Annotated in this window: 104 protein-coding genes, 1 rRNA gene and 2 pseudogenes (1 of these 107 only partly in view); 41 read left to right on the top strand and 66 right to left on the bottom strand. The window is 70.6% G+C overall.

The genetic code is table 11. The features are described 5' to 3' along the window. Positions 1-536, bottom strand: the 5' portion of a protein-coding gene (locus tag AB0I69_RS16035; protein ID WP_363096251.1) for a TetR/AcrR family transcriptional regulator. 187 nt of this gene lie to the left of the window's left edge; 536 of the gene's 723 nt are visible here — the first part of the coding sequence; it begins with the start codon at positions 534-536; its stop codon lies off the left edge, out of view. Positions 537-581: 45 nt separating this feature from the next. Here AB0I69_RS16035 and AB0I69_RS16030 point away from each other — a divergent pair, with 45 nt between their 5' ends. The 3 genes from AB0I69_RS16030 to AB0I69_RS16020 are packed head-to-tail and all read left to right on the top strand — an operon-like array spanning position 582 to position 3,566. Next, entirely contained in the window at positions 582-1,544 is a 963-nt protein-coding gene (locus tag AB0I69_RS16030) for an ATP-binding cassette domain-containing protein (protein ID WP_363096250.1), read from the top strand. Continuing rightward, positions 1,541-2,323 (top strand): ABC transporter permease, encoded by a 783-nt coding sequence (locus AB0I69_RS16025; protein WP_363096249.1) that lies wholly within the window; start codon positions 1,541-1,543, stop codon positions 2,321-2,323. Before AB0I69_RS16030 ends, AB0I69_RS16025 begins: the two co-directional genes overlap by 4 nt. A gap of 34 nt (positions 2,324-2,357) precedes the next feature. Then, positions 2,358-3,566 carry a CaiB/BaiF CoA-transferase family protein gene (locus tag AB0I69_RS16020; RefSeq protein ID WP_363096248.1) on the top strand — a complete coding sequence of 403 codons (1,209 nt, stop codon included), beginning with the start codon at positions 2,358-2,360 and terminating at the stop codon, positions 3,564-3,566. A gap of 42 nt (positions 3,567-3,608) precedes the next feature. Here the strand turns inward: AB0I69_RS16020 and AB0I69_RS16015 are convergent, their stop codons facing one another. The 3 genes from AB0I69_RS16015 to AB0I69_RS16005 all read right to left on the bottom strand — a co-directional run bounded on the left by AB0I69_RS16015 (position 3,609) and on the right by AB0I69_RS16005 (position 5,377). Continuing rightward, positions 3,609-3,875 carry a hypothetical protein gene (locus AB0I69_RS16015; protein WP_033286328.1) on the bottom strand — a complete coding sequence of 89 codons (267 nt, stop codon included), beginning with the start codon at positions 3,873-3,875 and terminating at the stop codon, positions 3,609-3,611. A gap of 126 nt (positions 3,876-4,001) precedes the next feature. Beyond that, complete coding sequence (locus AB0I69_RS16010; RefSeq protein ID WP_363096247.1) at positions 4,002-4,838, bottom strand: anti-sigma factor; 837 nt, start codon at positions 4,836-4,838, stop codon at positions 4,002-4,004. Next, positions 4,835-5,377, bottom strand: a complete 543-nt coding sequence (locus tag AB0I69_RS16005; protein ID WP_363096652.1) for a sigma-70 family RNA polymerase sigma factor — start codon at positions 5,375-5,377, stop codon at positions 4,835-4,837. The genes AB0I69_RS16010 and AB0I69_RS16005 overlap by 4 nt, the downstream gene beginning before the upstream one ends. Positions 5,378-5,627: 250 nt before the next feature. Between AB0I69_RS16005 and AB0I69_RS16000 the strand changes: the two genes are divergently transcribed. From AB0I69_RS16000 to AB0I69_RS15985, 4 genes are all read left to right on the top strand, one after another. Next, on the top strand, positions 5,628-7,169 hold the full coding sequence (locus AB0I69_RS16000; protein ID WP_363096246.1) for a DUF4331 domain-containing protein: 1,542 nt from the start codon (positions 5,628-5,630) through the stop codon (positions 7,167-7,169). A gap of 173 nt (positions 7,170-7,342) precedes the next feature. Continuing rightward, on the top strand, positions 7,343-9,436 hold the full coding sequence (locus AB0I69_RS15995) for a tetratricopeptide repeat protein (RefSeq protein ID WP_363096245.1): 2,094 nt from the start codon (positions 7,343-7,345) through the stop codon (positions 9,434-9,436). Then, complete coding sequence (locus AB0I69_RS15990) at positions 9,433-11,121, top strand: sulfite exporter TauE/SafE family protein (RefSeq protein WP_363096244.1); 1,689 nt, start codon at positions 9,433-9,435, stop codon at positions 11,119-11,121. Before AB0I69_RS15995 ends, AB0I69_RS15990 begins: the two co-directional genes overlap by 4 nt. 45 nt (positions 11,122-11,166) lie before the next feature. Continuing rightward, the gene (locus tag AB0I69_RS15985) at positions 11,167-12,789 is read left to right on the top strand and encodes a serine/threonine-protein kinase (protein ID WP_363096243.1); all 1,623 of its coding nucleotides are present in this window, start codon (positions 11,167-11,169) and stop codon (positions 12,787-12,789) included. A gap of 4 nt (positions 12,790-12,793) precedes the next feature. On the opposite strand, the gene AB0I69_RS15980 is transcribed toward AB0I69_RS15985, so the two are convergent. Beyond that, the gene (locus AB0I69_RS15980) at positions 12,794-13,600 is read right to left on the bottom strand and encodes an SGNH/GDSL hydrolase family protein (protein ID WP_363096242.1); all 807 of its coding nucleotides are present in this window, start codon (positions 13,598-13,600) and stop codon (positions 12,794-12,796) included. 284 nt (positions 13,601-13,884) lie between these two features. On the opposite strand from AB0I69_RS15980, the gene AB0I69_RS15975 reads away from it, so the two are divergent. From AB0I69_RS15975 to AB0I69_RS15950, 6 genes are all read left to right on the top strand, one after another. Continuing rightward, positions 13,885-15,093: a S8 family peptidase gene (locus AB0I69_RS15975; protein WP_363096651.1), complete on the top strand. Its 1,209-nt coding sequence runs from the start codon at positions 13,885-13,887 to the stop codon at positions 15,091-15,093. A gap of 280 nt (positions 15,094-15,373) precedes the next feature. After that, on the top strand, positions 15,374-15,694 hold the full coding sequence (locus AB0I69_RS15970; protein ID WP_363096241.1) for a hypothetical protein: 321 nt from the start codon (positions 15,374-15,376) through the stop codon (positions 15,692-15,694). A gap of 370 nt (positions 15,695-16,064) precedes the next feature. After that, positions 16,065-16,904 carry a glycosyltransferase family 2 protein gene (locus tag AB0I69_RS15965; protein WP_363096240.1) on the top strand — a complete coding sequence of 280 codons (840 nt, stop codon included), beginning with the start codon at positions 16,065-16,067 and terminating at the stop codon, positions 16,902-16,904. Continuing rightward, positions 16,901-17,902 (top strand): glycosyltransferase family 2 protein, encoded by a 1,002-nt coding sequence (locus AB0I69_RS15960; RefSeq protein WP_363096239.1) that lies wholly within the window; start codon positions 16,901-16,903, stop codon positions 17,900-17,902. The genes AB0I69_RS15965 and AB0I69_RS15960 overlap by 4 nt, the downstream gene beginning before the upstream one ends. After that, positions 17,895-18,695: a polysaccharide deacetylase family protein gene (locus AB0I69_RS15955; RefSeq protein WP_363096238.1), complete on the top strand. Its 801-nt coding sequence runs from the start codon at positions 17,895-17,897 to the stop codon at positions 18,693-18,695. The genes AB0I69_RS15960 and AB0I69_RS15955 overlap by 8 nt, the downstream gene beginning before the upstream one ends. Next, positions 18,688-22,521, top strand: a complete 3,834-nt coding sequence (locus AB0I69_RS15950; RefSeq protein WP_363096237.1) for a lipopolysaccharide biosynthesis protein — start codon at positions 18,688-18,690, stop codon at positions 22,519-22,521. Before AB0I69_RS15955 ends, AB0I69_RS15950 begins: the two co-directional genes overlap by 8 nt. A gap of 24 nt (positions 22,522-22,545) precedes the next feature. Here the strand turns inward: AB0I69_RS15950 and AB0I69_RS15945 are convergent, their stop codons facing one another. Continuing rightward, the gene (locus tag AB0I69_RS15945; RefSeq protein ID WP_363096236.1) at positions 22,546-23,961 is read right to left on the bottom strand and encodes a xylan 1,4-beta-xylosidase; all 1,416 of its coding nucleotides are present in this window, start codon (positions 23,959-23,961) and stop codon (positions 22,546-22,548) included. A gap of 188 nt (positions 23,962-24,149) precedes the next feature. On the opposite strand from AB0I69_RS15945, the gene AB0I69_RS15940 reads away from it, so the two are divergent. Continuing rightward, complete coding sequence (locus tag AB0I69_RS15940; RefSeq protein WP_363096235.1) at positions 24,150-25,244, top strand: DUF5925 domain-containing protein; 1,095 nt, start codon at positions 24,150-24,152, stop codon at positions 25,242-25,244. Between the two features lie 9 nt (positions 25,245-25,253). Here AB0I69_RS15940 and AB0I69_RS15935 read toward each other — a convergent pair whose 3' ends face one another. Next, a complete protein-coding gene (locus AB0I69_RS15935) occupies positions 25,254-25,622 on the bottom strand; it encodes a GntR family transcriptional regulator (RefSeq protein WP_363096234.1) in 369 nt (122 codons plus the stop codon). A gap of 71 nt (positions 25,623-25,693) precedes the next feature. On the opposite strand from AB0I69_RS15935, the gene AB0I69_RS15930 reads away from it, so the two are divergent. Then, positions 25,694-26,623, top strand: a complete 930-nt coding sequence (locus tag AB0I69_RS15930) for a GNAT family N-acetyltransferase (protein ID WP_363096233.1) — start codon at positions 25,694-25,696, stop codon at positions 26,621-26,623. Beyond that, entirely contained in the window at positions 26,604-27,104 is a 501-nt protein-coding gene (locus AB0I69_RS15925; protein WP_363096232.1) for a DUF402 domain-containing protein, read from the top strand. The genes AB0I69_RS15930 and AB0I69_RS15925 overlap by 20 nt, the downstream gene beginning before the upstream one ends. 12 nt (positions 27,105-27,116) lie before the next feature. On the opposite strand, the gene AB0I69_RS15920 is transcribed toward AB0I69_RS15925, so the two are convergent. After that, a complete protein-coding gene (locus tag AB0I69_RS15920) occupies positions 27,117-27,725 on the bottom strand; it encodes a class I SAM-dependent methyltransferase (protein ID WP_363096231.1) in 609 nt (202 codons plus the stop codon). A gap of 136 nt (positions 27,726-27,861) precedes the next feature. Here AB0I69_RS15920 and AB0I69_RS15915 point away from each other — a divergent pair, with 136 nt between their 5' ends. Then, the gene (locus AB0I69_RS15915) at positions 27,862-27,996 is read left to right on the top strand and encodes a hypothetical protein (protein WP_363096230.1); all 135 of its coding nucleotides are present in this window, start codon (positions 27,862-27,864) and stop codon (positions 27,994-27,996) included. A gap of 6 nt (positions 27,997-28,002) precedes the next feature. Here the strand turns inward: AB0I69_RS15915 and AB0I69_RS15910 are convergent, their stop codons facing one another. Further along, the gene (locus AB0I69_RS15910) at positions 28,003-28,455 is read right to left on the bottom strand and encodes a GNAT family N-acetyltransferase (protein WP_363096229.1); all 453 of its coding nucleotides are present in this window, start codon (positions 28,453-28,455) and stop codon (positions 28,003-28,005) included. Positions 28,456-28,646: 191 nt separating this feature from the next. Between AB0I69_RS15910 and AB0I69_RS15905 the strand changes: the two genes are divergently transcribed. Next, positions 28,647-29,675: a lytic polysaccharide monooxygenase gene (locus AB0I69_RS15905; RefSeq protein WP_363096228.1), complete on the top strand. Its 1,029-nt coding sequence runs from the start codon at positions 28,647-28,649 to the stop codon at positions 29,673-29,675. Positions 29,676-29,742: 67 nt separating this feature from the next. On the opposite strand, the gene AB0I69_RS15900 is transcribed toward AB0I69_RS15905, so the two are convergent. Further along, complete coding sequence (locus tag AB0I69_RS15900) at positions 29,743-30,603, bottom strand: alpha/beta fold hydrolase (RefSeq protein ID WP_363096227.1); 861 nt, start codon at positions 30,601-30,603, stop codon at positions 29,743-29,745. A 146-nt stretch (positions 30,604-30,749) separates the two neighbouring features. Then, on the bottom strand, positions 30,750-31,193 hold the full coding sequence (locus AB0I69_RS15895) for a MarR family winged helix-turn-helix transcriptional regulator (protein ID WP_363096226.1): 444 nt from the start codon (positions 31,191-31,193) through the stop codon (positions 30,750-30,752). 95 nt (positions 31,194-31,288) lie between these two features. Between AB0I69_RS15895 and AB0I69_RS15890 the strand changes: the two genes are divergently transcribed. Further along, entirely contained in the window at positions 31,289-31,663 is a 375-nt protein-coding gene (locus tag AB0I69_RS15890) for a cupin domain-containing protein (protein ID WP_363096650.1), read from the top strand. Between the two features lie 17 nt (positions 31,664-31,680). Here the strand turns inward: AB0I69_RS15890 and AB0I69_RS15885 are convergent, their stop codons facing one another. After that, entirely contained in the window at positions 31,681-32,649 is a 969-nt protein-coding gene (locus AB0I69_RS15885; protein WP_363096225.1) for a hypothetical protein, read from the bottom strand. Next, positions 32,646-36,062, bottom strand: coding sequence for a DNA polymerase III subunit alpha (gene dnaE / locus AB0I69_RS15880; protein ID WP_363096224.1), 3,417 nt, complete (start codon positions 36,060-36,062; stop codon positions 32,646-32,648). The genes AB0I69_RS15885 and dnaE overlap by 4 nt, the downstream gene beginning before the upstream one ends. Before the next feature lie 154 nt (positions 36,063-36,216). Between dnaE and AB0I69_RS15875 the strand changes: the two genes are divergently transcribed. Continuing rightward, the gene (locus AB0I69_RS15875) at positions 36,217-37,299 is read left to right on the top strand and encodes a DUF3533 domain-containing protein (RefSeq protein ID WP_363096223.1); all 1,083 of its coding nucleotides are present in this window, start codon (positions 36,217-36,219) and stop codon (positions 37,297-37,299) included. Then, positions 37,296-38,495 (top strand): AAA family ATPase, encoded by a 1,200-nt coding sequence (locus AB0I69_RS15870; protein ID WP_363096222.1) that lies wholly within the window; start codon positions 37,296-37,298, stop codon positions 38,493-38,495. Before AB0I69_RS15875 ends, AB0I69_RS15870 begins: the two co-directional genes overlap by 4 nt. Positions 38,496-38,570: 75 nt before the next feature. On the opposite strand, the gene AB0I69_RS15865 is transcribed toward AB0I69_RS15870, so the two are convergent. From AB0I69_RS15865 to AB0I69_RS15825, 9 genes and pseudogenes are all read right to left on the bottom strand, one after another. After that, positions 38,571-39,653 carry a S1 family peptidase gene (locus tag AB0I69_RS15865; protein WP_363096221.1) on the bottom strand — a complete coding sequence of 361 codons (1,083 nt, stop codon included), beginning with the start codon at positions 39,651-39,653 and terminating at the stop codon, positions 38,571-38,573. A 231-nt stretch (positions 39,654-39,884) separates the two neighbouring features. Then, positions 39,885-40,802 (bottom strand): slipin family protein, encoded by a 918-nt coding sequence (locus AB0I69_RS15860; protein ID WP_363096649.1) that lies wholly within the window; start codon positions 40,800-40,802, stop codon positions 39,885-39,887. 159 nt (positions 40,803-40,961) lie between these two features. Beyond that, the gene (locus AB0I69_RS15855; protein WP_363096220.1) at positions 40,962-41,861 is read right to left on the bottom strand and encodes a S1 family peptidase; all 900 of its coding nucleotides are present in this window, start codon (positions 41,859-41,861) and stop codon (positions 40,962-40,964) included. A gap of 241 nt (positions 41,862-42,102) precedes the next feature. Then, positions 42,103-42,435: pseudogene (locus AB0I69_RS15850) on the bottom strand (DUF1684 domain-containing protein); the annotation flags it as partial. A gap of 78 nt (positions 42,436-42,513) precedes the next feature. Next, positions 42,514-43,824 (bottom strand): NtaA/DmoA family FMN-dependent monooxygenase, encoded by a 1,311-nt coding sequence (locus AB0I69_RS15845; protein WP_363096219.1) that lies wholly within the window; start codon positions 43,822-43,824, stop codon positions 42,514-42,516. Next, a complete protein-coding gene (locus AB0I69_RS15840) occupies positions 43,821-44,897 on the bottom strand; it encodes an LLM class flavin-dependent oxidoreductase (RefSeq protein WP_363096218.1) in 1,077 nt (358 codons plus the stop codon). The genes AB0I69_RS15845 and AB0I69_RS15840 overlap by 4 nt, the downstream gene beginning before the upstream one ends. Before the next feature lie 24 nt (positions 44,898-44,921). Further along, a complete protein-coding gene (locus AB0I69_RS15835) occupies positions 44,922-45,683 on the bottom strand; it encodes an amino acid ABC transporter ATP-binding protein (RefSeq protein WP_363096217.1) in 762 nt (253 codons plus the stop codon). A gap of 43 nt (positions 45,684-45,726) precedes the next feature. Continuing rightward, the gene (locus AB0I69_RS15830; protein WP_363096216.1) at positions 45,727-47,505 is read right to left on the bottom strand and encodes an FAD/NAD(P)-binding protein; all 1,779 of its coding nucleotides are present in this window, start codon (positions 47,503-47,505) and stop codon (positions 45,727-45,729) included. Then, positions 47,502-48,359 carry an amino acid ABC transporter permease gene (locus AB0I69_RS15825; protein ID WP_363096215.1) on the bottom strand — a complete coding sequence of 286 codons (858 nt, stop codon included), beginning with the start codon at positions 48,357-48,359 and terminating at the stop codon, positions 47,502-47,504. The genes AB0I69_RS15830 and AB0I69_RS15825 overlap by 4 nt, the downstream gene beginning before the upstream one ends. A gap of 470 nt (positions 48,360-48,829) precedes the next feature. On the opposite strand from AB0I69_RS15825, the gene AB0I69_RS15820 reads away from it, so the two are divergent. Continuing rightward, positions 48,830-49,786 carry an ABC transporter substrate-binding protein gene (locus AB0I69_RS15820; protein WP_363096214.1) on the top strand — a complete coding sequence of 319 codons (957 nt, stop codon included), beginning with the start codon at positions 48,830-48,832 and terminating at the stop codon, positions 49,784-49,786. 45 nt (positions 49,787-49,831) lie between these two features. Here AB0I69_RS15820 and AB0I69_RS15815 read toward each other — a convergent pair whose 3' ends face one another. From AB0I69_RS15815 to AB0I69_RS15795, 5 genes are all read right to left on the bottom strand, one after another. Next, a complete protein-coding gene (locus tag AB0I69_RS15815) occupies positions 49,832-50,431 on the bottom strand; it encodes an ATP/GTP-binding protein (protein ID WP_363096213.1) in 600 nt (199 codons plus the stop codon). Next, the gene (locus AB0I69_RS15810) at positions 50,415-50,771 is read right to left on the bottom strand and encodes a DUF742 domain-containing protein (RefSeq protein WP_363096212.1); all 357 of its coding nucleotides are present in this window, start codon (positions 50,769-50,771) and stop codon (positions 50,415-50,417) included. The genes AB0I69_RS15815 and AB0I69_RS15810 overlap by 17 nt, the downstream gene beginning before the upstream one ends. Next, entirely contained in the window at positions 50,768-51,196 is a 429-nt protein-coding gene (locus AB0I69_RS15805; protein WP_019074895.1) for a roadblock/LC7 domain-containing protein, read from the bottom strand. Before AB0I69_RS15805 ends, AB0I69_RS15810 begins: the two co-directional genes overlap by 4 nt. Next, complete coding sequence (locus tag AB0I69_RS15800) at positions 51,193-53,424, bottom strand: nitrate- and nitrite sensing domain-containing protein (protein WP_363096211.1); 2,232 nt, start codon at positions 53,422-53,424, stop codon at positions 51,193-51,195. The genes AB0I69_RS15805 and AB0I69_RS15800 overlap by 4 nt, the downstream gene beginning before the upstream one ends. 230 nt (positions 53,425-53,654) lie before the next feature. Next, positions 53,655-54,836 (bottom strand): DUF5685 family protein, encoded by a 1,182-nt coding sequence (locus tag AB0I69_RS15795; RefSeq protein WP_363096210.1) that lies wholly within the window; start codon positions 54,834-54,836, stop codon positions 53,655-53,657. Positions 54,837-55,169: 333 nt separating this feature from the next. On the opposite strand from AB0I69_RS15795, the gene AB0I69_RS15790 reads away from it, so the two are divergent. Further along, positions 55,170-55,610, top strand: coding sequence for a cell division protein SepF (locus AB0I69_RS15790; protein WP_019059292.1), 441 nt, complete (start codon positions 55,170-55,172; stop codon positions 55,608-55,610). A gap of 54 nt (positions 55,611-55,664) precedes the next feature. On the opposite strand, the gene AB0I69_RS15785 is transcribed toward AB0I69_RS15790, so the two are convergent. Then, a complete protein-coding gene (locus AB0I69_RS15785; protein WP_363096209.1) occupies positions 55,665-56,855 on the bottom strand; it encodes an acyl-CoA dehydrogenase family protein in 1,191 nt (396 codons plus the stop codon). A 317-nt stretch (positions 56,856-57,172) separates the two neighbouring features. Then, positions 57,173-58,780 (bottom strand): MFS transporter, encoded by a 1,608-nt coding sequence (locus AB0I69_RS15780; RefSeq protein ID WP_363096208.1) that lies wholly within the window; start codon positions 58,778-58,780, stop codon positions 57,173-57,175. Positions 58,781-59,039: 259 nt separating this feature from the next. Here AB0I69_RS15780 and AB0I69_RS15775 point away from each other — a divergent pair, with 259 nt between their 5' ends. Next, positions 59,040-60,215, top strand: coding sequence for a hypothetical protein (locus AB0I69_RS15775; protein WP_363096207.1), 1,176 nt, complete (start codon positions 59,040-59,042; stop codon positions 60,213-60,215). 239 nt (positions 60,216-60,454) lie between these two features. Beyond that, on the top strand, positions 60,455-61,489 hold the full coding sequence (locus AB0I69_RS15770) for a phosphatase PAP2 family protein (protein ID WP_363096206.1): 1,035 nt from the start codon (positions 60,455-60,457) through the stop codon (positions 61,487-61,489). 95 nt (positions 61,490-61,584) lie between these two features. On the opposite strand, the gene AB0I69_RS15765 is transcribed toward AB0I69_RS15770, so the two are convergent. The 4 genes and pseudogenes from AB0I69_RS15765 to AB0I69_RS15750 all read right to left on the bottom strand — a co-directional run bounded on the left by AB0I69_RS15765 (position 61,585) and on the right by AB0I69_RS15750 (position 64,935). Continuing rightward, entirely contained in the window at positions 61,585-61,800 is a 216-nt protein-coding gene (locus AB0I69_RS15765; RefSeq protein ID WP_317888130.1) for an I78 family peptidase inhibitor, read from the bottom strand. Positions 61,801-62,104: 304 nt separating this feature from the next. After that, positions 62,105-63,064: pseudogene (locus AB0I69_RS15760) on the bottom strand (YafY family protein); the annotation flags it as partial. Positions 63,065-63,110: 46 nt separating this feature from the next. Next, on the bottom strand, positions 63,111-64,412 hold the full coding sequence (locus tag AB0I69_RS15755; protein WP_363096205.1) for an ABC transporter substrate-binding protein: 1,302 nt from the start codon (positions 64,410-64,412) through the stop codon (positions 63,111-63,113). After that, positions 64,381-64,935, bottom strand: coding sequence for a hypothetical protein (locus AB0I69_RS15750; RefSeq protein ID WP_363096204.1), 555 nt, complete (start codon positions 64,933-64,935; stop codon positions 64,381-64,383). Before AB0I69_RS15750 ends, AB0I69_RS15755 begins: the two co-directional genes overlap by 32 nt. A gap of 122 nt (positions 64,936-65,057) precedes the next feature. Here AB0I69_RS15750 and AB0I69_RS15745 point away from each other — a divergent pair, with 122 nt between their 5' ends. The 3 genes from AB0I69_RS15745 to AB0I69_RS15735 are packed head-to-tail and all read left to right on the top strand — an operon-like array spanning position 65,058 to position 68,958. Continuing rightward, on the top strand, positions 65,058-65,534 hold the full coding sequence (locus AB0I69_RS15745) for a hypothetical protein (RefSeq protein WP_363096203.1): 477 nt from the start codon (positions 65,058-65,060) through the stop codon (positions 65,532-65,534). Beyond that, positions 65,534-68,326, top strand: coding sequence for an ATP-binding cassette domain-containing protein (locus AB0I69_RS15740; protein ID WP_363096202.1), 2,793 nt, complete (start codon positions 65,534-65,536; stop codon positions 68,324-68,326). The genes AB0I69_RS15745 and AB0I69_RS15740 overlap by 1 nt, the downstream gene beginning before the upstream one ends. After that, complete coding sequence (locus AB0I69_RS15735; protein ID WP_363096201.1) at positions 68,323-68,958, top strand: ATP-binding cassette domain-containing protein; 636 nt, start codon at positions 68,323-68,325, stop codon at positions 68,956-68,958. The genes AB0I69_RS15740 and AB0I69_RS15735 overlap by 4 nt, the downstream gene beginning before the upstream one ends. A 58-nt stretch (positions 68,959-69,016) precedes the next feature. Here the strand turns inward: AB0I69_RS15735 and AB0I69_RS15730 are convergent, their stop codons facing one another. Continuing rightward, a complete protein-coding gene (locus AB0I69_RS15730; protein WP_363096200.1) occupies positions 69,017-69,721 on the bottom strand; it encodes a transglycosylase family protein in 705 nt (234 codons plus the stop codon). Positions 69,722-70,224: 503 nt separating this feature from the next. On the opposite strand from AB0I69_RS15730, the gene AB0I69_RS15725 reads away from it, so the two are divergent. After that, complete coding sequence (locus AB0I69_RS15725) at positions 70,225-71,013, top strand: hypothetical protein (RefSeq protein ID WP_363096199.1); 789 nt, start codon at positions 70,225-70,227, stop codon at positions 71,011-71,013. 37 nt (positions 71,014-71,050) lie between these two features. Further along, positions 71,051-71,455, top strand: coding sequence for a hypothetical protein (locus AB0I69_RS15720; RefSeq protein ID WP_363096198.1), 405 nt, complete (start codon positions 71,051-71,053; stop codon positions 71,453-71,455). A gap of 92 nt (positions 71,456-71,547) precedes the next feature. Here the strand turns inward: AB0I69_RS15720 and der are convergent, their stop codons facing one another. The 6 genes from der to AB0I69_RS15690 form a co-directional block, all read right to left on the bottom strand. Beyond that, on the bottom strand, positions 71,548-73,023 hold the full coding sequence (gene der / locus AB0I69_RS15715) for a ribosome biogenesis GTPase Der (RefSeq protein ID WP_363096197.1): 1,476 nt from the start codon (positions 73,021-73,023) through the stop codon (positions 71,548-71,550). Between the two features lie 74 nt (positions 73,024-73,097). Continuing rightward, entirely contained in the window at positions 73,098-73,685 is a 588-nt protein-coding gene (locus AB0I69_RS15710) for a lysophospholipid acyltransferase family protein (protein ID WP_363096648.1), read from the bottom strand. 53 nt (positions 73,686-73,738) lie between these two features. Next, positions 73,739-74,434, bottom strand: coding sequence for a (d)CMP kinase (gene cmk / locus AB0I69_RS15705; protein WP_363096196.1), 696 nt, complete (start codon positions 74,432-74,434; stop codon positions 73,739-73,741). A gap of 275 nt (positions 74,435-74,709) precedes the next feature. Beyond that, positions 74,710-75,804 carry a prephenate dehydrogenase gene (locus AB0I69_RS15700; RefSeq protein WP_363096195.1) on the bottom strand — a complete coding sequence of 365 codons (1,095 nt, stop codon included), beginning with the start codon at positions 75,802-75,804 and terminating at the stop codon, positions 74,710-74,712. Beyond that, positions 75,801-76,169, bottom strand: coding sequence for a chorismate mutase (aroH, locus tag AB0I69_RS15695; RefSeq protein WP_363096194.1), 369 nt, complete (start codon positions 76,167-76,169; stop codon positions 75,801-75,803). The genes AB0I69_RS15700 and aroH overlap by 4 nt, the downstream gene beginning before the upstream one ends. A 91-nt stretch (positions 76,170-76,260) precedes the next feature. Then, on the bottom strand, positions 76,261-76,692 hold the full coding sequence (locus AB0I69_RS15690; RefSeq protein ID WP_363096193.1) for a YidB family protein: 432 nt from the start codon (positions 76,690-76,692) through the stop codon (positions 76,261-76,263). Positions 76,693-76,869: 177 nt separating this feature from the next. On the opposite strand from AB0I69_RS15690, the gene AB0I69_RS15685 reads away from it, so the two are divergent. The 4 genes from AB0I69_RS15685 to AB0I69_RS15670 are packed head-to-tail and all read left to right on the top strand — an operon-like array spanning position 76,870 to position 79,280. Beyond that, entirely contained in the window at positions 76,870-77,544 is a 675-nt protein-coding gene (locus AB0I69_RS15685) for a hypothetical protein (RefSeq protein WP_363096192.1), read from the top strand. A gap of 27 nt (positions 77,545-77,571) precedes the next feature. Beyond that, the gene (locus AB0I69_RS15680) at positions 77,572-78,156 is read left to right on the top strand and encodes a DUF6529 family protein (RefSeq protein WP_363096191.1); all 585 of its coding nucleotides are present in this window, start codon (positions 77,572-77,574) and stop codon (positions 78,154-78,156) included. Then, positions 78,153-78,566: a Rieske (2Fe-2S) protein gene (locus AB0I69_RS15675; protein WP_363096190.1), complete on the top strand. Its 414-nt coding sequence runs from the start codon at positions 78,153-78,155 to the stop codon at positions 78,564-78,566. The genes AB0I69_RS15680 and AB0I69_RS15675 overlap by 4 nt, the downstream gene beginning before the upstream one ends. A gap of 21 nt (positions 78,567-78,587) precedes the next feature. Further along, positions 78,588-79,280 carry a nucleotidyltransferase domain-containing protein gene (locus tag AB0I69_RS15670; RefSeq protein ID WP_363096189.1) on the top strand — a complete coding sequence of 231 codons (693 nt, stop codon included), beginning with the start codon at positions 78,588-78,590 and terminating at the stop codon, positions 79,278-79,280. Here the strand turns inward: AB0I69_RS15670 and AB0I69_RS15665 are convergent. From AB0I69_RS15665 to AB0I69_RS15605, 13 genes are all read right to left on the bottom strand, one after another. Next, positions 79,269-79,679 (bottom strand): type II toxin-antitoxin system VapC family toxin, encoded by a 411-nt coding sequence (locus AB0I69_RS15665; protein WP_363096188.1) that lies wholly within the window; start codon positions 79,677-79,679, stop codon positions 79,269-79,271. The genes AB0I69_RS15670 and AB0I69_RS15665 overlap by 12 nt on opposite strands. Continuing rightward, positions 79,676-79,999 carry a type II toxin-antitoxin system prevent-host-death family antitoxin gene (locus tag AB0I69_RS15660; RefSeq protein WP_363096187.1) on the bottom strand — a complete coding sequence of 108 codons (324 nt, stop codon included), beginning with the start codon at positions 79,997-79,999 and terminating at the stop codon, positions 79,676-79,678. The genes AB0I69_RS15665 and AB0I69_RS15660 overlap by 4 nt, the downstream gene beginning before the upstream one ends. A gap of 62 nt (positions 80,000-80,061) precedes the next feature. Next, positions 80,062-81,090, bottom strand: coding sequence for an ADP-ribosylglycohydrolase family protein (locus AB0I69_RS15655; protein WP_363096186.1), 1,029 nt, complete (start codon positions 81,088-81,090; stop codon positions 80,062-80,064). After that, positions 81,087-81,815, bottom strand: coding sequence for an NUDIX domain-containing protein (locus tag AB0I69_RS15650; RefSeq protein ID WP_363096185.1), 729 nt, complete (start codon positions 81,813-81,815; stop codon positions 81,087-81,089). Before AB0I69_RS15650 ends, AB0I69_RS15655 begins: the two co-directional genes overlap by 4 nt. Positions 81,816-81,958: 143 nt before the next feature. After that, positions 81,959-83,146, bottom strand: coding sequence for a pseudouridine synthase (locus AB0I69_RS15645; protein ID WP_363096184.1), 1,188 nt, complete (start codon positions 83,144-83,146; stop codon positions 81,959-81,961). Further along, entirely contained in the window at positions 83,146-83,802 is a 657-nt protein-coding gene (gene scpB / locus AB0I69_RS15640; RefSeq protein ID WP_363096183.1) for an SMC-Scp complex subunit ScpB, read from the bottom strand. Before scpB ends, AB0I69_RS15645 begins: the two co-directional genes overlap by 1 nt. Further along, positions 83,799-84,758, bottom strand: a complete 960-nt coding sequence (locus tag AB0I69_RS15635; RefSeq protein ID WP_363096182.1) for a segregation/condensation protein A — start codon at positions 84,756-84,758, stop codon at positions 83,799-83,801. The genes scpB and AB0I69_RS15635 overlap by 4 nt, the downstream gene beginning before the upstream one ends. 18 nt (positions 84,759-84,776) lie before the next feature. Next, positions 84,777-85,325 (bottom strand): hypothetical protein, encoded by a 549-nt coding sequence (locus AB0I69_RS15630; protein ID WP_363096181.1) that lies wholly within the window; start codon positions 85,323-85,325, stop codon positions 84,777-84,779. Beyond that, complete coding sequence (locus AB0I69_RS15625; protein WP_363096180.1) at positions 85,310-86,446, bottom strand: ParA family protein; 1,137 nt, start codon at positions 86,444-86,446, stop codon at positions 85,310-85,312. The genes AB0I69_RS15630 and AB0I69_RS15625 overlap by 16 nt, the downstream gene beginning before the upstream one ends. A 402-nt stretch (positions 86,447-86,848) precedes the next feature. Then, positions 86,849-87,964, bottom strand: a complete 1,116-nt coding sequence (ald, locus tag AB0I69_RS15620; RefSeq protein WP_363096647.1) for an alanine dehydrogenase — start codon at positions 87,962-87,964, stop codon at positions 86,849-86,851. 142 nt (positions 87,965-88,106) lie between these two features. Then, the gene (locus tag AB0I69_RS15615) at positions 88,107-90,194 is read right to left on the bottom strand and encodes a tetratricopeptide repeat protein (protein WP_363096179.1); all 2,088 of its coding nucleotides are present in this window, start codon (positions 90,192-90,194) and stop codon (positions 88,107-88,109) included. A gap of 171 nt (positions 90,195-90,365) precedes the next feature. Beyond that, a complete protein-coding gene (locus AB0I69_RS15610) occupies positions 90,366-90,992 on the bottom strand; it encodes an NUDIX hydrolase (protein WP_363096178.1) in 627 nt (208 codons plus the stop codon). A 98-nt stretch (positions 90,993-91,090) separates the two neighbouring features. Next, the gene (locus AB0I69_RS15605) at positions 91,091-92,758 is read right to left on the bottom strand and encodes a CTP synthase (RefSeq protein WP_363096177.1); all 1,668 of its coding nucleotides are present in this window, start codon (positions 92,756-92,758) and stop codon (positions 91,091-91,093) included. Positions 92,759-93,270: 512 nt separating this feature from the next. Here AB0I69_RS15605 and AB0I69_RS15600 point away from each other — a divergent pair. From AB0I69_RS15600 to AB0I69_RS15580, 5 genes are all read left to right on the top strand, one after another. Then, positions 93,271-95,073, top strand: coding sequence for a glycoside hydrolase family 15 protein (locus tag AB0I69_RS15600; protein ID WP_363096646.1), 1,803 nt, complete (start codon positions 93,271-93,273; stop codon positions 95,071-95,073). Between the two features lie 73 nt (positions 95,074-95,146). Beyond that, positions 95,147-95,764, top strand: coding sequence for a 3'-5' exonuclease (locus AB0I69_RS15595; RefSeq protein WP_363096176.1), 618 nt, complete (start codon positions 95,147-95,149; stop codon positions 95,762-95,764). A 62-nt stretch (positions 95,765-95,826) separates the two neighbouring features. Further along, positions 95,827-96,042, top strand: coding sequence for a DUF6243 family protein (locus AB0I69_RS15590; RefSeq protein ID WP_363096175.1), 216 nt, complete (start codon positions 95,827-95,829; stop codon positions 96,040-96,042). Between the two features lie 176 nt (positions 96,043-96,218). Further along, on the top strand, positions 96,219-97,601 hold the full coding sequence (locus AB0I69_RS15585; protein WP_363096174.1) for an FAD-binding oxidoreductase: 1,383 nt from the start codon (positions 96,219-96,221) through the stop codon (positions 97,599-97,601). Positions 97,602-97,644: 43 nt separating this feature from the next. Next, the gene (locus AB0I69_RS15580) at positions 97,645-99,291 is read left to right on the top strand and encodes a PucR family transcriptional regulator ligand-binding domain-containing protein (RefSeq protein WP_363096173.1); all 1,647 of its coding nucleotides are present in this window, start codon (positions 97,645-97,647) and stop codon (positions 99,289-99,291) included. A gap of 11 nt (positions 99,292-99,302) precedes the next feature. Here the strand turns inward: AB0I69_RS15580 and AB0I69_RS15575 are convergent, their stop codons facing one another. From AB0I69_RS15575 to AB0I69_RS15550, 6 genes are all read right to left on the bottom strand, one after another. Then, the gene (locus tag AB0I69_RS15575; protein ID WP_363096172.1) at positions 99,303-100,442 is read right to left on the bottom strand and encodes a glycosyltransferase family 4 protein; all 1,140 of its coding nucleotides are present in this window, start codon (positions 100,440-100,442) and stop codon (positions 99,303-99,305) included. 308 nt (positions 100,443-100,750) lie between these two features. Next, positions 100,751-101,500, bottom strand: coding sequence for a hypothetical protein (locus AB0I69_RS15570; protein WP_363096171.1), 750 nt, complete (start codon positions 101,498-101,500; stop codon positions 100,751-100,753). Between the two features lie 44 nt (positions 101,501-101,544). Beyond that, the gene (gene recN / locus AB0I69_RS15565; RefSeq protein WP_363096645.1) at positions 101,545-103,263 is read right to left on the bottom strand and encodes a DNA repair protein RecN; all 1,719 of its coding nucleotides are present in this window, start codon (positions 103,261-103,263) and stop codon (positions 101,545-101,547) included. A 131-nt stretch (positions 103,264-103,394) separates the two neighbouring features. After that, on the bottom strand, positions 103,395-104,300 hold the full coding sequence (locus tag AB0I69_RS15560) for an NAD kinase (protein WP_026179466.1): 906 nt from the start codon (positions 104,298-104,300) through the stop codon (positions 103,395-103,397). Then, positions 104,297-105,112 carry a TlyA family RNA methyltransferase gene (locus AB0I69_RS15555; protein WP_363096170.1) on the bottom strand — a complete coding sequence of 272 codons (816 nt, stop codon included), beginning with the start codon at positions 105,110-105,112 and terminating at the stop codon, positions 104,297-104,299. Before AB0I69_RS15555 ends, AB0I69_RS15560 begins: the two co-directional genes overlap by 4 nt. Positions 105,113-105,119: 7 nt before the next feature. Next, positions 105,120-105,437, bottom strand: coding sequence for a hypothetical protein (locus AB0I69_RS15550; RefSeq protein ID WP_363096169.1), 318 nt, complete (start codon positions 105,435-105,437; stop codon positions 105,120-105,122). A gap of 42 nt (positions 105,438-105,479) precedes the next feature. Here AB0I69_RS15550 and AB0I69_RS15545 point away from each other — a divergent pair, with 42 nt between their 5' ends. Further along, positions 105,480-105,827 carry an SCP2 sterol-binding domain-containing protein gene (locus AB0I69_RS15545; protein WP_363096168.1) on the top strand — a complete coding sequence of 116 codons (348 nt, stop codon included), beginning with the start codon at positions 105,480-105,482 and terminating at the stop codon, positions 105,825-105,827. On the opposite strand, the gene AB0I69_RS15540 is transcribed toward AB0I69_RS15545, so the two are convergent. From AB0I69_RS15540 to AB0I69_RS15525, 4 genes are read right to left on the bottom strand one after another with little or no spacing between them, the layout of a single operon-like run. Continuing rightward, the gene (locus tag AB0I69_RS15540; protein ID WP_363096167.1) at positions 105,811-106,719 is read right to left on the bottom strand and encodes an ABC transporter ATP-binding protein; all 909 of its coding nucleotides are present in this window, start codon (positions 106,717-106,719) and stop codon (positions 105,811-105,813) included. The two genes, AB0I69_RS15545 and AB0I69_RS15540, sit on opposite strands and share 17 nt — an antisense overlap. Continuing rightward, the gene (locus AB0I69_RS15535) at positions 106,716-107,771 is read right to left on the bottom strand and encodes an iron chelate uptake ABC transporter family permease subunit (protein WP_363096166.1); all 1,056 of its coding nucleotides are present in this window, start codon (positions 107,769-107,771) and stop codon (positions 106,716-106,718) included. The genes AB0I69_RS15540 and AB0I69_RS15535 overlap by 4 nt, the downstream gene beginning before the upstream one ends. Then, positions 107,768-108,811, bottom strand: a complete 1,044-nt coding sequence (locus AB0I69_RS15530; protein WP_363096165.1) for an iron chelate uptake ABC transporter family permease subunit — start codon at positions 108,809-108,811, stop codon at positions 107,768-107,770. The genes AB0I69_RS15535 and AB0I69_RS15530 overlap by 4 nt, the downstream gene beginning before the upstream one ends. A 59-nt stretch (positions 108,812-108,870) precedes the next feature. Beyond that, complete coding sequence (locus tag AB0I69_RS15525; protein ID WP_363096164.1) at positions 108,871-109,899, bottom strand: HAD hydrolase-like protein; 1,029 nt, start codon at positions 109,897-109,899, stop codon at positions 108,871-108,873. A gap of 72 nt (positions 109,900-109,971) precedes the next feature. Between AB0I69_RS15525 and AB0I69_RS15520 the strand changes: the two genes are divergently transcribed. Then, the gene (locus tag AB0I69_RS15520) at positions 109,972-111,264 is read left to right on the top strand and encodes a DUF1015 domain-containing protein (RefSeq protein WP_363096163.1); all 1,293 of its coding nucleotides are present in this window, start codon (positions 109,972-109,974) and stop codon (positions 111,262-111,264) included. Positions 111,265-111,331: 67 nt separating this feature from the next. On the opposite strand, the gene AB0I69_RS15515 is transcribed toward AB0I69_RS15520, so the two are convergent. From AB0I69_RS15515 to rrf, 3 genes are all read right to left on the bottom strand, one after another. After that, complete coding sequence (locus AB0I69_RS15515) at positions 111,332-112,162, bottom strand: hypothetical protein (protein ID WP_363096162.1); 831 nt, start codon at positions 112,160-112,162, stop codon at positions 111,332-111,334. After that, positions 112,162-113,652, bottom strand: coding sequence for a hypothetical protein (locus AB0I69_RS15510; RefSeq protein WP_363096161.1), 1,491 nt, complete (start codon positions 113,650-113,652; stop codon positions 112,162-112,164). The genes AB0I69_RS15515 and AB0I69_RS15510 overlap by 1 nt, the downstream gene beginning before the upstream one ends. A 219-nt stretch (positions 113,653-113,871) precedes the next feature. Beyond that, a 5S ribosomal RNA gene (rrf, locus tag AB0I69_RS15505) occupies positions 113,872-113,988 on the bottom strand. Positions 113,989-114,114: the final 126 nt, after the last annotated feature.

Genomic DNA, 114,114 nt, shown 5'->3' with positions numbered 1-114,114 from the left:
GGCAACGCCCGAGACCGCTCAGCAGTCGCCAACTCATTGCTCACATACATCGTCACAACCCCGTTGAGCATCCCGACGAGCTGCATCTTCGTGCCGTAGGACGCCTCGACCGGATCAAGACAGGCCAGACAATGCTCCAGATACCGCAGCGCGTTGGGGCTGAACCCATACACCGGTGACATCAACCGCGGCAGCCAGGGATGCCGGTGCATCAGCGTCCGCGTCTGATGGGCGACCCGGACCATGTCCGCCCGCCAGTCCCCCGACGGCTCCCACTCCTCGTGCTCGCCGCTGACCGCGTCAACCATCAGCTCGTACAGGTCCTCCTTGCGGGGGACGTAGTTGTACAGCGACATCGTGCCGCACCCCAGCTCGGCCGCGACATGCCGCATCGACACCGCGTCCAGCCCCCCACCGTCGGCGATCCGCACGGCCGCCGCCGCGATGTCCGCGCGGCGGTACGCCGGCTTCGGCCCCCGCCCCGCACGCTCGGGGCGCGCCCAGATCACTTCGGGTACGGCCGCTCGGTCCGCCATTGATCATCACCTCGACCACCATCCTAGTTACGTACGCCGTACGTAGTGCGCTATGGTCGAACCACGACTACTACGTACGCTGTACTTAGTGAAGGTCTGGAGAAGCGCTTCGGCGCTGTGCACGCCGTGCGCGGGCTGGACCTGGCGGTGGCCGAGGCCACGGTCTGCGGAGTCCTCGGGCCGAACGGCGCGGGCAAGACCACGGCCGTACGGCTACTCACCACCCTGCTGCGGCCGGACGCGGGCTCCGCGCGGATCGCCGGGCACGATCTGGTCCGGGAGGCTTCGGCCGTACGGCGTCGGATCGGGGTCACCGGGCAGTACGCGTCGGTCGACGGCGACCTCACCGGCCGGCAGAACCTGCGGCTGTTCGCGCGGCTGCACCGGGTGCGCGGTCCGGCGGAGCGGGCCGGTGAGCTGCTGGACCGCTTCGGCCTGGCCGAGTCCGCCGACCGGCCCGCGTCCACCTACTCCGGCGGGATGCGCCGCCGCCTGGACCTGGCGGCGAGTCTCATACGACGCCCCGACGTGCTCTTCCTGGACGAACCGACGACCGGCCTCGACCCGGCCAGCCGGAACCAGATCTGGGACGCCGTACGGGACCTGAAGAGGGAGGGTACGACCGTGCTGCTGACCACGCAGTACCTGGAGGAGGCCGACCAACTCGCCGACGACATCGCCCTGGTGGACAAGGGGCGGGTAGCGCACAGCGGTTCACCGGCCCAACTGAAGGCGCTCATCGGCACGTACGCCGAGGTCGTCGTCGCACACGCGGACGCCCTGGCGAAGGCGGCCGGCGTACTCGACCAACTCACCGGCGCCGAGCCGTCGTTCGACCACGAGCGCAACGCCGTCGGCGCGGTCACCGGCGACCCGACGCTCACCCTTCCCCGGCTCGTCCGCGAACTCGACGCGGCCGGCGTGCCGTTGCTCGACGCGAGCATGCGACCGCCGACCCTCGACGACGTGTTCCTCCGCCTCACGGACAGCAAGGAGCGTGCCGCATGAGCACGTTGGCGTACGACGGCAGCGCGATGCTCGGTCGGCAGTTGCGACGGGTGCGGAACAACCCGGCGCTGGTGATCCTCACGCAGAGCATGCCGATCACGATGCTGCTGTTCTTCGGGTACGTCTTCGGCAGCGCCCTCGCGATGCCGGGTGACGCCTACCGCTCCTACCTCGTCCCCGGGTTGCTGGTCGCAACCGCCGCCAACGGGATCATGACGGGCATGTTCCAGGCCGCCCAGGACTCGCACCGGGGCGTGACGGACCGCCTCCGCACCCTGCCGATGAGCAGGGCGGCGGTACCTCTCGGGCAGGCCGCCGCGGACCTGGTCGTCACGGCGGCCGGCACCGTCCCCTTCCTGCTGGTCGGCCTCGCCGTGGGCTGGCGGATCGAGGGGTCGGTGGCCCAAGCCGCCGCAGCCGTGGGCCTGTTGCTGCTGTTCCGGTTCGCCTGCGCCTGGGTCGGCATCCTGCTCGGGCTGGCCTCCCGCAGCGAGGAGGCGGCCGGTCAGCTCGGCAGTGCGACCTTCATGCTGCCGCTGCTGTCCAACGCGTACATCCCGACCGACCGGCTGCCGGGCTGGCTGCGCACACTGGCCGAGTGGAACCCGATCAGCGCGGTAACGACTGCCCTGCGGTACCTGTTCGGCAACTCCCCCGTACCAGCGGGCGCCGCCTGGCCGGTGGCCCATCCGATCGCCGGGTCGCTGGTGTGGTGCGGCGTGCTGATCGCCGTGTTCGCGCCGCTCGCCGTACGGCGGTATGCGCACGGCGAGGGGTGAGCTCCCCGCATGACAAAGGTGCCGGGCGCGGGACATGATCCCCGGCATGGAGCCTCTGCCGCTGCCCCTTGAGGGCGTCACCGTCGTCGCCGTGGAACAGGCCGTCGCGGCCCCCTTCGCCACCCGCCAGCTCGCCGATCTCGGCGCCCGGGTGATCAAGGTCGAGCGGATCGACGGCGGTGACTTCGCACGCGGCTACGACACCGCGGCCGGCGGTCTGGCCTCGCACTTCGTGTGGTGCAACCGGGGCAAGGAGTCGATCGCGCTGGATCTGAAGGACCCGCGGGGTCTGGACGTCGTACGCCAACTCGTCGCCGACGCGGACGTGTTCGTGCAGAACCTCGCGCACGGGGCCGCGGCCCGGCTCGGGCTCGACGCGGCCACGCTGTGTGCGGTGCACCCGCGCCTGGTCGCCGTGGACATCTCCGGGTACGGGGCGTCCGGGCCGTACGCCGACAAGCGGGCCTACGACATGCTCGTGCAATGCGAGGCGGGGCTGGTGTCGGTGACCGGGACGCCGGAGCGGCCGGTGAAGGCGGGGATCCCGGCGGCCGACATCGCGGCGGCCATGTACGCCTTCTCGGGCGTGCTCGCGGCGCTCGTGCGCCGGGGTGCCACCGGGCGGGGCGGACCGGTGGAGGTGTCGATGCTGGACTCGCTGGCGGAGTGGATGGGGCATCCGCTGCACCACGCGATGCACGACGGAACTCCCCCGGCGCGCACGGGACTTGCGCACGCCGTCATCGCGCCGTACGACGCCTATCCCACGGCGGACGGCGGGCGGGTGCTGCTGTCGGTGCAGAACGACCGGGAATGGCGGCGGCTGGCCGAACAGGTCATCCAGAGGCCGGAGTTGGGCACCGACCCCCACTTCGCGACGAACGCGGCGCGGGTGGTGAACCGGGAGCGCACGGACGCCCTCGTCGGCGGGGCGCTGGGTGGGCTGGGTGCCGACGAGGCCGTGGTGCGGCTGGAGCGCGCGGGTGTGGCCTGCGCGCGGCTCAGGGACGTACAAGAGGTGGCGGAGCATCCGCAGTTGGCGGCGAGGGAGCGGTGGCGGGAGGTGGGGACGCCGGTCGGCCCGCTGCGGGCGCTGCTGCCACCCATCACCTTGCCGGGCGGGGGCGAGGCTCGGATGGGTGACGTGCCCGCGCTCGGGGAGCACACCGTGGCGCTGCTGCGTGCCGTGGGGATGGCGGACGTGGAGATCGCAGCACTGCGCCGGGACGGTGTGGTCGCCTGAGCGCGGGCCCCCGGGAACTCCCCGGGGACGCCGAGGACTTGCTCAGCGCCCGCCGAACAGCGAACGGCGCAGTCTGCGCAGTGGCGCGAAGAGCTTGACTCGGCTCACGCGGGTACCTGTGGCGCTGCGTTCCTGCGTGGTGTCGCGTGAGGTCAGCTCGCGCATCAGCGAGGTCGCCTCTGCCGTCTCGCGCTGCGGGACGACTGGGCCGCCCAGCACCGAGAGATGGCGGTCGAGGCGCGAACTCGTCGCGCTGCTCCCGCACGTGATCGCAGGGACCCTTGCCCTGCTGCGCACTATCTGTTCCATGTCACTCCCCACCCGTACGAGTCCACCCGGCCCGGGCAGGGTAACCCTATCGCCCCAACCGAGCACTCGTGTATCGCGGTCACAGGATTCACCTTCCCCGTAAGGGTGTTGACGACGCCTCCTCGATTACTCTCCGAATCCAACCGATTTCAGGGCGAGTTGGACAACTGGCTGCGTTGTGGGCTGCGGTGAGCCTCCGTCGGGCTCGACGGTCACTGCGAGTGATGTTGCTGATTTGTCGAGTCCGGTGGTGACCAAGGGCGTGTCGTCCTTGAAGAGCCCGAGGGAGCGTGGTTGCACATTGGGGCGCATCAGCCACAGTTGACGCACGCGCCCGCTCGGCGGTGCGCCGTATCCGCTCAGGGTGACGACCGCGCGCCCCTCCGCCGCGGAGGCGATCACCCCGATACTCCGGCCCTGGGTGTCCGCTCCGGTGGTCGCGCGGGCGTCGGGAGCTGCGAGAACGTGTGCGATCTCACGTGCCTGTGCCTGCTCGGCCTTCAGTTTGTCCTGGGTCTGGTTCGCCTGCACGGCGAACAGCGAGGCAACGACGAGCGCGGCGGTGGCCGTCGCGGTGGCGAACGGCACGAAGAACGGGCGACGTTGGGGTGCGCGGGCGCGTGACGCGGCCGGCTCCGTGCCCCACACGTGGGCCGGCAGCCGGGGCGTGTACTCCCGCGTCTGTTCCCGCGCGTGCTCCCGCAGCGGCCCGGGTTCCTGCGGGGTGTTGCGGATCGCGGACAGCACCCGGTCGCGCATCGCGAACGGCGGCGGGGCGGCCTCGGACCACGCGAGGCGGACCGCGTCCTCGGCCAGGGCGCGCACCTCGAAGGCACAGCGTTCGCACTTCTTGAGGTGCTTCTCGAAGCGGCGGCGCTCGTCGGGTTCGAGGGCGTCGAGGGCGTAGGGGGCGGCGAGCGAGTGAAGATCTCCCCGGCGGAACAGTCGGGCGAGGATGCTCATGCGACACCTCCCATGCAGTCGCGCAGCCGGGTGAGTCCGTCACGCATGCGGGTCTTGACCGTGCCCAGGGGCAGCGCGAGCCGCTCGGCCACTTCACGGTACGTATAGCCGTCGTAATAGGCGAGGGTGACGGACTGCCGTTGCAGGGCGGTGAGGCGGTCCAGGCAGCGGCGCACCAACTGGCGTTCCAGGCCTGCCTCGACCTCCTCGGTCACCTGGTCGAAGGCCGGGTTGTGGGAGCGGCGGGCCTCGCGCTGCTCGCGGTCGACGGCCGCGCGGGCGCTGCGCACCCGGTCGACGGCCCGGCGGTGGGCGAGGGTGAGGACCCAGGACAGGGCGCTGCCGCGGCCGGGGTCGAAGCGGGCGGCGGACCGCCACAGTTCGAGCAGTACCTCCTGGGACACCTCCTCGGACTGCGCCGGGTCGCGCACCACACGGCGCACCAGTCCGAACACCGGCCCGGACACCAGTCCGTAGAGCTCCTCGAAGGCCTGGTGGTCCCCTCCGGCCACCTGCACCAGGAGTTCGTCCGCCCCCACCCGTCCCCCTCTTGTCGACCGCACGCGGCCCCTCCACTTCGACCGCACGCGGTCTGTCACTTCGCATCCCGTCACACGAGGCGTTCGTAGCGAACGCCCCTCCGGATGGGTTACGGATCAGCGCGCCCAAAACGCGGGTCAAGGGACGGATTGCGGCGCACCAAAAAAGTTTTTCAGGTTCGACCAATCCGCCCCGGCACCTGCTCCGAATCCCCGAGCGTCAGGCAAGTTGGCACTGAGGACGGACGGCATGACACCTATCTCCAGGAGCGGTGCGGGACGCAGGAAGCTCGCGGCCCTCGTATGCGGCGCGCTGGCCACCGGGGGGCTCGCAGCCGCCGGTACGGCCGCGCTGGAACCGGGAGTGGCCTCGGCCTCCTCCCACCGCGAAGCCCCCCTCATCTCGGGGACCCCGCAGTACGACAACACGGACCTGTACGCGTTCGTCAGTCCGGACAAGCCGGACACCACGACGATCGTGGCGAACTGGATCCCGTTCGAGGAGCCCGCCGGCGGCCCGAACTTCTACCAGTTCGCGGACGACGCCCAGTACGACGTGCACATCGACAACAACGGTGACGCGCTGGACGACTTCATCTTCCGCTACACCTTCAACACGCAGATCAAGAACAAGAAGACGTTCCTCTACAACACGGGTCCGGTCACCAGCCTCACCGACCCCGACCTCAACATCACGCAGTCGTACGACATCGAGCTCATCAAGCTGAAGAACGGCAAGGCCGTCCGCGAGACGAAGATCGCCGACGACATCCCGGCGGCGCCCTCCGACGTCGGCGACGCGTCGATGCCTGACTACGCGAAGCTGCGTTCGCAGGCGATCTACAAGACGTCGAACGGCGGCGCGACCTTCGCGGGCCAGGCCGACGACCCGTTCTTCGCGGACCTGCGCGTCTTCGACCTGCTGTACGGCGGCAACCTGAGCGAGGTCGGCAACGACACCCTCAAGGGCTACAACGTCAACACGATCGCCCTCCAGGTGCCGAACGACCTGATCCGGCAGTCCAAGTCCCGTCCGACCGTGGGCATTTACTCCACGACCCAGCGCAAGAACGCGAAGGGCTACTACACGCAGGTCTCGCGCCTGGGCAACCCGCTGGTCAACGAGGTCGTCAACCCGCAGAAGGACAAGGACAAGTTCAACGCGTCCCAGCCCAAGGACGACGCGCAGTTCCTGAAGAACGTGACCGAGCCCGAGATCCCGAAGCTCATCGAGTCGATCTACAAGATCAAGGCGCCGAGCGAGCCCCGCAACGACCTCGTCAGCGTGTTCCTCACGGGCGTCAAGGGCCTCAACACCGAGCAGCCGTACGCGAAGCCGTCGGAGATGCTGCGCCTCAACACGTCGATCCCGCCGACCGCGCACCCCAAGCGCCTCGGTGTCCTGGACGGCGACAACGCCGGCTTCCCGAACGGGCGTCGGCTCACCGACGACGTGATCGACGAGGCGCTCCAGGTCATGGAGGGTGAACTGGTCGGTTCCAAGAACGACTTGGGCGACGCGGTCGACAAGAACGACAAGGGCTTCGAGAAGTACTTCCCGTACGTCGCCGAGCCGACCTCGGGTTCACGCGGTCCGCTCGCCAAGGGCACGACCAGCGGCAGCGACGTCAAGAACCAGCTGGGCAACGCACTCCAGCCGGCCGGTTCGTCCTCCGGCACCGACAACATGATGCTGATCGTCGCGTCGGCGGCCTCGGGCGTGGCCGGAGTCCTGCTGATCGGCGCGGGCATCGCGTGGTGGCGCCGCCGGATGAGCTACCGCCCGTACTAGACCCCCACCGACTGGCGCGGCCCGCACAGTACCTTCCCCCACGGTGCGGGCCGCGCCACCCCCACGTCTCACCCTCCTTGAGCAGTACGGCACTTGCCCCACGTATCCACATGCGTCCACCGATCCGCAGACCCACGGAACCACTGATCCACCCAGGCGATGGAGGAACCGGCATGGCCCCGCGCGAGAACGACAACGAGCCGACGGAGGGCAATCACGGCGAGACGCCGACGCCCGGGTCGGAGCGGGAGTGGGAGCGGCTGTGGGAGCAGGGCGAGGATTCGGGGGGCGGGGACGAGGACGCCGGAGTTGCGGGCACCGGGCCGGGAGACGGGCGGAGCGCGGACACCGTCACCGAACCGGACAGCGCGCGCGACCCGAAGACGACCGCCCGGCCGGAGGGTGGCCGGGACTCGGACCCGACCACCGGACTCGACAGCGCAGACGCCCCGAAGACAGCCGCCGTGGTGGCGTCCAGGACGGAATCAGCGCCGGCCGCCGGCTCGATTCGCGGCGCGGAACCGCAGGCCCCGGGCTCCGAGAGCTCCGAGACCACGGCCGACGCCCTCGGCGACACCCCCACCGATACCCGTGAAGCTCCGAGTCGCACCGCCGCCGAATCCCCCGAGCCGACCCCCACCGCCGACGACGCGACCCCAGCCCCAACTCTCGTGCACGGCAGTGCCGATGAACCGGCCCCGTCGCACAAGCACGCCCCCGCTGACGGGCCGGCCCCCACCCACAGCCACGCCACCGCCGATGGACTGGGCACCCCCCACAGCCATGACAACACCGACGGACCGGGCGTCCCCCACACCCACGATGGATCAGCCGCCCCCCACAGCCACACACACCCCGACGAGGACCCGGCCACCACTCCCGCCCTCCCCCACGCCGACGACGATCGCATCGCCGCCGTACGCCGGGTGGCCGCCGCGGGCCGTCGCTGGCGGGGCCTCCAACTCGCCGGTTGCGCGGCCCTGTTGGCCGTGGCGATGACCGCCGGGGCCATCGCCATCGGGGCGTCGAAGGACAGTGGCGCCACAGGTGTCGCGGCTGCCTCCAGTGCCGTGTCGCCGGAGTTGTTGGCCAGTGGGAGTCTGGACGCGAGTATCGCCGCGCTGCAGGCTCATCTCCGCACGCAGCCGAAGGACTTCGACGGGTGGGCGACGCTCGGGCTGGCGTATGTCGAGCAGGCCAGGACCAAGGGCGACCCGTCCCGGTACCCGCAGGCGCAGGCCTCCTTCCAGCGGTCGCTGAAGATCTCGCCCGACAACGAGAACGCCCTTGAGGGCCGCGCCGCGCTCGCCGCCGCCCGGCACGAGTTCAAGGAAGCCCTGACCTACGCGGACCAGGTGCTGAAGGAGAACCCGTACAGCGAGCGCGCCCTGTGCTCCCGTATCGACGCGCTCGTCGAACTCGGCCACTACGACCAGGCGTCGAAGGCCGCCGACCTCGCCGACGCCCGCAAGCCCGGCGTCCCGGTCTTCACCCGGTACGCGTACGTCCACGAGCTGCGCGGCGACGTCACCACGGCCCGCAGGGTCCTGGAACAGGCCCTCGCAGCCGCCACCTCCCCCGGAGACATCTCGTACGTGGCCGGCACGCTCGGCCAACTCGCCTGGAACCAGGGCGACTACAAGACCGCCCTGAACGACTACGGTCGCGCCCTCGCCGCCGACGAGAACTACCTCCCCGCCCTGGAGGGCCGCGCCCGCGCCCAGGCCGCCCTGGGCGACCGCGCCGACGCCATCAAGGGCATGGAGCTGGTCGTCTCCCGCTATCCACTGCCCCAACCCCTCGTGGAACTCGGCGAGTTGTACGAGAGCCGGGGCGCCGCGGGCGACAAGGCCAAGGCCGACGACCAGTACGCCCTCGTCGACGCCTGGATCGCCCTGGCCCGCGCCAACGGCGTCAACGCCGACCTCGACACCGCACTCGCCGCCGCCGACCACGGAGACATCAAGTCGGCTCTCAAGGCCGCCCGCGCCGAGTGGGCCCGCCGCCACACCGTGCACACCGCCGACGCCCTCGCCTGGGCCCTGCACGTCAACGGCCTCGACAAGGAGGCCCTCCCCTACGCCCGGCAGGCCACGGCCACCGGCTACCACAACGCCTCGTTCCTCTACCACCGCGGCACGATCGAGCTCGCCACGGGCCACAAGGCGGAGGGCCGCGCCCACCTGACGGCGGCCCTGAAGCTGAACCCGGGGTTCTCGCCGCTCGGCGCGAGCAAGGCCCGTAAGGCGCTGGAGGCGACCAAGTGAGGCCCGCCCGCCGCCTGTTCGCCTCCGCCGCGGCCGTCCTCACGGCCGCCGGCGCGCTCCTGCTGGTCCCCACGGCCGCCGCGAGCGCGCACCCGCTCGGCAACTTCACCGTCAACCGTTACGACGGTCTCGTCGTCGCCCCCGGGAAGCTCCGCGTCACCCACGTCGAGGACCTCGCCGAGATCCCGGCGACCCAAGTCAAGCCGGACATCAAGACGTTGGGCATGACGGAGTGGGCCCGGCAGCGGTGCGACAAGGCCGCCGAGGGCAGCAAGGTCACCGTCGACGGCCACACGGTCGCCCTCACGCCCGGCAGCAGTACCGCGCGCCTGCGGCCGGGGCAGGCCGGGCTCAACACCCTGCGCGTGGAGTGCAGTTCGACCGCAGCGCTCCCCAAGGGCAGCACGGTCACCGTCGGCTTCCACAGCGCGGGCCTGACCACCGGCCCCGGCTGGCGGGAGATCACCGCGCGCGCCGACCGGATGACGCTCACCGCGTCGGACGTACCGAAGAAGTCGGTGTCGCACGAACTCACCAGCTACCCCAAGGACTTGCTCTCCTCCCCCGCCGACATCACGACCGCGTCCCTGCACGCCCGCCCCGGCGGCCCGGCCCTCACGAACGACGACCAGTCCGCGTCGGGCTCGTCCGCCGCCTCCGTGCTTCCGCGCGGCGCGGACCGCTGGACGCAGGCCCTGAACAACCTGGTGGCCCGCCACCACCTCACGGTCGGGTTCGCCGCCCTCTCCCTGCTCATCGCCATCGCCCTGGGCGCGATGCACGCGCTCGCCCCGGGTCACGGCAAGACCCTGATGGCGGCCACGGCAGCCGCACGCGGCGGTCGCGCCCGCCTCAAGGACGTCCTCCCCCTCGCCGCCTCGGTCACCGTCACCCACACCCTCGGCGTGATCGCCCTGGGCCTCCTGGTCACGGCCGGCTCCGCCGCGACCCCCTCGGTGATCGCCTGGCTGGGCATCGCGAGCGGCGTCCTGGTCCTCTTCGCGGGCGGCAACCTCCTCCGCAGGGCCTGGCGCAACCGCCCACGCCCGCAAGCCCCTTCACACGGACACGGACCGCACGGACACACACACCCGCACCCCCATCCCCACCCCCACGATCACCAGCACGAGACCGTCGAGGCCCCGGAGCGCTCCCTGGTCCTGGTCTCCGCACACGCCGAAGCCGCGTCCCCCCACACCGAGGCCCACGCACACCCGCACCCGCACAGCCACGACGACGAACACCCCCATGACCACGAGCACGATCACGACCATGGCCACGCCCACGACGGCACCGTGGAACACACCCACGGCGGGTTCACCCACACCCACGACACCGCCCCCACCGTCCGCGGCACGATTCTGCTCGGTTTCGCCGGTGGACTGGTCCCCAGCCCCTCCGCCGTGGTCGTCCTCGTGGGCGCCGCCGCACTGGGCCAGGCCTGGTTCGGGCTGCTGCTCGTCGTCGCGTACGGCGTCGGGCTCGCCCTCACCCTCACCGCCGCCGGATTCGCCGTCGTCAAGCTGGGTACAGGGATGAACCGAGTGCTGGACCGGCGCCCCCGCTGGACCACCAGCCCCATGGCAGTCCTGGTCCGCCGGACCTTGCCGCTGGGATCGGCACTGGTCGTCGTGGCCCTTGGGGTCGGATTGGTGCTCAAGGGGGCGGCATCCGCACTCGGCTGAGCTAGGTTTGTGGAGAATTGGCCCGGATGCGAATGGGAGTCACCCATGCCCGAAGAACCGGGCACTGAACGTGTGATCGCGGGCCGCTACCGGCTCCTGTCCCCTCTCGGTGAGGGCGGCATGGGAACCGTGTGGCGGGCCCGCGACGAAGTGCTGCAACGCGAGGTCGCCGTCAAGGAGGTGCGCGCGCCGGCCGGACTGGCCTCCGGTGACGTGGAGCGGATGTACGCCCGGCTGGAGCGCGAGGCGTGGGCGGCGGCGCGGGTCGCCAACCGCAACGTCGTGACGGTGTACGACGTGGCCACGGAGGACGGCCGCCCCTGGATCGTCATGGAGCTGGTCCGGGGCGTCTCCCTGGCCGATCTCCTGGACGCCGAGGGCCCGTTGACGCCGCAGCGGACCGCGCACATCGGTGCCGAGGTGCTCGCCGCACTGCGGGCCGCGCACGACGCCGGAGTGCTGCACCGGGACGTCAAACCGGCCAACGTACTGATGTCGAACGACGGTCGGGTCGTACTGACCGACTTCGGTATCGCGATGGTGGAGGGCAGTTCGGCGCTCACCATGACCGGCGAGGTCATCGGTTCGCCCGAATTCCTCGCTCCGGAGCGGGCGTTGGGCCGTACACCGGGGCCCGAGTCCGACCTGTGGGCGCTGGGCGTACTGCTGTACGCGGCGGTCGAGGGCCACTCGCCGTTCCGCCAGAACACCCCGCTGAGCACCCTGCGCGCCATCGTCGACGAGGAGTTGCCGCCGCCGCGGCTTGCGGGGCCGCTCACCCCGGTCATCGAGGGACTGCTGCGCAAGGATCCGGCCGAGCGGTTGTCGGCCGAGCAGGCGGAGCAGGATCTACGGCTGGTCGCCGCGGGCGGCACTCCTCGCGCGAGCACCGGACCCACGACGCCGTACACGCCGACGATGGCGGGGCACCCGCAGGACAACTTCTCCCAGCAGGACTCGCGGACGCCGCCGCAGCCGGTACAGGGCTTCGGGCCGCCGCCCACCTCCTACTCGACGCCGACGGCCGCGGCCGAACCGCACCGCAATCGGCGGGCGGCCGCCGTGATCATCGCGGGTGTCCTGGCGCTGGCCCTGGCGATCGGCGGACTGACGTACGCGCTGCTGAACCGGAACAACGGGAACGCCAACGCGGGCAAGGGCACCAGCACCCCCAAGAGCCAGCCTTCGGACGGGACTTCGCCCAGCGCGAGCAGCCAGACCACGGCCGCGAGTCAGACGCCGAGCCCGAGCAGCAGCAAGTCGTCCTCGGCGCCGCAGTCGGTGAAGGCGACGGTGGCCGGCGCCAACACCGACTACTCCGGCACTTGCCCGCCGCCGAACGCGAAGGCGCCCACCTTCACGGCGAGCATCACGGTGGGGAAGTTGCCCGCGGAGGTGTCCTACCGGTGGGTGACGAAGACCGGTTCGGTCTCCAACCCGGGCTGGAAGACGCTGTCGTTCCCGTCGGGCGGCGGAAAGACCAAGCAGGACAGGGTGTTCCTGACGACGTACTCGAACAGCGGGACGTTCACGAACGAGATCAGTGTCGAGATCCGCAGCCCGGTCGAGACGACGTCCAACTCGGTGCCGTTCTCGGTGACTTGCCTGACGGAGACCCCGTCGGACGGGGCCTCCGTATCGAGCTCGGCATCACCTTCGGGCGGGTGAGAAGTCAGGCCACGCTGGTGAACACCGGTAGATAGCCGCCGGACTGGCCGGCCGCGGTCGGGTGGTACGACTCGGTGATGTTCAGCAGGTTGAGGCTGTGCAGCCAGGAGCTGCCGGAGCAGAGTTCGTGGCCGGTGAAGGTGGTGCGTACGTCGCCGAAGGTGAAGCCGTGGTCGGCGGCGCGCTTGGCGAGGGCTGCGTCCAGGTAGTCGGCCGCGCCGTTGATGGCGGTGCGCTTGGTCGCGGAGAGGCCGACGCAGGTGGTGCCGAGCTTGTAGAAGCGCGGGTAGCCGAGCACGACCACGTGCGCGGCGGGGGCTTTGGCGCTGATCGCCGAGTAGACCTTGTCGAGCAGGCCGGGCAGCGTCGAGTCGACGTAGGCCTTCGCGGTGGCGATCCGGGAGAGGCAGGAGCTGTCGGACTGGAGGACGCAGGTCGTCATGACGTCGGTGAAGCCGGCGTCGTTGCCGCCGATGGAGAGGGAGACGAGGGCCGTGGACGAGCTGAGCGGGCCGAGTTGACTCGCCAGAACATCACCCGTTCGGGCGCCGGAGCAAGCGGTGAAGTCGAACGTGGAGGGTGAGTGGGCGGCTGCCCAGAGGTAGGGGTAGGCCTTGGTGCTGCGGTCGCAGGACCCGCTGGAGCTGATGTAGGTGCCCGCGCCGACTCCGGAGGAGTAGGAGTCGCCGAGGGCCACATAGCCGCCGGTGGCGGCGAGTTGGGACGCCTGCGCCGTCATCGCCCCGGTGAGGGCGAGCGCGGCGGCGAGGAGGAGCGAGGTCACGTATGCCGTAAATCGGGAACGTCTCATGGAACCTCCCTTAGCAGGATCTCTGCCACAACTGTCGTACCAACTACGCGCATCGACGGGAAGTGTCCATGCCAATAGAGAGTCCGCGACGTGTTTGATTACGTGCTCATGACAGCTCTGTGACAGGCCGTCAACTCCCTTGAACCACACCGGTACATGACCCACGCTTTACTCAGCCTTGGTGCGGAACGCAACGCTCCAGGGCTGTGCGCACGACGACGCGCGCACCCCCACAGTCGCGCGCCGACCCGGGCGCGCGCCGCCTGGAGGAGGACTCCCTCGTAATGGCACTCCTGCGTAGCAACAAGCTCCGGCTCGCCGCGATCACCGGCGCCGCCACCGCCGCTCTCGTCGGCGGGCTCACCGCACTCCCCGCCCAGGCCGCCCCGGCCACGGGCACGGTACTGGCCGCCGGCTCCCCCACAGCCGTCGACGGCAGCTACATCGTCACCCTCAAGAAGAGCGCCGGCCTCAAGGCGTCCTCGGCCGCGGGCAAGGGCCTGGTCAAGGAGTACGGCGGCACGGTCACCAAGACGTTCGGCACGGTGCTGAACGGCTACACGGCAAGCCTCTCCGCGACCGAGGCCGAGAGACTCGCCGCCGACCCGGCCGTCGCCGCGGTGGAGCAGAACCAGCGCGTCCACCTGACCGACACCACCCAGTCCAGCGCGCCCTGGGGCCTGGACCGCATCGACCAGGCCGCGCTGCCGCTCTCGGGCACGTACACCTACCCGGACACCGCGGGCAGCGGGGTGACCGTGTACGTCATCGACACCGGCGTCCGGATCACCCACACCCAGATCAGCGGCCGTGCCTCGTACGGCTACGACGCGGTCGACGGCGACACCACCGCCTCCGACGGCAACGGCCACGGCACCCATGTGGCCACGACGATCGCGGGCTCGACGTACGGCGTCGCCAAGAAGGCGAACATCGTGGCGGTCCGGGTGCTGGACAACAGCGGCTCGGGTACGACGGCCGGGGTGATCGCGGGCATCGACTGGGTGACCTCGAACCACACCACGCCGGCGGTCGCCAACATGTCGCTCGGCGGCTCCGCCTCCACCTCGCTCGACACGGCGGTCGCCAACTCCATATCCAGCGGCGTGACGTACGCCGTCGCGGCGGGCAACAGCAGCGCCAACGCCTCCTCGTACTCCCCCGCCCGGGTCTCCACCGCGATCACGGTCGGCGCCACCACCAGCGCGGACGCCAAGGCCAGTTACTCCAACTACGGCTCGACACTGGACATCTTCGCGCCCGGCTCCTCGATCCTGGCCGGCTACAACACCAGCGACACCGCCACCGCCACCCTGTCGGGCACCTCGATGGCGACCCCGCACGTGGCCGGTGCCGCCGCCGTCTATCTCGCGGGCCACACCTCGTCCACTCCGGCCCAGGTCGCCACGGCCCTGGTGAACGGCGCCACTTCGGGTGTCGTGACCAGCGCGGGCACCGGTTCGCCGAACAAGCTCCTGAAGCTCGTCCCGTAACGCTCACCCGCCCCACCCGAACAACCGGTTCCCCGGAGGCAGCAGGCGCCTCCGGGGAACATTCATTCGGGGATGCGCGAGAACCGGTACAAGCGGCTTCCGCGCCTTGACGATCCCGGTCGGACGGGGTCACATTGAAGTCCGGCATCCGGCGCGCTGGGGGGCAAAGTCGCCAATGCAGACCTTACGTACCAAGAGAGTTCCCACGGACGGCGTCGAGCGTGCGCGGTCAGGACCGGGGAGGGACCTGGCACCACTGCTCGCGGGCGCGGCGGTTGCCGTGGGAGGGGTCGGCGCACTTCTCGCGCTCATCGATTCCGGATCACCACTGCGCGGCCCGTTCGCGCTGTTCTTCCTGTTCGCGGCACCGGCTGCCGCAATTGCCGCGGTATTGCGCGGACTTGATCCCTTCAGCCGTGTCCTCACCTCGGTGGCGGGCGCGGTGGTCGTCGACATGCTGGTGGCCCAGGGAATGCTGGCCGTGCACCGGTGGTCGGTCGACGGTGGAATCATCTCGGTGGCAGTGATCAGTGGCCTGATATCTCTATCGGTATTCACGCGGCATATGCGTGGCCGTACAACGGCAGACAAAGTAGTGTAACGGTCAAACCAACAAAAACGTGAGGCCTCGTTCCAGGCCTTGCCATACAGGTTCATTCATCAATACCGTCGTACATCTCACCCGCACTGGTCCATCATCGAGCGGCTCTAGGGGAGGGCTCAAGGACCGCGATGGATCCGGGGCGGGGCGCGGTAGGGGGGTGCCGTGCTCGGTGACCGTACTTGTGACCGAGTCGTGCCGCGCGGCCGGCTTTCATGTTTTCCCGGGGGTCGACCAGCTTTGCCAGCTCACCACGCGTGCACGGAGATCCATTTCTCCGTGTCGCCCGTGAGAACCCCCCTTTCGAACCGGAGCACAGAGCCGGGCCGCCCAGGGGCGGGCGGTCCGCCGGACGAGAGGGACCAGACTCGTGAGTTCTGTTCTGCGCCCAGCTGCATCGGGCCAAGATCCGTTAATGTCGGCCACATACCGGCCGATCTCCTCTCACCTGGCGATTACACCGCCGGTGAGCGTGGTGATTCCCGCCATGAATGAGGCGGAGAATCTCCCCTACGTCTTCAAGACCCTTCCCGCGTGGATACACGAAGTGGTTCTTGTGGACGGCAATTCCACCGACAACACCGTCGAGGTGGCCCGCGAGCTGTGGCCCGGGGTCAAGGTCGTCGAACAGCAGGGCAAGGGCAAGGGGGATGCCCTGATCACCGGTTTCGAGGCCTGCAGCGGCGACATCATCGTGATGGTCGACGCGGACGGCTCGGCCGACGGGCACGAGATCGTCAGCTATGTCTCCGCCCTCGTCTCGGGCGCGGACTTCGCCAAGGGCTCGCGCTTCGCCAACGGCGGCGGCACGGACGACATGACGTTCATCCGCAAGCTCGGCAACTGGGCGCTGTGCACGATCGTCAACCGCAAGTTCGGCGCCCGGTACACCGATCTCTGCTACGGCTACAACGCGTTCTGGCGGCACTGCCTCGACAAGATCGACCTCGACTGCACCGGCTTCGAGATCGAGACCCTGATCAACATCCGGGTCGTCAAGGCCGGCCTCAAGGTGCAGGAGATCCCCAGCCACGAGTACCTCCGTATCCACGGCACGAGCAATCTGCGTGCCGTGCGGGACGGTCTCCGGGTGCTCAAGGTGATCCTCAAGGAGCGCTCCAACCGGCGTGCGCTGCGCCGTCGTTCGCACTCCACGATGATCGACACCCTCGACCCGCAGCCCACCTCGGTCCGGGGAGAGGTGTCTTGAGCAGTCCCGACATCGCTGTCGTGATCTGCGTCTACACCGAGGACCGCTGGGAGGACATCCTCGCGGCGGTCTCCTCGGTGCGGGCGCAGTCACGGCCCGCTCTGGAAACGTTGCTGGTCGTCGACCACAACCCGGCTCTCCTGGACCGACTCACCAGGGAGTACAAGGACTTCGAGGAGACGGGCGAGGTCCGCGTGCTGGCGAACGCGGGCCCGCGCGGTCTGTCCGCGGGCCGCAACACCGGCATCGCCGCCTCGCGCGGCGAGGTCATCGCCTTCCTCGACGACGACGCCGTGGCCGAGCGGGACTGGCTGCGGCACTTCGCCGAGGCGTACACCGATCCGAAGGTGATGGCCGTCGGCGGCCGTACGATGCCGATCTGGGCGTCGGGCCGCCGACCGGCCTGGTTCCCCGAGGAGTTCGACTGGGTGGTGGGCTGCACGTACAAGGGCCTGCCGCCGGGCCGGGTCCGGGTGCGCAACGTCCTTGGCGGCAACGCCTCGTTCAGGCGTACGGCGTTCGACGCGGCCGGCGGCTTCGCGACCGGCATCGGACGCGACGGCGACAAGCGTCCGCTGGGCTGCGAGGAGACAGAGCTCTGCATCCGTCTCGCCCGCGCCAGACCGGACGCGGTCCTGCTGATCGACGACCGGGCGGTGATCCACCACCGGGTGCCCGAGGCGCGCGAGCACTTCGGGTACTTCCGTACGCGCACCTACGCCGAGGGCCTGTCCAAGGCGCTGGTGGCCCGAAGTGTCGGCGCGGACAAGGGACTTGAGTCCGAGCGCCGTTACACGACCCGGGTCCTGCCGGCCGGGGTGGTCCGCGGGCTGCGCGACGCCGTCCTGGCCCGGCCGGGCGGTGCGGGCCGGGCGGGCGCGATCGTCGCCGGGGTGTTCACGGCGGCGGGCGGGTATGTCGTCGGGAGCGTCAAGGCACGGCGGGGCGGGGCCACTTTCGAGGTGGTCGGGATCGAGCGGGGGGACGCGCATGAGTGACACACCGGTGCCGATCCTCATGTACCACTCGGTCGCCAGTGCCCCGAACGACGCCACCCGCGCCCTGTCCGTCGCGCCGGAGGCGTTCGCCGAGCAGCTGGCACTCCTCGGCGACCGGGGCTTCACTCCCGTCAACACAGCCGATCTGGCGGCGAGTTGGCGCTCCGGCAAACCGCTGCCCGAGCGCCCGGTCCTGATCACCTTCGACGACGGCTACGAGGGCGTGCACCGGCACGCCCTGCCCGCCCTCGCCCAACACGGCTTCGCGTCCACCCTGTTCGTGTCCACCGGCTGGATCCGGGGCGCCCACGACACCGGGGGCGGCCTGGACACCATGCTCGACTGGGACCAGGTGCGCGAACTCGCGCGCACGGGCGTCGAGATCGGCGGCCACAGCCACACCCACCCGCAGCTCGACCAGCTCGACGACGACTCCCTGCGCGCGGAGCTGGTCCGCTGCAAGGAGATCGTCGCCGACGAACTCGGCGCCGTACCGGTCTCGTTCGCGTATCCGTACGGCTACTCCAGCCGCCGGGTGCGCGGCGCGGTGCGGGAGGCGGGGTTCGCGCAGGCGCTCGCCGTCGGCAACGACCTCGCCCGGCGCCGGCAGGGGCCGTACGCGCTGCGCCGGGTGACTGTGCGCCGCAGTACGGGTGTCGAGGAGTTCGAGCGGCTCGTCGAGGGCCGTGCGATCGCCCGCAACTTCGCCAGGGACCGTGCCCTCACCCAGGGCTACGCCATCGTCCGCAGAGCTCGACAGGTCCGCCGGAAGGCCAGCCGTTCCCGTGTCTGACACGACGACCACCACCCAGGCCGCAGCGCCCGAGCCCGCGGCGCCCCAGCAGTCGGGGCGCCGACTGCGCCTGCCGGGGAGGGGCAAGTCCCCCGGCGGCAGCCCGCTGTTCCGCAACGCCTACGCCCTGATGCTGAACACCGGGATCTCCGCGGTGCTCGGCCTCGGCTACTGGCTGATCGCGGCCCACTACTACTCGCCCACCGCGGTCGGGCAGGGTTCGGCGGCGATCGCCGCGATGAAGCTGCTCGCCGGGCTCACCGCGGTGACGCTGACGGGCGCCCTGGCCCGCTTCATCCCGGTCGCCGGACGCGCCACCGGACGCCTCATCTTCCGTACGTACGCGGGCAGTTCGCTCGTCGTCGCGCTCGGGGCCGGGATCTTCCTGCTGACCCTGAACGACTGGGGACCCTCGTACCGCTTCCTGCACGGGCCGATCCCCGCGCTCGGCTTCGTCGTCGCCGTCGTGGCCTGGAACGTGCTCACGCTCCAGGACGGGGTGCTGACCGGGCTGCGCAGCGCGCCCTGGGTGCCGGTGGGCAACACCGTGTTCTCGGCGGTGAAGTTGGCGCTGCTCGTCGGGCTCGCGACGGCGCTCGCCACGAGCGGTGTCTTCGTGTCCTGGGTCGCCGCGATCGCGTTCTCCGTGGTGCCGCTCGGCTGGCTGGTGTTCCGGCGGCTGGTGCCCCGGCACATCAAGGCGACCGCGGAGCACGCGAAGCCGCCGACGCTGCGGGAGATCGGGCGTTTCCTCGCCGGGGACTACACCGGCTCGCTGTTCTCGCTCGCCGTGGTCTACCTCGTGCCGGTGATCATCGCCTCGCAGGTCAGCTCCGAGGACAACGCGTACTTCTACATCACCACGACGATAGGCGGCACGGTCAACCTGCTCGCCATCAACATGGGCGCCTCCCTGACCGTCGAGGGCTCGCACGATCCGGCGCGCATCGCCGCCAACACCCGGGCCGCGCTCAAGCGGATGGCCCGGATCATGCTGCCGATCTGCGGGCTGCTGTTCATCGGCGCCCCGTGGATCCTGGGCGTGTTCGGCACGGGCTACGCGGACGCGGCGACCCCGCTGCTGCGCTGGTTCGCGGTGGGCGCCCTGCTGCGGGTCGTCATGGAGACGTACTTCGCGGTACTGCGCGCACAGAGCCGGACCAGTGGACTCGCCTGGCTGCAGGGCCTGTTGTGCGTCCTCGTGCTCGGTCTGACACTGCTGCTGCTCCCCCGCATGGGCCTGACCGGCGCGGGCGTCGCCGAGATCTCCAGCCTCACGGTGATCGTGACGATCGCCGCGCCCAAGCTGTTCAGGACGCTCAGGGCCGCGCCACCGGCGGAACTCCCCGAGGACGCGGCACCCGACGGGGACCTCGCCGACCTGGGGGCGCGCGAGGTCCCCGCCACGCCGCGCAAGCGCGGCCCGGCCTGGGCGCTCGACTCCGACACCCTCGCGCTCGGCATCCATGTGGACTTCGACCACCTGGAACGACGGCCCGACGTACGCCCGGGCCCCGGCACCCCGCCCACCGGCACGCCCATCGTGTCCGGCGACCAGCGTCCGACCTGGGCGCTCGGCATCAAGCGGTCCGAGGTCGTGGGGCTGCCGGTGGAGGAGAGGGAACCCGGCTCGGAGTCCTCGGTGAGCCCGGTCGCGGAGCCGGAGGTGGACGCGCCGTTCGAACCCGCCAACGGCTCCGACCGCGTGGTCGTACCGGAGGCGGCGCTCGTAGCGGCAGAAGCACGGGAGACGGAGGCCCGGGAAGCCGAAGTCCCGCCGCCCGCCCGCCCGTTGTCCCTGCGTGAGCGCCTCGTACCCACGCGGCCCGGCGTCGTGCTCGGCTGTCTGCTGGTCGCCGCGCTGCTCCTGTACTGGGTGCCCGCGCTGCGGCTCGGCGAGTCCGATCTGGACCGCATGGGCGGGCTCGGCCTGATCTCGGTGCTGCCGCTACCCACGCTGGTCGGCGCCGCGCTGCTGATCACGGTGTTCGCCGCGCTGCTGTGGCTGGGCCGCGAACACAAGGCACTGCTCCTGATCACCCTGCTCGCGACCGTGATCTCACTGCACGCACTGCCCGCGGTGATCGAGACCGAGCCGCGTTTCCCGACGGCCTGGCAGCACCTCGGGTTCATCGACTACATCGACCGCACCGGGTCGGCCGTACCCGACCTGGACGCCCGCTGGAGCTGGCCCGGCTTCTTCGCGGTGGCGGCGTTCGTCGGCAAGGCGTGCGGGATCACCGACTGGTCCGACGTGATCCGCTGGTGGCCCACCGCCATCCAACTCGCCTATCTCGCACCGATGTTCCTGCTCGTGCGCTCCCTGCGGGCGAGCTGGCGGGCGAAGTGGACCGGCATCTGGATCTTCGTGCTCAGCGGCTGGGTGGGCCAGGACTACTTCTCCCCGCAGGGCTTCACCTTCCTCCTCTACCTGACCTTCGTGGCGATCCTCCTGGTCTGGTTCCGGGCGCCACACGTCCTGTGGACGAAGATGCGGCCCGGCGAGGCCGAGGTCGAACCGACCGACCGGCGCCAACAGGCCGTCCTGCTCCTGGTGTTGATCGGTCTGTTCGCGGCGAGCGTCCCGGCGCACCAGCTCACCCCGTTCGTGATGCTGGGCGTCCTCACGGTCCTCGTCCTGATCGGCCGCTCCGAACTCCGCGGCCTGCCCATCCTGTTCGCGGTGCTGGTCGCGGTGTGGATCGGCTTCATGGCCGAGCCGTACTGGTCCGGACACTTCAACGACCTCTTCGGCGGGGTGGGCGGTGTCGGCAGCAATGTCTCGACGTCCGTCTCCGGCCGTATCCAGGGCGGCAGTTCGACCCACAAGCTGGTCCTCTACACCCGCGTCCTGCTGGCCGGCGGCGTCATGGCCTTCGCCTGCTGGGGCTGGTGGCGCCGCCGCGACCACAAGTACCGCGAACGCTCCCTCCTCGTCCTCACCTTCGTCCCGTTCCTGGGCTTCGGCATGCAGTCCTACGGCGGCGAAATGGCGCTGCGCGTCTTCATGTTCGCGGTGCCGGGCGCGGCCCTGCTCGCGGGTCTCGCCCTCTTCCCGCGCACCGGCGCCACCGCCAAGGAGCGCGAGAAGGACCGGATGAGCCTCGCCCCCCTGGCCGCACTGCTCGCGGGCCTGCTGCTCATGGGCGGCTTCCTGGTGGCCCGTTGGGGCAACGAGGGCTTCGAGCGGGTCCGGCCCGGCGAGGTCGCCGCCATGAACTACGTGTACGCCCACGACAAGCCGACCGTACGGCTGCTGTGGCTGAGCGACGACACGGTCAACGACGTGACACCGGCGATGCCGTGGGGCGCGAAGGACATGGAACGCGTCAACTACGTGCCGACGCTGGCCCCTTCGGACCCGGTGCTGGTGTCCGGTCTGGTCAAGGCGCTCAAGGACGCGGGCCCGAACTCGTATCTGATGCTCAACAAGAGTCAGGTCGTCTCGCTCCAGCTGGACGCGGGCTACTCGGCGACCTGGGAGTCCCGGCTCATCCAGAACCTGGACAACCGGCAGGAGTTGAAGAAGGTCCTCGTCAACGACGACGTGACCATGTACGCGCTGCGCAAGCAGCCGGCCGGTGCGGTTCCGAAGCCCGATCCCGGGCCGATCGGACCGCAGATCACCTGGACGCCGTGGTCGGTGGTCGGCGCGCTGGCCGCCCTCGCGCTGATCCTGATGCTGACGGCCCGCGAGATCGTCCGGGTCGCGGTGCGGCCGAGTGTGCGTCAACTGCGGTGGCTGCAGAGCAGTTTCTGGTTCTCGCTGCCCCTGCTGGCGGTGCTGCTGGCCTCGCTGGTGCAGCGGTTCCTGACCATGAAGTAGCGGGGTCCTATGGGGTGAAGTGGCTTATCGCGTAAGCCACTTCACCTCGTACGCCGCCATGTCGAACTGCTTCCCGTCGACCTGCGCGCTGATCTGTCGGTCAAGGGTGTTCACGACCAGGACGGTCTTGTCGGTGGCGAGGACCCGTACGTTGGGCACGTCGTCGGCGGCGACCGACACGGTCGTGTACGTCGTGCCGGGTCCGAACGCGGCGTCGAACCGGGAGACCAGGTCGTACATCGGCAGTTGCTGCCCGCCGTCGGAGCTGTCGGTCGGCGTCCACAGGCAGCCCGCGCACTCCTTGCCCTTCTCCTCCTCCGGGTTCCAGTAGAAGCCGGAGGTGGCGCCGCCCTTGACCATGGCGATCATGCCGGTGGCCTGGACGGCGACGCGGTGGGTCTCGGACCAGCCCTTGCGGTCGTCGTTGCCGTCGGCGGGTTCGACGTAGTACTCGGCCCACCACAGCGGCAGGTCATGGGTCTGCTGCCGTACCCACTCGCTCACGGCGGTCAGTTTGTCGGTGGCCCCGAACTCGTTCGGCAGCAGGTCGTCGTCGTTGGTGTAGCTGGAGCCGTCCACGACCACGAAGTCCGCGCCGACCTTGTTCTTGTTCCAGTAGTCGAAGGCGTCGATGATCCGCTGGTCCATCGCGCCCCAGGTGCCCTTGAAGGTGCTGGAGGCGTTCGCGTCGCGCGGGTCCACGCTGTCCATCACCAGATACGGACCGCCGACCATGATCTTCGGGTTGACCTTCTTCAGCGCCTTGTAGACCAGGTTGTAGAGCTGGGTGTAACCCTCGTAGTCCCAGCGCTGTTTGGCGTCGTTCCAGAAGCCCTTGAACTCGTTCCACACGATGAAGTGGGTGACGTCCGGGTACCGCTTGGCGACGGTCGCGGCGAGCGCGGCGAAGTCCGCGTAGTGGTCCGGTTTCGGCGCCGTCTCCAACGAGGCCTGGCTCCAGTTGGTGTTGTCGACACCGGACTTGCCGCCCTTCATCCAGTCCGGGGAGCAGCACAGCGTGACGACGGGGGTGCCCCCCGACTTGCGGACGAAGTCGATACGGCGGTCGAGGGCGCCGAAGTCGTAACGCCCCTTCACCGGCTCGGGGTTGTCGGCGCCCCAGCCCATGATGGCCTGGTCCTGCGGCAGTTGGGACTTCGCCAGCAGTCCCTCGACGCGCTCGGTCGCGGTGTCACTGCCCTCGTCGGCGCTGTACTGGGTGTGGGTGAAGCCCCAGCCGACCTCCGGCTTGTCCTCGTCACGTGGGGTCGCCGGGGTGCCGTGCACCTTGTCGCCGTCGCGTGAGGTGCCCGCGGTGCTTCCGCCGCCGGGAAGCGTGTTGATCAGGGTCACGATCAGAGCCAGTGCGGCCACACCCACGCCGAGCAGCGCGGTGAGCCGCCACCGTCGTGCCCCCGAATTCCACCCATGACGTCCCATCAAGGGCAACAGTAACGTCGGTGCACGGCGGTGGGGCAGGCCTCCACATGCACAGGCTTGTAACAGGACCGAGGGGATACGCGACGGACACGGAGCGGACACATCGGATGCGGCGGGCGGACCCGACACTCGGGGGCGCACTGCGGAAAGCGGGTGCACGGGGCCTCCTCGTGCCGGATCATGGCCCCATGTCTGCTAACCCGCACGACGCTCTGCCGATCAGGCTCAACGTCGACGACTCCGACTCCCCGTCCGATGTCGTCGACGCGCTGTTCCTCGGCCGCTTCGCGACGGGCGAGCAGCCGTACTCGCACGCGGCGAACATCGACCGCGTACGGTCCGGGGCGACCCTGCTGCCGCCGGGCGCCCGTGTGCTGCGCGCCGCCCGCGACGACGACCGCAGCGCGACCCTCGCCGAGGGCGACGGCTGGACCCTGCTGATCTCCCGCTGGAACCGCGGCGCCGACGTCACGGTCACGGCGACCAGCGAGGAACTCGCCGAGAAGGTCCTCGACCAGGCGACCGACGGCGCGGCGGACGAGCCCGAACCGCAGCCGGAGAACGTGACGATGGGGTTCTGGTACGTCTCCCCCAGGCGCGGCCCGCACCGGACGACCCGGCAGATCTCGGCGGGTACGTGGGACGAGGTGCGCCCGAACTACACGGGTCCGGTGGCCGACGCGATGGACACCCTGATGAAGACGACCCCGGAGGACATCGCGGGCCGGCTGCTGTTGCTGCACGGCCCGCCCGGCACCGGCAAGACCTCGGCGCTGCGCACGCTGGCCCGGTCCTGGCGGGACTGGTGCCAGGTGGACTGTGTGCTGGACCCGGAGCGGCTGTTCAGCGACGTCGGCTATCTGATGGACATCGCGATCGGCGAGGACGACACGACGGGCAAGGGCCGCTGGCGACTCCTCCTCCTGGAGGACTGCGACGAGCTGATCCGCGGCGAGGCCAAGCACACGGCCGGCCAGGCCCTGTCCCGGCTCCTCAACCTGACGGACGGCCTGCTCGGCCAGGGCCGCAACGTCCTGGTCGGCGTCACCACCAACGAGGACCTGGAGCGCCTCCACCCCGCCGTGGTCCGCCCCGGCCGCTGTCTGGCCCGCATCGAGGTCGGCCCCCTCACCCGCAAGGAGTCGGTGAACTGGCTCGGCACGGAGGAGGGCGTAGGCCGCGAGGGCGCGACCCTGGCGGAGCTGTACGCGCTGCGCCGGGGCACCCAGCCGACCTCGGTACCGGACCAACGGGAGGGCGCGGACGCGGGGTTGTACCTGTAACCCCCTCCCCTACGCCTCGTAGGACGCCCGCAGCGCATCCCGTACGGCGGCCAGCGCGTCGGCTTCCGACAGCCCGAGCCGCCGGACCCGCTCGGCGTAGACCTGGGCGGCGGCTGCGGCCTCGCGCTCCGCCGCCGAGCCCGCAGCCGCGACGAACGTCCCGTTGCGTCCGCGCGTCTCGATCACCCCGTCCGCCTCCAGGGCCCGGTACGCCTTGGCGACCGTGTTCGCGGCGAGCCCGAGCGACTCGGCCAGCCCTCGTACGGTGGGCAGCTTGTAGCCGACCGGCAGCGCTCCGGACCGGGCCTGCTTCGAGATCTGGGCGCGGATCTGCTCGTACGGCGCCGCACTGTCGTCGATGTGGATCTTCAAAGTCACGGCCCGATTGTCCCGCACTCCCCGGAAAATGAGAGGCACTCCGGCGCGGCTCCGCCGTAGCGTGCGACTCCATGACCGTGATCGTGCGCGACCTCCTCCCCGATGTCCGAGCCGACCTGGACGGCTTCGTCCAGGTCCGCCGCGTCGCCCTCCCGTACATGCTGTTCACCTCGGAGTCCGTCGCCCACGACATCGCCCACGCCCACCCGGAGGCCGGGCTGCGCAGGCTGGTCGCGGAGGAGGACGGCGAGATCATCGGCACCGCCCAGGTGGGCATCGCCTACGAGAGCCCGGAGCCCGGCCAGGGCTTCGTCAACGTGTACGTGCACCCGGAGCGGACACACCGGGGCGCGGGCTCCCTCCTGGTCCGCACCGCCGAAGAGCATCTGGTGACCCAGGGCGCGACCAGGCTCTACGCCTGGGTCCTGGACGAGCCGGGCAACCGCGCCTTCGCCGAGGGCTTCGGCTACACGGCGAGCCGGTCCGCGCACTTCCTCCGCCTGGACCTGGCGCACGGCGACCTGCCTCCGCTCCAGGACCCGCCACCGGGCGTCGAGATCCGCCCGGGCTCGGACTTCGCCGCCGACCCACGCCCCCTGTTCGCCCTGGACGCGGAGGCGACGCTGGACGAACCCAGCGACGTCGACACCGAGTTCACGGACTACGAGGCCTGGCTGGACGAGACCTGGCAACACCCGTTGTTCAGCCCAGAGTTGACGTCCGTGGCCCTCGTCGACGGACGCCCGGCGGCCTTCAGCGCCGCCCGCACGGACGACGCCACTCGCTACGGCACCGTCATGACCGGCACCGCCCGCGCCCACCGCGGCCGGGGCCTCGCCAAGCTCGCCAAGAACGACTCCCTGCACCGCGCCCGCGCCACCGGATACACGGAGGCGTTCACGGGCAACGACACCGGAAACGAGCCGATGCTCGCGATCAACAAGTGGTTCGGCTACGAGATCTGCGCCACGGAGGTGCGCTATGTCCGCGAACTCGTCTGACCCCGCAGACACGTTGGACGTCGTCCTCGTCAAGGCGGGCCGCACGAAGATCCGTTACGCGGCGGAGCTGCTCTTCGACGACGGCACCCGACTCGCCGTCCGCGCCCCGTGGGCCGGTGACGGCGTCCGCGACTTCGGCTTCGTGCGCTTCGAGCGCGGCGACGTGTTCACCGAGTACTACTGGCGGGACCGCTGGTACGCGGTGAAGGAAGTCCGGGACAGCAGCGGGGAGTTGAAGGGCTGGTACTGCGACATCACCCGCCCCGCCACGCTCTCCGGCGCCGAACTCGTCGTGGAGGACCTCGATCTGGACCTGTGGATCTCCGCCGACGGCGCGGACGTACGACGGCTGGACGAGGACGAGTTCGAGGAGAGCGGGCTGGCCGCGTCGGACCCCGCAGCCGCGGCGGCGGCCGTGGCTGCGCTCGACGAGCTGGAGAGGCTGGCCCGTGAGGGCGGGTTCGACGCGCTGCTGGCGTGACGGCGGGCGGGGCTACGGCACCGCCACCACCGCGTACCGCTCGTCGTCCACGGTCTTCCCCCACAGCACCGAGTCGTCCGACAGCCGCTCCACGCGCACGTGCCCGGCGACGGACACCAGGGGCGCCAGGAGCCCGGTGAGCCGGTCGGCGGGTATGCCGACCGGGCTGACCGTCCCCCAGCGCCCCTCGATCAGCACGAGCCGCCCGCCGGGGCGCAGCAGCCCGCGCCAGTGCCGCAGGACCCGGGCGGGGTCGGGCAGCGCCCACAGCACATGCCGCACGAGGACGACGTCGAAGCGCTGCTCGCCCACCGGCGGTGCCGTCGCGTCGCCGATGAGGAACGCCGCGTCACGGCCGGCCAGCTTCGCGCGGGCGAGGTCCACCATCGCCGGGGACAGGTCGACGCCGGTGACGTGGTGTCCCTGCTCGGCCGCGAGGAGCGACAGGCTGCCGGTGCCGCAGCCGAGGTCGAGGATGTCGGCGGCACCGGCGGGCAGCCAGGCGCGCAGCCGGTCCGCCCAGGCCCGGCGCACCTCGGGGTCGCGCAGGCCGTGATCAGGTTCTTCGTCGAAGGCGCGGGCCTCCGCGTCCCAGTCGATGTTCGCCACAGGTTCACTCATGCGCCCAGCGTGACACCCACCACTGACAGTCCGATCGTGACAGCCGCCACAGACAGACCGGCGCCGATGAGTCACCCTCCCGGGAACGGTCCACCTCGTGAGAACACGAACCCCGGGTGGACACAAGGAGGCAGCCATGCGCCGCGTAACCGTGCAGAAGCCCCTGAAGAAGACGGACACCCGCCGTGTGCGCGAGGAGCCCGACGAGCGCCCCACGGAGCGCCCGGAGATCCGCAAGGACATCGCCCGCACCTGGTGGCCGGACGGCTGACCCCGGTCACTCCAGCCGCTTCCGGTAGTGGATGCGGTCGTACGGCCCGTCCGTGCGCCGCTCCACGACCTCGTACCCGAACTTCGGGTAGATCTCCTGGTTCTCCCACATCAGCGCGTTCGTGTAGAGCCTGACCTCGGTCAACCCCAGCTCACGCGCGCGTGCGTCCACGAAGTGCAGGAGCAGCCGCCCGACGCCCCTGCCGTGCGCCTCGGGGTGGACGGCGATGCTGTCCAGGAACAGGTGATCGTCGTGCTCCTCGATCACCACAAGACCGATCACGGGGTCCCCCGTCACGAACACCCGCCCGGCCGCCACATTCGCCATGTGGTCCGCCTCCATGGGCTGCGGCACCACACCGATGCGCTCGATGTAGTGGTGATACGCCATGTCGGTCACGGCCTTAACCGTCGGCACATCCGCGACGACTGCGACGCGAACCCCTTCCGATCCACTCATCCGCAACACCTCTCCGGACTCAGGGGACTGTCCCTCCCTGAGCCCTCAGTTAGCCCTGCCTTAACACGACCATAAGGATCTCCCTCTCCCGTCTCCAGCAGGCGATTTCGCGGTTTCCAGGGGCTAGCTTCTGATCACCCCACGGGATCCGTCCCCCGCGCCGAGCACCGTCCGAGGAGTTGGAGTTCCCCATGCCCGCACGCCGCAATGCCGCCGCTGTCGCCGTCCTCGGGATGACCCCCCTCGTACTGACCGCGCTCGCCGCGGCGCCCGCGGCGGCGCACGGTTCGATGGGCGACCCGGTCAGCCGGGTCTCGCAGTGCTACGCGGAGAACCCGGAGAGCCCCAAGTCGGCGGCGTGCAAGGCGGTGGTCGCGGCCGGTGGCACGCAGGCGCTCTACGACTGGAACGGCATCCGGATCGGCGACGCGAACGGGCAGCACCAGACGCTGATCCCGGACGGCAAGCTGTGCAGCGCGAACAACGAGGAGTTCAAGGGCCTCGACCTGGCCCGCACCGACTGGCCGGCGACGAGCGTGAGCAGCGGCTCGTACACCTTCAAGTACCGCGTGACCGCGCCGCACAAGGGCACCTTCAAGGTGTACATCACCAAGTCCGGCTACGATCCCTCGCAGCCGCTCGCCTGGGCGGACCTGGACCTGGAGCACCCGGTGGCGACGTCCACCGACCCGGTCGCCTCGGGCGGCTTCTACACGTTCTCCGGCACTCTTCCGCAGCGCTCCGGAAAGCAGCTGCTGTACGCGATCTGGCAGCGCTCGGACAGCCCGGAGGCGTTCTACTCCTGCTCGGACGTCAGCTTCGGCGGAAGCGGTACGGGCGCCAACGGCGGTGGCACGGCGGGCAGTTCGAAGTCGACACCCGCTCCGGCCGCCCCGACCACTCCCGCGCCTTCCGCCTCCGCTCCCTCCGACGAGCAGATCGCCGCCGGCGCCGACAAGTCGACCGTCGAGCACCACGGCCACGGGGACGCGGACGCGAGTACCTCGGCGGAGCCGGTCGCGGCCACGAACCAGGCCGCCTCCGAAGCCAACGAGCCGCAGGCGGCGGGGAGTTCACAGCGCCTCGCCGAGACCGGCGCCAACAACAGCTCGCCGTATCTCGTCGTGGGTGGCGCGGCCTCCCTGGCGCTCGGCGCCGCAGCCCTGTTCGCCTCGGTCCGTCGCCGCGCGACCAACGGCGGCGGACGGCACGGCCGTTAGCCGGCTGTGCAGGGGGCGGGGCCTGTCCGGCGGCTCAGGTCGGACAGGCCCCGCGGTGTGCGCACGGTCAGCTGAGTGCCGACAGGCAGTTGGTAGTGGTGGCGTGTGCCGGGTCGAGGGCGTTGGCGACCTCGTGGAAGGCGATCCGGTCGGTGAGCCCGAGCAGGGCGTGCTCGGAGAGATCGGCTGAACACAGGTTCTGGATCAACACGTTGTGCACGTCGGACCCGCTCAGGAACTGGCTGCTGTACGGCGTGACCACCTCGTCGTACTGGGTGGCGATGACCGTGTAGTGGACGCCGGGGACGGTGTCGCCGCCCGCGTTCAGCTTGGTGAGGAAGGCCGAGCCGGCGATCTGGTCGGCGAGGGCGGGGGCTGCCGACGAGATCACGTCCTCGGCGCCCGGGAAGTACGGCAGGAGTTTGGTGAGGCCGTCCAGGGTGGTGCCGTGGTTGTCGGGCGCGATGCCGACGAAGGTGTTCACCTTGGCGGCTCCGCCGAGGAACTTCAGGTAATAGCGGGGCATCATGCCGCCCTGCGAGTGGCCGACCAGGTCGACCTTGGCAGCGCCGGTCGCGGCGAGCACCTTGTCGACGTAGACCTGGAGTTGGGCCGCCGACTCGTCGATGGGGCCGAGGCCGTACACGAGGGGGACGCCGGGGAGTTGGCCGTAGTCGAGGGAGAAGACGCAGTAGCCGCGGGCCTCCAGGTACGGCGCGAGGGTCAGCCAGTTGTCGGTGCCGTTGGCGAAGGTGCCGTGCACGAGGACGACGGGGTCGGGGTGGGCGGTGGAGGGCTGACAGCTGTAGTCGTTCCAACCGGTGCTGGACGCGGTCGACGCCTGGGCGGTGGCGGCGGGTAGGGCGACGACCGCGGCGGTCAGGAGCAGTGCGGTCAGGGGTCTGAGCACTCGTTTCCAGGGCAGCATCGTGTGATCTCCTTGCGGCTCAAGGGAGTTGCGACGGCCTTACGCCCTGTGATCCGGATCACAAGAATGCTGTTCACTCGTCAAGTTACGAGCGAGTAGGTGAAGTGTGAAGTTACGCGTCAGTAAAAACTTCCAGTGATAACCAGTCACCAGGTGGGCCTGATGGGACCGTAGGGCGCAATACGCCGCAAACGATCACACAACACGCGCACTTCACTCTCGCCCAGCAGTTCGACCCAGGGCTGCACGGCTTCCAGAGCCGCCTCCTCCGCCGCCCGCGTGCAGGCCCAGCCCAACTCGGTGAGCACGACCAGCCGGGCGCGCGCGTCGCCGGGGTGCGGGTGCCGTTCGACGTAGCCCTTGCGCACGAGTTCGTCGACGAGCTGACTCGCGGCCTGCTTGGTGACGCCGAGATGGGCGGCGAGGTCGGTGGCCGTCGCCCCGTCCGGGGCGAGCCGCGCGAAGGCGAAGCCGAACGCCGGGCGCGCCTCGAATCCGCGGGCCACGACCCCGTCGTTGATGCGCTTCGTCAGGTCACCCGCAGCGGTGAGCAGGGCGGCGGTCAGGGCGATGGCCTCGGAGTTCTCCACGACGGCATTGAAACACCCTTGACGGATTGGTCAAGCTGCTTGACCATGTGGGAGATATGGTCAAGCAGCTTGACTATCCACTTCTGGAGGCAGTCGTGCCCGTCGTCCACCCGTCCGACGCCGTCGTCCACGAGATCCACGGCGCCCGCTTCGTCTCGTACGCCCATCCCGGCACCGGCAGCAAGGAACTGTGCGCATGGCGGGGCGAGATACCCGCCGGCACCAAAGCTCCCCTGCACACCGTCAACCACGAGGAGATCCTGCACATCCTCGAAGGCGAGCTGGTCATCACGCTCGACGACCGCACCGAGCGGGTCACCGCGGGCGACACGTTGATCATCAACCCCGGGTCGACCTTCGGCGCCGAGAACCCCACCGACCGGACCGTCGCCACCTGGGTCACCACGTCCATCGGCCTGACGGCCGAGCTGGCCGACGGCACGCGCATCGTCGCACCATGGGCCAACTGACGTACGCATAAGGCGCGTTACGCCGCCAACGCCCCCGGCATCACCGCACGCGGCCCGAACTTCGCCCGCGCACGGTCCGCGACCTCCTCGACACGGCGGACCTTCTCGTCCACCGGGTCGAAGGTGAGCTGGTAGGAGGCCTGTTCGGCGGGGCCGAGGGCTTCGGCGCGCAGGGTGAGCGAGCGCACCCGGGCGCGTTGCAGACCGAGCGCCTCGTACATGTCGTACGCCACCCTGGTCAGCGCCGCGGAGTGCGCGGTCGGTTCCTTGAGGGTGCGGCTGCGGGTGGTGGCGGAGCTGTCGGCGTAGCGCACGGTGAGGGTCAGGCCGCCGCAGACCTTGTCCAGGGCACGCAGCCGGGTACCCAGGTCCTCGGCGGCCGAGAGGAGGGCACGGCGGTGCCGGTCGGGGTCCAACTCGTCGCGGGTGAAGGGGCGTTCGGTCGCGAGGGAGCGTGAGACGGCGTTGGGGACGACCCGGCCGCGGTCGACGCCGTTCGCCTTCTCGTGCAGTTCGCGGCCGGCCTTGGCGCCGATCAGCCGCTGCAGTGTGGACAGGGGCGCGGCGGCGACCCGGCCGAGGGTGTCGAGGCCGTACTCGCACAGGGTGCGGGCGGTCGCGGTGCCGACGCCGGGGAGCGCGGAGACGGGCTTGCCCTCGATGAACTCCCGTACGGCGTCCGCGGATACCGCACAGGTCACCCCGGGCCGGGCATCGCGCAGCGCCATGCGGGCCAGCATCGGGCCGGGCCCGGCGCCGATCATGCAGTCGACGCCGTACAGGGCGAGCGCCCGCACCCGGATCACCGCCGCCAACTCGACGGTGCTGCGCCCGAAGTACCGCTCGGCGCCCCGCAGATCGACCAGCGCGCCGTCCGGCGGCAACGCCTCGATGACGGGGGTGAACTCCTCCAGCAGGCCCAGGAGTTGAGGCAGGGCAGCCTCGCCCATGGGCGGCAGCTGGAAACGTACGCAGAGGATGGTCATCCCGCACTCCCCGGACTCTGGTGCCACAACTTCCGTACTTTCGCGGGCTCTTCGCCCGCCGGACGCAGGTCGGCCCACGGATGCATCTCGTATCCGGTGGGCAGTTGGATCCGTCTCCCCCCGGACCCGTCACCGGCGCCTTCCGGTACGGGTTCCGCGAGTCGGGCCGCCACCACGTCGAGCCCGCCCTCGCCCCGCAGTTCGACCAGTTCGGCAAGATCCCAGGCCGCCGCGCCCACCACGCTCAGACTGCGCGGCCCGCGCCGCTGCACCACCCCGCGCACCAGCAGCAGCCAGGAGTGGAAGACGGTGTGCGCGCAGGCGTCGTGGGAGTCGTCGAAGAAGGCGAGGTCGACCAGGCCGGTGCCGTCGTCGAGCGTGGTGAAGATGACCCGCTTGCCGGACCGGATCGGCGGGGTCTGGGTGGCCGCCTTGGCACCCGCGACCAGCACCGTCTCCCCGTGCCGGGTGTCCCGCAGCCGACGCGCCGACACCACGCCCAACTCGTCGAGGAACGCGCGGTGGTCGTCCATCAGATTGCGCGAGGTGTCCATGGACAGCACGCCCAGCTCGGCACTGAGCCGCTCCGCCGAGGACAGGTCGGGCAGCCCGGCCGGAGCCGTCTCCCGCCCGCCGGACAAGGGGAGTTGACCGCCACCCGCGCCCCGGGCGCCCCGGTGGAGCTCGGTCAAGTGCAGTTGCAGGTCACGCCGGTTGGCGCCGAAGGCGTCCAACGCCCCCACCTGGGCCAGCCGTTGGGCCAGCGGACGGCTCGGCCGCCCCCGCTCCCAGAGGTCCAGCAACGAGGCGTACGGCTGCCCGTCCGCGATCCGCGCCGCCTCGGCCTCGCTGATGCCGTGCACGTCGGAGAGGGCGAGCCGCAAGCCCCAGCGTTGGAAAGAACCAGGCGATTCAGACACCAGTTCGATACGGTGAGCGACCGCAGACCGGTTCACGTCCAACGGCAGGATCGGCACCCCCCGCCGCCGCGCGTCCGCCAGCAGCAACCGCTTCGGATACATCCCCGGGTCGTGCGTGAGCAGCCCCGCATAGAAGGCCGCCGGGTGATGCGCTTTCAACCATGCCGACTGGTACGTCGGCACCGCGAACGCGACCGCGTGCGCCTTGCAGAAGCCGTACGAACCGAAGGCCTCGACGATCTCCCAGGTCCGCTGAATCGTTTCTGCGGTGTATCCCCTCGCCGCCGCGTGCTGCGCGAACCAGAACCTGATCCGCCCCTGCGACTCCGGGTCGGACAGCCCGCGCCGCACCCGGTCCGCCTCGTCGCGCCCGCAGCCGGTCATGATGTCGACGATGTCGATGATCTGCTCGTGGAAGACGACGACTCCGTACGTGCTCCGCAGCGGCTCCTCCAGGTCCGGGTGCGGGTATCTGACGGGCGCCCGCCCGTGCCGCGCCTCGATGAACGGCCGCACCATGTCGGCGGCGACCGGACCGGGCCGGAAGAGGGAGATGTCGACGACGAGGTCGTCGAAGGTGGCCGGCTGCAGCCGCCCGACCAGGTCCCGCTGACCCGGCGACTCGATCTGGAAGCAGCCCAACGTCTCGGTGGAACGGATGAGTTGGTACGTCGCCGGGTCGCCCGGCGGTACCGCGTCCAGGTCGATCCGCTCCCCCGTCGCCCGCTCCACCTCGGCGACCGCGTGCGCCATCGCGGACTGCATCCGCACGCCCAGCACATCGAGTTTGAGCAGTCCGAGGTCCTCGACGTCCTCCTTGTCGAACTGCGACATGGGGAAGCCCTCGCCGCTCGTCGGCACGACCGGCGTACGGGCGAGGAGGGTGGCGTCGGAGAGCAGGACACCGCAGGGGTGCATGGCGACTCCGCGAGGGAGGGCGTCCAGGGCCTCGACCAGTTCCCAGAGCCTGCCGTACTTCTCCATCTCCCCTGCGAGCAGCTTGAGTTCGGGCAGTTCGGCGAGGGCCGCGCGGGCGTCTCTCGCGCGGATGTGCGGGAAGGACTTGGCGATACGGTCGATGTCGGCGGGGTCCATGGACAGGGCCGCGCCGACGTCACGGATCGCGTGCCGCACCCGGTACGTCTCCGGCATCGAGACCGTCGCGACCCGCTCGGTGCCGAAGCGGGCGATGATCGCGCGGTAGACCTCCAGGCGGCGCGCGGACTCCACGTCGATGTCGATGTCGGGCAGGACGGAACGGCGCTTGGACAGGAACCGCTCCATCAGCAGCCCGTGTTCGACGGGGTCGGCGTGCGCGATGCCGAGGAGGTGGTTGACGAGCGAGCCCGCGCCGGAGCCTCGTGCGGCGACCCTGACGCCCATCTTCCGTACGTCGTCGACGACTTGAGCGACCGTCAGGAAGTAGGAGGCGACGTTGTGGTGGGCGATGATGTCCAGCTCGCGGTGCATCCGCTCCCAGTACACGCGTTTCCCGGAGTGGCCGCGCAGCACCATCCCCGCCGCCGCCCGTGAGGCGAGCGCGCGTTGGGCGGTACGGCGGCCCGCGCCGACGAGGTGTGGTTCGGGGAAGTGGACGGTGCCGATGCCGAGGTCGTCCTCGGGGTCGACGAGGCACTCGGCCGCTGTCGCCTGCGTCTGTTCCAGCAGGCGGTGGGCGGTGCCGCGGCGGTAGCCGGCGGCCTCGACGATCCGTTCGGCGGCGTCGAGCATGGTGCCCGCGTCCTTGAGCCAGGCCTCGCCCGAGTCCAGCCCCTTGGTGGGGTCGACGGGGACGAGCCGGCGCGCGGCGTCCAGGACGTCGGCGACCGGGCCCATGCCGGGGTCGGCGTACCGTACGGCGTTGCTGAGCACGGGCCGGACGCGTTGCTCTGCGGCGAAGCCGACGGTGCGGGCGGCCAGCCGCAGGGAGCCGGGGCCGGTGCCCTTGCGGTGGTGCCAGACGGCTTCGAGGCGCAGGGCGTCGCCGTAGATCTCGCGCCAGGGGGCGAGGAGTTTGGCGGCGCGGTCGGGGCGGCCCGCGGCGAGGGCGCGGCCGACGTCGGAGGCGGGGCCGAGCAGGACGGTCAGGCCGTCGCCGTGGTTGGCGGGCCAGGGCAGGAGAGGGGTGCCTTCGGCGGTGTGGGCGGCGGTGACGAGTCGGCAGAGGTCGGCCCAGCCCGCCGCGCCGTCCCGGGCCAGGAAGGTCACCCGGGGTGTCGACTCGTCGATGAAGGCACCGCCGCGCACCGGGACCCGGCGCCGCTCCCCCCGTACCGGCTCGCCGACCGCCAGTTCCGTGCCGAACAGGGGACGGATGCCCGCCTTGGCGCAGGCCTTGGCGAAGCGGACGGTGCCCGCGAGGGTGTCCCGGTCGGTGAGGGCGAGGGCGTCCATACCCCGCTCCGAGGCGCGCTCGGCGAGCCGCTCGGGGTGCGAGGCGCCGTAGCGCAGGGAGTACCCGGAGACGGTGTGCAGATGCGTGAAACCCGGCACACGCACCTCCCGCACTCGTGAGCCCCGAGGGGCTATCGAACATCTGTTCCCAATGACCTCACCCCCACCATACCCTCATTCTCGAACGTGTGTGCGACATCCGTTCGGACCCTTCCCACCTGCGCAAACACCCGGTCGCCGAGACCGTGGGGACATGACAGAGACCCCCGATGCCGGTACGTCCCGTACGTCCTTCTTCGGTGAGGTGAAGGACGCCGTCACCCCGCGGGCCACCCTGCTCGTCATCGGTGTGGTCGCCCTCCAGCTGCTCTTCATCGCCTCCTATGTGGGTGCACTCCACAACCCGAAGCCCAGGGATGTGCCTTTCGGGATCGTCGCCCCTCAGGTCGCGGCCGAGCAGACGGTGACCCGGCTGAAGCAGCTGCCCGGCTCACCGCTGGACCCGCGCGCGGTGTCCGACCTGGCGACCGCGCGGAAGCAGATCCTCAACCGGGACATCGACGGCGCTCTCGTCATCGACCCGCGCGGCACCACGGACACGCTCCTGGTCGCCACCGGCGGCGGCACCGTCCTCGCCACCACCCTGGAGACCATCACCGCCACCCTGGAGAAGACCGAGCAGCGCGCGGTCCGGACGGTGGACGTGGCGCCGGCCTCCGCCCAGGACTTCGACGGGCTGTCGTCCTTCTACCTGGTCGTCGGCTGGTGTGTCGGCGGCTATCTGTGTGCCTCGATCCTGGCGATCAGCACCGGCGCCCGGCCCGCCAACCCGCGCCGCGCGGTGATCCGGCTGGTCACCATGGCGCTGGTCGCGATCGTCGGCGGCCTCGGCGGCGCGGTGATCGTCGGGCCGATCCTGGGTGCGCTGCCGGGCAGTGTGATGGCGTTCTGGGGGCTCGGCGCGCTGATCACGTTCGCCGTGGGGGCGGCGACCCTCGGGCTGCAGGGGGTCTTCGGGGTCGTGGGCATCGGTCTTGCGATCCTGCTGGTGGTGATCGCGGGCAACCCGAGCGCGGGCGGCGCCTTCCCGCTGCCGCTGCTGCCGCCGTTCTGGAACGCGATCGGGCCCGCGCTGCCACCGGGCGCCGGGACCTGGGTGGCGCGCTCGATCGCCTACTTCAAGGGCAACGCCGTGACCGGCCCGTTGCTGGTCCTGTCGGCGTGGGCGCTCGCCGGGATCGTGGTCACCCTGCTGGCGGCGACACTGCGCCGGAAGCACGAGGACCTCCTGGACCGACCGGGATTGTCAGACCCGTCTGCAACCCTGGACACATGATCAGCACCCTCGCCGTCGAGAACTACCGCTCCCTGCGCCGCCTGATCGTCCCGCTGACGCGACTGAACGTGATCACGGGGGCGAACGGCACGGGCAAGTCGAGCCTCTACCGCTCGCTGCGCCTGCTCGCCGAGTCCGCGCGCGGCGGCGCCGTCGCCGCGCTCGCGCAGGAGGGCGGGCTGCCGTCGGTGCTGTGGGCGGGCCCGGAGAAGATCAGCCGCGCGGTGCGCGAGGGCCTCCATCCCGTGCAGGGCACGGTCCGCTCGGGCCCGGTCAGCCTGCAACTGGGCTTCGCCGGCGACGAGTTCGGGTACGCGATCGACTTCGGGCACCCCAGCCCGTCCCTGGGGTCGGACAGCGGGCCGTCGATGTTCAACCTCGACCCGGAGATCAAGCGCGAGTGCATCTGGAGCGGCCCCGTCCTGCGCCCGGCCTCGATGCTCTCCGACCGCGCGGGAGCCGCCGTCAAACTGCGCGGCGCGGGCGGCGGTTGGTCCCGGGCACACGGCACCCTGCGCCCGTACGACAGCATGCTCGGCGAACTGGCCGACCCGCAGCACGCACCCGACGTGCTGGCGGTGCGGGAGTTCATCAGGTCCTGGCGGTTCTACGACCATGTCCGCACCGACGCGCACGCGCCGGCCCGGGCTGCCCAGATCGGCACCCGGACGCCTGTGCTCAGCGGCGACGGTTCCGATCTGGCCGCCGCCCTGCAGACGATCCGTGAGGTGGGTGACGCCGAGGCGCTGGACACGGCCGTGGACGCGGCCTTCCCCGGCAGCCAGGTCCACATCGCCGACCTGGGCGGACGTTTCCAGCTCGCCCTGCGCCAGCACGGGTTGCTGCGCGCACTCACCGCCGCCGAGCTGTCGGACGGCACCCTGCGCTATCTCCTGTGGGCGGCGGCGCTGTTGACGCCCCGGCCGCCGTCGCTGCTGGTGCTGAACGAGCCGGAGACGAGCCTCCACCCGGACCTGATCCCGCCGCTCGCCGATCTGATCCTCACCGCCACCAAGGACACCCAGATCGTCGTGGTCACCCACGCCAGGCCGCTCGCGGACGCTCTTCGGAAGGGCGCGATACGGCATCGCCTCGACGTCAACTCCATAGAGCTGGTGAAGGAGTTCGGGCAGACGACGGTGGCGGGTCGCGAGGGCCCGCTCGACGAACCGCTGTGGTACTGGCCCACGCGCTGAGCCCGGCGCTTCATCCGTACGCGAAGGGCCCGCCCCCTCGCGCGCGGGGGCGGGCCCTCACAGTTGTGCCGCTCCTCAGCCGATCTGCGCGCCGAACGTCGACAGCGCCTCGGTGACCGGCTGGAAGAAGGTCTCGCCGCCCGAGGTGCAGTCGCCGCTGCCGCCGGAGGTGAGGCCGATCGCCGCGTTGCCGTCGAACAGCGAGCCGCCGCTGTCACCGGGCTCGGCGCAGACGTCGGTCTGGATGAGGCCGTTGACAATGTCGCCGTTGCCGTAGTTCACGGTGGCGTCCAGGCCGGTGACCGTGCCGGTGTGCACCTGGGTCGTCGAGCCGCTGCGGGTCACCTTCTCGCCGACGGTGGCGTCGGCGGCGTGGGTGATGGCCTGCGAGGAGCCGTTGTAGAGGTCGACCGCGCTCGGGTGGGCGACGTCCGAGGTGTACTTGACCAGGCCGAAGTCGTTGTCCGGGAAGTCGGACTGCTCGTTCGTGCCGATCTCGTTGCCGCTGGAGTCGGACCAGGTGGAGATGGCCTCGGTGCAGTGCCCGGCGGTGATGAAGTACGGCGCGCCGCCCTTGACCACGTTGAAGCCGAGCGAACAGCGCCCGCCCGAGCCGGAGATGGCGTCGCCACCTGCGATGAAGGGCTTGAACTCCCCCTTGGTGCGCTGGAGTTCGGCCTTGCTGCCGAGTCCGTCGACGACCTTGCCGAGCTTGGCCCACTCGGCGTCGGAGACCGTGCGGTCCGCGGTGACGACGACCTTGTTGGTGGTGGGGTCGGTCGCCCACGAGGTGCCGGGGATGGTGGCGTCCTGCTTGAGGGTCGTACGGGCGCTCGTCAGCTCGGCGAGGGAGTTCTCGACGATTCTCGCCTTGGCGCCGGCCGCCTCGACGGTGTCGGCGGCGGTCCGGTCGAGCACGTTGACCACAAGGCTCTTGGTCTTCGCGTCGTAGAACGTGCCGGCCGCGTTGGTGCCGAGGCTCTTGCCGAGCGTCGAGGCGAGCTTTCCGGCCGCCAGGGCCGAGAGGGTCTGGGGTGCGGCCGCCTGCGTGGTCTCGCTGGCGTTCGCACTCTGCAAGGTGACTCCCGCGACGACCAGTGCGGCTATGCCCGCGCCTGCCACGGCCACCCGTCGCCTGGGTATGCGTCGGTGCTTCAACTCGTGTCCTCCTGTGGGGGGTCGGCCCGCCAGGTTATGGGGACCCGACCGGCCGAAAGGTAGGTTGACGAGCGCCTACTCTTCCGAATCGCACAGGGAGCGCACAAGGTCGACTTCAGGTCGTGCGCGGAACGCGGTTGCACGCCCCCTTCGACTTGACTGTCCACGGTCACCCCAGGCCATTCGCACTGCAAACACTGCGCGCGAGTGACGCTCATCAGCCGGTGAGGTCTAGTCCTGTCCTGAAATCGACCCTTCGGAGTCCGGATCCGACTGAGGCTCGGCGGGCGGAAGTTGCTCCTGCACCGGTTGCGGCGCCACGGGGGCCGCAGGGGCAACCGGCGCCACGGGTGCCGCGGGCGCTGTCGGCGCGGCAGGAGCGGCCGGTGCCGGTGCCGCCCGCTCCAGGAAGCGCAGCAGCTCGACCGGGAAGGGCAGCACCAGCGTCGAGTTCTTCTCGGCCGCGACCGCCACCACCGTTTGCAGCAGCCGGAGTTGGAGCGCGGCGGGCTGTTCGGACATCACCCCGGCGGCCTCGGCGAGTTTCTTCGAGGCCTGCAACTCGGCGTCCGCGTTGATGATCCGGGCCCGCCGCTCACGGTCGGCCTCGGCCTGCCGGGCCATCGACCGCTTCATGGTCTCGGGCAACGACACGTCCTTGATCTCGACCCGGTCGATCTGCACACCCCAGCCGACGGACGGGCTGTCGATCATCAACTCCAGGCCCTGGTTGAGCTTTTCGCGGTTGGAGAGCAGATCGTCGAGATCGCTCTTGCCGATGATCGACCGCAGCGACGTCTGCGCCATCTGTGAAACGGCGAACCGGTAGTCCTCGACCTGCACCAACGCGTCCGCCGCGTCGACGACCTTGAAATAGACGACCGCGTCCACCCGCACCGTCACGTTGTCGCGCGTGATGCCCTCCTGCGCGGGCACCGGCATCGTCACGATCTGCATGTTGACCTTGCGGAGCTTGTCCACGAACGGGACGACCATCGTGAAGCCGGCCCCGCGCACTTCGGGCCGCAGCCTGCCGAGCCGGAACACCACACCCCGTTCGTACTGTTTGACGACCCGCGCAGCCGCCATCGCGTACACCACTCCGACGGACGCGAGTGTCACTCCCGCCGTCACCAGCTCCTCGACCATCACGGCCCCCCAGGGTCCGACGTGGCGCATCAGGTGCCTTCTCCGATACCACGACGGTAACTCCAGGCGACGCACAAGAGCGAGCCCCCGCACGCCAGTTGCGTACGGGGACTCACCGCTACCGGCTGCAGTCCGGAGCGGAGGAGACTCAGGCGGACGTCAGCCGACGCTCACGCCGTAGTAGCTCAGCGCCTCGGTGACCGGCTGGAAGAAGGTCGTGCCGCCGGAGGTGCAGTCGCCGCTGCCGCCCGAGGTCAGACCGTAGGCCACGGTGCCGGCGTACAGAGGACCGCCGCTGTCGCCGCCTTCGGCGCAGACGGTGGTCTGGATCATCTGGTACACGATGTCGCCACTGCCGTAGTTGACGGTGGTGTTCAGAGCGGTGACCCGGCCGCTGTGCGTGCCGGTGGTGGAGCCGCGCCGGTAGACGGTGGTGCCCACGCTCGGCGTGGCCGCGCTGGAGATGGTCTGGCTGCCGACCGCGCTCGGGTGGGCGATCGACGTGTTGGTGTACTTGACCAGCGCGAAGTCATTGGTCGGGAAGCTGTAGCCCACGTTCGTGCCCAGCGTCGTGGTGTGCCCCGAGTTGGAGTACCAGGTCGAGGCGACCTGACCGCAGTGGCCGGCGGTCAAGAAGTAGGAGCCCGCACTGTTCTTCACGTTGAAGCCGAGCGAGCAGCGGTACGCGCCGCCGTAGATGGCGTCGCCACCGGTGATCAGCTTCTTGAACTGGCCGGCCGTGTGCTTGATGGTGATCGCGTCGGCGGTGCTGCCCGCCTGCGACTTGATCTTCGCGATCTCGGCCTGGGACACCGTGCTGTCGACGGTGACGACGACACGGTTCGTCTTGCTGTCGACCGCCCAGGCGGTGCCCGGGACATCGGCCTTGAGCACGGACGAGTTGGCCGCGGAGAGCTGGGTCGCACTGAACGTGTGTGCATCGCTGGCGCTCGCGGTGGGGACGGCGAACGCTGCAGCGGCGACGAATCCGGTGGCCACGGCGATCAGCCTGGTCCGTCTCGCGATTCCGCTGCGCGGGGTGGTGCGCTTGATCCTCACGTTTCGTTCCCTCCCAGGGGAATTCGGGGGCCCGCGTGGGGTCGGGGCCCGTGAGGCGCAGTCAGGATCGGGCGTCCGGTTTCCGAACACGCCGTGCCCCTGACAAGCGCTGTGGGGGAGTATTCGGCCGCCCGACCGATGGGCGCAAGGGCGCCTTTCGGCCGTACGGCGTTCAACTGGCCCACGAGCTACGCGAGTTGATCTCCCGAACGCAGTGGCCCGAAACCCGGCCCGCCGCAGGTCAACGTCCTACCTGTCGAAGGACGCGCTCCCCCGCCTCGATCGCGAGGCCCAGCGTATTCCCCGGCGGCGGGAAAGGGCAGATGAAATGGTCGGCGAACGCGCACGGCGGGAGCACCGCGCGGTTGAAGTCGACCGTCGTGCGCCCCTCGGCATCGGGCGCGGCCGGGTACAGGAACCGGAACCGGTAACTGCTGTCCCCACTCGTGGAGTCGGCGAACACCGCCCACAACTTCCCGTCGGCCTGCACCGTCACCTGCAATGTCACCTCCAACCCGTCGAGCCGGAAGGCGAGTTCACCCGCGAGCCCGAGCCCGCGTTCGACACCGTCCGCCGTATCCACGCCGAGGCGGATCGCACCGGTGAGGGGTTCCCCGTCCACGGTCAGGGCAAGGGGGCTGTCGTCATGTGTTCAACCCTTCCATACCGGGCCGGCGAGCCCGAGATGTGAGCGCAGGGTGGCGCCCCGGTATTCCGTGCGGAACGCGCCGCGTTCCTGGAGCAGCGGCACCACCCGGTCCACGAACTCGTCGAGCCCGCCCGGGGTGAGGTGCGGTACGAGGATGAAGCCGTCGGCGGCGTCCTGCCGTACGAAGGTCTCCAGTTCGGCGGCGACCGCCTCCGGGGTGCCGATGAAGGACTGCCGGCCGCTCGCCTCGATCACGGTCTGCCGGATGGACAGCCCCTTCTCCCGGGACAGCGCCCGCCACTTCTCGGCCGTCGCGACGGTGTCGCCGCGCCGGGTGCGCCCCTGGGTGAGCGACGCGTCCGGCACCGGGTCGAAGTCGGGGAACGGGCCGTCGGGGTCGTAGGAGGAGAGGTCCGCGCCCCAGATCTGTTCCAGGGCGAGGATCGCGTTCTGCGGGGAGACCTGCTGCCGCCGGATCTCGGCGGCCTTCTCCTGTGCCTCGGCCGCCGTGTCGCCGAGGACGACGCTGACGCCGGGCATGATCTTGAGGTCGTCCGCGCTACGGCCGTACTTGGCGAGGCGTCCCTTCACGTCGGCGTAGAAGGCGCGGCCGTCCTCCAGCGTGCCGTGCCGCGTGAAGATGACGTCGGCCGCCTGCGCCGCGAACTCCCGTCCCTCCCCCGAGTCCCCGGCCTGGATGACGACCGGGTGCCCCTGCGGTGAGCGCGGCACGGTGAACTCGCCCGCGATGTCGAAGTGTTGGCCCCGGTGGGCGAAGGGGCGGGACAGTCCGTCCGGAGTCCAGGAGTCCCACAACTCCCTTGCTACGGCAACGAATTCGGCCGCCCGTGTGTAGCGGTCCGCTCGGTCCAGGTATCCCCCGCGCCGGAAGTTCTCGCCGGTGAAGGCGTCGGAGGAGGTCACCACGTTCCAGGCCGCCCGGCCGCCGCTGAGGTGGTCCAACGTGGCGAGTCTGCGGGCGAGTTCGTACGGTTCGTTGAAGGTGGCGTTGACCGTGGCGGCCAGCCCGATCCGCTCGGTGACGGCAGCGAGCGCGTTGAGGACGGTGAGGGACTCGGGTCGTCCGACGACGTCCAAGTCGTGGATACGGCCCTTGTGTTCGCGCAGCCGCAGCCCCTCGGCGAGGAAGAAGAAGTCGAAGAGGCCGCGTTCGGCGGTGCGGGCGAGGTGCTCGAAGGAGGAGAAGCCGATCTGGGACTTCGAGCGCGGATCGGCCCACACGGTGGTGCTGTTGACGCCGGGGAAGTGCGCCGCCAGATGGATCTGCTTGCGGGAAGGCCTCCGTACGGTCATGACGCTCCCCCGGTCACGGCGTACTGGTTGGCGGGCCGGGCCAGGCCCAGGTGCTCCCGGAGCGTGCTGCCCGGGTAGAACGTGCGGAACAGGCCCCGGTGTTGGAGCAGCGCCACCGTGCCGTTGACCAGTCGCTCCAGGTCGCGGCGGGGCTCGACGGGCGTGAGGTGGAAACCGTCCACGGTACGGTCGCCGTGCCAGGTGGCGATCAGCTCCGCGAGGTCGACGGGGCCGCCCCGGTACAGCGGGCCGTGCGCGGTCTGCCGGGGGCCGCCCCCGCCGTGGCCCGGCTCGGCCGCGTGCTCGCCGTCACCGAGGTCGACGACAAGGCTCACCAGGACCCGCAGGGCGTCGGGATCACGGCCGAACTTCTCGGCGGACGCGCGCAGTTCGGCCCGTACGGCACCGGCCTGCGCGGAACTCGCCGCGCGGACGAGCGCCACATCGGCGTACCGGGCGGCCGTCCGCCGGGCCTGGCCCTCGGTGGCGTCGACCACGCGGACCGGGTGGCCCTGCGGCGGTCTGGGCACGATCGAGGGGCCCTTGACGGAGAACTCGGAGCCGGTGAAGTCGACGTGGTGCAGCTTGTCGCGGTCGACGAAGCGGTCGGTGGCCGTGTCCCGGATCTCGGCGTCGTCCTCCCAGCTGTCCCACAACTGGGCGGCCACTTCGGCGACTTCACCTGCTTCCTCCCACAGCGCGTCGGCGGGTGCGGCGTGGCGGCGGCCGAAGAGGCGGGCCTCGCCCTCGGTGGTCGACACGTCGAGCCGCCAGCCGGCCCGGCCCCGGCTGACCCAGTCGAGGGTCGCGACCGCGGCCTGCACATGGAAGGGCTCGGTGTGTGTGGTGGTGACGGTGGGCACCAGGCCGATCCGGCCGGTCGCCGGGGCGATGCGGGACAGGACGGCGAGGGCGTCGGGTCCGGGGCGCGCGAAGGTGTCGTCGAGCGTCACGAAGTCGAGGCCGCCGCTCTCCGCGAGCCGCGCCAACTCGACGTAGGAGTCGGCGTCGTAGGCCGACCGCTGGTCGACGGCGGCGGCCAGATGCAGGCCCCGGCCGTGCGAGGAGGTCATGTGGGGAGTCCCTTTCTGCACACGTCACAGCACCTTGGACAGGAAGGTCCGGGTGCGTTCGTGCCGGGGTCGGTCGAGTACGTCGGTGGGGGCGCCCTGCTCGACGATCCGCCCGTCGTCCATGAAGACGACGGTGTCGGCGACCTCGCGGGCGAAGCCGATCTCGTGGGTGACGACGATCATCGTGGTGCCCTGGTGGGCCAAGTCCTTGATGACGTCGAGGACTTCACCGACCAGCTCGGGGTCGAGCGCGGAGGTCGGTTCGTCGAAGAGCAGCAGTTTCGGCTCCAGGGCGAGCGCGCGGGCGATGGCGACCCGCTGCTGCTGACCGCCGGAGAGCTGCTTCGGGTAGGCGTCGGCCTTGTCGGCGAGCCCCACCCGGTCGAGGAGTCGGCGCGCGCGCTCAACTGCCTCTCGGCGAGGGCGTTTCAGCGCGGAGACGGGTGCCTCGATGATGTTGTCCAGCACGGTGAGGTGCGGGAAGAGGTTGAAGTTCTGGAACACGAACCCGATCCGGGTGCGCTGCTTCAGCACCTCGCGCTCGCGCAGTTCGTACAGCTTGTCGCCGGAACGCCGGTAGCCGACGAGTGTGCCGTCGACGCTGATCAGACCCTGGTCGACCTTCTCCAGGTGGTTGATGGTGCGCAGCAGCGTCGACTTGCCGGACCCGGACGGGCCCAGGATCACGGTGACTTCGCCCGCGCGCACCGCGAGGTCGATGCCCTTGAGCACTTCGAGCGACCCGAAACTCTTGTGGACGGACCTGATGTCGACCATGACGGTCATGGTGTGAATCCCTTGTGCTGGCAGCGGAGTTGGCGGTTGAGGGCTACGCGGTAGCCGGACACGCGAGGTCCCGCAGGAACGCCAGTACGGCCCGCGCGGTGGCGTCGTTCTGCCGGAAGGCCGGCCCGCCGGTGCGTGGCCGGGTGAACGCGCCGGGCGTCCGTACGTCGGTGTAGGGCCCGAGCGCGAACCGCCGGGGATGCGGCTGCCCGTCCCGATTGAGGATCCGGCCGTCGGTACGGTCCACCCGCAGCAACCCTTCGGGGCTCTCCACCACGGCCCCGTCGTCGTGCAGTTGACGCAGCAGCGGATCGACAGACCGCCCGACCGTGGGCTCGGGCAACCGCGCCTCCACCAGCGCCCGCGCCTCGACCGTCACACCCGGCACGGTCGCACTCGACGCACGGAACACCCCGTCCTCGGCGGCTACGGCCATGTCCGCGCCGACGAACCGCACGATGCCGGCCCGGGAGAGCGCGAGGAGTTGGCGCAGCCGGGGTCCGGGCGGCCCGGAGGCGAGATAGCTGAAGAAGCCGTGCCACCAGGGCCCGACGTCACCGAGCCGGATCAACTGCCCGTAGACGGAGAGCAGTCCGAGGAAGACCGACAAGTCCGGGCTGTTGGAGGGATCGTGACGGCGACTCAGATCCCCTTCCACATAAGCCCGTAGCCCCTCCTGGAACTCCTCGTGCGACGCGTACCGCACCCCGTCCAGCGGATGGTCGAGTGCCGCGAGGTCGAGCCGGTCGGCGGGGTCGGGCACCGCCGACGCCACGAGTGCCTCACGCTCCGCCGCCTCCCCGGCCGCGTACTTCTCCTCGAAGTCGGTCCAGGCGATGCTCGTCCGCTCGGGGTGCACACCGAACAGCCGGTGGTAGTGCGCGAACCCCAACTCCTTCTCGATCAGGGGCCATACGTCCCGCCGGAAGTCGAAGCCCCCCGGCTGCGCGAGTATCGCGTCGACCTCGGCGGGCCCGAAGAACCGTGGCAGCGGCGGCCGTTCACCGCTCCACTCGTAACCGATCTTCGAGTGGTACGGCACTCCGCGCCGCGACCCGACGTACAGCACCGGCTCCTGCCCCGAGGGGACGTAGGTGTCGCCGTCGTAGCGTCCGCCCCGGCCCTCCGTGAGCAGCACCATCAGGTCGACGAAGGCGAGCCCGAAGCCGCGGACGAGGACGGGTTCGCCGGGGACGAGGGAGGACAGGTCGCTGTCGGCGGTGAAGTCGGGCGGCAGATGGACCAGGTCGTGGGCGCGGGCGTACGCCGCCAAGTCCCGTTGGTCCTCGTCCAGTTCGGCGTCGAGGTGGCCGAGGGCGAGGACGACGAGGTCGGCGGGGAGCGGGTTCGGGCTGCCCTCCAGCCAGACCTGCTGACGGCCCTCGCGCGGGCCGCTGATCCTGAGGGCCCGTTGCGGGTGGTGGTGGACGGTGATGCCCGGCGGCAGCGCGGCCACGGACTGCTCGTGCACCCAGCGCAGGTAGGAACCCTGGAGTTGGCGGTCGGCGAAGGCGCTGCCGTCGATGGCGGCCCATTCGTGCAGCGTGGGCCCGGGGCGTACCGGACCGTCCATGACCACCGTCTCGTCGGTGAACATGGTGACGTCCTCGGCGTGCGAGTTCATCCACAGCAGCGGGGACTGGGCCGCGCGCCAGATGCGTCCGGCGCCCGGCGGATGGGGGTCGACGAGATGGATGTCGAGACCGTCGGCGGTGCCCGAACCGCCGTACAGCTCAGCCGCGTTGGCGGCGATGCGCTCGATGAGACCGGTCCCCCGCGGCCCGGCCCCGACGATCACAAGAGTCCGCCTGGGCGCGCTCATCGGGTGCGCTCCGAACCGCGCGCGTAGTGCTTCTCGACGTAGTACTGGCCGACGCTGAGCACCGAGGTGACGACGGTGTACCAGATGGTGGCGACCATCAGCAGCGGGATCACCTGGTAGGTGCGGTGATAGACCAACTGCACGGAGAACAGCAGGTCTTGGACGGCGATGACGCTGACGATCGAGGTGCCCTTGAGGGTGCCGATCAGCATGTTCCCGGCGGGCGGCACGATGGAGCGCATCGCCTGCGGCAGCACGATCCGCCACCAGCGGCGCCACCGGCTCAGTCCGAGCGCCTGCGCGGCCTCGACCTGGCCGCGGTCGACGGAGAGGATGCCGCCCCGGACGACCTCGGCGGCGTAGGCGGCCTCGTGCAGGGTGAGTCCGATGATCGCGACCGCGATCGGAGTGAACAGGTTGACGGTCTTCACGCCGAGCAACTGCGGGTACAGCGCCCCGATGTTGAACCACAGCAGCAGCTGCACCAGGATCGGGATCGACCGGAACAGCCAGACGTAGCCCCAACTGACGCCGCGCAGCACGGGGTTGGCGGACAGCCGGGCCGCCGCGAGCAGCGCGCCCAGCACAAAGCCGAGCACCATCACCACGGCCGTCAGCCAGAGGGTGAGCCACAGGCCGCGCAGCACGGAGTCCGAGGTGAAGTAGTCGCCGACCACATCCCACTGGAACGCCTTGTTGCGCGCGACGGAGGTGACGGCGAGTCCGAGCAGCACGAGTACGGCAACGGCGGCCGTCCACTGGCCGAGACGGCGCTGCGGAACGATCCGCGGGGAGCCGGCCAACTCGGGTATGTCCGGTGCGGCGGCTGACTTGGCGAGGGTGTCGGAAGACATGGGAAGACAACTCCGTGGTGGGGGTCCCCCCGCTCGAGCGAAGTCGAGAGTGGGGGAAGGTCGAACACGGGTGGGTGCCTTCACACAGGGCGCCTTTCGGCGCCGTACGGCCGAGCCCCTCAGCAGGGCCGTCCACCGAGGGTACGGCGCCGTTTCCCCTTGCTGTCAAGGCTGTCCATACTGTGAGCGGTACGTCTCAAGTCGGTTGACGCCCAACCGGATGCCTGTTCCACTTACTCCATGCATCCACAGCAGTGGCTGGTCAAGCGCTCCCACATCGACCTCGGTCGCGTGTGGTCTTCTTCCTGTTGAGCTGACCCACTGCACGCCCTGATCCCCGGTTCTCCCGCCTGATCGGGCGCTTCTCGCGTTCTCCCCCGCACCCTCTCCTTCGCCTTCACACGCGCACCCCTCACCTCTCACCCTCCCCTCGGGTTCTGCTCACTCTTGCTCTCAGGAGACCGCACACGATGCGTACGCCCACGCGCACCCGTTATCGGCATTTCGCACCCTTTGCTCTGATTACCTCGGCAGCCCTGCTCCTCACGGCATGCGGCTCCGGCTCGGACGACGCGAGCGGCACCACGGCGAACGCGGCGGCGGCCAAGGCCGCCAAGATCCCCACCACGGACGTCGTCTCGGCCATCCCGAAGGACGCGGCGGCGGCCGAGCTGCTGCCGTCCGGCGTCACGAGCCTGACCGTGGCGGTGGCCGTCGGCGGCACGCCACCCGGCACCACCTACCTGGACGACGGCAAGACGCTGACCGGCCAGGACGTCGACTTCGCGGACGCCGTCGCGAAGGTCCTCGGCATCAAGCTCAAGACGGAACAGGCCAGCTTCGAGGCGATCCTGCCGGCCCTCGACAGCGGCAAGTACGACTTCGGCGCCAGCAACTTCGGCGTGACCGACGAACGGCGCAAGACGATCGACTTCGTCACCTACATCAACGACGGCCAGGGCTTCGCCACCCGCAAGGACAGCAAGCTCGGCAAGATCACCGACCTCAAGCAGCTGTGCGGCCTGAACGTGGCGACCGGCGCGGGCACCACCTTCGAGGCCACCCTTGAGGAGAACAAGAAGGTCTGCACGGACGCCGGCAAGAAGGCGTACAGCGTGCAGACCTACAGCGAGTCCGGCGCGATCTGGTCGTCCCTCCAACAGGGCCGCAGCGACGTCGTGATGTCCACGATCAACGGCCTGCGCTACGCCGTCGCCCAGCAGACCGGCGTCAAGTTCCTCAACGAGTTCCACCGCCTCGACGTCGGCTTCGCCTTCAAGAAGGGTACGAAGCTGGCCCCGGCATTCCAGGCCGCGGTGAACAAGCTCATCGCGGACGGCACCTACGACAAGATCCTCAAGAAGTGGGGGACGACGGGTTCGGCGATAGCGAAGTCGCAGATCTCGCCGCCGGAACTGAAGAACTAGGCGTACAGGGGGCCGAGTTCGCGGACCGGCCCCCTCCCCCCTCTCCTATCGCGTCAGGGCGGCCGTACGACGTCGTGGTGTGGCCCGAACCCCGATCACCCGATCCATCAACGCCCCCAACACGTCCCGTACGGAGTCCCGTTCACGCGCGTCGCACTCCAGCACAGGCACATCCGTGCCCAGCCCCAACGCCTCCCGCACCTCGTCCACATCGAACCGCTCCGCCCCGTCGAACCGGTTCACGGCGAGGACGAACGGCGCGCCCTGCGACTCGAAGTAGTCGACCGCAGGGAAGCAGTCCTCGATCCGCCGGGTGTCCACGAGGACCACCGTGCCGAGCGCGCCCTCCACCAAGTCGTCCCAGAGGAAGGAGAACCGGTCCTGCCCGGGCGTCCCGAACAGGTACAGCGCGATCGTCGGGTCGAGTGTGATCCGCCCGAAGTCGAGGGCGACGGTCGTGGTGGTCTTCGCCTCGACGCCCTCCAACGAGTCGACGCCCACGGAGACTTGGGTGATCGCCGCCTCCGTGTCGAGGGGTTCGATCTCCGAAATGGCCCCGATGAACGTGGTCTTGCCGACCCCGAGGCCGCCGCTGACCACGATCTTCACGGCCAGCGGCACGATCTTGTCAGAGCGCCCGGACATGGTCCCTGATCCTTTCGAGCATCGGGAGCGGCAGCTCCGCGGGTTGCCGACAGGCGAGTTGCCCGGCGACGACGAGGTCGGAGATCAGCACCTTGGCCACTCCGAGGGGCACGCCGACCCGGTGCGCCACCTCGGCGACTGTCGTCGGCTGTTCGCACACCGCGACGATGTGGCGCCGCTCGAAGGCGAGCGACGGATCCGGCACGCCGACGGCGACGACCAGCGTCTCCAGCCGCAGATCGGCCTGGAGAGGCTCGGACCGGCCGCCGGTGATGATGAACGGCCGGACGAACGTCGCGTCCTCAACAGGGTCTACGTCCCTGGGCTGTTCACCGTTCACCGTGGCAACGCCTGCCGCAGATCGGCGATGAGCGTCGGGGTGAGCAGATCACCCGCCCGCTCCGCGAGCACCGCCATCTCGTAGCCGACGAGGCCCAGTTCACCGCTGCTGTCGGCGAGGACACCGAGACAGCTGCCGTCCCGGATCGCCGAGACGAGCAGGAAACCCCGGCCCATCTCGATCATGATGAGCTTGACCCCGTCGAAGCTGTACCGCTTGGACGCGCTACGGGCCAGGCTGCTCAACCCCGAGACGATCGCGGCGAGATGGTCGGCCTCGGTCCGCCCGAGCCCGTCCGACACGGCGATCAGCAGCCCGTCGGAGGAGACGGCGACCGCGTCCCGTACGCCGTCGGTGCTCTTGACGAAGTTGGCGAGCAGCCAGTTGAAGGTCTGCGAGTCGTGTTGGGTGTCGACGGCGGTCACTTGGCGGCACCCTCGTTCGTCTCGGCGTTCTGCTGCTTCTCCTTCTCGACGCTGATCCCGCCCCGCATGTGGGCGCTGCGCAGGGTGGAGAGCATCCCGGAGACCTGTTCGGGGGTCCGCTCCGGGTTGGGCGGTGCGGTGGGGGTGGTCCGGTCGGTCCGGTCGGTCTCGCTCACCGCTGCCGCGATACCGCTCCGCTGCGGCCGCTTGACCAGGCCGTTGCGGGTGCGTGCGGCGGACGAACCGCCCTTGGCGGCCACCGGGGCGACCGCCGGTTCAGGCTTCGGCGCCACGTCCGTCTCCGCCTTCCTCGGTGCCGGGACCGAGGGCTTCGCCTCGACCGCCTGCTCCGTCAGCAGCCCCGCGGGGATCAGCACCCGCGCGACCACACCGGCCGCCGGTGCCTCGCCGAGCCGTACCTCGATACCGCACTTGCGGGCGAGCGCGCCGACCACGAAGTGGCCCAGGAACCGGGTGGGTTCGGCCATGAAGCTGGCGGTGCCGGACAGTCGTACGTTGGCCTCGGCGAGGGCCTGGTTGTCCATGCCGAAGCCGTGGTCGACGATCGCGACCAGATAGCCGGCGCTGGTGCGCCGCCCCTCGATCTCCACATCGGAGTCCGGCGGCGAGAAGCTCAGCGCGTTCTCCACCAACTCGGCCAGCAGATGGGCGATTTCGACGACGACGGAGCCGGTGACGAACGCGGGCTCGATCCGGCGCAGGGTGACCCGCCGGTACTCCTCGACCTCGGACAGCGCGGCACGCAGTACGTCGTTGATGGCCAGTGGGGTGGCCCAAGGGCGGGGGCTGGACTCTCCGGCGAGCACGAGGAGGCTTTCGGCGTTGCGGCGCATACGGGTGGCCAGGTGGTCGAGTTCGAAGAGGTTGGCGAGGGTCGCCGGGTCGGCGTCCTCGTGCTCCAGCTTGTTGATGAAGCTGATCTGCCGGCGCACCAGGTTCTGGTTGCGACGGCCCAGGCTCACCAGGGAGTCGGTGGCGTTGCGCCGCAACACGGCCTGTTCGGTGGCGAGTTCGAAGGCGGACCGCTGCACCCGGTCGAACGCCTCGGCCACCTCCCGGACTTCGGCCCCGGCCCGGTCGCCCACGGACAGCGGAGCGGGCGGTTGCGGTGCCTCCCCGGACGAGCCGTCCTGTACGGCGGCCACGGCCTGCGGCAGCCGGCTCCCGGCCACCTCCCGTGCCTGCTGGGCGAGTTCGACGAGCGGCGAGGACACGGACCGTACGCAGTCGAGGGCCAGCGCGCCGAGCGCGGCCATCGTGCCGAGCACGAGCACCAGGAACAGCAGCAGGTCGCGCTGGGCCGAACTCTCCAGCTGGGCGGCGCGGTTCTCGACATCGGTGCCGAGGCCGATCTGTACGCTCCGCATCCCGTTGATGGTGGAGGTCATGGAGTCCCACCAGGCCATCGGCGGGACGGCACTCGACTTCAGCTTCCCCGTGCCATGCACCGCCTTGCTCTCGTACGCCAGCGCGCGCTCGGCGTCGGGCGTGGTCAGGGCGGTGTTCAGGCGCCGTTCCTGCACGGCGGTGGCCGACCGCGGGAAGGCGTCGAGGGCGGCGAGGCGCCCGGCGCGGATCTCCATGAACCGGCTGTAGTCGTCGCCGCGGAACTTCCCGGCGCGCACGGAGCCGAGCACGATGGCCCGCTCCTCGCCGGTGAACTCCTTGGCGTTGCCGAGGACTTGGAGCGCCTGGTAGGCATCGCGCAGGTTGCCGTCGTGAACGTCTTCGAGGCCGAGGTCGAGCCGGTCGAGGACGGTGATCGTGGTGGTGAAGTAGTCGAAGGTGTCCTTCACCACGCCGGTGCCGTCGTCGGCGTCCTTGCGGATGCCGGCGAGGCCGTCGAGCCGGCCGAGGGACTCGCGCACGGAACCGGCGGCCGAGTCCTCACGCCCTTTCAGGGTCACGTCCAACTGCTCGCGCGCGGCGTCGGTGGCCTTGCGCTGCGTGGGCAGCTTGGCGTTGAACTGCTTGACGCCGCCGACGTATCCGGTGGTGAGTCCGCGCTCCTTCTGCAGTTCGTGGACGAGTCCCTGGAGGGTGATTTCCAGGCGGGCGTTGTCGGCGGTCGCGGAGGCGTTGCGATAGGCGGAGATCTGTTCGGCGGCCGCGACGCCGAGCAGTGCGAGCAGGACCACGAGGGCGAGAATCAGAATCCTCAGCAGCCTGGCGCGGATGCTGGTGGTCGCTTTTGTTGTGACGTCCACTGAAGTGCCTTAAGTGGGTGGCGAGTTGATCGGGAGTTGATCGGGGATCGAACCTGGGGCAGAAATGGTTCTGCTCCCGCCCAACGACACTCACGGCACACCGGTCACCGGATCATGTTTTTGTTTTACCGCGCCGAAACACGCTCCGCCGGACCCGGCAGGTCAGCCATGATCCCTATGCGGCACGTATACAGCGGCGGTGACTGCCCGTCACGTTCGGCGGGTGACGGTCAGCAGTCGCAGCACGACAGACATTCACAACATTCGCAGCACTCGCACGCGTCACAGCACGAGCAGTCGGAGCAGCACCCCTCGCGCTGCCGCCGCGACCACGGCCCCTCGAACTCGTCGGCGCAGCACACCTTGCAGGTGCAGCACAGCCCGAGAGCTGCGGCGCACCCGGCCCGGAAGCCGCGCTTGTCGGGCCGCGGGGGCTCACCGCCGTAGGGATTGCCGCCGTGCCGCGGATCGCTCGGGAGGTAAGGAGTCCCCGGCGGCCCGAAGGCACCCTGCGGCTGCGACACGTGCCCATACCCGGCCCCGTGCCCGCACGACCGGGTCCCGAAGGCCCGGTCCACCGAGCGCCCCAGTTCGTGCGCGAGCAGCAGATGCGCCAGCTTGCCGTCGGTGAAGGATGTCTCCCGCAGCGCGAGCCGTATCCCGTGCAGCGCGTCGTCGGCCAGCCGCCGGGCCTCGGTGAGCGGGGTGCCGGTCGCGGTGAGGGGATTCCAGGCACCGGCCGCGGCATCCGCCTCCCTGTCCTCCACGGCGTCCAGGAGGTGCGCGAGCCGTCCGAAGAGGCGCCCGGCCTCGGCGAGCGGTACGGCGTTGCCGGGCCGTCCGGCCAGGATCGCGGTGTGCGCGAAGGCCGCCGCGGTGGCGGTCTCGGTCGGCTCGGTGACGGTCAGGAGCGGCGTCCCGAGCCCGGCGAGCGCCTCGACGCCGCACTGCCGCTCCACCGCGTCGACGAGCACGGCGGCGTCGAACCCGACGGCGGAACCGGTCCGCGCCCCGGCCCGCCCCCAGCTCCCGGCGACCCGCCGCGCGGCCAGCGCCACCGGCCCGCGGGCCAGCAGCCCGTCCCCGTCGGCGACATGGTCACGCACCTTGGCGGAGGCGAGCACCAGCGAGACGGCCGCCGCGAGCCGCGCCCCCTCGCCCTGCGCGACGGACGCGGTCCGCATCCCGCGCAACGGGCAGGGCCCGGCCGTACGGCGCCATCCACCGCCCGCCCGCTCGACCTGAGCCTCCGTCAGGACAGAGAGCAGCAAACCGTCGTAATTGGTGACAACCCTCGCGAACTGCCCGTGATCTCCGCGCAGCGCGAGACACAGCCCGCACAAATGCGCCATCCACTGCGTCTTGAGGCTCTCTCCGAGCCGATGACTGCAAGGCCGGACCATTCCGAACACGACAACCCCCCGTGGCGTGTACGACATCTGACATGGCGTTCGGAGTTCGACAGGGCACCTGACCGGGCGTTGAGCAGCCGCGTCGTTTCGACCACCCCGTTCACCCGTACGCACCAGCCGTCACCCGGACGCCGGGAAGAATCATATTTCACTCTCAGTCAGCAGCCCTATCCAGCAACACCCTTGATACACAGGGGCCCTCGACGTATGGGCTGTGCACCAGTAGCGTCACAAACCCCCCGCGCGGCGTCTATCCACTTGGCGCGCGATCCGCATCATGGATGACCATAGGGATGCGGAAAGCAAGAAAGACCGCTGTGAGAGGAGGCGTCCATGGGATCGGTACGCAAGGCAAGTGCCTGGCTTGGGCTCGTCGACGACAACGATGACGAGCGCTACTACGACGACGACTACTCCGAAGGGACCGAGCAGCCCGGGGATGCCTGGGTCACGGATCCGCGGGTGAAGGTGGCCGAGGACGTCGCCGAGGTGAAGGGCCGCCGGATCGGCACGGTCACCCCGGACAGCTTCCGGGACGCCCGCGCCATCGGCGAGCTGTTCCGGGAAGGCGTCCCGGTGATCGTGAACCTCACGGCGATGGAGGCGACCGACGCCAAGCGCGTGGTCGACTTCGCGGCCGGCCTCACCTTCGGCCTGCGCGGCACGATCGAGCGGGTCGCGAACCGTGTCTTCCTGCTGACCCCCGCCAACACGGAGATCGTCAGCGGCGACCCCGCCGTGCGCCGTGAGGACGGTTTCTTCAACCAGAGCTGAGGCAGGGCCGCTTACCGGCCCTGCCTCCCGCAGGGTTGCTCCCGAGCCGCCGGTCTACCGGAAGGCGTCGAGTCCGGTGAGCGCCTTGCCCAGCACGAGCTGGTGCATCTCGACGGTGCCCTCGTACGTGAGCACCGACTCCAGGTTCGTCGCGTGCCGCATCACCGGGTACTCCAGCGAGATCCCGTTGGCACCGAGGATGGTCCGTGCCGTACGACAGATCTCGATGGCCTCTCGTACGTTGTTGAGCTTGCCGAAGCTGACCTGCTCGGGACGCAGGCGCCCTGCGTCCATGCGCCGCCCCAGGTGATGGGCGAGCAGAATCCCCTTGTGCAGCTCGACCGCCATGTCGGCGAGCTTGGCCTGGGTGAGCTGGAAGCCACCGATCGGCCGCCCGAACTGCTCCCGGGTCTTCGCATACGCGACCGCGGACTCGAAGGAAGCACGCGCCGCGCCCATCGCACCCCACACGATTCCGTAACGAGCGTGCGACAAACAGCTGAGCGGTCCCTTCAACCCGACCACGTCCGGCAGCACGGCATCGGCGGGCAACCGCACGTCGTCGAGGACGAGTTCGCTGGTGACGGATGCGCGGAGTGACCATTTGTGCTTGATCTCCGGAGCGGAGAATCCACTGCTGTCGGTGGGTACGACGAAGCCGCGAATCCCGTCATCGGTCTGCGCCCATACGACGGCGACACCGGCCACCGACCCGTTGGTGATCCACATCTTGCGCCCGTTGAGGACCCAGTCGCCGCCGTCGTGCTTGGCGTAGGTCCGCATCGCGCCGGGGTCGGAGCCGTGGTCGGGCTCGGTGAGCCCGAAGCAGCCGATGACGTCACCGGAGGCCATGCGCGGCAGCCACGCCTGCTTCTGCTCTTCACTCCCGAAGCGATGGATGGCGTACATGGCGAGGGACCCCTGCACCGAAACGAGCGACCGGATCCCGGAGTCGGCGGCCTCCAACTCCAGGCAGGCGAGCCCGTATTGGACGGCGGAGGCACCGGCACACCCGTACCCACTGAGCGACATACCCAGAGCCCCGATACCCCCCAACTCCCGCGCGAGCTCCCGGATCCCGGGCAACTCGCCCTTCTCGTACCACTCGGCGACGTACGGCAGCACCCGGTCGGCGGCCCACGCCCGGACGGTGTCGCGGATCGCGAGGTCCTCGGGGTCGAGCAGGTCGTCGATGCCGAGGGGGTCGGCGGGGTCGAAGGGGGGCAACTTCGGGGACGCAGCCATGACACAGCCTCCGGCACTAAAAACTATCACCGCTAGTTACGACAACGGGCTCGACGTTACGACGACGACTCGGGCACGTCCAGCACAGCCCCAAACCTCTCCCACCCGCCCACCCGTTTACGGGCGATCGAGGGGTGACCGTCTACCGCGGGGGCCGACCGCCGCGGGCGACCGCGCCCACGACCACGTCCCAGCCCCCCGGTGCTCGGGGCCCCGCAGCCCGCAGCCCGCAGCCGCCGACGGCGGGCCACCCCCACAGGACACGCTCACCTCTCGATCGCCCGTAAACGGGTGGTGCGTGGGTGGGAGAGTGTTGTTCAGGCTGAGACGCGGGACTCTGCGACTTCTCTGGGGGCAGGTACCCCCACCGCCGCCGCAGGCACCTCGCACTGCATGACCCGCGGCAACCGCAACGCCATCACCGCCCCCAGCAGCAACAGCCCCGCGCTGACGAGCAACGTCACATGCAGGCCGTGCACGAAGGAGTCCCGTGCCGCGTGGCGCAGGGCGGCGCCCCGTACCCCGCCCAGCCGCGCGGCGACGTCGTAGGCCTCCCCCAGCGAATGCCCCGCCGAGGCCGACGCGGACGCCGGTACACCGGGAACGGACGACAGCCCGGGCGCGTACGCCGCGTTCATCACGCTGCCGAGGAGCGCGATGCCGATACCGGCGCCGAGCTGGTAGGAGGTCTCCCCTATCGCCGCCGCGCCGCCCGCCTGAGCCGGCGGTGCCTCGCTCAGCATCGACTCGTACGCCCCGAAGAGCGTCATCTCCAGGCCGAAGCCCAGCAGCAGGAACCCGAAGAGCAGCAGCCCGGTGTTGTCCCGCCCGCCCATCGCGGTCAGCGTCAGCACCGAGACCGCGGTCAGGCAGAAGCCGAAGCACACCATCCGGCGCGGGCCGAAACGCCGTAGCATCCGCGCCCCGAACAGCCCCGCCGCCATCGCCGCGAACGTCAGCGGCAGCAGTCGTAGACCCGTCTGGAGAGGCGACAGGCCCAACACCAGTTGCAGGTACTGCGCCGCGATCAGCTCCAGGCCGACCAGTGCCAGCATCGCCAGCACGATGCAGCCGACGGAGGTGCTGAACGCCGGCCTGCGGAACATCGTCAGGTCCACCAGTGGATGCGTACGGCGCCGTTGTCGTCGTACGAAAAGAACCAGCAGTACCGCGCCCACGACGAGCGGGGCCACGGTCCACGCGCTCTCCGCCGGTTCCCCGCCGCCGAGCCGCTTCACTCCGAGGACGGCACCGAAGAGTCCGCCCGCGGCCATCAGCGCGCCTACGACGTCCCACGGGCCGTTGCGGTCGCCGCGGGACTCGGGCAGCAGGAGCCGGCCGATCGGCAGGCTGATCAGCATCAGCGGGATGTTGACCAGGAAGACCGAGCCCCACCAGAAGTGCTCCAACAAAAACCCGCCCAGCAACGGGCCCACCGCCGCGCCCACCGCGGCCACCGCGCTCCACACGCCGATCGCCACCGCCCGCTCGCGCCGGTCGGGGAAGACCTGGCGGAGGATCGAGAGCGTGGCCGGCATGATCATCGCGCCGCCGACACCGAGCAGTGCCCGCGCGAGGATCAGGACCTGGGCGTCATGGGCGAGGGCGGCCAGCCCGGAGGCGATGCCGAAGAGGCCGTAGCCGAGGAGCAGGATTCGCCTGCGGCCGACTCTGTCGCCGAGCGTGCCGAAGAGGATGAGGAGCGAGGCGCAGACCAGTGGATAGACGTCGACGATCCAGAGCAGCTCTATCGCGCCGGGCTTGAGGTCCTCGGTGACGGCGGGCACCGCGACATGGAGCACGGTGGCGTCGAGCGCGACGAGCAGCAGGCTGACGCAGAGGACGACGAGGACGACCCAGCGGTTGGCACCGGCCCCGGCCGCCCGACGGCGCAGCGCTGCGGCGGCCGTGGTCGTCCCGGACATGTACTACCTCCCAGATGTTCCCTCGCGTTCGGCGGGCTCACGGGGTGGGGACTCCCCGGGACTGCGGTCGGAGAGGAGCGGTGTCTCCGACCCGCGCAACGAAGGCGAGTGAGCCGTCAGCGTACGCGAGTTCACGCCAATGCCACGTGGCGGACCTCTCACACTCCCCGGACAACACGTGTGGCGTACACCACTCCCCCTCCCGTGGACCACGCCCCGCCGGGCCTGCCGGTTCCGTGCACCCTCGATAATCAAGCCCGTGACCGATCTTGAAGCACCGCTGCGCCGGGCGGCCCCGGCCCTCCTCGGGTATGCCGCCGTCCGCGCCCTGGGTCTGGTGGTGCTCGCGGTGTGGAGCGCGGCCCGCGGCAAGAACGCCCACACCTTGCTGACGGCCCGCTGGGACGCCCTCTGGTACACCCGGGTCGCCGAGCTCGGGTACGGCTACGAGGTGCGCCTCCCGAACGGCGACGTCCACTCGAACCTCGCCTTCTTCCCGCTGTTGCCCTGGCTGGAAAGGTTCATGCACGCGGTGTCCCCGCTGTCGTACGCCGACGGCGGTTTCGTGGTGAGCCTGCTCGCCTCGCTCGCGGCGGCCTGGGGGATCTTCGCCGTCGTGGAGCACGTGTACGGCCGTAGGGCCGGGGTGTGCGCCGTGCTGCTGTGGGCCGTGCTCCCGGTGGGGATCGTGCAGTCGATGGCGTACAGCGAGTCGCTCTTCACCGCGCTCGCCGCCTGGTCCCTGTACGCCGTGCTGACGGGCCGCTGGCTGACGGCTGGCGCGCTCGCGCTGTTCGCCGGGCTGACGCGGCCCGTGGGGCTCGCCGTGGTCGCGGCGGTGTGGGTCGCGGGCATCGCCTCGTTCACCGGATTCACCCCGCGCGCGGGCACCTCTTTTGTGCGGGACCGCAGCACGGCGCCCGCGCCCGGCGCGCGGGTCTGGCGACGCGCCCTCGGCATGCTGATCGCGCCCCTGGGCGCCGCCGGCTATGTCCTGTGGGTCGGCCACCGCACCGGCAAGGGTCCGCTCGGCTATCTCGACGTGCAGGCGGGCTGGCGCAACGGTTTCGACGGCGGCGCCGCCTTCGCCCGTTTCGTCGGCGACAAGTTCACGTCGTTCCCGTCGGCCCTGGCCGGGGTCGGACTGGTCGTCGGCGTCGGACTGGTGATCTGGCTGTACGTCGTGGGTGTCCGGCAGGGCCAGCCGCTCCCGCTTCTGGTCTACACGGGCGTCGTGACCGCGCTCGCGCTGTGCGCGTCGAGCTACTTCGGCTCGAAACCGCGCCTGCTGATGCCCGTCTTCCCCCTGTTGCTCCCCCTCGCGCTGGCGCTGGCGCGGCTGCGTATCTCCAGGTCAGCGTGGGTGGTGGGCGGTGTCGCGGTGGCCTCGGCCGTGTACGGGGCGTTCTGGCTGAACGGCTCCGGTCCGCCCTGATCCGCTCCGGGGCGACCGGTGAGCGTTCGGCTAATTCCACCCCAGGATTTGGTGAACTAATTCATAAGTGCCATAAAACTGGGGCCCGGCATGATCAAAGGAATTGAAGGACGGAGCCATCAGGGATTGCGGAATCCTCGGAAATAAACCTGCCCCTGAGAGCTTTCCCACATCACATCGTCATCACAAAGCCGCTGATTCGACGGGGATCCACACTCACTCGCTGTAACGTCGATTGAGTGCGTACCGAACGAAACCTCACCCGTCTGGACCGGGTGTTCGCGAGGCTGGACCGGGAACCGGAACGGCCGGCCAACATCGATGTGCCGAAGATGAGCCGGCACAGGGTCGTGCTGTTCGCGGCGACCCTGGCCTTCTATCTGGCGATCGTGTGGCTTGTCGTGACCACCTCCTGGCTGGTCCGGTTCGACTGGCAGGTCATGTTCTTCCGGCCGTACCAGCAGTGGGCCGGCATCCACTGGTTCGTCGACTACTACGTGGTGCTGGGCCAGCGCGGCCCCACCGCGGTGATGGTCGCGGCCTGGCTGGGCTGGCGCTCGTGGCGGCAGCACACGCTGCGCCCGCTGCTGACCCTGGGCACCTTGCTGCTGCTGCTGAACATCACGGTCGGCGCCGCCAAGCTCGGCATGGGCCGTCTCGGCCCGCACTACGCCACCGTCATCGGCTCGAACGAGATGGGTCTGGGCGGCGATATATTTCCCAGCGGCCACACCGCCAACGCGGTCGTGACCTGGGGGATTCTGGCGTATCTGGCCTCCACGCCGGCGGCCCGCCGCTGGCTGTCGGCCGCGTCGGCGGTCACCTCGCTCGGCGTCGGTCTCGCCACGGTCTACCTCGGTACGCACTGGCTGAGCGACGTGCTGCTCGGCTGGGCCGCCGGTCTGCTGGTCCTGCTCGCCCTCCCGTGGTGCGAGCCGCTGATCGCGCTGGCCGAGACCCGCATCTTCGACCTGCGCGACCGCTGGCGTGCCCGCCGCGGCCGTACGGCACCCGCACCCGTTCCGACGTCCCCGGTCACCGCACCGGTGCTGCTCAAGCCACGCGCCTCCTCGGGCGACGAGGTCCCGGCGGCCCGCGAGACGGTCACCGCGAGCCGCGCGGCCCGGCCGCCCGCCCATCTCGCCCCGGGCCCGCACACCACCCGCTCGGAGCGCACCCCGGTCACCCCGATCGGCAGCCGCCGCCCGCCGCACCCGGACCGGGTGGCGCGCGGCACCGCCTCGGCGGCGGCCCGTCCGGCGGCGGGCAGCTGACTCCACCGAGCAGCGGGGCCGGTACGCACGACCCATCCCCGCATCACGAAGGCCCCGGTTCCGCCAGCGGAACCGGGGCCTTCGTCGTGCCTGCGTCAGCCCTTCCAGGCGCGCGCCACCGTACCGTCCTTGACCTCGAAGTTGAGCCGCCCCGCGCGGTACTCCATGGTGATGATCGCCCCCGGCGGCAGCGACCGCACGGTCGACCACCCCCGTTCCCGCGCGAGCCGCTCGGCCTCGGGCGCGTCGAGGCCGACATAGGTGTTCGGACTGTCCTGGGGCTCCGCCGGTGGAGTCGGAATGGGTGCCATGCCCGCCACGCTAGCCCCTCTCCCGCTCTCTTCGTCCCTCTCCGGTCACACTTCTGTCACAGGATCAGGACGTGTGTTTTGTTCTGCCTCCCTCACACGTATGAGCGGTTCCGTACGTCTTCCGCAGACATTCGAACGTAATTCCCGCATGTCTGTCCGGCTCGCCGAATAGCCCGTCGGAAAGTTCCGCGAGAACCGGTCCGGCGCCCCTTTCCTTTCCGATTCCGTGCGGTACTGCGGGAGCTGACGCCGCATAAGAGTTTCACCGTTCCAGCACAGAATCGCCGTGGGCACCCTGGCCGTGCCGGTCCAGCGCCCGGGACAGCCGGTCCCGGGCCGCCCTGATCGTCTCGGCCAGCTCCACCGGCTCCAGGACCTCGAACTCGAAGCCCATCATCACCACGTGGATCGCCATCACATCGAGGTTCGGGGCCCCGGTCCGCAGCAGGCAGGCGTCCGGGCCGTCCGCCTCCAGCGTCCCGGCGGACGGTGAGATCCGCTCGACGGCCTCCTGGAGGGGCACGAGCAGGCGGACGACGGCGTGCGAGGCGTACGCGCGCGTGGAGACCCCTTTGGAGACGTACGCGGCGAGGTCCTCGGCCGGTGGCTCGCGCGGGGTGAAGCGCGGGCCGTGCGGCGGCCTGGGCGTGACGCGGTCGACGCGGAAGGTGCGCCAGTCCGCACGGTCCAGGTCCCAGGCGACCAGGTACCAGCGGCGCTCGGTGCACACCAGGCGGTGCGGTTCGACGCTGCGGCGGGTCGGGGTGCCGTCGTGGTTCCGGTACTCGAAGCGCAGTCGCTCGGCGTCCCGGCACAGCGCGGCCAGTTCGGTCAGGACGGCGGGGTCGACGGCGGACGGCAGCGTGTTGCGCAGCATCGGCACGGTGAACGCGTTGAGGGCGCCCACCCGGCGGCGCAGCCGGTGCGGCAGGACCTGTTCGAGCTTGGTGAGGGCGCGCACCGAGGTCTCGCCGATGCCCTCGATGCCCTGCCCGGCGGCGGTGCGCAGCCCGACGGCCACGGCGACCGCCTCGTCGTCGTCCAGGAGCAGCGGCGGCAACTCTGCGCCCGCGCCCAGCTGGTAGCCGCCGCCCGTGCCGGGGCTCGCGTTGACCGGGTATCCCAGCTCCCGGAGCCGGTCCACGTCCCGGCGCACGGTGCGCGGGGTGACCCCGAGCCGGTCGGCCAGGTCGGCGCCGGACCACTCGCGGTGGGCCTGGAGGAGCGAGAGCAGGCGCAGCAGTCGTGCCGAGGTCTCCAACATGGTCGAAGTCTCCATCAAGGACGGTCTGGATCAAGAGCGGCCCGCATCAAGGGCGGTACGGCAGTTGCGGCACCTCGAAACAAGTGCTGTTCATGTCCCCTTGCGGGACCCATCCCTTGCCGTCCTGCCAACGGGCCACCGACAGACACGTCCTGCGGGTCTTCGGCGGTTCGGCGAGCCGCTCGAAGGAGACGGGAACCAGCAGACCGCCCGCGGTGTAGTTCTCGCTCCGGTTCATGAAGCCGTCGACGCACGCGCGCGTGACGCCCGTTTTCGTCTTCGCACATGACCTCGCCGCGTCCGTGAACCACATCGCCGCCGCCCAGCCCTCCAACTGCCACTGGGAGTGCGTCTTCAGCCCCTTCGTCGCGTCCCGGAAATCCCGTACGGCCGGCTGGGAGGTGTCGTCGAAGTCGCGGCTGGACCCGGTCGCCCAGAGCGCGTTGCGGCAGCGCGGGGAGTCCTTGTAGTCCTCGGGGACGGTGGACGTCCAGTTCTGTACGTTCGTCACCTTCGCGATGACCTTGGCGCCAACCTGGTCCATCGCCTCGCACAGCTGGACGTTGCCGTGCGTGTCGATGGCGTCGAAGACGAGGTCGGCGCCCTGCTGCTTCAGGTCGGCCGCCACGGCACGGAAGTCGGGCAGCGCGAAGTCGACCTGCTCGCTGACGACCTTGTAGCCCTCGGCCTTCAGTCCCTGCTCGACGAGGCGGGCGTAGGCGGCGGACGCGGCCTGGTTGTACGACACGACGGCGGCGGTACGGGCGCCCCGCTCGCGCTTGAAGTACCGGTAGACCTCGGTGCCGCCGTACAACCGCCCGCCCCAGCCCGGAGTCCCGGCGCGGGGCGCGAGGCTGCCGTAGATGCCGTAGAGGTGCGGCCAGGTGTCGTAGGCGGCGCCGATGGGCTGGCCGCCGATGTCGGGCACGCGCGCGTGGGAGACGCGGGAGGCGCCCGCGTAGTCGAGGGCGGTGGTGGCGACCAGGGCGACGACCTTGTCCTCGTCGACGAGTTGGTGCACGCACTCGTTGTTGCCGACACCGCTGCCGCCGTCGTCGCACAGGTGGACCTCCACCTGGTGCCCGTCGATGCCCCCGCGCGCGTTGAGCCGGTCGAAGTACGCCTTGGCGCCGTCGCGGGGGCCGGTGAAGGTGTCGCCGCCGACCGGGCTGGTCGCGCTGGTGATGATGCCGACCCGGATCGGTGTGCCGCTGCTGGGCGCGGGCGTACGGGAGTTGCCGTGCTCGAAGTCGCTCTCCGGGAGGCGGCTGCCGCAGGCCGTGCCCCCGAGGAGCAGCAGCACCGCGACAGCGGCCTCAGCAGCCCGCCCCGGGCGACTGCGAGGCATCGCCGCTCAACGCCACCAGCGCGCACAGGGTGTTGACGGACACCTTCCAGGTGCCGTCCTGTTCGACGGTCGTCCCGGAGGCGCTCGGCAGGGCGGTGGCGCCGTTCAGGGTCAGGCTGTACGTCACGGTCGCCCTGGTCGCCGAGGTGAACTCGACCTTCTGGACGTCCGCCTGGACCTGCCCGCCACGCTTGTCACCGCTGAAGGCCTTCAGGACCGGGCCCATCTTCTCGCCGTTCTCCAGGACGGCCTGTTTGTCCTTGGTGGAGGTGGCCGGGTCGAAGAACTTCTTCCAGTTGGCCTTGATCTGCGTCGTGGCGGCGGCCGGGTCCGCGGGCGCGGTCGCCGGTGCGCTCGTCGGCTGCTCGACGGACGGGGTGGGCGGTGGTGCGCTGCTCCCGCCGCCGCTGTCGTCGCTGCACGCCGCCAGGGCCGGGCCGAGCACGAGAACCAGGGCGGCCGTAACCACCGTGCCCCGCCGCTGCCTTGTGTTCCTTCGCCTGAGGTCGCTCCCGAGAACCATCTGGCTCACCACCGGGTGTCGGTCCGGGCTGTGCTCGCCCGGTGTTTTCAGGTCAGGTGTCAGAAGGCATAGTGCAAGCCATTGGCTGGCATGGACAGACACATGACATGTGGGAGCCGGAAATGCGGACACCCCGACTGCGGACCGTGCACCCCGCCCTGTGGGCCGGCTGGGCCGCGCTCGCCGCAGGCGCGGTGCTGTGCGTGATCGGCTGGTACGGCATCTCCGGCGAGCGCTACGCGGAACGCCAACTCCCCTACCTCGCCTCCTGCACGATCCCCGGCGCCGCGCTGATCGTCGCCGGTGCCGTACTCCTCGCCCACGGCCGCAACGCCCTCGCCGCCGCGCGCGTGGAGGAGCTGTACGGCCTTCTCGTGGCCGCCGAACCCGCCGACGCCGAGGAGTCCGCACAGGCCGCCGCCGCGCCCCTGGCGGTCAGCGGGGACCTGTTGATGGTGCCCGGCGGCACGCTGTGGCATCGCGCGGACTGCCCGTTGGTCGCCGGGAAGCCGGAAGCGGTGCCGGTGGACTCGAAGTTGGTGGCGAACGGCGAGCTGAGCCCCTGCCCGATCTGCGAGCCCGCCGAAGCCGACGACTGATGTCCTCCTTCACCTACGACCTCACCCTCGCCGGACTCTCGGTCGGCAGCGCCGCCGCGCTCACCGGGATCGGCCTGATCGTGACGTACCGGGCGACCGGAGTCCTCAACTTCGCGCACGGCGCCGTCACGATGGTGTGCGCGTACGCGCTGCGGCAGTGCGTGGTCGGGTGGGGCTGGCCGCTGTGGCTGGGCGCGGTGGTGACGTTGCTGGTCCTGGCGCCCGGCATCGGGGTGGCCCTGGAACGGTTCGTCTTCCGCCCGTTGGCGGTCCTGGGCGGCGACCCGGCGCAGACCCTGGTCGCGTCCATCGGGGTGTTCGTGCTGCTGGTCGGCGGGGCGGCGCTGGTGTGGGGGCAGGGGGCGCGGGACGACGCGCCGGAGTTGGTGTCGGCCGATCCCTGGGGCCAGTTGGCGGTGGTGCTGGTACTCGCTGCGGGTGTCGGGGCGGTGATCCGCTGGACGCGTTTCGGGCGGGAGCTGCGGGCCGTGGTGGACAACCGCCGACTCGCGGTACTGGGTGGCGTGGACGCGGACCGGGTGGCGGCGGCGGGCTGGGCGTTCGGTTCCTTCACGGCGGGTCTGACAGGCGTGCTCCTCGCGCCCTACGTGCGCCTGGACCCGTACGGCCTGCCGCTGCTCGTCATGGAGGTGGTGGCCGTCGCGGTGGCCGCGCGGATGCGGAGCCTGCCGGTGGCCGTGGTGGTGGCGCTGGGGATCGGGGTCGGACAGAGCCAGTTGACGCGGCTTCATCTGGCGGGCTGGCATGGGCAGTTGGTGCAGGCGGTGGGCGCGAACCTGTTCGTGGTCGCCCTGTTGGTCGCGGCGCTGGTGCTGCCCGGACTCGGCTCCCGTGACGCCCTCCCGCGTACGGCGACGGCCCGCGTCGCCACGCCTCCCGGTGCCTGGATCGTGGCCGTGGTGCTGTTCCTGCTCCCCCTCGGCTTCGCGGGCACGGATCTGCACACCTCGGTCCAAGTCCCGGCGCTGGGTGTGGTGTTGCTGTCCCTGGTGGTGGTCACCGGGCGCGGCGGGCAGATCTCGCTGGGGCAGGCGGTGTACGCGGGCCTGGGCGCCCTGTTCACAGCACTGCTGGCGGCGGGCCGCTTCCCGGGAGTGCCCCGCCTGCCCGAACTGGCCGCGCTGGCGCTGGCGGTGCTCCTGGTGGCTCCCCTGGGCCTCGTGACGGGCTGGCCCGCGATCGGCCGCCACGGCCTGTCCCTCGCCCTCGCGACCTTCGCGGTCGGCGTCGGCGTCAGCCGCTTCGTCTTCGCCCAGCCGTACGCCACGTCGGGCCTGGCGCTGGACCGCCCGTCCGGCTTCGACGGGGACCGCGCGTACTACGTCCTCGAACTCGCCCTCCTGGCAAGCGCGTTGTGGGTGACCCACGCCCTGCGCCGGGGCCGTACGGGCCGTGCCCTCGCCGCGCTGCGGGACCACGAGCCGGGCGCGTCCGCGGCGGGCGTCCAGGTCCCGTCCCTGAAACTCCTGGCCTTCGTCGCGGGCGCCGCCCTGGCCGCCCTCGGCGGCGGCATGCTCGGCATGGGCCTGCGCGCCTTCGACCCTTCGGCCTACGACCCGGTACGGGGGCTGTTGTGGTTCGCCGCGGTGGTCGTCCTCGGCGCCGACAGCACACTGGGCGCCCTGGCGGCCGCGGCTCTGCTGGTGGGGCTGGACGCGGGGGCGCGCGGCGGGGTCGCGGCGGCGCTGGTCGGGGTGCTGGCGGTGTGCGTGGGGCGGTTCCCCGGCGGGCCGTACGAGGCGTTGCGTGCGGCGGCGGGACGGCTGCGCCTACGACGACGGGTGCGGCTCACGCCGGTGGGGGTGGGGGTGCGGCGGAGATTGCGGGTGGCGGGCGTGCGGGGGCAGCGCGCACAGGCGGTCTCAACGGCCGCTGCGCACACGGGCGTTGCCCGCCGAGCGGGGCAGGGCGCCGAGCGGGCGACTGGGGCGCGGGAGCGGCGGGGGCGAGGTGCCGGACTCGGGCAGCGGGGCGACGCGGCGGAACCGCCACCCCGGGACGCGACGTCCACCTCGCCCACTGAAGACGCTCACCCGCCACGGCCACGCACCGCTCAACCCCGCAGGCTCACCCCGCCCCTCCTCACCGCCCATGCCCTGCACGCCCGTTACGGCGGTTTCACCGCGCTCGACGGAGTCGATCTCGTGGTGCGGGCGGGACAGGTCACCGCCGTCGTCGGGCCCAACGGAGCCGGAAAAAGCACCCTGTTCCACTGTCTGGCCGGGACGGTGCGGCCCTTGCACGGGCGGGTTCGGCTCGGCGGGCGGGACATCACCCGGCTGCCCGCGCATGCCCGCACCCGGCTCGGCGTGGCCCGGACCTTCCAACAGCTGGCCGTCTTCCCGTCGTTGACCGTGACCGAGAACGTGCGCGTCGGCGCCGAGCAGGGCCGGGTCCCCGATCCGGGCGCCGTGGAGCGGGCGTTGCGGCTGTTCGGGCTCGATGGGGACGTACGGTCGCTGCCCGCCGCCGGGCTGCCCACCGGGACGCTGCGCCGGGTCGAGCTGGCCCGGGCCTTCGCGGGCGGCCCGCGCGTGCTGCTCCTCGACGAGCCCGCCGCCGGACTCGACACCGCCGAAGTGGTCGCGCTGACCCGGGTGTTGAGGGCCCTGGCCGCCGAGGGCACCGCGCTGCTCGTCGTGGAGCACGACCTCGATCTGGTCGCCGACCTCGCCGACGTGGTCCATGTGATGGCGGCCGGCCGGATCATCACCTCCGGCCCGCCCGCTCGCGTCCTCGACACACTCGACGCCCGGGAGACCCCCGCATGACCATCTCCCTGCGCCACGCGCGGGTGCGCTACGGCCCCCTCGAAGCCCTGCACGGCATCACCCTCGCCGCCCCCGCCCACGGGCTCACGATCCTGCTGGGCCGCAACGGCTCCGGCCGTACGACCGCGCTGCGCGCCCTCGCCGGTACGGTCGCGCTGTCGGGCGGCGCGGTGGTGTGGGACGGCGCCGACGTGACCCGGGTGTCCGCGCACGAACGGGCCCGCCGGGGACTGTGCCTGGTGCCGGAACGGCAGGCCGTGTTCGGGTCCCTCACCGTCCACGAGAACCTCGAACTCGCCGCCCGGGACTACGCCGTAGCCCTGGATGCCTACCCGCAACTCCGCCCGCTGCTCCCCCGCCGGGCCGGCACCCTCTCCGGCGGCGAGCAGCGGATGCTGGCCCTCTCCCGGGCCCTGCTGGCACGCGCACGCGTGGTGCTCGTCGACGAACCGGCTCAAGGCATGTCACCCGCGGTCGCTGCCCACACGTACGAACTGCTGGCCGGGCTCGACGCGTGCGTGGTGGTCGCCGAGCAGCGGTTGCCGCCGGTGCTGCGCGGCCGGGCCGCGATCGTGTACGAACTGCGGCGCGGGGCGGTGGTGTTCGGCGGCGAGGCGGCCGAACTGGCGTAACGGGCGCGCCCCCGCCCGGTCGGAGGACCGGGCGGGGGCGGCTCGGGAGCGGCTCGGCTCAGAGGTCGAGCTGCTGCCCGGGGACGATCAGATCGGGGTCGGTGCCGATGACGGCCTTGTTGGCGGCGTAGATCTTCCGCCAGGTGGTCCCGTGTTCGGCCGCGATGCCGCTGAGGGTGTCGCCCTCGCGGACGGTGTAGTCGCCGCGGGACGTGCCGCGCGAGGCGTTGTTCGTCCCGCGAGCCGGCGTCTTCGCGGGCTTCGACGGGGTCGCCTTCTTGGTCGACTGCTTCTTCGTCGACTCGGTGGTCGACTTCTTGGTCGTCTTCGTGGACTTCTCGGTGACCGTGCCGGAGGAGGCCGCGGGTGCGCTGCCGTTCGCTCCGGCCCGTGCCGAACAGACCGGCCAGGCACCCCATCCCTGGGCGTGCTGGACCTTGGTGGCCACGGCGATCTGCGCGGACCGGGAGGCCTGGTCGGCGGTGGCCGCGTAGGCCGAACCACCGTAGGCGCGCCAGGTTCCGGCGGAGAACTGGAGTCCTCCGTAGTAGCCGTTACCGGTGTTGATGTGCCAGTTGCCGCCGCTCTCGCACTGGGCGATGCGGTCCCACACTCCACTGTCGGCCGCCGCGGCGTTGCCGCTTGCGGCCAGCAGTCCGAGCGGGGCGAGCAGGGCCGCCCCGGCGAGGACCGCCGTCGTACGCGCTTGACCCTTGTGGGTCTTGGGTGCGTTCTCGCGAGTGGTATCGGCACATTCGGACATGTAGTTCCCTCTCCAACAACCCGGGGTCCCCCAAGGCGGTGCGCGGCTCCCGCGTATCGACGCGGTCCTCGCGCTCCTCCCCGTCCGCCGGAAGTCGTGCTGCTTGCTGGCTCGTTCGGTCGGCGGACGTACCCGAGCGGTGCTCTGTGCACACGGCGGAGGAATGTACGGAGGTCGGAGAGCCGGTGTCGACCAACTGCCCTTCGCCGCAGGCCAGTTCACTGTTACCGCGGGTATCAGCACTTTTCGGCCACCCACTACATTCGCTGATTTCACGATTTTTCGACCAGTTGCCGACACGCACTGTGACCCGGCTCACGCGACCAACTCCCTTGACCTTTCACAGAGTTGACAGGGAGTGTCCGATTCCGTACCACCCGTGACCGTCCGCTTCGGTCGGTTCGATTCGGTTCGCCCTGGAGCGTGACTCCCGCCACAGATCCTCCGTTGTCTTCTTCATGAGCCCGGGACCCACCGGGCACCGCATTCCGAGGGAGCCACCCGTGCCGCGCATGCTCGACGTCAGCGACGACGTACGCGCCGAGATCGGCGACGAAGAAGCCGACCGGCTGCTCGCCGGAGACAACGCCCCGGGCAGTTACGACTGCACGTCCTGCCGCACCCAGGGCGACTCCGAACAGGAGCGCACCAGCACCGTCCTGTTCATCGGCGACGAGACCGCCGTCCTCGCCTTCGCCCACGCCACCTGCCTGCCCTCCCAGATCGTCCAGGTCACCGAGGAGCAACTGCAGGGCGCGGTCCGCTCCATCAGCGGCAACGCGCACGCCCCGGCCGGCGAGCCGGAGAGGTCCGTACCCGAGCAGGCCGTGCTCGGCGTGACCAGCGGACTCGTCCTGATCGCCGGGGAGTTGCACCCCGCCCTCGTCGTCGAGCCGACCGCGCCCATCGTGCGGCCCGGCTCGACCGGCGTCGGCGACGACTTCCTGCCGCTGCTGATCGAGCAGGGCTTCATGCCGCTCAGCGAGATCACCACCGTGCCGCCCGTGCTGCACGGCTGGTCGGTGCTGCTCGCCGCGGGCCAGCTGCACGCGGTGCTGCAGCCGAGCAGCAACGGCGGTTCCCCGGTGGCCTGGTGGCAGGCGCACCAGGCGCTCCAGGTCACCGACAGCTGGCGGGCCGCCGCCAACAAGCACCAGCAGGTGCTGATGTTCGCGGCACCGGTGGGCTCGATCGGCCGCCAGCCCCGCGAGGACCTGCTGCGCAGCGCGCTCGACAAGGCCGCGGCGAACGGCAAGCTGGTCGGCTCCGCACTGCCGCTCGCGGGCACCTGAGCCGCATCCCTTCAGTTCACGCGTCGTTTGGACATACGTGCACGCATACGACGTTCCCCGCAGCCGGCCCTACCAGTCGATCCCGTCCTCGCGATCGGACCGGGACAGCACCGGCGGCCCATCGGCCACGCCGATCTACGACCGTCTCTACTCGGAGTGGGTCAAGACCTTCCGCTCGCTGCCGGGTGACCGCAGCGGCGAGGAGGAGCTGGGCTTCACCGCCTTCGGGCACAGCCCGCACAGCACGGGCTCGTTCGGCGGCGGCTCATTGGGTGGGGGTTCGTACAGCGCGTACAGCGCGGGGGCCTACAGCGCCCGGCAGCAGTCACAGTGGCAGCGCGTCGGGCAGCTCGGCCACGCCGGGCAGCAGCAACAGCACGGCTACACCGGGATGCACCACATCCCGGCGGCCCTGCCACCCGGCCCACGCCGAGGCATCTGACGCGGCACGCACACGAAGAGGGCGGCCCCCGTGGAGACGGGGGCCGCCCTCTTCGTCGTAGAACAGCCGTTGGAACAGCCTTATGGCTACGGCTACTTCTTCTTGCCGCGCTTCTCGCGCACCCGGACCGAGATGTGGATCGGGGTGCCCTCGAAGGCGAACTCCTCGCGCAGGCGGCGCTCGATGAAGCGGCGGTAGCCCGCCTCGATGAAGCCGGAGGCGAAGAGCACAAAGCGCGGGGGCTTGGTGCCGGCCTGGGTGCCGAAGAGGATGCGGGGCTGCTTGCCGCCGCGGATCGGGTGCGGGTGGGCGGCGACCAACTCACCGAGGAACGCGTTCAGTCGGCCCGTCGGGACACGCGTCTCCCAGCCGGCGAGCGCGGTCTCGATGCCCGGGACCAGCTTCTCCATGTGCCGGCCGGTGCGCGCCGACACGTTCACCCGGGGCGCCCACGCGACCTGGGCGAGCTCGGTCTCGATCTCGCGCTCCAGGTAGTAGCGGCGCTCCTCGTCGAGGGTGTCCCACTTGTTGAAGGCGAGGACGATGGCGCGGCCCGCCTCGACGGCCATGGTGACGATGCGCTGGTCCTGCACCGAGATGGACTCGGAGGCGTCGATCAGGATGACCGCGACCTCCGCCTTCTCCACGGCGGCGGCGGTGCGCAGCGAGGCGTAGTAGTCGGCGCCCTGCTGGAGGTGGACGCGCTTGCGGATACCGGCGGTGTCGACGAACTTCCAGGTGACGCCGCCGAGTTCGATGAGCTCGTCGACCGGGTCACGGGTGGTGCCCGCGATCTCGTTGACGACAACGCGCTCCTCACCCGCCACCTTGTTCAGCAGCGAGGACTTGCCGACGTTCGGGCGGCCGATCAGGGCGATGCGGCGGGGGCCGCCGGTCGCGATGCCGAAGGTCTGCTCGGGCGCCTCCGGAAGGGCCTCCAGGACGGCGTCCAGCATGTCGCCGGTGCCACGGCCGTGCAGCGCGGAGACGGGGTGCGGCTCGCCGAGCCCCAGGGACCACAGATAGGAGGCGTCGGACTCGCCGCTCAGACCGTCGACCTTGTTGGCCGCCAGCACGACGGGCTTGCCGGCCTTGCGCAGCAGCCGTACGACCGCCTCGTCGGTGTCGGTGGCGCCGACCTTGGCGTCGACGACGAAGACGACCGCGTCGGCGGCCTCGATCGCGTACTCGGCCTGGGCGGCCACGGAGGCGTCGATGCCGAGGACGTCCTGCTCCCAGCCCCCGGTGTCGACGACCTTGAACCGACGCCCGGCCCACTCGGCCTCATACGTCACACGGTCACGCGTGACGCCGGGCTTGTCCTCCACGACGGCTTCACGCCGCCCGATGATGCGGTTGACGAGAGTCGACTTGCCGACGTTCGGCCGGCCGACGACGGCGAGGACGGGCAGCGGCCCGTGACCGGCCGCCTCGATGGCCCCCTCGACGTCCTCGATGTCGAAGCCCTCTACGGCGGCGAGCTCCATGAACTCCGCGTACTCGGCGTCGCCGAGCGCCCCGTGCTCGTGCTCCTCGCCGGAGCCGTCGGGCTGGATCTGGTCGTTCATGAAGTCGGTACCTCGTTCATCGTGGTGATCGGTGAAGCCCCCGGATTTCGGGTGATCCACTACTCAAGTGTCTCTTAGCGCCCGGTAAGGCGCCTGGCGCTGTCCAGATGGGCGGCCAGCTGCTTCCGGATCCGCTCGGTCGCCTCGTCCAGTGCCCTGCGCGTACGGCGGCCGGAGCCGTCGCCCGCTTCGAACGGGTCGCCGAAGACGACGTCGACGCGGGAGCGCAGCGGGGGCAGCGCCTTTATCAGCCGTCCGCTCTTCTCCGAGCTGCCCAGCACGGCCACCGGCACGATCGGGGCACCGCTGCGGACCGCGAAGTAGGCGAGCCCCGCGCGCAGCGAGGCGAAGTCGCCCTCGCCACGGCTGCCCTCGGGAAAGATACCGAGGACTCCGCCGGCCGACAGGACGTCCAGCGCCCGCGTGATCGCCGTGCGGTCGGCGACCGACCGGTCCACCTTCAGCTGGCCGATGGCGAGCAGGAAGGGGTCGAGCGGACCGATGAACGCCTCTTTCTTGATCAGGAAGTGCGTCGGCCGGGGCGCCACACCCATGACCATCGGGCCGTCGATGTTGTGCGAATGGTTGACGGCGAGGACCACCGGGCCGGTCGCGGGGACCTTCCAGGCGCCCAGGACGCGCGGTTTCCACAGCCCGTACATCAGGCCGACGCCGATGCGCCGCCCGACCTCGGCGCCCCGTTCCGATGGAGCGGTCACTTGGCGGCCCGCTTCTCCTCGACGAGGGTGACGACGCACTCGATGACCTGCTGGAGCGTGAGGTCGGAGGTGTCCACCTCGACCGCGTCGTCCGCCTTCGCGAGCGGCGAGGTCTTCCGGGAGGAGTCGGCCGCGTCCCGCTTCAGCAGCGCCTCGCGGGTGGCCTGTACGTCGGCGCCCTTCAGCTCACCGCTGCGGCGGGCGGCACGCGCCTCCGGGGAGGCGGTGAGGAAGACCTTCAGGTCGGCGTCGGGCAGCACGGTCGTGCCGATGTCCCGCCCCTCCACCACGATCCCCCGCTCCGCGTCGGCGGCCAGCGACCGCTGCAGCTCGGTGATCCGGGCCCGCACCTCGGGCACCGCGCTGACCGCGCTGACCTTGGAGGTGACCTCCTGGGTGCGGATCGGGCCGGCCACGTCCACGCCGTCGACACTGATCGTCGGGTTCGCCGGGTCCGTACCGGAGATGATCTCCGCCTTGCCCGCCACGTCGGCGATCGCGGTGGGGTCGGTGATGTCGATCCCGTTGTTCACCATCCACCAGGTGATCGCCCGGTACTGGGCGCCGGTGTCCAGATAGCTCAGCCCGAGCTGCCCGGCCACGGCCTTCGACGTGCTCGACTTGCCCGTGCCGGAGGGGCCGTCGATGGCGACAATCACTGCCGGGGCGGTCCGGGCGGCGCCGTTTTCCACGGGAGGAGACCTTCCTGGTGCGGGGTGGTGAGCGGGGTGGGGGTGCGAGTGCGCCCCGGACAAGGTTACTGGGTTCACGTCACTCGTCCGGCCCCTGCTCTTCTTGGGCACCGGTGCGCATGATCCAGGTGGTCGGGCGCCTTTCCGACGCGGGCCGGCAAAATCAGCCCGTTGGGGGTCCCCCCTCTGGGGGAGTTTGAGGACGAGGCCCCTTCAGGGCCGATCGGGGGGCTGGGGGCAGAGCCCCCAGGGACGCCCGCCCCCACGCCGGGCACCTACTGCCGGATCGCCCACCCTCGCTCCCTCAGCGCCGCACTCAACACCGGCACAGACTTCGGCTCCACCATCAACTGCACAAGCCCCGCCTGCTGCCCCGTCGCATGCTCGATCCGCACATCCTCGATATTGACCCCCGCCATCCCCGCATCCGCGAAGATCCGAGCCAGTTGCCCCGGCTGGTCGTCGATCAGCACAGCCACAACCTCGTAAACCCGCGGAGCGGACCCGTGCTTGCCGGGAACGCGGACCTGCCCCGCGTTCCCCCGCCGCAGCACGTCCTCGATGCCGCCCACACCCTCCCGCCGCTTGGAGTCGTCGGCGGACTGCAACGCCCGCAACGCCCGCACCGTCTCCTCCAGGTCCCCGGCGACATCGGTGAGGAGGTCGGCCACCGGCCCGGGGTTCGCGGACAGGATGTCGATCCACATCCGGGGGTCGGACGCGGCGATCCGGGTCACATCCCGAATGCCCTGCCCGCACAGCCGTACGGCAGCTTCTTCCGCGTTCTCCAGCCGCGCGGCAACCATGCTGGACACCAGATGCGGCATGTGTGACACAAGAGCCACAGCCCGATCATGGGCATCGGCATCCATGACAACCGGCACGGCACGGCAGTGCGACACCAGCTCCAGGGCGAGGTTCAACACCTCGGTGTCGGTGTCACGCGTAGGTGTCAACACCCACGGGCGCCCCTCGAAAAGATCACCAGTCGCCGCCAACGGCCCCGACTTCTCGCGCCCGGACATGGGATGCGAGCCGATGTACCGGGACATCACCGACGGGTCGAGGCCCAGCGACTCCAACTCCCGCCGCGGACCACCCTTGACGCTGGCCACGTCGAGGTAACCCCGGGCCACACCCCGCCGCATCGCGTCGGCCAGCACCCCGGCCACCAGTGCCGGCGGCGCGGCGATGATCGCGAGGTCGACGGGCCCGTCCGGCGCCTCTTCGGTACCGGCGCCGAGCGCGGCGGCCGTACGGGCCTGTTCGGGGTCGTGGTCGGTGAGGTGGACGACGACGCCTCGGGAGGCGAGGGCGAGGGCGGCGGACGTGCCGATGAGCCCGGTGCCGATGACGAGCGCGGTCCTCACTGGGCGATGTCCTTGCGCAGGGCGGCCGCGGCACCGAGGTAGACGTGCGCGATGTCGGCGCGGGGCCGGTCGGATTCGATGTGCGCGAGGACGCGGACGACCCGGGGCAGCGCGCCCTCGATGTCGAGTTCCTGCGCGCAGATCAGCGGTACGTCGGCGAAGTCGCTGCCGAGCTTGCGGGCCGCGGCGGCCGGGAAGTCGCTGTGCAGGTCGGGCGTGGCCGTGAACCAGATGCTGATCAGGTCGTCGGCGGTGAGGCCGTTCCGCTCCAGGACCGCGGTGAGCAGCGCGCCTACCTGCTCGTCCATGTGGCCGGCCTCGTCCCTGTCGAGTTGGACGGCGCCCCGGACCGCTCGTACCGCCACGGCTCTGCTCCTCGCTGATGTACGGCTCTTGGTACATCCAGCCTAGTCAGCCCGTCCGGCAGGGGTGCGCGGCGCCCGCCCACCGAGACGGTCACAGGGACTGTTGCCGGACCAGTTCCTCCAGCGAGGCGGCCTGGGGCAGCTGCCCGTCCGGGGTGAGCCTGTCGACGACCTGGGGCAGCGTCTGCGCGAGGTCGGTCGCGGCCTGCTCCGGGGTGACGCCGGCCTGCTCGGCGACCTTCTGCAGGGTCTCGTCGGGCAGGGCCTGCTGGATCTGGGCGCCGGTGACGGACTGGTTCTGCCCGGTGTCGACCCAGGAGTCCTTCTGCTCGGCCAGACCTGACTTGGTGAGCATCTCCAGGAGCCCGCCCAACGGATTGTTTCCGCTCCCGCCGCTGCCACTGCCCTGACTGCCGCCGAGGGCCGAAAGCAGGGCGCCCAGGATGTTGCCGCTGCCGGAACCGCTCCGGCCCCCTCCGCCCAGAAGGCCACCGAGCAGACTGCCGAGATCGTTGCCCGCCATGGGTCGCACCTTTCGGGAGGGGCCGGCCGCTGGTCGGGGCCCGGCCTCGAACCCTGCCAATGTCACCTGAATCATCCCGTTCCGCTACTTGGGGTGAGATCATCCCGGTATGCCTCTTTACCCGCGGGCCCGAGTCCGCTCTCATGGGCTGGAAGCACGCCTCGGGGGAGGGCCACATTGAAGCGTCCTGGACCACTGCTCACACTTCTGGCGGGCCTGTTGCTGGGCCTGTTCATGCTGACGCTCAACGCGACGTCGGGGACGAAGACCGCATCGTCCACATACCGGGAGAAATCACCTTCCGTGTCGACGTCCCCGTCCTCCACACCCAAATCCAAATCCAAACCCACACCCACACTCAGCCCGACACCGTCGAAGACAACCGTCGCCAACGCCAACTACGCCGGCCGCACCGACGACGACGCCGCCTCGGTCGCCGTGTCCGTCCGTGACGGCAAGGCGGTCGCCTACTTCTGCGACGGCCGCTACAAGGAGGCCTGGCTCAGGGGTCCCGTGAACGACGACGGCAGCATGAAGCTCACCGCCCCGAACGGCGCCGTACTCGACGGCAGGATCGAGCAGGGCAAGAAGATCCACGGCACGGTCAAGGACGAGGGCCGGAAGTACGCGTTCACCGCCGACAAGGCCGTCAAGCCGTCCGGGCTGTGGCGCGCGACCGCCAAGGTGCGCGGCGCCAAGATCGACGGCGGCTGGATCGTGCTGCCGAACGGCCGCCAGACCGGCATCGTCACCCGCGACGGCAAGGCCACCGCCGCACCCCGTATCGACCCGGAGACCGGCGCGGTCACGGTCGACGGACAGCAGCTCACGGCACAGCCCGTCACCCCCTGACCCACCATCCGCCTCAGGGAGCCGATCATGACCGCCGACCCGAACGCAGCCACCCAGGCCTTCCCACCGCGACCGCCCGCACGCCACCGCGACAGCCCCGCCCGCTACCTGGTCCCGGCCCTGGTGGCCGCGGCCGTAGCGGTCGGACTCGGCGTCTACGGCAAGGTCCACGACCCGGCGGGCACCGCCTTCAACCTCGCCGGTTTCAGCAGCACGGGCGCGGTGAAGACCTGGCTCGCGACGACCGCGTTCTTCTTCGCCCTCGTCCAGGTCGTCTCGGCCTTCATGGTCTACGGCAAGCTGCCGGGCCCGAGTTGGGCGTCGACGCTGCACCGCTGGTCGGGGCGGATCGCGTTCCTGGTGGCGGTCCCGGTCGCGGTGCACTGCCTCTACGCTTTCGGCTACCAGACGTACTCGACACGCGTGATGTGGCATTCCCTCCTGGGGTGCGCCTTCTTCGGCGCCTTCAGTGCCAAGATGCTGCTGCTCCGCTCGGAGCGCCTGCCCGGCTGGCTGCTGCCGCTCGTCGGCGGGCTGGTCTTCACCGCCCTCACGTTGATCTGGCTGACATCCGCCCTCTGGTTCTTCCGCACCTTCGGAGTGACGACATGACCGACAGCTCGACGCGCCGCACGGTCCTCGCGACGGGTGCGGCCGGCGCGCTCGCCGCCGGATGCAGCAAGTACGGCAACAGCAACAACTCCTCGGGCTCGTCGTCCGTGAAGGCCACCGGCGGCCAGGAACTGGCGAAGACCTCGGAGATCCCGGTCGGCGGCGGCACGATCTTCAAGGACCAGAAGATCGTGGTGACCCAGCCGAAGAAGGACGAGTTCAAGGCCTTCTCGGCGATCTGCACCCACCTGGGCTGCACGGTGGGAACCGTCTCGAACGGCGTCATCGAGTGCCCGTGCCACCACAGCAAGTACCGCATCGCGGACGGCTCGGTGGCGAGCGGCCCGGCACCGAAGCCGCTGCCCGCGGAGCAGATCAAGGTGGAGGGAAATTCGATCCGCCTGGTGTGAGATGCCACGTACGCTCCCGGCATGCCGTTCGAGAGCCTGGTCCGTGACCACACGATCTACGCCTGCGTGATGGGTTCACGCGCCTTCGGCCTGGCGACGGACACGAGCGACACGGACCGCAGGGGCGTGTTCCTCGCCCCCACTCCCCTCTTCTGGCGCTTCGACAAGCCGCCGACGCACATCGAGGGCCCGGCGGAGGAGCAGTTCAGCTGGGAGCTGGAGCGCTTCTGCGAACTGGCCCTGCGCGCGAACCCCAACATCCTGGAGTGCCTCCACTCCCCCCTCGTCGAGCACATCGACGACACGGGCCGCGAACTCCTCGCCCTGCGCGACGCGTTCCTCTCCCGCCAGGTCCACGAGACGTTCACGCGCTACGCGTTGGGCCAGCGCAAGAAGCTGGAGACCGACATCCGCCTCCACGGAGCGCCCCGTTGGAAGCACGCGATGCACCTGCTCCGCCTGCTGACGAGCGCCCGCGACCTGCTCCGCACGGGCACGCTGACGATCGACGTAGGAGACCAACGCGACCCGCTGCTCGCGGTGAAACGCGGCGAAGTCCCGTGGCCCGAGGTCGAGTCCTGGATGACCCGCCTGGCAGCGGAGACGGCCGAGGCCGCCACCCGCACCCCGCTCCCGACAGAACCGGACCGCCGCCGCGTGGAGGACTTCCTCTTCCGGATGCGCCGCGCGTCCAGCGACGCCCTAGCGGGGTGACGCCACCAGCAGCCCTGCGTCGGCGGCTGCCTCGCCTTGACGCTTGTCGTACGTCACGAACCAGCTGACCCCGTGACCGAGCTTAAGGGCCGCCACGGTGTGGATCGCGTCGAGGCTGCGCAGCGAGGTGTTCGGCGCCAAGTCCCCGGCCTCCGCCATCAGTTCGGGCGTGAGGCGAACGCGTGCAATGGAGTTCAGCAGCGCTTCGGCCGCCGAGCGCTCGACCTCGTCCGCGCCCAGGCGGTGCAGCAACCGTCGCACCTCGGTCTGCGCCAGGTCGCAGGTGACGACGCGACGCATTCCGCCGTACTGTCCGATCCACTGCTCCAGCGCCGCCGTCTCCGCCTCGGCCCGCAGCAGCTTGGCGATCGCCGATGCGTCGAGGTAGAGCAGCGTCACCGCGTCTCCTCCTCGCGCTGGGCGAGCAGCTCCGCGGTGGGGCCGCGTCCCGACGCGTTCCGTCTGACCGCGCGCAGCCGCTCCAGCGCGTCCGCAGCCTCAGCACCGTGACCCTCGTCCAGGACCGAGGCGTCGAGCAGGCCGATGGCGATCGCGGCACGGATGTCCCGTTCGGCCGGCTCCAGCGGAGACAGTATGGCGACCGGCACCCCGTCCCGAGTGATCTCGATCGACTCACCCGCCGCCACAGCGTCCAACAGAGCCGCGGTGTGCCGGGACAGCTCCCGGACCGGCATGCGCCTGCGCTTCACCTCACCCATGTCTGCCATGATGCACCCACCGCATGACACCGTCAACAGATGTCAGACATGGCCGCAGCATGTCAGGCATCCCAAAGTGCCCCCAGCGTCAACAGCTCCCCCCGATATTCAACCCGCTCCGCCCACTCCCCCGGCCAGACGTCCGCACCGAGATGCGCCCCCGCGAACGCCCCCGTGAGACACGCGATCGAGTCCGAGTCGCCGGACGTACAGGCCGCACGACGCAACGCGGTCACCGGTTCCTCCACGAAGAGGAGGAAGCACAACAGGCCGGTCGCCAGGGCCTCTTCGGCGATCCAGCCCGCGCCGGTGGCCAGGCACGGGTCGGTCTCCGGGGAGACGGTCCGTACGGCGACCTCAAGCCGGCCGAGTACCTCCAGGCACTCGTCCCAGCCGCGCGCGATGAAGTGCTCGGGTGTGGGGTCCTGGCTCCGCGTCCACAGGTCGCCGAGCCAGCGGTGGTGGTAGCGGGTGCGGTTCTCGTAGGCGTACGACCGCAGCAGCCCGATGAGCCCGGTCGGCTCGGCGCCCTGCGCGAGCAGTCGTACGGCGTGTGCGGTGAGGTCGGAGGCGGCGAGGGCGGTCGGGTGTCCGTGGGTGAGCGCGGACTGCAACTGGGCCGCGCCGGACCGCTGTTCGTCGCTCAGGCCGGGAACGAGCCCGATCGGCGCGACGCGCATGTTGGCCCCGCAGCCCTTCGACCCGATCTGGCTGGCGTCCTGCCAGAGCCGGTCCTGCTCCTTCAGCAGGTTGCAGGCGACGAGGCAGGTCCGGCCGGGGGCACGGTTGTTCTCCGGTGACTGGTACCAGTCCACGAACTCCTCGCGCACCGGCCGTTCCATCCGCTGGGGACCGAGTAGCCCTCGGTCCATGGCAGTTCGCAGCCCGCGGCCCAACGCCAGTGTCATCTGCGTGTCGTCGGTGACGATCGCCGGCCTCGGCAGTTCCATCTCCCGCCAGGGACCGAATTTGGCGAGGATGCCGGGCACGTCGTTGAACTCGGTCGGGAAGCCGAGCGCGTCCCCGAGGGCGAGGCCCACCAGGGCTCCGGTGGCGGCGCGCTTGCGGACGGTGGTCGAGGTAGAGGTCATACGGGGGTTCCTTCCCGGGTCGGCCGGAGCAGGGGCGGGTACAGCGTGGTGGCGGTCCCGGCGCGGTACAGCGCGGCCGGTTTGCCGCGACCGCCGGTCAACTTGGCGCCGCCGGGCACCGGTTCGACGAAACCCGGCGTGGCGAGCACCTTGCGGCGGAAGTTGGGGCGGTCGAGCGCGGTGCCCCACACGGTCTCGTAGACCTGATGCAGCTCCCCGAGCGTGAACTCCGTCCCGCAGAAGGCGGTGGCGAGGCAGCTGTACTCCAGCTTGGCGCCCACCCGTTCGTGCGCGTCGGCCAGAATCCGGTCGTGGTCGAAGGCGAGCGGCCCGAGCGAGTCGTACGGCAGCCAGCGGGCCTGCGCCGCGTCGCTGCCCGCGTGCGGCTCGGGCGGGTCGGGCAGCAGTGCGGCGAAGGCGACGGTGACGACCCGCATCCGGGGGTCGCGGTCGGGTTCGCTGTAGGTGCGCAGTTGCTCAAGGTGCAGCCCGGAGACGTCCGACAAGCCGGTCTCCTCGGCGAGTTCACGCCGGGCGGCGGTCTCCGCGGACTCGTCGGGGTGCACGAAGCCACCGGGCAGCGCCCAGTGTCCGGCGTACGGCTCCTGTCCGCGCTCGACGAGCAGCACGTGCAGGGCGCCGGCGCGGATCGTGAGGACGGCGAGGTCGGCGGTGACGGCGAAAGGTTCGAAGGCGTACTTGTCGTAGCCCGGTACTGCGGTCACGCTCACCCACCCTCTTAATAGTCACTTCGACCATAAAGAGTGGCCGCAGTCCGGCGCAACCCCCCGCACCCGACGAAAACGAAACGGCCGGCCCCGGAGAAATCCGGAGCCGGCCGCCGCAAGCAGGCCATGAACAGGCAGGCCTAGAGGTCGACTTCCTGCATCAGCATGCCGACCTCGGTGTTCGACAGCCGTCGCAGCCAGCCCGACTTCTGGTCGCCCAGGGTGATCGGACCGAAGGAGACACGGACCAGCTTGTCGACCGGGAAGCCGGCCTCCGCGAGCATGCGCCGCACGATGTGCTTGCGGCCCTCGTGGAGGGTCACCTCGACCAGGTAGTTCTTGCCGGTCTGCTCGACGACACGGAAGTGGTCCGCACGCGCGTACCCGTCCTCCAGCTGGATGCCGTCCTTGAGCTGCTTGCCCAGATCGCGCGGGATCGGGCCCACGATGTGCGCGAGGTAGGTCTTCTTCACGCCGTACTTCGGGTGGGTCAGCCGGTGCGCCAGCTCGCCGTGGTTGGTGAGCAGGATCACACCCTCGGTCTCGGTGTCGAGCCGCCCGACGTGGAAAAGACGCGTCTCGCGGTTGGTGACGTAGTCGCCGAGGCACTGCCGGCCCTCGGGGTCCTCCATCGTCGCGACGACACCGGCGGGCTTGTTCAGCGAGAAGAACTGGTACGACTGCGTCGCCACCGTCAGCCCGTCGACCTTGATCTCGTCGTGCTCCGGGTCGACGCGCAGCCCCTGCTCGACCACGATCTCGCCGTTGACCTCGACGCGGGACTGCTCGATCAGTTCCTCGCAGGAGCGCCGGGAGCCGTAGCCCGCGCGTGCGAGGACCTTCTGGAGCCGCTCGCCCTCCTGCTCGGCGCCCGGGAAGGTCTTGGGCGGCTTGATGTCCTTCTTGCCCGCGTACCGCTCCCGGTTGCGCTCCTCGGCCCGCGCGTCGTACTCACGCGAGGTCGCCGGCGCCCAGCGCCCGCGTCCGGTGCCCTGGCCCTGCTTGGGGCCGCCCTTGGCACCACCGCGCGCGGCGGCACCCCGCCCTGACTTGGGGCCTTCGTGGGATCCCGTGGGGCCTACGTCGTAGCGCCGCTCCTCGGGACGCGGCTTTCCGGCGCGCTTCGGCTTGTCGTCGCGGCCTCCCGCGCCCCTCGGCTGGGAGCCGCCCCCGCCGGCACCCCGGGAGTTGCCCGCGCCGGAGCCACGGCCGCCGCCGCCCCCACCGGAACCCCGGGGATTACCGCCCCCGCCGGTCCCGCGGGGATTGCCGCGCCCGCCGCTCCTACCGCCGCCGCCACTGCTGCCACTGCTGCCACTGCTTCGCATCAAAGTTCCGTCGTCGTCGTTTCGTCTGCATCTGCATCCGGTGCATCCGGATCGAACGACGGGACCCCTTCCAGCGTCTCCGCCTCGATCGCCTCAGCCTCAGGGAGGAAGGGCGCGAGCTCCGGGAGCTCGTCCAGGCCTCGCAGGCCCATCCGCTCCAGAAAGTAGTTCGTCGTCACGTACAGGATCGCACCTGTTTCGGGTTCCGTGCCCGCCTCCTCGACCAGACCCCGCTGCAAGAGGGTGCGCATCACACCGTCGCAGTTGACTCCGCGGACCATCGAGACCCTGCTGCGGCTGACCGGCTGGCGGTACGCGACGACCGCCAGGGTCTCCAGCGCCGCCTGCGTGAGCCGGGCCTGCTGGCCGTCCAGGACGAAGCCCTCGACGGCCGGCGCGTACTCCGGCCGCGAGTAGAAACGCCACCCGCCCGCGATCAGCCGCAGCTCGAAACCGCGCCCCTGGACGGTGTACTCGTCGGCCAGCTCGCGCAACGCGTCCGCGATCCGCCGTTTGGGCCGCTGGAGTATTTTCGCGAGGTGTTCCACGGTCGCGGGCTCGTCCACGACCATCAGGACGGCCTCCAGGGCGGGCTTGAGGGCCAGATCCGCGACGGCAGGCCCGCCCGCGGCTACGCCCGTGCTCTCCTCGCTCACGCCTTCTCCTCCTTGGCGGGCTCGTCCTTGACCGGCTCGGGCGGCCGGTCGAACTCGTCCGTCACCACGGGCTCGCCCTCCCCCTCCCCACCGGTCCAGCGCACGATCAGATCCCCGAGCGCGGTCTCCTGGTCCAGCGCGACGGCCTTCTCCCGGTACAGCTCCAGAAGGGCCAGGAACCGCGCTACGACGGTCAGGGTGTCGTCGGTGTCGTCCACGAGCACGCTGAAGCTGGCCTCGCCGAGTTCCCGCAGCCGCGCGACGACGATCCCGGCCTGCTCCTGCACGCTGACGAGCGGCGCGTGGATGTGGTCGATGTACACCTGCGGCTTGGGCCTGGGCTGCATCGCCTTCACGGCGAGCTTGGCGAAGCCCTCAGGACCGATCCGGATGACGACCTCGGGCAGCAGCTCGGCATGGTGCGGTTCGAGCCCGACGGTACGGGGGTAGCGCCGGGCTTCTTCGTCGAGGCGCCGGTTGAAGATGTCGGCGATCTGCTTGTACGCCCGGTACTGCAACAACCGCGCGAACAACAGGTCCCGCGCCTCCAGCAGCGCGAGATCGGCCTCGTCCTCGACCTCTGCGGCCGGCAGCAGCCGGGCCGCCTTCAGGTCCAGCAGGGTCGCCGCGACGACGAGGAACTCGGTCGTCTCGTCCAGGTCCCAGTCCGGGCCCATCGCCCTGATGTACACCATGAACTCGTCGGTGACCTTGGACAGCGCCACCTCGGTGACATCCAGCTTGTGCTTCGAGATCAGCTGGAGGAGGAGATCGAACGGCCCCTCGAAGTTGGCGAGCCGCACCTTGAAGACCCCGTCATCGGGTTCTTCCGCGGCTTCTTCCACCACCGCTTCTTCTACGACGGGCTCCGGCTCCGGCGCCGCACCCGGCCCTTTCCCGAGCGCACGCCGACGGCCGGCGGGTGCGCCGGCGGCGGGAGCGTCGTTCGAGGTCATGGCCCCCGCAGGCTACCGCTACCGCCCGCGAAGCCGACGGACGAGAATGCTCGCGTCCCCGCGGGACTCCAGATCGGCCAGGACGACGGCGACCGCCTCGCGCACGATCCGCCCGCGGTCGACCGCGAGGCCGTGCTCGCCCCGGAGCATCAGGCGTGCGTGCTCCAGGTCGATGAGTTCCTCGGCGGACACGTACACGGTGATCTTCTCGTCGTGCCGCTCGCGCCCGGTGGGCCGGCGCTGGGCCTGTGCCCCCTGACGCTGCTTTCGAGGCTGGGCAGAACCTTCCTGCGCCCCCTGACGTCGCCCGGAGCCGTCCGCGGACCGGCTGCGGGACTCGCCGCCGTCCGAGTCCGCCGCCACGTGCTCGGCGCCCTCTCCGTCACCGCCCTGGGCGGGTACGGACTGCGGGGCGTCCTCCCCGGCGGCGGGATCGCTCTCCCCCGCCGGAGCCGGTACCCGGGCCTCGCCGTTGGCCCGGCTCCTGGGGGTGGACGACTGAAGCGCCATCCCCCCTGTCGTACGGAACAGTTCGTCGGCCCCCGGCAGACTCACTCGGCGTGACACCGGGCGAGCACCTCCCTGGCGAGCTGGCGATAGGCGGCGGCACCGACGGAGTTGGAGGCGTACGTGGTGATCGGCTCACCGGCGACCGTGGTCTCCGGGAAGCGCACCGTGCGCCCGATGACCGTGTGGTAGACGTGATCGTCGAACGCCTCGACCACGCGCGCGAGCACCTCACGGCTGTGCACGGTGCGGGAGTCGTACATCGTGGCGAGGATCCCGTCGAGCTCCAACTCCGGGTTGAGGCGCTCCTGGACCTTCTCGATGGTCTCCGTCAGCAGTGCGACACCACGCAGCGCGAAGAACTCGCACTCCAGCGGCACGATCACCTTGTGAGCCGCCGTCAGGGCGTTCACGGTGAGCAGGCCGAGCGAAGGCTGACAGTCGATCACGATGTAGTCGTAGTCGGCCATCAACGGCTTCAACGCCCGCTGCAGCGTGGACTCGCGCGCGACCTCGCTCACCAACTGCACTTCGGCGGCCGACAAGTCGATGTTGCTGGGCAGCAAGTCCATGTTCGGGACAGCTGTCTTGAGGAGCACCTCGTCGGCCGACATGCCCCGCTCCATGAGCAGGTTGTAGACGGTGAGGTCCAACTCCATGGGATTGACGCCCAGTCCGACCGACAGCGCGCCCTGCGGGTCGAAGTCGACGAGCAGTACGCGTCGGCCGTACTCCGCGAGTGCGGCGCCCAGGTTGATGGTTGACGTCGTCTTGCCGACGCCGCCCTTCTGGTTGCACATCGCGACGATCGTCGCGGGGCCGTGACTGGTCAGCGGACCCGGGATCGGGAAGTAGGGCAGCGGGCGTCCGGTCGGGCCCACGCGCTCACGGCGCTGGCGGGCGGCGTCGGGCGCGAGTGTGGCCGCGTACTCGGGATCGGGTTCGTACTCGGCGTCGGGGTCGTAGAAGTGCCCGTCGGGCAGTTCGTCGAAGTCGGCGAACTGGTTGTGGGGCGCACCCCTTCCGTCGCCGGCCATGGCGTTCACGTGATGGCCATCCATGCTCTGGTGTGCTGGCTGGGTCGCCCCTGGCTTGTGGTGACCCCGGTGGGCTGCGAAGGTACGCACCGCGACGGAGCCGACAGCCTCGAACCCCGCGGGCTCCTGGCCCTTTGCAGGCATTCCTGGTTGACCACCCCCGGGAGAAAATGTCGACTCATTCACAAGTCGTCTTACCTCCTTGGTGACCAGGGAATTTCTCGATAGGTCAGCGTGGCACCATGCCGACGTTCGGCGACTCTATGGCGTGTCGGGTGTTCGCAGCAACACAATCCGCCGGACCCGGCCCGATGTGTCGGCAATGAAACATCCCTCTGTCAAGGGCGTACGGCAGTCGCACGGCAGGTTTCACCGGTGCACGAATCGGTTCAAGGGTTACGTTCGGCGCGAGTTGACCGAGTGCCGCAAAGTGACCATACACACACTTCCGGCCGGACCTGTCGAGCAAGGTCCGGCCGGGTGCGCGGAGTTGACGACCTGTGTTGACGTATCGCCTTTTGCCGAACGGTGACTTAGTCGACAGAGTCAGCCGAGCAGCGATTCCAGCTCGACGTGCTCCAGCCCGTGCGCCTCGGCGACCTCGCGGTAAATCACCTTGCCGTCATGGGTGTTGAGACCCTTGGCGAGAGCAGGATCACGTCGCAGCGCGTCGGCCCAGCCGCGGTTCGCGAGCTCCACGATGTACGGGAGCGTCGCGTTGGTGAGCGCGTAGGTCGACGTGTTCGGCACCGCGCCGGGCATGTTGGCGACGCAGTAGAAGACCGAGTTGTGGACCGGGAAGGTCGGCTCGGCGTGGGTCGTCGGACGCGAGTCCTCGAAGCAGCCGCCCTGGTCGATCGCGATGTCGACAAGAACACTTCCGGGCTTCATGCGCGACACGAGTTCGTTGGTGACCAGCTTCGGCGCCTTCGCACCCGGGATGAGCACCGCGCCGATGACGAGGTCGGCGTCCAGGACGGCCTTCTCCAGCTCGAAGGAGTTGGACATGATCGCCCGGACCTTGGTGCCGAAGACCTTGTCGGCCTCGCGGAGCTTGTTGATGTCGCGGTCGAGCAGCGTGACGTGGAAGCCCATGCCGACGGCGATCTGCGTGGCGTTCCAGCCGGAGACACCGCCGCCGATGACGACGGCGCGCGCGGGCTGCGTGCCGGGGACGCCACCGGGGAGCACGCCTCGGCCGCCGACCGAGCGCATCAGGTGGTAGGCGCCGACCTGCGGGGCCAGCCGGCCCGCGACCTCGGACATCGGGGCGAGCAGCGGCAGGGCGCGGCCGGGCAGCTCGACGGTCTCGTAGGCGATCGCCGTGGTGCCGGACTCGACGAGCGCGTCGGTGCACTCCTTGGAGGCGGCCAGGTGCAGGTAGGTGAAGAGCGTCTGGTCCTTGCGGAGGCGGTGGTACTCCTCGGCGATGGGCTCCTTGACCTTGAGCAGCAGGTCGGTGGTGGCCCAGACCTCGTCGGCGGTGGCCAGGATCTGCGCACCGGCCGAGACGTACTCGTCGTCCGTGATCGAGGAGCCGACACCGGCGTTCTGCTCGATGAAGACCTGGTGGCCGTGGCGCACCAGCTCGTGCACACCGGCGGGGGTGATGGCCACCCGGAACTCGTTGTTCTTGACCTCGCGGGGGATGCCGACCTTCACGTCGATCACGGTCCTTGGCTCAGAGGGTGTGGGGCAATACATCTCATACCCGGGCATGCGTGAGCGCACCGGGAGACCGCAGGAGAAGGTGCGGCAGAGCCAGTCTAATGAAGGTGTTCTCGGTGTCTAGCCTTTCAATGCATCAATCTTCCGCGGATGTACTACGGATTTCGCAGGCGTTAGCGTCTTGTTCCAGGGGTTCGGCGGTGGATTCCGGGGATTCGGGGCTGGAATCGCCCTCCAGAAGCTCCTCGCCCAGCATCCGCTCGGCCGTCCCGCGGTGCAGCGCGGCGGACGTCGGGTCGCCCAGCCGGTCGAGGGTGTCGGCCAGCCTCAGCTGCAACGCCGCCTGCAGCCGTACGTCCTCCGCGCGGCGCGCCCACTCGACTGCCTCGTGACAGGTGAGCAGCGACTCCTCGGGGCGGCCCGCGTACTCCTGGACCCGTGCCAGCTCGCTCAACGCCCGTGCCTGGGCGGGCACATCACCGTTCTTGCGGTGCCCGGCGACGGCGGCCCGCCAGTTCCTGAGCGCCTCGCCGTAGCGGCCCGCGTACGTGTGCGCGGCACCGATCCTGCCGTAGAGCCGGGCGGCGTCCGCACGCTCGTCCCGGGCCTGTCGCTGGGCGAGCGCGCGGCCGAACCAGTCGGCGGCCCGGTCGTGGTCCCCGAGCTCCTGGTGCGCGCAGCCTACGGATTCCATCGCGCGGCCGGTCGCATACGGGTCGTTTGCCTCGCGTCCGGCGTCCAGCGCGGCCCGGTAGCGGGCCAGCGCCTCGGTCGTACGGCCGGTCTGCGCGTCCAGATCGGCGAGGTTCAGCAGCGCGGCGGCCTTCTCGCGGGGCAGGTTGCGCCGCTCGGCCACGTCGAGGACGAGGCGGTGGATGCCGTAGAGCTCGGGGGCGGCGGCCTGGGTGCCGAAGTGGGCGACCATCGCCCGCACCAGCTGGGACATCAACCGGCGGGCCAGCGTGTCCAGTTCGCCGTCGGCGACCGCGATGCGGGCGGAGGCCAGCAGGGCGGGCCGGCTGAGACGCAGCCAGTCGGCGGCGGCCCGGGGGTTGGGGAAGCGCAGCGCGCTGGGCATGCCGAGGAGTTTTTCGCGGGCCTGGGGGCTGTCGGTCTCGGTGATGGCGCGGCAGGACTGGAGCAGCCGTACGGTCCGCTCCAGCATGCGGGCGCGGGCCAGCTGGAGTTCGGCCGGGCGGTCCTGGGTCTCGGCGAGGGCGTGCAGGAGGGGCTGGAGGCAGCCGGGGACCTCGTACTGCGGGATCGGCGAGTCAAGGGCCCGCAGCAGGCCCGCGGTGACGAAGTCGTCCAGGGTGGCGCGGGCGCCGTTGACGGAGCAGCCGGCGAGCGCGGAGGCGGTCTGCGGGTCGACCAGGCCGGCCGGGGCGAGGGAGAGCAGTCGCAGTATCCGGGCGGCGGGGCTGGGCAGCGAGCCGTAGACGAGCCGGAAGACGCGGCTCAGCGGGGCGCCCTCGTCGCTCTCGGCGTGGAGGTGCTTGGCGAGGTCGGCCACGGCCGCCTGCGGTCGGGCGGCGAGCCAGCCGCCGGCCAGGGTCAGCGCGGCGGGCTGGGCCCGGCAGACCTCGACCAGGCCCTCGGCGGCGAGCGGGTCGACGGTGATGCGGACCGCGCCGGTGTAGCGGGTGAGGAGTTCCAGCGCGGACTTGGTGTCGAGGCCGCCCAGGGTGCAGGGGCGGACGTCCGCGATGCCGGTGAGCGGGCCGCCGGAGACGGCGACGACGAGGCAGTCCGGGGAGTCCGGCAGCAGCGCGTCGACCTGCTCGGCGTCGGCCGCGTCGTCGAGCAGGAGCAGCGCCCGCCGGTCGGTGAGGGCCGCGCGCAGGATGTCCGAAAGATCGTCCTCGGAGGCGCCGGCCGGGGTCGGCAGCTCCAGGGCGGTGAGGAGTTCGCGGGCGGTGCGCTCGGTGGGGACGGGGGTGCCGTCGGGCTCGCTCAGCCGGGCGCGGAACACACCGGCGTCGTAACGGTCAGCGACCTGTCGGACCAGTTCCTCGGCGAGCGCGCTGCGGCCGGAGCCGGGCTTGCCCGCGATGAGCAGGACGCGGGCGCGGGGGGCCTTGCGGCCGGCGATGGTGTCCAGGCCCGCGCGCTCGATGTCGGCGCGGAGCTCCTTCAACTCTCTTGCACGGCCCACGAATTGGCCCTCGGGAGAAGTGTTCTCGGACAGCTTCACGCCGCCTGTGTCCACCGCCTGATCCGTCACGGGCCACACTCCCGTCCCACTGCACGTGCATAGCCCGCCGGGACTCCGGATCGGGTGATTCCAGAGCCTAGTTCACGCTCTGCGACGAACCGTGCGGAGCGCGGCGGGTACGTCCCCCGATCGGATCAGCCGATCGTCACACCGGTGATCGGTGAAAGGGGAAGGCCGGGTTCAGGACTCGAAGGGACGCGCGGGCCACGGCGCCTCGGCGGGGCGCAGCGCGTCGACGCCGTCGCCGTGCCGGGCAGCGACCAGGGACAGCACACCGACGGCGAGGCAGTTGTTGTGCAGCTCGCCGGCGAGGACCCCGCGGACCAGGTCGTCGAGGGGCACGCGCGCGTGCTCCATGTCGGCCTCCTCGTCCTCGACCTCGAAGCGCTGTCCGTCGGCCTCGGACAGATCGCGGGCCAGGAAGATGCGGATGGCCTCGTCGCAGCCGCCGGGCGTGGTGTAGACGTCGGTCAGCACCCGCCAGTCCTCGGCCTTGACGTGCGCCTCCTCGTACAGCTCTCGCTGGGCGGCGTGCAGCGGGTTCTCGCCGGGGATGTCGAGCAGTCCGGCCGGGATCTCCCACAGCTTCTGGCGTACGGGGTGGCGATACTGCTTGATGACCAGCACCCGGTCCTCCTCGTCGAGGGCGAGGACGGCCACGGAGCCGGGGTGGACCTGGTAGTCGCGGTGCACGACCGTGCCGTCGGGCATGACCACGTCGTCGGTGCGCACGGAGGTCTTGTTGCCCACGAAGGGGGTCACGGTCGCCCGGATCTCCCACTCCTCCGGGGTGTCCTTGATCGTCATGCGCTGTCCCTCCACACGTACATGAACCTGACGTACACAAACGGCCGGGGTGCGCACCTCTTGAAGGCGCGCACCCCGGTCACCGTACAACCTTCGTACTACTTGCCCGTCTTGCGCGCCACGGCCGCCTTGACCAGGCCCGCGAAGAGCGGGTGCGGCCGGGTCGGGCGGGAGCGCAGCTCGGGGTGGGCCTGGGTCGCGACGAGGTAGGGGTGCGCCTCGCGCGGGTACTCCACGTACTCCACGAGCTTGCCGTCCGGGGACGTGCCGGAGAACTGCAGTCCGGCCTTCTTCTCCAGTTCCGCGCGGTAGGCGTTGTTCACCTCGTAGCGGTGGCGGTGTCGCTCCTCGACGTACTCCTTGCCGTCGTACACCTCGCGCACGATGGAGCCCTCGGCGAGCTTGGCCGGGTACATGCCCAGGCGCATGGTGCCGCCCATGTCGCCCTCGCCGGCGACGATGTCGAGCTGCTCGGCCATGGTGGAGATGACCGGGTGGCCGGTGGCCGGGTCGAACTCGGTGGAGTTGGCGTCCGCGATGCCGGCGAGGTTGCGCGCGGCCTCGATCACGATGCACTGGAGGCCCAGGCAGAGGCCGAGCAGCGGGATCTTGTGCTCGCGGGCGTACTGGATGGCGCCGACCTTGCCGGAGACACCGCGGTCGCCGAAGCCGCCGGGGATGCAGATCGCGTCCACGTCACCGAGCTGCTTGGCGGCGCCGGCCGGGGTCTTGCAGTCGTCCGAGGTGACCCACTTGATCTTCACGCGGGCCTTGTTGGCGAACCCGCCGGCGCGCAGCGCCTCGGTGACCGAGAGGTACGCGTCGGGCAGGTCGATGTACTTGCCGACCAGCGCGAGGTTGATCTCGTGCAGCGGGTTGTGGACGCGGTCGAGCAGGTCGTCCCAGGTCGTCCAGTCCACATCGCGGAACGGGAGGTCCAGCTTGCGGACGACATAGGCGTCCAGGCCCTCGCTGTGCACGGTCTTCGGGATGTCGTAGATCGAGCGGGCGTCGGGGCAGGCCACCACGGCGGCCTCGTCGACGTCGCACATCAGCGAGATCTTGCGCTTGATCGCGGTCGGCACCTCGCGGTCGGAGCGCAGCACGATCGCGTCGGGCTGGATACCGATGTTCCGCAGGGCCGCAACCGAGTGCTGGGTCGGCTTCGTCTTCAACTCACCCGAGGGGCCGATGTACGGCAGGAGCGAGATGTGGACCACGAACACGTTGTCCCGGCCTACCTCGTGGCGGACCTGGCGGACCGTCTCCAGGAAGGGCAGCGACTCGATGTCGCCGACCGTGCCGCCGACCTCGGTGATGACGACGTCGACCTCGTCGGTCGCCATGCGCCGGATGCGGTGCTTGATCTCGTTGGTGATGTGCGGGATGACCTGCACGGTGTCGCCCAGGTACTCGCCGCGCCGCTCCTTGGCGATCACCGTCGAGTAGACCTGGCCGGTGGTGACGTTGGCGCTGCCGTCCAGGTCGCGGTCGAGGAAACGCTCGTAGTGCCCGATGTCGAGGTCGGTCTCGGCGCCGTCGTTGGTGACGAAGACCTCACCGTGCTGGAAGGGGTTCATCGTGCCGGGGTCGACGTTCAGGTACGGGTCGAGCTTCTGCATCACGACGCGCAGGCCCCGCGCCTTGAGGAGCATGCCGAGGCTGGAGGCGGTGAGGCCCTTGCCGAGTGAGGAGGCGACACCCCCGGTGACGAAGATGTGCTTGGTCGTCGTGGTGTTGCTGTTTCGGAAAGCAGCGGGCGGCATGGCCAAGAGGGGGCTCCCGTGGTCGCGGTCTGGGGTGCGGTGCGGCTGCCGGCCCGGTGAACCCGGGTTTTTCTGGAGGAGCCGTCGCTGCGGTTCGGGGGTTTCTTGCCCACCGGTCCACGGGCTACCAGGGTATCAGCGCCCGGACGAGATGGCTTCCGGCCACGCTCCGCACTCGCCTCGACACGGACGCCGCTCCCGTCGACACAGACGCGCCCTGGTTACCTGCTTCTCACGCGTTGCTCACCCGTTCGGCCCAGGTCCGTTGGCGAGAGCGGCACACAGATCATCTACGTGCGTCGTATCCTGCTCGGACACTCGCTGCCGAGCCGGTCCGGAACACGGCACCACCCCCGCCCGTATTTCCCGGAACAACGAGAGCTCGTCGGCCCGTTGAGCAACGACCTTCATTTGCTTCATGGCTCAACGACGCACTACAAACGATCCCTTGACCGCACACAGCGACCGCCCCTTTTCCCTGGGGCGACGTGGCCGTTCGACTGGAGTTGCACGTGGCCGGGCGCATCGAAGATTACGCACTCATCGGAGACATGCAGACCGCTGCCCTGGTCTGCCGGGACGGCACGGTGGACTGGCTGTGCCTGCCCCGATTCGACTCCCATGCCATCTTCGCCGGTCTGTTGGGCACCGAGGAACACGGCTTCTGGCGGCTGGGCCCGGCCCACGCCTCCGACGCGCCGCCGCCCCGCGCGGCCCGGCGCGGCTACCGCGGCGACTCGCTGATCCTGGAATCGGAATGGGACACCCCGCGAGGCACGGTCCGCGTGACCGATTTCATGCCCCCTCGCGACGGCGCCCCCCAGCTGATCCGCATCGTGGAGGGCATCTCCGGCCGCGTCCCGATGCGCTCGGCCCTCCGGATGCGTTTCTCCTACGGCCGGGTCGTCCCCTGGGTGCACAAGCACGAGGGCCGCACGGTCGCCGTCGCAGGCCCCGACTCCGTGTGGTTCGACACATCCGCCGAGACCTACGGCAAGCAGCTCACGACGTACGCCGACTTCACCGTCGCGCCGGGTGACCGCATCGCGTTCACCATCTCCTGGGAGCCCTCGCACAAGCAGCCGCCGCCGCTCCCCGAGCCGGAGCAGTCGCTGGAGGCGACCGAGGACTTCTGGCGCGACTGGGTCGACCAGTGCACGTACCACGGCCCCTACCGCGAGGCCGTCGTCCGCTCCCTGATCACGCTCAAGGCCCTCACGTACGCCCCGACGGGCGGCATCGTGGCCGCGCCCACCACCTCCCTCCCGGAGGAGATCGGCGGCGTCCGCAACTGGGACTACCGCTACACCTGGCTCCGCGACGCGGCCATCACCCTCTCCTCGCTCCTGCGCACCGGCTACCGCGAGGAGGCCCGCGCCTGGCGCGAGTGGCTCCTGCGCGCGGTCGCCGGAGACCCCGAGAACCTGCAGATCATGTACGGCATCGCCGGCGAGCGCGAGCTCGGCGAGGCGGAGCTGGACTGGCTGCCCGGCTACGAGAACTCGGGCCCGGTCCGCGTCGGCAACGGCGCGGCGCACCAGCTCCAGCTGGACGTCTACGGCGAGGTCACCGAGGCCCTGCACCTGGCCCACATGACGGGCCTGGCCCGCAACGACTACGCCTCCCTCCTCCAGCTGAAGCTGATCCGCTACCTGGAGAAGCACTGGGACGAGCCCGACGAGGGCATCTGGGAGGTGCGCGGCCCGCGCCGCCACTTCGTGCACTCGAAGGTGATGGCCTGGGTCGCGGTCGACCGCACGATCAAGCTGATCGAGTCGGGCGACGCGGACGGCCCACTGGAGAAGTGGCGCGAACTGCGCGACGACATTCACCGGGACGTGTGCGAGCGCGGCTACGACAAGGAGCGCAACACCTTCACGCAGTCGTACGGCTCGAAGGAGCTGGACGCCTCGCTGCTCCTGATCCCGCAGATGGGCTTCCTGCCCCCGGACGACAAGCGCGTGATCGGCACGATCGAGGCGATCCAGCGCGAGCTGTCGACCCCGGACGGCTTCATCCTGCGCTACCCCACCTCGGGCACGGACGAGGGCGTGGACGGCCTCCCCGGCGACGAGGGCGCCTTCCTGGCCTGCTCGTTCTGGATGGCGGACGACCTCGCGATGATCGGCCGCGTGGACGAGGCCCGCAAGCTCTTCGAGAAGCTCCTGTCGCTCCGCAACGACCTGGGCCTCCTCGCCGAGGAGTGGGACCCGCGCCTGCAACGCCAGGTCGGCAACTTCCCGCAGGCCTTCAGCCACGTCCCCCTGATCGACACGGCCCTGCGCCTGACGGCTTCGGGGGCCTACGGCGGCTGAGACCCGCTGAGCACGCGCCCCGGGCAGGAAAATCCAGGTGCCCGGGCCGCCGCTCGCCCCTACCCTTCCCGCCATGGACAGCACCGGGGCCGAGCGGCTCCTGAACGTCGTGGATGTCGAAGCCACCTGCTGGGATCGCGGCCAACCTCCGGGCGCGGTCAGCGAGATCATCGAGATCGGGCTGACCGTCGTCGACCTGGCCACCGCGGAGCGCCTCGCCCGGCATCGGATCCTGGTGCGTCCCGCCCGGTCCACGGTCAGCGAGTTCTGCACGGAGCTGACCGGCCTCACGCAGGACGAGGTGGACGGAGGGGTCGGATTCGCCGAGGCGTGCCGGCTGCTGGCGGCCGAACACCACGCCGGGTCCCGCCTGTGGACCAGCTGGGGCGACTACGACCGCAACCAGTTCACCCGGCAGTGCCGGCAGACCCGGACGCCCTATCCCTTCGGCCGGCACCACACCAACGCCAAAGCGGCCTTCACCGAGGCGTACGGCCTGCGCAAACGCCCTGGCATGGCGCAGGCCCTGGAGATCGCCGGGCGGCGACTCGAAGGCCGTCACCACCGCGGCGAGGACGATGCCTGGAACATCGCCGCCCTCGTTCTCCACCTGTCCGAGCGGGGCACCTGGCCGGACACCACGCCCGCGGCGGCGAACAGGTTGGTGCGCGGGGCCGACGGAACCGGGTAACGTCCTTGTCGTGTTCTTCCGATGAATCCGTAGATCACTTCACATCACTACCGGGAGAACCCGTGACCGTGAGCAAGAACATCAACAACCCCGTGGGCATGGGCGGCGGCCAGCGCAAGAAGCAGTCCCGCGCCGAACGGCAGAACCACGGTCCGCACCGCAACCTCGACCGCCAGGGCGCGGCCGACCAGAAGGCGGAGCTGGTGCGCAAGATGCGCGAGAAGGCACGCGCGGCCGAGGGCGCCGAGCAGGCGGGCGACGACACCGCACAGAGCTGACACACCACCGCAGCAGGGCCCGGACCGCGACGCACGGTCCGGGCCCTGCTGCCGTACGGGGCGTAGGGCGGCCGGCCCTTACGGTCCGGTGACGTGCGGCTGCCCGACGCGACCGCCGCACCGCACCCGCCTAGGCTGGAAGCGGGCAAAACCCCTTTTCTGAAAGGGGGGCGGCCATGGCTTCCCTCTCGACGGCGGGCGCGGCCCTTGCCGCGTTGCGCGAGGATCTGGTCGGCGACGTGTTCGCTCCGGGGGATCAGGGTTACGACGACGCCCGTCTCGTCTTCAACGCGATGATCGACCGACGTCCCGCCGTGATCGCGCAGTGCGTGGACGAAGCCGATGTCGTACGGGCCGTGCGCTTCGGGCGCGAACTGGATCTGCCGATCGCGGTGCGCGGCGGCGGGCACAGCGTCGCGGGCATGGCGCTGGGCGACGGCGCGCTGGTCGTGGATCTGCGTCACATGCGCGAGGTCACCGTGCATCCCGCCGCCCGGGCGGTACGGATCGCGGGCGGGGCCACCATGAGCGAACTGGACGGCGCGACCCAGGAGCACGGTCTCGCCACCACCGGCGGCCGGGTCTCCACGACCGGCGTCGGCGGCTTCGTCCTCGGCGGCGGCACCGGTTGGCTGGACCGCGCCTTCGGCCTCGCCGTCGACAACCTGCTCGGCGTCGACCTGGTGACCGCCGATGCGACCGTGGTCCACGCGAGCGCCGAGGAGAACCCGGAGCTGTTCTGGGCCCTGCACGGCGGCGGCGGGAACTTCGGCATCGCCACCGCGCTCACCCTGAGACTGCACGAACTGCCCGAGTTCTCCGTCGCCTTGATGATGTACGACCCCGAACACGGCCCGGACGTGGTCCGCACCTACCGCGAGATCATCGAGACCGGTCCACAGGAGGCGAGCGGCGGAGTCATCTACCTCACCGGCCCGCCCGAGGAGTTCGTGCCCGAGCACCTGGTCGGCAAGCGGCTGTGCGGTGCCCTGATCACCTACGCCGGAGCCGAGGAGGACATGCGCAAGCTCGCCCAGCCGCTGCTGGCGCTGCCACACGAGATCGAGATCGTCACCGCGCTGCCCTACACCCAGTTCCAGACGATGCTCGACGATCCGCCGGGCCTGCGGAACTACTGGTCGGCCGAGTATCTGACCGGCGCGCCCGACGCGTTCACGGACGTCTACTGCGCCCTCGGCGAAAGCATGCCGGTCCCCACCGGAACACAGCACGTGCTGTTCCCGCAGGGCGGCGCGATCACGTCCGGCCCCACCGAGTTCCCGGTGCCCTACCGGGACGCGCCCTGGGCCGTGCACCCCTTCGGCATCTGGGAGGACCCGGCCGACGACGAACGCTGCATCGCGTGGGTCAAGGACGTCCGCGCCCGGGTCCAGCCCTGGAGCACTGGAGCGGTCTACCTCAACTTCGTCGGCGACGAGGGCACGGACCGCGTGACGGCGGGCCTGGGCGCCGAGAACACCCGGCGGCTGGCGGCGGTGAAGCGGGAGTACGACCCCGACAACGTTTTCCGCTTCAACCACAACATCGCGCCGGCCTAGGCCGAGATGTGCACAAGGCATCCGCGCAGGTAGCGTCCGCTGCATGGACAGCCGTACGGACAGCACATTCGAGACCCAGGGCGCCGGCATCACCGTGCAACGGGCGCTGGAGCTGCCCGGGCTGCGCAGCGGGCTGCCGGAGATCCTGGCGGGCGCCGACCGCCTGCAGCGGACCGTGCGCTGGGTGCACGCGGGCGAGGTCCCGAACATCGCCTCCCTCCTCAAGGGCGGCGAACTGCTCCTGACCACGGGCTACGGCCTCGGTACGCGCCCGGCGGAGCAGCGCGCGTTCGTCCGCACCCTCGCCGAGCGCGGCATCGCGGCCCTGGTGGTCGAGCTGGGCCCGCGCTTCACCCGCCTCCCCGCCACCCTCGTCGAGACGGCCCGGGCGACCGGCCTCCCTCTCGTCCAGCTGCACCGCGAGGTGCCGTTCGTCGCGGTCACCGAGGAGATCCACACCGAGATCGTCAACGGCCACTACGCGCTGCTCCAGCAGGCCGAGGAGGTCCACCGCCGCTGCACGGAGGCCCTGCTCGGCGGCGGTGGCATCCCCCAAGTCCTGGGCATCCTGGCCGACTTCAGCGGCAACCCGGTCTTCCTGGAGACCCCGGACGGCCAACTCCTTTACGCGGCAGGGTCAGGACCCGAGGGCGCCGACCCGCTCCAGGTGTGGGAGGGGCTGCGCGGCCAGCACAAGGACGCCTCCCCGCCCACCGGTTCGGTGCTGGTGGACGTGCCCGGCGGCGGTCCCGGAACGGGCTCGGTGCGGGCGCGGATCGTCCTCCTTCCGGTCCGCGCCCCCCTGGCCCCCGTGCACCGCATCGCCGCCGAACGGGCCGCGGGCATCCTCGCCGTGGTCCTGATGCAGGCCCGCCAGGAGGAGGAGCTGGCGGCACGCGGACGCGGTGACTTCCTCACCGACCTCGCAGAGGGCCGCATCGCCGCCGAGGACGCCCCGGCGCAGGCCCGCGTGCTGGGCTTCAAGCCCGGCACCAGCCCGCTGCTGCCCGTGGTGATGCGGCTGGGCGACGCGCTGGCCGCACCCGGCGGCGGCTGGGCGGTCCTGGCCCGCGCGGTCGCCGAGGAGTTGGCCTCGGTGGGCGTCCCGGTCCTGCTGGGCGTACGACCGGTGGAGGGCCGCGTCCCGCTCCTCCTCGGCCTGCGCTCGGAGTCGGAACGCTCTGCGGTCGCGGACCGGGTGGCGGCGGCGCTGCGGGCGGGAGTTGAGCGGGCCGGCATGCAACGCCCGGGCGCGCAGCCGCCGATCGTGGTCGTCGGGGTGGCCGGCGGCTGGGCGGCGGCGTCGGCGGGCCTACGGCACGCTGCCGAGACGGCGACCGCGGCACAGGGCCTGTCCGACCGCCCCTGGTACGACGCCCGGCGCCTCGACATCGAGCTGCTGCTGTGGCGGCTGCGCGACCACCCGGACCTGGCGGCCTTCGTGGACCGCGCGATCGGCCCGCTCCGGGACCACGACAACCGCTCCAAGCCGCCGCTACTGCCCACCCTGGAGACGTACTTGGCGCACGCGGGCCGCAAGGCGGAGACGGCGCGCGAGCTGCACCTCAACCGGCAGACCCTCTACAACCGCCTCGCCCGCATCGGGGAGTTGCTGGGCACGGACCTCGAAGACCCGCAGACGGTACTGGCGTTGAGCCTGGCGCTGCGGGCCCGCAGGCTCGTCCCATAGGGGGCCGCTTCTCAGGTGAACGGCAGAGGCTGGGTCAACTCGTCGTAGACACTCAGCACTTGGGCGACGGTCTCGTCCTCGGTGGGCCAGGTGGCCGCCTGCCGGATGCCCTTCTCCCGCAACAGTTCCCGGCGTTCGGGGTCACGCAGCAGGCCGGTGACCGCGTCGGCGAGCGCCTTCGCATCGCCGTAGGGCACGAGTGCGGCGGCATCGCCGACGAGTTCGGGGATGCCTCCGACGGCGGTCGCGACGAGCGGTACGCGTGCGTGGAGGGCCTCTTGGGCGATCACCGAGCGGGACTCCCAACTGCTGGGCAGGAGTGCGAGATCGGCGGCGGCGAGAAGTTCGCTCACGTCATCCCGCCGCCCGATGAGCCGCACCGGCAGCTCCTCGTCCTCGATCCGCCGCTGCAACTCGCCCCGCAACGGCCCCTCCCCCGCGATCACGAGCAGCGGCATCGGATCGAGGCGGTACCAGCCGCGCGAGGCGTCCAGGAGCGTGTCGTAGCCCCGCTGCCGGTCGAGCGAGCCGACGGCGATGAGCAACGGGCGGTCGGTGGCGCCGAGTTCGGCGCGGAGCTTGGGGAGCAGCCGATCGGGATCTTCATGCGGGACGGCGGCCCGGCGCGGCCCCGGCAGCGCGACGGCGGCGAGGCGGGCGTCCCGGGCGCCGGTCCGCCGGGCCCTGTCGACCAGATCGGACGTGGTCCCGAGGACGACCACGGCGGCCTTCACGACCCGCCGCTCCAGCAGCCGCAGCAAGTGCGCCCGGGCCCCTTCGGCGTGGGCGCGGTTGTGCCACGTCACGACGAGCGGGGTACGACGACCGCTGAGCGCGAGGACGGCACGGAAGGAGGCGTGCAGGCCGTGCGCGTGCACCAGGTCGGCGTCCACGCAGGCCGCCCGCAGCGCGGCCACGGAGGCCGGGTCGCTGCTGCGCGGCACGTGCACGTGTTCGGCACCGGCGCCCGTGAAGTCGTAGGTGTGATCGGCCTCGACGGGGGCGCACACCGTCACCCGCACGCCCCGTGCGACGAGCCCGGAGGCCAGGGAGCGCACATGCGCGCTACTGGCGGCATTGCCTCCGCCGAGCACCTGCACGGTGCGCAGCGGCGACTGGCCGTGCGGTGAGTGGCTGCTCACGGGGGTCACGTGGCCGGGGCTCCTGGTTCGGCGACGGGCGGTCACGAAGAAAAGTACAGAAGGATCGGGCGGAGGGGGTGTACCGCACGCTTCCTACGCGTTCCGTCTCAAGGATGCCAGCACGTACGGGTGTTCCGGCAACGCCGGAAGGTGTGGGGGCTGTGGGGAAGGGCAACAGGGGTGCGGGGATCACCCGTACGAGTGAGGCGGCGGGGGGTTGTGTGGTGGGCGAGGCGGGGCGGGGTTGGTGAGGTCGGCGCTGGGGCTGGGGCTTGTGCAGGCCGGGGGCATGCTCACAGCTCACCTCACGTATCCCCTCACAGCGTCCGCGCCAGCGCGCTCACCCGGTCTCCGTAGACCGCCGCGGCCACCACCGCGGCAGCATGCGCCACCAGCCCCGCCCGCCCGTTTCCGGCGACGACGGCCGTGCCGAGTGCCGCGCCCAGGGCGTGTGCCCCCGCGTCACCGAGCATCGTCCGCTCGCCGAGGTCGTCCGGCAGTACCGCGCCGGCGGCTCCGATCGTGGCGGCGGCCAGTTCCGCGCCGGGGCCTCGGCGCAGCAACCCCGGTGCGGCGAGGGCGAGTACGGTGCCGGCGGCGCGGCCGGGTCGTACGTCCACGAGGTTGACGAAATGGGCCGCCCCGGCGATCACGACCCCCGCGAGCACCTTGTCGAGAGGCCGCTCCTTGAGCAGCGTCCCGGCGACGAGCCCGGCGGCGGAGATGCCGAACAACTTGACTGCCCCGCTGGTGACTTCACCGTCCCGTAGGGCGGAGAGATGCGCCCGGAAACCGCGCCGGGGATCGCCCGCGCCGACGACATCGTCGTAACCACCGCAGACACCCGCCGCGAGAACCGCGAACCCGGCGGCCGGACGGACGCGCGCGGCAGCGAGGGCGGCTCCGGCGACGGTCGCCGGGGCCGCGTACAGATCGACGGTCCGGCCGGCGTGGTTCTTCCGCTCCCAGCGGTCACCAAGTCCCTTGGCGCGCAAGGCGACCAGGGTCGTACGGGTGACGGCTGCGGCAAGGGTGGAGGAGGCGATGCGAGGCGTGCGTGCGATCATCCGGCCACTCTACGGAGCACCCGCCACCCCTACAGAACGGCCCGTCAGCCGTCCGCCCGCGCCGTCGCCAGCAACTCCTCCGCATGCGCCCGTGCCGTCTCCGAGTCCTCCTGGCCGGCCAGCATCCGGGACAACTCCCGTACCCGGTCCTCGCCTTCGAGGACCTTCACACCGGAGCGGGTGACGGACCCGTCGTTGGTCTTCTCCACGAGCAGCTGCCGGTCGGCGAACGCGGCCACCTGCGGCAGGTGCGTGACGACCACGACCTGCGCGGTCTTCGCGAGCTTCGCGAGGCGCCGCCCGATCTCGACCGCCGCCTTGCCGCCGACACCGGCGTCGACCTCGTCGAAGAGATACGTCGGCACGGGGTCGGTCCCCGCGAACACGACCTCGACCGCGAGCATCACGCGCGACAGCTCACCGCCGGACGCGCCCTTGGCGATGGGCCGCGGCGGAGCGCCAGGGTGGGGGGCGAGCAGCAACTCGACCTCGTCGACGCCCGACGGGCCGTAGGCGACCGTCCGGCCGCCGACCTCGACGCCCTCCGGGTCCTCGGTCTGCCGGATCTCGAACGACACACGCGCGTGCGGCATCGCAAGGGAAGCCAACTCCGCGGTCACCGCCGCTGCGAACCGCTCGGCGGCCTCCGTACGCGCATCGGTCAACGCCTGGGCAAGGCCGCCCAGTTCGCCTCGCAGCGCGTCCCGCTCGGCGGTCAGTTCGTCGATGCGCTCGTCGTCGCCGTCGAGTTCGGTCAGCCGCGAGGCACCCTGCTCGGCGTACGCGAGCACGGCGGTGATGTCCTGGCCGTACTTCCGCGTGAGCGCGTTGAGTGCGGCCCGGCGCTCCTCGACGGCGGCCAGCCGCAGCGGATCGGCGTCCAGGTCGTCGGCGTAACCCGCCAACTCCCCCGCCACATCGCCGAGAAGGATGCCGATCTCACCGATCCGGTCGGTGAGCGAGGCCAGTTCGGAGTCGTGCGATCGTACGGCCTCCAGGGCCCGCTGCGCACCCGCGACGAGGGTCGCCGCGTCGATGCCCTCGGGGTCCTCGGGGTTGCCGGCGAGCGCGGCATGGGCGGCCGTGGCGGCGGACGCCAACGCCTCGGCGTGCCCGAGCCGTTCGGCCTCGGCGGCGAGTTCCACGTCCTCCCCGGCGCGCGGCTCGACGCCCGCGATCTCGTCGAGGCCGTAGCGCAGCATGTCGGCTTCCTGGGCCCGTTCACGCGCGCGGGTGATGATCTCGTCCAGCTCGACGGCGACGGCCCGCAGCCGCCGGTACGCCTCGCCGTACTTGGCCAACGGCCCGGTGACGGCATCACCGGCGTACCGGTCGAGCGCCTGCCGCTGCCGGGACTGCTTCAGCAGCCCCTGTTGATCGGTCTGCCCGTGCACGGCGACAAGGTCGTCGGCCAACTCGGCGAGCAGCCCCACCGGCACGGAACGCCCGCCCAGGTGCGCCCGGGAGCGCCCTTCGGCGGAAACGGTACGGCTGATGAGCAGCGTCCCGTCGTCCAGCTCGGCGCCGGCCTCCTCGGCCCGCAGGACGGCAGAGGCACCCGGAGGCACGGAGATCCGCCCCTCCACGACCGCGTTCTTCGCCCCGATCCGCACCAGCGCCGGGTCCGCCCGCCCCCCGAGCAACAGCCCGAGACTGGTGACGACCATGGTCTTGCCCGCACCGGTCTCACCCGTGACAGCGGTGAACCCCGGCGACAACTCGACGACAGCGTCGTCAATGACTCCGAGCGACCGTATCCGCATCTCTTCCAGCACGGTGAAGACCTTACGAGGTAGGGCGGGAGAAGCGCGAGGCACCCTGTCACCCGGGGGAGTGGACCCACCTTCTTTTAGGGGCGCGGGGAACTGCGCGCTCAGCCCCCACCGGCCGTCACTTAGTGAGGAGCCCCCCGCCACCCCGAAACAGGCAGAGCGAACTTCGCAACAAGCCGATCCGTGAACGACGCATGGTGCAGCCGAGCCAACCGCACAGGCACAGCCCCCCGCCGAACCTCAACCCGAGCCCCGGCAGGCAACTCAACGGTCCGCCGCCCGTCACACCACAAAACCCCCGGAGGGATATGCGGCAACACCTCAACGGCCAACACAGAATCCGGCGACGTCACCAACGGCTTCGCGAACAACGCATGCGCACTGATCGGCACCATCAGCAACGCCTCCACCTCGGGCCACACCACAGGCCCACCGGCAGAGAAGGCGTAGGCGGTAGACCCGGTGGGCGTCGCACAAACAATCCCATCGCACCCGAACCCAGTCACCGGGCGCCCGTCGATCTCCAGGACGACTTCCAGCAGCTTCTCGGCGCCGGCCTTCTGCACCGCCGCCTCGTTCAGCGCCCAGTCCGTGTGCACGATGTTGCCGTTCTTGTGCACGACGACATCGACGGTCATCCGCTCCTCGACCTCGTAGGCCCGGGTGACCACCCGGTCCACGACCTTGTCGAGATCGTCCCGCTCGGCCTCCGCGAGGAACCCCACGCTGCCGAGGTTGACGCCGAGCATCGGCACCCCGGACGCCCGCGCGAACTCCGCGCCGCGCAGCAGCGTGCCGTCGCCGCCGAGGACGATGAGCAGTTCGCAGCCCTCAAGGCACTGCGGGGTGGCCTCGGTGACCGTCTCCACCTCGTCGGGCAGCGGCAGGTCGCGTGCCTCGTACTCCAGGACGCGCACTCCGATGCCGGACTGGAGCAGCCCCTTGACGACCAGCTCGGCGCTCCGGATGGCCGCAGGGCGACCCGTGTGCGCGAGCAGGAAAACAGTACGAGCTCGGTTCTGTGTCAACGCGGCCCCTCCGCCACTGCACGGTCAACATCGGCCGGGTCCAGTTCGGGTGCGCCGGCCCGCAGCCACAGAAAGTACTCGACGTTCCCGGAGGGCCCGGGCAGCGGGCTGGCGGTGACGCCCTCCACTCCGAGTCCCAGTTCCGCGGCCCGCCGGGCGACACCGCGTACGGCTTCGGCCCGGAGTTCCGGGCTGCGTACGACGCCCCCGCTCCCGAGCCGTTCCTTCCCCACCTCGAACTGCGGCTTGACCATCATCACCAGGTCCGCGTCCGGCTTCGTGCACCGCGCCAGGGCGGGCAGCACCAGCCCGAGCGGGATGAAGGACAGATCCCCCACGACTAGATCCACAGGCTCCCCATCGATCGCTTCAAGCGTCAACTCGCGTACGTTCGTACGGTCCTTGACGGTGACGCGTTCATCGCTCTGAAGAGACCACGCGAGTTGTCCGTACCCGACGTCGACCGCCACGACCTGCGTGGCACCCGCGCGCAGCAGCACATCGGTGAAGCCCCCGGTGGACGCACCGGCGTCCAGCGCCCGCCGTCCCTCGACGACGAGCCCCTGCGGTACGAAGACCTCCAGCGCGCCCGCGAGCTTGTGGCCACCCCGGGAGACGTAGTCGGGGTCTCCGTCGTCCTGAACGACCACGATGGCCGCCGCGGTCTCCACCTGGGTGGCGGGCTTGGTCGCGACGGTCTTGCCGACGGTGACCCGGCCGGCGGCGATCAGCTGGCTCGCGTGCTCCCGCGAGCGCGCGAGCTTCCGTCGGACCAGCTCGGCGTCGAGACGTCGGCGTGCCACTCCTGCCACGTTCGGTTCAGCTCCTATTGCCATACGTCGATGGGGGCGCCGGAGGTCCCGGGCGGGCGTCGAGCGCGGTGAGCACGTCGCGCAGCCCCCGGTGTACATCCTCGTACACCTCGACATGTCCGTCCGTGGCGAGGTGGTCGGTGTCGGCCAGCCGCCCGAGCTGGGCGTCGACGTCGGCGTTGCCGCTCGGGGTGCGGTCCACGTTCAGCGGCGCGGGGGCGGCGGGGTCGTACGTGGGCTCTGCCTCCGGAACGGCGTCCGGAACAGCCTCCGGAACGCCCTCCGGTACGGCCCCGGCCTCGACCTCGGGAACTGAGTCGCTCATGCCCAGACGCTACCCCGAAGGCCTGGGGTACCGTCGATCACGATGGCAACGATCGAAGAGTGCCGTGCCGCACTCGAAAAGCTCTCGGACAACATGCAGAAGGCCGATGGGAATGTCCGCGCCGCCGCGGCCATGGACCGTTCGGTCAGCTGCCGGATCACCGACCTCGACGTCACGTTCGTAGGCAGGCTCTCCGACGGCCGGATCGTGGTGGACGAGACCGTACAGGGCTCTCCGCCCGAGAAGGCCCAGATCAGGCTGACCATGGCCGGCGACGACCTGGTCGCCATGGTCAACGGCGGCCTGAACTTCGCGAAGGCCTGGGGCTCGGGCCGGGTGAAGCTGGAGGCCAACGTGTTCGACCTGTTCCGCCTCAGGAAACTTCTGTAGCGGCCACCTTCTGGTGGTCGGTCCGCGCCTGTGCCGTACGTGCCTTGCGCGCCGCCGGCACCACCAGCGGTGTCCCTGTCTCCGGGTCGTCGATGACCTGGCAGCGCAGCCCGAAGACCTCCTCGACCAGCTCGGCCGTGACGATGTCGCTCGGTGCGCCCTCCGCGATGACCGCGCCCTCCCGGAGCGCGATGAGGTGGGTGGCGTACCGGGCGGCGTGGTTGAGGTCGTGCAGCACCGCGACCAGCGTGCGGCCCTGCTCCTCGTGCAGCTCGGCGCAGAGGTCGAGGACGTCGATCTGGTGCTGGATGTCCAGGTAGGTGGTCGGCTCGTCGAGCAGCAGCAGGGGCGTCTGCTGGGCCAGCGCCATCGCGATCCACACGCGCTGCCGCTGCCCGCCGGACAGTTCGTCGACATAGCGATCGGCCAGCTCGGCGACACCGGTCTGCGTCATCGACTCCTGTACGACCCGCTCGTCCTCGCTGGACCACTGGCGCAGAATGCCCTGGTGCGGGTACCGGCCGCGGCCCACGAGGTCGCCGACGGTGATGCCGTCGGGTGCGATGGACGACTGCGGGAGCAGACCCAGGGTGCGCGCGACCTTCTTCGCCGGCATCGACTGGATGACCTGGCCGTCGAGCAGCACCCGGCCCTCGGCCGGCTTCAGCATCCGCGACAGGGCGCGCAGCAGCGTGGACTTGCCGCACGCGTTCGGGCCGACGATCACCGTGAAGGAGTTGTCAGGGATCTCCACCGACAGCTGGCGTGCGATGACGCGCTGGTCGTAGGCGAGGGTGACGTTCTCGGCGGACAGGCGGTTCACGGTGCTCCTTCGATTGTTCAGCCCGCTGCTGAGGCCGCTCTGATTGCTCTGGTTCCTCTGATTGCTCATATCCGGCCCGCCTTGCGCTCGGTGACCAGGAGCCACAGCAGGTAGACCCCGCCGAGGACTCCGGTGACCACGCCCACGGGCAACTGGTCGGCGCCGAACGCCCGTTGGGACGCCCAGTCGGCGGTGACCAGCAGGGTGGCGCCCATGCACAGCGAGGGCACCAGGTTGGGACCCGGCGAGCGGGTCAGGCGCCGGGCGAGCTGCGGTGCCGTAAGAGCCACGAAGCCGACCGGCCCGGCGGCGGCGGTCGCGGCCGAGGTGAGCAGCACGGCGGCCACCATCAGCAGCAGCCGTACGCGCTCGACGCGCACCCCGAGGGCGTACGACACGTCGTCGCCCATCTCCATCATCCGCAGCCCGCGCGCGTTGGCGAGGACCAGCGGCAGGAGTACGGCGCAGAGCGCGAGGAGCGGCCAGACCTGGGTCCAGTCACGGCCGTTGAGGGAGCCGGTCATCCAGACGACCGCGCGGGCCGCGTCGACGAGGTCGGCCTTGGTGATCAGATAGCCGTTGAGGGCGGTGACGACGGCGGAGACGCCGATGCCGACCAGGACCAGCCGGTACCCGTGCACCCCCTGCTTCCAGGCCAGCAGATAGATCGCGAGCCCGGTCACCAGACCGCCGACGAGCGCCCCGAGGGTGACGGCCGTAGCGCTGCCGGAGAAGAGCACGATCATGACCAGCGCCCCGGCCGTCGACCCCTGCGAGAGGCCGAGTACGTCCGGACTGCCCAGCGGATTACGGGAGATGGACTGGAACAGCGCACCGCCGAGCCCGAGCGAGGCACCGACCAGCAGCCCGACGAGGACGCGCGGCAGCCGCAGCTCGTTCACGATGAACTCCTGACCCGCGTCACCGCCCCCGAACAGCGTCTTCAGCACATCCCCGGCCGAGATCGGGAAGTCACCGGTACCGATCAGCACGACACTCGCGGCGAGCGCGCAGACCAGGAGAAGGACGACGACCGTGAAGGCGCGGAGGTCGAGGCGGAGGGAGAGGCCGCCGGTCCGTACAGCTCGCGTACGGAGAGCCTGAGTTGGTGTGGCCGTCACAGCTGGGCCGTCCTCCGCCGTCGTACGAGATGGATGAAGACCGGACCGCCGATGACCGCGGTGACGATGCCGACCTGGAGCTCCGCGGGCCGTGCGATCAACCGGCCGAGGACGTCGGCGCCGAGCAGCAGCACGGGCGACAGGATCGTGGCGTACGGCAGGATCCAGCGCAGGTCGGGGCCGGTGAAGGAGCGCACCACGTGCGGCACCATCAGGCCGACGAACACGATCGGCCCGCAGGCGGCGGTCGCCGCGCCGCACAGCACGGTCGCGGAGAGCATGGCGAGCGCCCGGGTCCGGTTGAGGTTGGCGCCGAGGGCGCGGGCGGTGTCGTCGCCCATCGCCACGGCGTTCAGCGGCCGGGCGAGCAGCAGGGCGACGACCGTGCCGACCGCGAGGAACGGGGCGACCTGCGTGATCGTCGAGCCGGTGGCCGAGGCCAGTGAACCGACCGTCCAGAAGCGCATCTTGGAGAGCGCCGCGTCGTCCATGATCATGACGGCCTGGAGGTAGCCGTAGAGCGCGGCACTGATCGCGGTGCCGGCGAGCGCGAGCCGCACGGGGGTGGCGCCCCGGCTGCCGCCCAGGAACCAGACCAGCGCGCCGACGACGGCCGCGCCCGCGAACGCGAACCAGACGTAACCACTCAGGCTCGTGACGCCGAAGTAGGTGATGGCGGTGACGACGGCGGCGGAGGCGCCGGCGTTGATGCCGAGCAGGCCGGGGTCCGCGAGGGGGTTGCGGGTGAGCGCCTGGAGGACGGCACCGGACAGGCCGAGCGCGGCACCGGCGAGCAGCCCGAGGACCGTACGGGAGATCCGGTCGTCGACCACGACGTCCGCGTACGTCCCCGAGTCATGGAACAGGCCGTGCCACACATCCCCCAACGGCAGCGATTTCGCGCCGATCGCGATGCTCGCCAGGGCCACGAGGACCAGGAGCGCCACGGAGGCGAAGAGCCCAAGGACTCGTATCGCCTGGCGGGTTGGGGGCGCGGGGGCGGTCTCCGCGCGCTGTTCTGGGGGACTGTCGACCAACACGAGGTTAGGTTAGCCTACCCTCGCATTTGATCTAAAAGCGCGAGTCCCGACTCAGCCCCCTACAGTCCCAGCCGCGCCAGCGCCTTCCCTCCGTCCAACGTGCAGGAACCGTCCCCCGCCGCCGTCCAGGCCGCCGCGCAGAGCGCCCGGAGCCCGTCCAAGGGCTCCCCCTCACCGTCGAGTTCCAGCCGGTCGCGGCCCGCCGTCGCCGTCCAGCCACCGCACCGGAAGCCTTCTCCCGCCTCGGTGACCTCGGGCTGCCCGGTGAGCATGCCCCGCAGATCGGCGTCGACGTACGTCGGCCGGTGCTGCGGCGGCGCGGCGAGCAGCTGCGCGCCGTCCGTCACACCCGTCAGGACGAGCAGCGAGTCCACATCCCCGTTGAACGCGCCCTCGATGTCCGTGTCCAGCCGGTCCCCCACGACCAACGGCCGCTCGGCGCCCGTCCGCAGGATCGTCTCCTTGTGCATGGGCGGCAACGGCTTGCCCGCCACCTGCGGCTCGGCCCCGGTCGCGATCCGTACGACCTCCACCGCCGCGCCGTTGCCCGGCGCGATGCCTCGCGCGCTCGGGATCGTCAGGTCGGTGTTGGACGCGAACCACGGCACCCCGCGCGCGATGGCGTAACAGGCCTCCGCGAACCGCCCCCAGGCCAGGTCGGGCCCGCCGTACCCCTGCACGACCGCCACCGGCTGGTCCTCGGCCGAGTCGACGGGCTCAAGCCCGCGCTCGCGCAGCGCGACCCGCAGCCCCTCGCCACCGATCACCAGCACGCGGGAGCCCGCCGGCACCTGCTCGCTGATCAGCCGGGCGACGGCCTGCGCGGAGGTGATGACGTCGTCGGCCCCGGTCGGTATCCCCAGCTCGGTGAGATGCTCGGCCACCGCGTCCGGCGTCCGCAGCGCGTTGTTGGTGACGTAGGCCAGCCGCATCCCGCCCGCGCGGGCGATGGCGAGCGAGTCGACCGCGTGGGCGATCGCGTTGCCCCCCGCGTACACCACCCCGTCGAGGTCGAGCAGCGCCGTGTCGTACGCCTCGCTCAGGGCCCGGCCACTGCCGTCGGGGCTCGTCCTGACGCTCTGGCTCATTCCACATCGCTCCTCGTTCGATCGCTTTCACCCGATCATCCCGCATGCCACTGACACACGTACGATGCCGGGATGAACACCGCAGGTCACTCGGAAGCAACGGAGCGCCGAGGCCTGGAACTCACCCCGTTCCGAGGCCTTCGCTACGACCCCGACCTGGTCGGCAGCCTGGCCGCCGTGACGTCCCCACCGTACGACGTCGTCGTACGCCCCGACGGCCTGCACCACCTCCAGGACGCCGACCCGCACAACATCGTCCGGCTGATCCTCCCGCAGGCCACCACCCCGAGCGCCCGCAACGAACAGGCCGCCGACACACTGCACCGCTGGCTCTCCGAGGGAGTCCTCACCACCGACCCCGAGCCCGGCCTGTACGTCTACGAACAGCGCGACGGCGCCGGCCTGCTGCAACGCGGCGTCATCGGCGCCCTGCGCCTGTCGGACCCGTCGGAGGGCGTGGTCCTGCCGCACGAGGACGTCATGCCGCACGTGGTCGCGGACCGCGCGGCCCTCATGCGCGCCACCTCGGCGAACCTCGAACCCCTGCTCCTCACGTACCGCGGCAACGGCTCCCCGGCGGACACCACCACCGTGGTCGAGCGCATCGCCGAGCACCCCCCACTCCTGTCGACGACCACGGAGGACGGCTACAGCCACCGCCTCTGGTCGGTCACCGACCCCACCGACCTGGCCCGCATCCAGACGGACCTGGCCCGCCACCAGGCCCTCATCGCCGACGGCCACCACCGCTGGGCGACCTACCGACGTCTACGCGCGGAGCACCCCTCCCCCAGCCCCTGGGACTACGGCCTGGTCCTCCTGGTCGACACGGCCCGCTACCCGCTCCGCGTCCGCGCGATCCACCGCCTCCTGCACGGCGTCCCGGTCGCCGACGCCCTGGCCGCCCTCGACGGTCTGTTCCACGTACAGCACCTGGAAGTGCCACTCCCCGAGGCCCTGGAGGCCCTCGCCGACGCGGCCTGCGCGGGCAACGCCTTCCTCCTCGCCGGCGACGGCGCCTTCCATCTGGTCGACCACCCGGACCCGGACCTCCTGGCCCGTACGATCCCGGCCGACCGCCCCGCGGCCTGGCGCACCCTGGACGCCACGGTCCTGCACGCCACTCTCCTGGACCACGTCTGGCTCATCCCCGAGGATGACCCGGCCCGCATCGCCTACATCCACGACACCGCCGCCACGGTCCGCAAGGCCGAACGCGACGGCGGTACGGCCGTGTTGATGCACCCCGTCCGCGAGGAGGTCGTACGCGACCTGGCCCGCCAGGGCGTCACGATGCCCCGCAAGTCGACGTCCTTCGGCCCGAAGCCGGCGTCGGGGCTGGTGCTGCGCGCGCTGGAACCCTGAGATACCGGAAACGCGAAAGGGCGGGACCCCGGTGCCGGGATCCCGCCCTTGTCACTGACGCGCGGTGTCAGTCCTTGTCGTCTTCTTCCTTGACGACGTCTGCCTTGCCTTCCTTGACCTCAACTTCGACTTCGGTCTCGACGTCCTCGATGTCGTCGTCCTCGTCGTCGTCTTCGTCATCCTCGATGTCGACTTCCGCTTCCACCTCGTCGGGTGCGGAAGCCTCCTCCTGAGGCTCGACGTCGTCGTCGCGCTCGTCGTCGTCCTCGTCATCGTCTTCGACGAACGCGTCGACGAACTCGACACCGTCCATCTCGGCGAGCCGGTCCGACGCGTCCGTGCTGCCGTCCTTGTCGGACTCCACAGCCTTGGCGAACCACTCCCGCGCCTCGGCCTCACGGCCGGCGGCGAGCAGGGCGTCGGCATAGGCGTACCGCAGTCGCGCGGTCCACGGCTGCACGGTGTTCGAGGCCAGCTCGGGGCTCTGCAGCGTGACGATGGCCGCGTCGAGCTGGTCCATGTCACGCCGGGCACCGGCCGCGACGAGCCGCATCTCGACCTGGCCGGCCTTGTCGAGCTTGTGCACCTCGGCGGCCCCGGCCATCTCCAGCGCCTTCTCCGGCCGCCCGAGCCCACGCTCGCAGTCGGCCATCACGGGCCACAGATCCACGCTGCCGGTCATCCGCCGCGCGGCCCGGAACTCGGCCAACGCCTCGCTGTACTTCTGGTTCGCGTACGCCGCGAACCCGGCTGCCTCACGAACGGCGGCGACGCGCGACGCCAGTCGCAGGGCGATCTTGGAGTAGGCGTAGGCGCCCTCGGGGTCCTCATCAATGAGCCGGGCAACCATCACCAGGTTCTTGGAGACGTCCTCCGCGAGCCCCTTCGGCAGACTCATCAGCTCCTGCCGTACGTCCTTGTCGATCTCCTCGCCCGTGACGTCCTCGGGGATCGGCAGCCGCTTGATCGGCTCACGGTCGCGGTCACGCTCCCGCTCGTCACGGAACCGGCTGCCACCACCACGGCGGTCGTCGCCACGGCGGTCATCACGCCGGTCGTCGCGACGGGGGAAGCCGCCACGCTCGTCGTCACGGCGGAACGCGGGCCGCTCACCACGGCTGTCGTCCCGACGGAACCCTCCGCTTGCGGGACGTCCTCCGCGATCGCCACCGCGGTCGTCGCGGCGGGGACCGGACGGACGGTCGTCACGACGGGGACCGGCGGGCCGGTCATCACGGCGCGGACCGGCGGAACGGTCGTCGCGGCGGGGGTAGCTGCCACGGTCACCGCGGTCGTCGTCACGCCGGAAGGCGGGACGCTCGCCCCGGTTGTCGCTGCGGTCGTCACGCCGGAACGGAGGCCGCTCACCACGGCTGTCGTCCCGACGGAAGGCCGGACGATCCCCACCGCGGTCATCACGGCGCGGACCGGCGGAACGGTCGTCACGGCGGGGGTAACTGCCACGGTCACCACGGTTGTCGTCACGCCGGAAAGCGGGACGGTCACCGTCACGACGGTCATCACGCCTGAACGGCGGACGCTCACCGCCACGGTTGTCGCTGCGGTCGTCACGCCGGAACGGAGGGCGCTCGCCACGGCTGTCGTCACGCCGGAAGCCACCACGATCGCCGCCGCGGTCATCACGGCGAGGGCCGGCGGGCCGGTCGTCACGACGCGGAGCTGCGGAACGGTCATCCCGGCCGCGGAATCCACCGCGATCGCCACTGCCACGATCGTCGCTACGGCGGTCATCGCGACGGTCGTCACGGCGGGGGTAGCTGCCACGGTCACCGCGGTCGTCGTCACGCCGGAAGGCAGGACGCTCACCCCGGTTGTCGCTGCGGTCGTCACGCCGGAACGGAGGCCGCTCACCGCGATTGTCGTCACGTCGGAAACCACCACCGCCACCGCGGTTGTCGTCCCGACGGAAGGGCGGACGCTCACCACGGCTGTCATCGCGACGGAAACCACCGCGATCGCCACGGTTGTCGTCGCGACGCTCACCGCCCCGGTTGTCGCTGCGGTCGTCACGGCGGAACGCGGGCCGCTCACCACGGCTGTCGTCCCGACGGAACCCTCCGGGACGCCCTCCGCGCTCGCCACCGCGGTCGTCGCGACGGGGACCGGACGGACGGTCGTCACGGCGCGGACCGGTGGGACGGTCATCTCGACGCGGGCCGGCGGAACGGTCGTCACGCCCACGGAAACCGCCACGGTCACCACCGCCACTGGCACCGCTACCGCCGCGGTCGTCGCGGCGAGGGGCGCCACCACGGTTGTCGTCACGACGGCCGTAGCCACCGCGGTCACTGCTGCCGCCGCGGTCGTTCCCGCGATCGTTGCTACGGCTCGGGCCTCCGCGGTACCCGCCACGGTCGCCGCGGTCACCACTGTCCCGTCGCCGCTCGTCGCGCTCCGGTCGGTCCTCGGGAGAGTTGGTGGACATCGGTGACTCCTGTCTTCGGTACCGCAAGTCATTCTCGCGCAGCCAGCTACTCGGCGCGCTCCGGGCTGTGCTTGTCTCAGCTGTGCTTGTCTCAAAACAAGAAAAAGAAAAGGACCCCTGGTCCCAGCGTGAACGCTGGGACCAGGGGTCCTCCAAAGATTGTTCGGCGGCGTCCTACTCTCCCACAGGGTCCCCCCTGCAGTACCATCGGCGCTGTAAGGCTTAGCTTCCGGGTTCGGAATGTAACCGGGCGTTTCCCTCACGCTATGACCACCGAAACACTATGAAACAGACAACCGCACCATCACCGTGACCATGGCAATGGGGTTGTTCGTGGTTTCAGAACCAACACAGTGGACGCGAGCAACTGAGGACAAGCCCTCGGCCTATTAGTACCGGTCACC

It is taken from the genome of Streptomyces sp. NPDC050508 (genome assembly GCF_040655155.1).
Classification (GTDB): Bacteria; Actinomycetota; Actinomycetes; order Streptomycetales; family Streptomycetaceae; genus Streptomyces.
Note: the sequence above shows the minus strand (reverse complement) of the source record. Positions and strands in the feature narration are given on the sequence as shown.

Excerpts from the sequence above, each read along its gene's own strand:
- AB0I69_RS16025 (WP_363096249.1), top strand. The coding sequence starts at position 1,541 with ATGAGCACGTTGGCGTACGACGGCAGCGCGATGCTCGGTCGGCAGTTG.
- AB0I69_RS16020 (WP_363096248.1), top strand. The coding sequence starts at position 2,358 with ATGATCCCCGGCATGGAGCCTCTGCCGCTGCCCCTTGAGGGCGTCACC.
- AB0I69_RS16015 (WP_033286328.1), bottom strand. The coding sequence starts at position 3,875 with ATGGAACAGATAGTGCGCAGCAGGGCAAGGGTCCCTGCGATCACGTGC.
- AB0I69_RS16010 (WP_363096247.1), bottom strand. The coding sequence starts at position 4,838 with ATGAGCATCCTCGCCCGACTGTTCCGCCGGGGAGATCTTCACTCGCTC.
- AB0I69_RS16000 (WP_363096246.1), top strand. The coding sequence starts at position 5,628 with ATGACACCTATCTCCAGGAGCGGTGCGGGACGCAGGAAGCTCGCGGCC.
- AB0I69_RS15995 (WP_363096245.1), top strand. The coding sequence starts at position 7,343 with ATGGCCCCGCGCGAGAACGACAACGAGCCGACGGAGGGCAATCACGGC.
- AB0I69_RS15985 (WP_363096243.1), top strand. The coding sequence starts at position 11,167 with ATGCCCGAAGAACCGGGCACTGAACGTGTGATCGCGGGCCGCTACCGG.
- AB0I69_RS15980 (WP_363096242.1), bottom strand. The coding sequence starts at position 13,600 with ATGAGACGTTCCCGATTTACGGCATACGTGACCTCGCTCCTCCTCGCC.
- AB0I69_RS15975 (WP_363096651.1), top strand. The coding sequence starts at position 13,885 with ATGGCACTCCTGCGTAGCAACAAGCTCCGGCTCGCCGCGATCACCGGC.
- AB0I69_RS15955 (WP_363096238.1), top strand. The coding sequence starts at position 17,895 with ATGAGTGACACACCGGTGCCGATCCTCATGTACCACTCGGTCGCCAGT.
- AB0I69_RS15945 (WP_363096236.1), bottom strand. The coding sequence starts at position 23,961 with ATGGGACGTCATGGGTGGAATTCGGGGGCACGACGGTGGCGGCTCACC.
- AB0I69_RS15940 (WP_363096235.1), top strand. The coding sequence starts at position 24,150 with ATGTCTGCTAACCCGCACGACGCTCTGCCGATCAGGCTCAACGTCGAC.
- AB0I69_RS15930 (WP_363096233.1), top strand. The coding sequence starts at position 25,694 with ATGACCGTGATCGTGCGCGACCTCCTCCCCGATGTCCGAGCCGACCTG.
- AB0I69_RS15925 (WP_363096232.1), top strand. The coding sequence starts at position 26,604 with ATGTCCGCGAACTCGTCTGACCCCGCAGACACGTTGGACGTCGTCCTC.
- AB0I69_RS15920 (WP_363096231.1), bottom strand. The coding sequence starts at position 27,725 with ATGAGTGAACCTGTGGCGAACATCGACTGGGACGCGGAGGCCCGCGCC.
- AB0I69_RS15915 (WP_363096230.1), top strand. The coding sequence starts at position 27,862 with ATGCGCCGCGTAACCGTGCAGAAGCCCCTGAAGAAGACGGACACCCGC.
- AB0I69_RS15910 (WP_363096229.1), bottom strand. The coding sequence starts at position 28,455 with ATGAGTGGATCGGAAGGGGTTCGCGTCGCAGTCGTCGCGGATGTGCCG.
- AB0I69_RS15905 (WP_363096228.1), top strand. The coding sequence starts at position 28,647 with ATGCCCGCACGCCGCAATGCCGCCGCTGTCGCCGTCCTCGGGATGACC.
- AB0I69_RS15900 (WP_363096227.1), bottom strand. The coding sequence starts at position 30,603 with ATGCTGCCCTGGAAACGAGTGCTCAGACCCCTGACCGCACTGCTCCTG.
- AB0I69_RS15885 (WP_363096225.1), bottom strand. The coding sequence starts at position 32,649 with ATGACCATCCTCTGCGTACGTTTCCAGCTGCCGCCCATGGGCGAGGCT.
- AB0I69_RS15875 (WP_363096223.1), top strand. The coding sequence starts at position 36,217 with ATGACAGAGACCCCCGATGCCGGTACGTCCCGTACGTCCTTCTTCGGT.
- AB0I69_RS15870 (WP_363096222.1), top strand. The coding sequence starts at position 37,296 with ATGATCAGCACCCTCGCCGTCGAGAACTACCGCTCCCTGCGCCGCCTG.
- AB0I69_RS15860 (WP_363096649.1), bottom strand. The coding sequence starts at position 40,802 with ATGGTCGAGGAGCTGGTGACGGCGGGAGTGACACTCGCGTCCGTCGGA.
- AB0I69_RS15845 (WP_363096219.1), bottom strand. The coding sequence starts at position 43,824 with ATGACCGTACGGAGGCCTTCCCGCAAGCAGATCCATCTGGCGGCGCAC.
- AB0I69_RS15840 (WP_363096218.1), bottom strand. The coding sequence starts at position 44,897 with ATGACCTCCTCGCACGGCCGGGGCCTGCATCTGGCCGCCGCCGTCGAC.
- AB0I69_RS15835 (WP_363096217.1), bottom strand. The coding sequence starts at position 45,683 with ATGACCGTCATGGTCGACATCAGGTCCGTCCACAAGAGTTTCGGGTCG.
- AB0I69_RS15830 (WP_363096216.1), bottom strand. The coding sequence starts at position 47,505 with ATGAGCGCGCCCAGGCGGACTCTTGTGATCGTCGGGGCCGGGCCGCGG.
- AB0I69_RS15825 (WP_363096215.1), bottom strand. The coding sequence starts at position 48,359 with ATGTCTTCCGACACCCTCGCCAAGTCAGCCGCCGCACCGGACATACCC.
- AB0I69_RS15820 (WP_363096214.1), top strand. The coding sequence starts at position 48,830 with ATGCGTACGCCCACGCGCACCCGTTATCGGCATTTCGCACCCTTTGCT.
- AB0I69_RS15815 (WP_363096213.1), bottom strand. The coding sequence starts at position 50,431 with ATGTCCGGGCGCTCTGACAAGATCGTGCCGCTGGCCGTGAAGATCGTG.
- AB0I69_RS15790 (WP_019059292.1), top strand. The coding sequence starts at position 55,170 with ATGGGATCGGTACGCAAGGCAAGTGCCTGGCTTGGGCTCGTCGACGAC.
- AB0I69_RS15785 (WP_363096209.1), bottom strand. The coding sequence starts at position 56,855 with ATGGCTGCGTCCCCGAAGTTGCCCCCCTTCGACCCCGCCGACCCCCTC.
- AB0I69_RS15780 (WP_363096208.1), bottom strand. The coding sequence starts at position 58,780 with ATGTCCGGGACGACCACGGCCGCCGCAGCGCTGCGCCGTCGGGCGGCC.
- AB0I69_RS15765 (WP_317888130.1), bottom strand. The coding sequence starts at position 61,800 with ATGGCACCCATTCCGACTCCACCGGCGGAGCCCCAGGACAGTCCGAAC.
- AB0I69_RS15755 (WP_363096205.1), bottom strand. The coding sequence starts at position 64,412 with ATGCCTCGCAGTCGCCCGGGGCGGGCTGCTGAGGCCGCTGTCGCGGTG.
- AB0I69_RS15750 (WP_363096204.1), bottom strand. The coding sequence starts at position 64,935 with ATGGTTCTCGGGAGCGACCTCAGGCGAAGGAACACAAGGCAGCGGCGG.
- AB0I69_RS15745 (WP_363096203.1), top strand. The coding sequence starts at position 65,058 with ATGCGGACACCCCGACTGCGGACCGTGCACCCCGCCCTGTGGGCCGGC.
- AB0I69_RS15740 (WP_363096202.1), top strand. The coding sequence starts at position 65,534 with ATGTCCTCCTTCACCTACGACCTCACCCTCGCCGGACTCTCGGTCGGC.
- AB0I69_RS15735 (WP_363096201.1), top strand. The coding sequence starts at position 68,323 with ATGACCATCTCCCTGCGCCACGCGCGGGTGCGCTACGGCCCCCTCGAA.
- AB0I69_RS15730 (WP_363096200.1), bottom strand. The coding sequence starts at position 69,721 with ATGTCCGAATGTGCCGATACCACTCGCGAGAACGCACCCAAGACCCAC.
- der (WP_363096197.1), bottom strand. The coding sequence starts at position 73,023 with ATGAACGACCAGATCCAGCCCGACGGCTCCGGCGAGGAGCACGAGCAC.
- AB0I69_RS15710 (WP_363096648.1), bottom strand. The coding sequence starts at position 73,685 with ATGTACGGGCTGTGGAAACCGCGCGTCCTGGGCGCCTGGAAGGTCCCC.
- AB0I69_RS15690 (WP_363096193.1), bottom strand. The coding sequence starts at position 76,692 with ATGGCGGGCAACGATCTCGGCAGTCTGCTCGGTGGCCTTCTGGGCGGA.
- AB0I69_RS15680 (WP_363096191.1), top strand. The coding sequence starts at position 77,572 with ATGACCGCCGACCCGAACGCAGCCACCCAGGCCTTCCCACCGCGACCG.
- AB0I69_RS15675 (WP_363096190.1), top strand. The coding sequence starts at position 78,153 with ATGACCGACAGCTCGACGCGCCGCACGGTCCTCGCGACGGGTGCGGCC.
- AB0I69_RS15670 (WP_363096189.1), top strand. The coding sequence starts at position 78,588 with ATGCCGTTCGAGAGCCTGGTCCGTGACCACACGATCTACGCCTGCGTG.
- AB0I69_RS15660 (WP_363096187.1), bottom strand. The coding sequence starts at position 79,999 with ATGGGTGAGGTGAAGCGCAGGCGCATGCCGGTCCGGGAGCTGTCCCGG.
- AB0I69_RS15655 (WP_363096186.1), bottom strand. The coding sequence starts at position 81,090 with ATGACCTCTACCTCGACCACCGTCCGCAAGCGCGCCGCCACCGGAGCC.
- AB0I69_RS15645 (WP_363096184.1), bottom strand. The coding sequence starts at position 83,146 with ATGCGAAGCAGTGGCAGCAGTGGCAGCAGTGGCGGCGGCGGTAGGAGC.
- AB0I69_RS15635 (WP_363096182.1), bottom strand. The coding sequence starts at position 84,758 with ATGACCTCGAACGACGCTCCCGCCGCCGGCGCACCCGCCGGCCGTCGG.
- AB0I69_RS15625 (WP_363096180.1), bottom strand. The coding sequence starts at position 86,446 with ATGCCTGCAAAGGGCCAGGAGCCCGCGGGGTTCGAGGCTGTCGGCTCC.
- AB0I69_RS15610 (WP_363096178.1), bottom strand. The coding sequence starts at position 90,992 with ATGACGATCAAGGACACCCCGGAGGAGTGGGAGATCCGGGCGACCGTG.
- AB0I69_RS15605 (WP_363096177.1), bottom strand. The coding sequence starts at position 92,758 with ATGCCGCCCGCTGCTTTCCGAAACAGCAACACCACGACGACCAAGCAC.
- AB0I69_RS15595 (WP_363096176.1), top strand. The coding sequence starts at position 95,147 with ATGGACAGCACCGGGGCCGAGCGGCTCCTGAACGTCGTGGATGTCGAA.
- AB0I69_RS15585 (WP_363096174.1), top strand. The coding sequence starts at position 96,219 with ATGGCTTCCCTCTCGACGGCGGGCGCGGCCCTTGCCGCGTTGCGCGAG.
- AB0I69_RS15580 (WP_363096173.1), top strand. The coding sequence starts at position 97,645 with ATGGACAGCCGTACGGACAGCACATTCGAGACCCAGGGCGCCGGCATC.
- AB0I69_RS15570 (WP_363096171.1), bottom strand. The coding sequence starts at position 101,500 with ATGATCGCACGCACGCCTCGCATCGCCTCCTCCACCCTTGCCGCAGCC.
- recN (WP_363096645.1), bottom strand. The coding sequence starts at position 103,263 with ATGCGGATACGGTCGCTCGGAGTCATTGACGACGCTGTCGTCGAGTTG.
- AB0I69_RS15550 (WP_363096169.1), bottom strand. The coding sequence starts at position 105,437 with ATGAGCGACTCAGTTCCCGAGGTCGAGGCCGGGGCCGTACCGGAGGGC.
- AB0I69_RS15545 (WP_363096168.1), top strand. The coding sequence starts at position 105,480 with ATGGCAACGATCGAAGAGTGCCGTGCCGCACTCGAAAAGCTCTCGGAC.
- AB0I69_RS15540 (WP_363096167.1), bottom strand. The coding sequence starts at position 106,719 with ATGAGCAATCAGAGGAACCAGAGCAATCAGAGCGGCCTCAGCAGCGGG.
- AB0I69_RS15525 (WP_363096164.1), bottom strand. The coding sequence starts at position 109,899 with ATGAGCCAGAGCGTCAGGACGAGCCCCGACGGCAGTGGCCGGGCCCTG.
- AB0I69_RS15520 (WP_363096163.1), top strand. The coding sequence starts at position 109,972 with ATGAACACCGCAGGTCACTCGGAAGCAACGGAGCGCCGAGGCCTGGAA.
- AB0I69_RS15515 (WP_363096162.1), bottom strand. The coding sequence starts at position 112,162 with ATGAGTCTGCCGAAGGGGCTCGCGGAGGACGTCTCCAAGAACCTGGTG.